Raw genomic sequence first — 115,343 nt, 5'->3', positions numbered from 1 at the left:
TAGCGCGTCACCAGCCAGTTGGCGCGCGAGTCGTTGCCGATGCGCTTATCGTCGCGGAACTTGTTGAAGAAATACTGGGGCAGCGTGGTAGTGTTGGCCTTGTTGCTCAGGTTCCAATCCTTGCGCACATCGGTAGCGGCGTAGGAGCGCACAAACCAATCTTCGGCCGTGAAGGAGGCAAAGCCGCCCAGCGCCGCCGGCAGGTTCTGCCGCACAATGATGTTGCCCACGTTCGGGGGCAGATCAAACTGCACTGAGAAGATGTGCTCGGCGTTATTTTCGCGGTCGGGCAGGAACACGTCGCCGTAGCTCGGCATGAGGCTGTATAAGCCGGAGTTGATGACGCGGTTGCAGGCCGCCAGGGCATCCTGGTTGTCGGTGCCCTTGGCATCGGAAGAGCTGGCGCGGGTGAGGTACACTTTAGCCAGCATGCTGGCGGCGGCCCCGCTCGATACGCGGCCTTTGTTGCCGGCCGGAATCTGGTTTTCCTTCAGGCAGTTGGCTTCGGCAAACTGCAGATCCTGAATAATCTGCTCGTATACTGCACCCTTGGGCGTGCGGGCGGGGCGCAGGTCGTCGTTGGGGCCTTTGATGGGCGAGGTAATCAGGGGCACGTCGCCGTAGGAGCGCACCAGCTCGAAGTAGGCCAGGGCGCGCAGGAAGCGGGCGTTGCCGAGGATGTTGTTCTTGCTGGCCTCGTCCATGCTCACGGCCGGCACCTTGTCAATCACATCGTTGGCGCGGCCAATGAGGCGGTAGTTGTTCACCCACCAGTTCCCGATTTCGCCGTTGTTGGCGGTGTAGGTGAAGCGGCTCAGCTCGGCCCGGTCGCCGGTGGTGGCGCCCACCACGGCCATGTAGTCGCCGGGCAGCTCCGTTACCAGCCACACCGTGCGGCCGTAGTAGGTTTGGGCCTGCATGAGGCTGAACACGCCGTTCAGGCCCGCAATGGCGTCACCCTCGTTTTGGTAGAAGTTGCTGGCGGTCAGGAAATCATAAGGCTTTTCTTCCAGGAAGGACTCGCAGGAAGAGAAGAAGCCAAGGGAACATATGCCGAGAAGAAGGAGCTTCTTTTTCATGTCAGTAATAATGTAGAAGTACCTGTTCGATTAGAAGCCAATCCGGACGCCGCCAATGAAGGTGCGCGTGTTGGGGAAGGCGTTGTAGTCGGTATTCAGGCTCAGGCCGGAGTTACCGAACGAGTTTACTTCGGGGTCGTAGCCGGAGTAGTCGGTAATCGTAATCAGGTTTTGGCCGGTCACGTAGATGCTGGCCGTTTTAATGGTTTTGGTAACGGCCTCGGGCAACGGCACATTGAAGGATACCGTGACGGTTTTCAGGCGCACGAAGCTGCCATCTTCTATCACGTCGCTTACAATGCCGGTGCTGCGGCGCACCACGCTGTTGGCCTTCGGAATGGTGTTGCTGGTGCCGGGGCCGGTCCAGCGGTCATTCACCGACTTTAGCTTGCTGGTAGTCGTGAAGCCCGATTCCAGCTCGTAGCGGTTGAGGTTGAGCACATCAGAACCCTGCACGCCTTGGATGAATACGCTCAGGCTCAGGGGGCCATAGGTAAAGCCGTTAGTGACACCGTAGATGAACTTAGGCTGGGCCCGCCCGATGATGGTGCGGTCGTTGCCGTCAATCTTCTTGTCGCCGTTCAGGTCTAGGTAGCGCGGGTCGCCGGGACGCACGTTGGCGGTTGTGCCGCTAGCCTTAATTTCCTCCTGGGTCTGCCAGATGCCATCAAACACGTAACCGTAGAAGGAGCCAATAGGCTCGCCAATGCGTAGCACGCTGGTAGCAGCCGTGGCACCGGGGAAAATACTGGTGCTCGACTGGCCTACGAAGCGCTGATACTCACCATTCAGGTCAAGAACTTTGTTGCGGTTGAGCGAGAAGTTCAAGTTGGTGTTCCAGGTAAACTTCTTCGAGTCGAAGTTGACCGTGTTGAGCGAGAACTCAAAGCCCTTGTTCTGCACGCTGCCCGCGTTCTGCAGAATGTTGGAGAAGCCCGTCGTCTGCGGAATGGATACCTGCAGCAACAGGTCGGTGGTTTTCTTATAATAGTAGTCGGCCGTAACGCTGAGGCGGTTTTTGAAGAAGGCCACGTCTATGCCCACGTCGGCAGAGGCGGTAGACTCCCAGCTCAGGTCGGGGTTGGGCACGTTGGAGGGCGCTAGGCCTACCAGGCGCGTGGCCCCCGAGGTGTAGGCGCTCAGCCCATACCGCCCCAGCGACTGATACGAACCAATTTCCTGGTTGCCCGTGATGCCGTAGCTGGCGCGGAGCTTCAGGTCGCTGAGGGAGGTGAAGCCCTTCATGAAGTTCTCGTCGATCAGGCGGTAGGCGAAGGCGGCGCTGGGGAAGTAACCCCACTTGTTGTTCGGCCCGAAACGGGAGGAGCCGTCGGCGCGCATGGTAAACGTGAACAGGTACTTCTCAAACAGCCGGTAGTTCACCCGCCCGAAGTAAGAGGCCAGCCGGTTAGAATTCTTGCCCGAGCTGGGCGTCAGCACGTTGGCGCCTAGACCTATGTTGTCGGAGCCGAGGGCATTGGTGAAGAAGTTGTTGGCCGCAGCAGTGTAATTCTCATTCACAAACTCCTGAAAGGTCAGACCGGCCACCACGTTCAGGGCGTTGTTCTCGTTGAGCTTGCGGTCGTAGGTCAGCGTGTTCTCGTTCAGCCAGCTGTAATTGTTGTTGGAGGCTTTGGTGGCCGAGCCGTTGGTGTTCTGGCCCACGTACACCGTGGAAGGAATAAACTGGTTGCGCTGGTTGGCAAACAGGTCAGTGCCGCCCGAAATCCGCAGCTTGAGTCCTTCCAGCAGCTGATATTCACCGGCCACGTTGATCAGGGCGCGGGTGGTAGTGAGGTTGTCCTTGGCACTTTCGGCGTAGGCAACCGGGTTGCCGGCAATTTCTACGGCGGGCAGCGGCTGGTTCTGGAAGGTGTAGGCCCCGTTGGCATCGCGCACCGACTGAATGGGGCTGAAGCGCAAGGCATCGAGCAATACGCCGCCGTTGCTACCCCCGTTTGTATTCACGGTGGTCAGCCGCTGCTGGGTGCGGGAAAGCTGGCTGGTGAAGCTCACGTTGATCTTGTTGCTCACTTTCCGGTCCAGGTTCAGGCGCACCGAGCCGCGCTTAAAGCCGGAGTTTAGGATGATGCCTTCCTGGTCGAAATAGTTGAAGCTGAGATTGTAGCGGGTGTCTTCGTTGCCGCCGTTGAAGCCGAGCTGATAGTTGCTCTGGCGGCCCTGCCGGAAAATCTCATCCTGCCAGTCGGTACCCTCGCCCATGGCATTTATCTGCTCTTGGGTGTAGGGTAGGGGCGTGGTGGTTTTGTTTTCGAGGTTGTTGAGCGTCTGCACGTCGTTGAGGTAGCGCGCAAACTCGGGGGCGTTCATCAGGTCGTACTTCTTGCGCACGTTGCTCACGCCGGTGTAGGCCTCGAAGCTGATGCTGTTGCGCCCGGCCTTGCCCTTTTTGGTGGTAATGATAACTACTCCGTTAGCACCCCGGCTACCATAAATGGCCGTAGCGGAGGCGTCTTTCAGCACCTCAATTGATTCAATGTCGCTGGGGTTGATGGAGTTCAGGTCGCCGGCGCCAGGGAAGCCGTCCACCACAAACAGCGGCTCATTGCCGGAATTGATGGAGTTGGTACCCCGAATGCGAATGGAAACGTTTCCGCCCGGCTCCGAATTCGTTTGCGTAACCTGCACGCCGCTCACGCGGCCCTGCAGAATTTGGTCGGCCCGGGTGATTGGCGTTTCGGCCACCTGCTCCGCCGAGATGGAGGCCACCGAGCCGGTAATGTCGCGCTTGCGCTGGCTGCCGTAGCCCACTACTACTACATCATTCAGGGCTGTGGCTTTCTCTCCGAGCTTTACTGAGCCAACGGAACTGCGGCCGCCAACGCGCACTTCCTGGGGCTCAAAACCGATAAAGGAAAACACCAAAACCGGGTCGCCGGTAGCGGGAAGGGGTAAACTGAACTTGCCATCGGGGTCGGTGGTGGCACCAGTGGTGGTGCCTTTTATCACAACCGATACACCAGGGAGGGGAGAGTTATCCGAGGCGCCCAGCACCGTGCCAGTGACCTGGCTGGTTTGGGCCTGTGCCGACAAGGATAGTACTGCCGCGGCGGGCAGCAACAGGTGGGTAAATTTTCGCATAGCACGCAGGACTGGTGGGGGGAATTATTGAGTGTAATCTCCACAAACTTGTCGGGCCCAAGACGCGCCAAACGGGATTTATTTACGGAAACGATTACGGAAACCCAGGTTCCAGACTACCAGCTGCAGCGCGTGACGTCCCACAGGCACCCTACGGTTGAGTTACTAGGCCAGTGCTAGCTCGGGCATGCGGGACAAGATGTGGGCACCGTGGCCACTAGGCCACTTTACTACAGGCGGGCCGTTGACCGCCTACTGCTCAGCTCCGACTTTAACTCCACGCTGTCAGCGGGTAACAGATGCACGTTCTCCTGAATGGCCCGAAACAGCAAGCGGGCGGCCTCCCGACCAATGGCGTAGGCGGGCTGAGTAATGGTGGTGAGCGGCGGATTAAGCAGTGAAGCAATTTCTAGGTTGGAAAACCCAATCACTTTCACATCCTCCGGGATGGAGAGGCCTAGGTTGCGGCAAGCCTCATAGCTGCTCATGGCCAGCATTTCTACCGAGGCAAAAATGCCGTCAATTTCTGGGCGCTTACGCAGCAGCGCCTCAATCAGCGGAGTGTTTAGGGCTTCGTTGGCGTGCCCCTGTAGTACCAATTCCTCTTCGTAGGCCAGTCCCCAATCCTGCAGAGCTGCCACGTAGCCTTGCAATCGGCGCTTCCCGATAGAGAGCGTGTCGGAAATGGTGAGGTGAGCCACGGTGCGGCAGCCGGCCTCTAGCAGGTGGCGGGTGGCCTGGTAGCCGCTGGCGTAGTCGTCGGTGGTGACGGTAGCCGTGGGCAGGTCCTCATACACCCGGTCAAAAAATACCACCGGAATGCCCCGGTCGCGCAGCACGTTCAGGTGGGTGCTGGCCTGGCTGTTGCGGGCCGTTGAGAGCAGCACGCCATCTACTCGTCCGCCGGCCAGCACCTGAATGATGGAGGCTTCCTGCTCAGGCTCCTCGTGAGTCAAGGAAATCAACACGTGGAAATCATTCTCTCGGGCTACCTCTTCAATGCCATTGATGGCCAACGAGAAGAAGTGGTTGTGCACGGCCGGAATAATGATGCCGATGGTTTTGGTTTTGGTTCCCCGCAAACTGCTGGCGTAGGGGTTAGGCTCGTAATTAAGCTTGCTTGCCAGGGCCCGCACCCGGTCCTTGGTGTGCTGGGCAATGTCGCTGCGGTCGTTGAGCGCCCTCGACACTGCCGACACGGAAAGGTTGAGTTCCCGCGCAAGTACTTTCAAGCTAACTGGAGGCATATTGTAACGTGAAAGTCAGGCCAAGGAGCCTGAGGAAGGTACGCTTAAAAAAGCCAAAAGCCTCTGCACAAACGAGGAGTGCAGAGGCCTAGGAAGGAGAGCTCAGTTAGTTAACGAGCAGGGTCATAATGGAGTGGGGGCGGCTGCTGGTCTGGGCGGCTTGGCCCTTGATCCAGAGGTGGAAGGGCTGCTCCTTCTCCGTTTGGTTCATCACCACCACCGCTACCGAGCCATCGGGGTTCTGGAAGGCCGTGGTCTGCAGCACGTCGCGGCTGGCGGCGGTGGCTATACGCTTGGCTCCGGGCCGAATGAACTTGCTGAAGTGGCCGATGTAGTAGTAGATGTTGGTGTAGAGCAGCTTGCCCGTCTTCGTGTCGCCGATGAGCGGGGCGTAGCAGAAGTTGCCCACGTGGTTGGGCCCGCCGGTCTCATCGAGCAAGATGTTCCAGTCGGTCCAGGCCTCGGTGCCGGCGTTGAAGTCATTGATCATGGAGTGGCCGTACTGTTCGCCCAGCTTCCAGTCGTTGATATTGCTGAACTGGAACTTCTCGATGCAGCCCTCGGTGAAGATCAAGTGCTTGTTGGGGTAGGTCTCGTGCACGCGACGCAGGTTGTCGAACTGCATGCCCGAGCCCGTCCACGTCTCATACCAGTGGTAGCCCAGCCCCCAGTAGTACTTACTCGCCTCTGGGTCATCGAAGAGGGTCGATGCGCGCTGGTACATCAGGTCGCGGTTGTGGTCCCAGCCAATGAGCTTCCGGTCGCCGAGGCCCCCTTTTTTCAGGGTGGGGCCCAGGTAGCCTTTCACAAAGTCGCGCTCCTCTTCAGCGGTGAAAATGCATGATTCCCACTTCTGCACGGCCATGGGCTCGTTCTGCACCGTCAGGCCCCAAATGGGAATGCCTTGCCGCTCATATTCCTTAATGAACTTGACGTAGTAGTCGGCCCAAAGCTGGCGGTACTCGGGCAGCAGCTTGCCGCCCTTCAGCATGTTCTTAGTGTCCTTCATCCAAGCCGGGGGGCTCCAGGGGCTCACGTACATCGTGAGCTTGCCGCCCGCCGCCGCAATGGCCTGCTTGATGAAGGGAATCCGGTACTGCTCATCGTGCTTCACGCTGAAGGTCTTCAGCGTCTTATCGCCGTCGGCTATGTAGGTGTAGCTGTCACTACCGAAGTCGGTGCTGTTGATGTTGGTGCGGCCCAGCGTGTAGCCAATGCCCTGGGTGGGGCTGTAGTAGGCCCGCATAAACTCTTGCTGCTGGGCCTTGGGCAGCTTAGCGAAGGTTTCGGCGGAAGCATCGGTCAGGGCGCCACCAATGCCAATCAGGGTCTGGAAGGAGTGATTGGGGTCCACGAACACCGTGGGTTGCGTTTCCAGCGGCTGAGGCTGGGCCGAGAAGGTGAGCTTATCCGTGGCCGAGAGGCGCAGCTGTGAGTTGTCGGCGGTGGTGTATACCTGCACCTGCTTGCCCACCGCCGAGTACGACGAAGACGTGGACTTGGAAGAAGATACTTTTTGGGCCGTGGCAGTGGTGCCAAGAGTGGACGCCAGCGCCGCGGCAATCAGAAACTTATGCATGCGTAAGAAGTAAAAAAGTTACCAGATGTAGGTCCCAACGGCTCCCGAAGCCAGTTGAGTCGTGGCTACCTTGCCCCGGTATTTGATGTCGAAAGTTTGGGCACCGCCCGTGTTAAGCACAATGAGGACTTTCTTGCCCTCCGGATTTTTAAACGCCACGTTCTGTAGGCCACTCGGCACGTTAGAATCGATGCGCTGGGAGCCGGGCCGCACAAACTTGGCCGCGTGGGCCACCGTGTAGTAGGCGGTGTTGCGGGTCACGGTGTTGCCGCTAATGGTAATGGCACCCATGCACTTGGTGCAGCCGCCGGGCGTGTGCGGACCGTAGCCGGGGTCAGAGGCCAGATTCCATTCCAGCACGTTGCGGCTCCAGTTGCGCGTAGCCCCAATGATGAGGTTATTCATGTGCCAGTTGAAGTCGCCCGCAAAACTGCCGGGGCCTTCCGTCCACTGTTCTGTAAAGTACACGGCCTTATCAGGGAAGGCGTCATGCACGTTGGTCATTGCCGAGATGCTGCCCGCGTACAGGTGAAAGGCTGAGCCGTCGACGTACTGCCGAGCCTGCGCATCCTGCAGCACCGTCATGGGGTAATCGGCGCGGTCAAGGTTGTGGTCGTAGAGGATGATTTTGGTGGCAAGGCCTGCCGCCTTAAACGCCGGCCCCACATGGTCGCGAATGAAGGTGGCCTGCTGCTGGGCCGACATCTCCATGCTGGGGTTGTTGTAAGGGTTCAGGGGCTCGTTCTGCAGCGTCACGGCATCGATCCGGATACCTTCGGCCTGCATAGCCTGCAGATATTTTACAAAGTACTGAGCGTACGTTCCGTAGTACTCGGGCTTCAGCGTGCCACCCACGAAGCTGTTGTTGCTCTTCATCCAGGTGGGGGCCGTCCAAGGCGAGCCCAGGATCTTGATGGTGGGGTTGATGGCCAGAATCTCCTTGAGCACCGGAATCAGGTTTACCTTATCGGGGGCCAGGCTGAACTGGGCCAGGGTGGGGTCGGGGGTAGCCGTTTCGTCGTAGGTAAACGGCTGGGCATCCAGGTCTGATGCCCCAATGCTGATGCGCAGGTAGCTGGTCCCAATGTTATTGCCGTCGGTGGCAAACAGCTCCTTCAGTAGCGTGGCCCGGTCGGTGGCGCTCATCTGGTTGATGAGCTGGGCACTGCCGCCGGTAAGCGTGTAGCCAAAGCCATCAATGGTTTGGTAGACTTGGGTGGTATCCACCGTGATGGTGGGATTCTGGCCTACGGAGGCCTGAAAGTTGAGGGGTAGGGTGCTCTTGTAAAACAGCGTACTCCTGTCACTGGTGGTAGTCCAGGCGGCCACCTGCGAGGGACCAGCCGTTACGGGCGGTACCGGTGGAGTTGGTGGAGTGGGGGTAGGGTCGGGGGTGCTGCCGCCGCCGCAGCTGGCCGCCAGGCCTAGCAGCAACACCGCCGCAGCATTCTTAGGAAAATGAGATGGAAGGATCTTCATGGAAGGATAGGAGTAGCAGAAGAATGATGTGGTGAGCTGTCTGGGGGCGCTAGGCCAGTGGGGGCAGAGGTCCGGCAGAGCAGCAGGCAATGGAGTACAGGTTCTAATCGATAGAGAAAAAGAAAGAGCAGCCCCGACCCACGGCCGGGGCTGATGGGTTTCAGATTAATGAGCTACTACTACCCGGCGAACCAGCAGGCCCTCGGGAGTGTCAACCTGCACGAGGTAAGTGCCGGCGCGCACTGCGGCCACTGGCACCGTGAGTAGGTTCTGGCCGGCGGTTACGGCGCGGTCGGCCTGGCTGCTGATTACCCGGCCGGTCAAATCCAGCAAGCGCAGCTGCAGGCGCTGGCTAGCCGGCGCGTTGTAGCTCAGGTTCAACTCGGAGTTGGCCAGGGTGGGATACACCTGCAGACGGGCATCGGTAGCGGCGCTGGCCGCCGAGGTAGTAGCCAAGGTCAGGCGGGCCGCGGCACCCTGATCTGAGAAGTACCAACGCTGGTTGTTGCCCCCGCTGTAGGTCCACTGCTGCACTGCTGCTCCATCGGCGGTGGAGTTGTCCTGCACATCCAAAGCCTTGCCACTGTACTTATTGATGATGCGGTAGGTGCCGTCGCCATTGCTGATGATTTGCCAGTATTGGCTGTCTTGGGTCAGCCAGTCCCACTGGTGGGTCAGGGCACCATCAGCGGCGCTCGGGCCGGCCACGTCCAGGCTCTTGTTGCTGTTCAGGTTCACAATGCGCACGTAGCCGCTGCCCACGTCTACCAGCTTCCACTTCTGATTGGCCGCGCTTACCCAGCCCCACTGCTGCACCCGGCCACCATTGGCCTGGGAGCTAGCCGATACCTCCAAGGCCTTGCCGCCATTCTTGGAGCTGATTTCGTAGATACGGCCGATGGCGGGGCCGCTGCTGGTGGCTCCACCAGTACCATTATAGTTGCCGCCGCCGGGGTAGTTGACAATGCCGTTCTGGTTCGGCGAGACGGCCGCCACGGTGGTGTTGGGCACGCAGTTCGCAAACAGAATGTTGGTGAGCACCTGGTTCAGTCCTGCAGGCCCATCTACCACATAGGGCGGGTTGATGTGCATGAAGGCAGGGTTGCTACGGTCCTCGAAACGCTTGTAGGTCCAGTGGCACCAGCCAATGCCCACCGAGTTGAGGTTTTTGGCGGCGTCGCGCATCCAGGTGTCGGTGTTCTCGCCGGTTTCGCCCACCCAAATGGGCACATTGTGGGTCGTGCGGAAGTTGCGCAGGTTGCCAATGAAGCGCAGGTCGTTGGCCCCGCCGCCAGTGGAGTTCACGCCATTGTCCATCTCGTAGCCCGTGCCGCTGTAGCGGTGCGAGTTGTAGACCAGGTTGGTGCGGTTAGAGAAGGTAAACGGCTCCATGTAGTTGTAGTCGTTGCCCCAGCCGTTGCCCTCTACCAGAATCAGGTGGTTGTCGCCCTGCCCCCGAACGGTGGTAATCAGGCGCTGAAATACGTCGTGAATCTTCTGGTTATTGGGGTAGTTGTTGGGCTCGTTAATCAGGTCGTACATGGCCACCCGCGAGTCATTCTTGTACCGATTCGACACAAAGGCCCACAGCCGGTTGAGCACGTCCTGGTTGATCTGGCGGTTCCAGAGGTCGTTGGCCACAATCTGGTCGGCAATGTTGGCATCAGTACCCTGCGAGCCGGGTACGGCGTGCATGTCCAGCACCACGTACATCTGGTTAGCCTGGGCCCAGGCCAGCACGTTGTCAATCATGGCCAGCGCCGCCATGTTGTTGGCGTCGGTGAAGAGCTGATTGTTATTATACCAGCCCGTCAGCTGGCTCACGTAGGAGTCGTAGGTGACGGTGCCGCGCATCACGCTGTTGCGCACGGCCCGCTGCGAAGGCGTCAGGAACAGCTCGTAGTGCAGGGGCAGCCGAATGCAGTTAAAGCCCTTGCTGGCGATGTAGTCAATGTCGGGCTTGGTGATGAAATTGGCGCGGTAGTTCTGGTAGAAGGTCTCCACGGCCGCATCGCTCATGCCGGCGTTGTAGAGGGTCTTCTTCACCTTGCCCTGGGTTTGCTTGCCATCGAGGCCGGGCCAACCCACTTTCATCATGTAGCCCTCCTGCACGGCCCAGTTGCCCAGGTTCATGCCGTTGAGGATAACCTCCTGGTTGCTGGCATTCACAATGCGGCCGCCGTCGGCGCGCAAGAAGCTCTGGGCGTTGGCAGAGTGGCCTAGGCCGATGCCGGCCAGCAGCGCAAGGCCTTTGAGGGCGCGGGGCACTCGGGTGCTCCAAAAAGTACTGGTGTTCATGGTGGTGGGGTTTTGGTTGTGATAAAAAGTACTAACGGGCCCTTGGGAGGCCGGAGAGTCAGCGAGAGTGGCAGAGTAGGTGGCTCCGCTTTGAGCGCTTAATTCTTCCCGGAGCGGGGAGCTGGCCGAGAAGAGGTAATCAGGTCGGGGGTACTATTTTTTATCGGCTAGGCCACTGCTAGTGGCCTAGCCGATAATAGGGAAAGCGGGTTTACCACACGTAGGTACCGGCGGCACCCGCGTTGAGCGTGGTGCTGAGGGTCTTGCCCGCGTGGCGAAGGCTAAAGGCCTGGGTTTCTTTGGAGTTGTTCTGCACAATTACCACGCGCTGGCCGCTGGGCGTTTTGTAGGCCACATTGGGCAGGGTTTCGGAGGTGGTGGAGCCAATGCGCACGGAGCCGGGCCGCACGAATTTGCTGGCGTGGGCAATGATGTAATAGGCATCCTCGCGGGTTACGTTGTTGCCATCGAGGGTGAGGGCACCACGGCACTCGGTGCAGCCGCCGGGCGTGTGGGGGTTCTGCTGCGGATCGGCGGCCAGGTTCCACTCCAGCACGGTGCGGGCCCAGTTGCGGGTAGCGCCAATGATGAGCGTGCGCATGTGCCAGGGCAGGTTCTCGGCGAACTGACTTTTCGATCCCACCCACTGCTCCGTGAAGTAGAGGTTTTTGTCGGGGTGAGCGTCGTGCACCTTGCTCAGGGCATCAATGGGGCCGGCATAGAGGTGAAAGGCCGAGCCATCCACGTACTGCTTAGCCTCGGAGTCGTTGAGGATGGTCAGAGGGTAATCGGGGCGGTCGGCGTTGTGGTCGTACACGATAATCTTCGTGTCGATTTTCTCCTTCTTGAACGTGGGGCCCAGGTTCTTCTTCACAAACTCGGCCTGCTGCTCGGCCAGCATGAGCAGGCTGGGGTTGTTGCCGGGGTGAAGGGGCTCGTTCTGCACCGTAATAGCATCAATTCGGATTCCCTCGGCCTTCATGCCCTGCACGTACTTGGCAAAGTAGCGGGCATACGCGTCGTAAAACTCGGGCTTCAGCGAGCCGCCCTTGGAGTTGCCGTTGGTCTTCATCCAGGTAGGCGGAGACCAGGGCGAACCGAGAATCTTGATGCTGGGGTTAATGGCCAGAATCTCCTTGAGCACCGGAATCAGGTGCTGCTTATCGGGCGCCAGGCTGAACTTCGCCAGCGTGGGGTCAGTCTGCCCCTCGGGCAAGTCATCGTAGCTGAACACAGTGGCATCGAGGTCAGAGGCCCCAATGCTCAGGCGCAGGTAGCTCACCCCAATATTGTTGCCATCGGTAGCGAACAGTTCCTTCAGGATGGCCGTCCGGGCCGCAGGCGTCATGCGGTGCAACAGCTCGGCGCTGCCGCCCGTCAGGCAATAGCCAAAGCCATCAATGGTTTGGAACGTCTGCTTGTCGTCTACTTCAATGACGGCGCCCGTTGCGGCGTTGGTAGTCCAGGTGGGAGCCGTTTGCGACTGGAACAGCACTGACTTATCAGGATTAGTAAGCCAAAAAGCCGCGGTGCCTTTCTTAACAGATGCCGACGAAGTGCCGGACTGGGGTATGCGCTGGCAGCTGGTGCCCAGGCCTAAGCCCAGCAGCAGAGCCAGGGAGAGAGTTTGTTTGGAGAGCAGGGACATGCAGAACGGGTGGTGAAAGGAGGGAGGAGCTTGATGGCTCCGGATAATACAGAAGGATTAGGCCTGGCTTGGGCGGTGGCCCCGTAGGCCATACCACAAGATGTACACGTAGCACAGAATGGGCAGCACAAAGGCCCAACGCAGGGAGCTGGCATCGGCCACCAGCCCAAAGAGCAGTGGCACTACGGCCCCGCCCACAATACCCACGTTCAGTAGGCCCGAAGCTTCTTCGGTGTTGGAGCCCAAGCCCGCTACGGCTAAGGTGAAGATGGTAGCAAACATGATGGAGTTCATTAGGCCCACGGCCAGCAGGCTCCACATGGCTACTTCACCGCGCGTGCTGATAGAGATGAGCACCAGCACCACGGCCCCAACGGCATTGAAGGCCAACAGGCGGCCGGGGTTAAACTTGTTGAGCAGGTAAGCGCCCAGGAAGCGGCCCACCATGGCGCCACCCCAGTAGTAGGCCACCTTGTCGCCGGCCAGTTTGGGCGACAGACCCATGATATCGGGGTGGCCTAGGTAGCTAACGATGTGCGAGCCAATGGCTACCTCACCACCCACGTAGGCGAAAATGCCAATCACACCGAATACCAAGTGGCGGTAATGCCACGCCCGACGGTTAGGGTCTTCCTCGGTCTGCTCGAGGGTAATCTTGGGCAGCTTAAGCAGGCCTAGCAGCACGCTAATGACAATGAGCACGGCCCCAATGCACAGGTAAGGCACCTGCACAGCCCGCACATCAATGGCAGCCGTAGAGGCCGACTCCAAATCGGGCAGGTTCGACAGGATCAGGGCTGCACCCAGCAAAGGTGCTACCGTGGTGCCCAGGGAGTTAAAGGCCTGCGTGAGCGTAAGGCGGGCTGGCGCCGAGCGGGCCGGGCCTAGTATGGATACGTAGGGGTTGCCGGCCACCTGCAGCAGTACCACGCCGGTAGCCAGCACGAACAACGCGCCCAGAAACAGACCATAGGAGCGGCTCTCGGCCGCGGGGTAAAACAGGAAGGCACCGAGCGCGGCAATCAGAAAGCCCACGAGCATGCCGCCCTTGTAGCCAATACGCTTCACCAGCTTGCCCGCCGGAATGCCCATTACAAAGTAGGCCCCGAAGAAGCAGAGGTTAATGAAGTTGGCTTGAGTATAGCTGAGGCTGAAAATAGCCTTGAGATACGGAATTAGGATGTCGTTCAGACAGGTAATAAAGCCCATCATGAAAAACAGCACCGTGAGGGACGCCAGCGCCGAGGTATAGCGCGGGGTTTGCCCGTCTGCGGTGGTGGCCTCCGGCCGGGGTAACGTGGATGCGGAAATGGGAGCAGCCATACAAACAGTAGGGGAAGAGAGGAAAGAAGGGTGGTTCCCGAGTGGCCGGCCCGCGTCCCCTAATCGCAGGGCCGGCCCAGGAACTCCGCTGGCTCTAGCGGATTCAGCGGAGCGAAATCATCTAGTAAGTGGCCTAGTGAATTCTAGGCCACTTGCCAGTAGTAACCAAAACGGCCCGGCAGCTTGCAGACAGCCGGGCCGGAAAACGATTAATAACCAGGGTTTTGCTGGAGCTGAGCGTTGTTGTTAATCTCACCCTGCGGGATGGGGAACAACAGGTAATTCACATCCGGGCGCGTCAGCTTCTCCTGAATTAGATCCAGCGCCGTAATCGTATGGGCACCGGCCTCCACTTGGTTGTGGCGGGCGTAGCGCAGCAAATCGTACCACCGCTCACCCTCAAAGGCGAGCTCCAGGCGGCGCTGACGGTCAATTTCATCACGCATTGCTTTTTTGCTGGCGTACTGGGGCGAAGCCGAGGTCAGGGGGAGCAAACCAGCCCGAGTCCGGATCAGATTAAGCTTGTCCAGCACATCAGCCGACGGGCCACCCTGCTCGTTAGCCGCCTCTGCGTAGATCAACAGCACATCGGCGTAACGCAGAATGTAGGTGTTGTCGGGGCTGTTAAAAGCATTGGGTGCACCGGGCCACTTGTACACGAAGGCTCCCCGGTCGTTGGCCGTGCTGCTGGTGCTGTACACGAAGCTGGCGTAGTCGCGGCCCGCGTTGGTGCGGCCTACCAGCGTCCAGCGCTTATCAGCGTTGGGCTTGCGGGTTCCACCCGGCAGCACCGACGACGTATCGGCGAATTGGAGCAACTCAGCAGTCGGAATGTTGAATTTCGGGAATGAGTAGGTTGCGGGAGGAGAGGGCAGTAACAGGTCGGGCAGGATGTTGTTGCCGTCGGCGTTGCCTTGGTTCTGCACTTCCAGGATAGTCTCTGGAGCCTTGTTTTCTGCCGGGAACAAGCCCTTGAAGTTGGGCAGCAGCGAGTACGTGCCGGAGCTGATCACCTTGTTGGCAGCCGTTACGGCTTGGGCCCACTGGCGCTGCGTGAGGTACACCTTCGCCAGCAGAGCATTCACGGCTCCTTTAGTAATGCGGTTGGTGTTGGTGGCCGGGGCCAGGCCATCGGCTGTGGTCAGGTCGGTAACAATCTGCGCGTACACCGTTTCCGACGAGGTGCGGGGCAGGGCCACAACCGCCGGATCACCGGTTTCAGTGGGCTCGAGACGCAGAGGCACGGCTCCATACAACTTCACCAGGTTGTAGTAGTGCAGGGCCCGCAGGAAGTAGGCCTCACCCAGAATTTGGTTTTTCCGCTCGGCGGGCATGTTCACGTTCGGCACGTACTTCAGCACGGCGTTGGCGCGGTTGATGCCGATGTAGGAGGCACGCCAGATGTTGTTTACCTGGCTGGTGGTGGGCGTCCAGTTGATGCGGTCCAGTGTGGTCACATCGCCGTTGGTGCTGGTGCAGTTATCGGAAGGCATCTCGCCCACTACTACCAGGTCTTGGCTGTAGAGGCCGGTGGCCTGTAGGGCATCGTAAGCCGCCGTGATGGCCGCTTCGGCGTCGTCGGCGTTCTGGAAGAAGTTTTCGGGGGCAATACTTGGCAGAGGTTGCTTGTCCAAGACGTCGCAGCTACCTAGCAGAGCCAATGCAAAAACGGGGATTAGTATCTTTTTCATGGGAAGGGCAGAGCTCAGCTTAGAAGGTGGCGTTCAGGCCAACAGTGTAAGTGCGGGATTGGGGGTACACGCCGAAGTCGCGACCGATGCTGGTGGAAGAGAAAGGGTCGGCGCTTACTTCTGGGTCGTAACCCGAGTAGTCCGTCCAGGTAATCAGGTTCTGACCGCTCACGTATAAGCGTAGGCTGGCTACTCGGGCCTTGCTGGTGAGGCCGGTGGGCAGGGTATAGCCCAGGGTCAGGTTTTTCAGGCGCAAGTAGCTACCATCCTCAATCCAACGCGAGGAGAAGCGGCCGTTGTTGTTGGGGTCGTTGAAGACTGCCCGCGGAATGTTGGTGTTGGTGTTGGTGGGCGTCCAACGGTCGAGCACCGTGGTGAGCTGGTTAACCGGACCAGTCAACGACTCCAGCGCCTGGCGGTTGGCATTGTAAATGTCATTGCCGAAGCTGCCCTGGAAGAACACGCTCAGATCAAGGCCCTTGAACGTGAAGGTGTTGGTCACGCCCCCAATTACTTTGGGGTTGGGGTTGCCGATGATGGTGCGGTCGTTGTTGTCAATCTTGTTGTCGCCGTTCACGTCCACGAAGCGGATATCACCCGGTTTGGGGTTGCCTGGCTGGGTGGGTGCCGCTTTGATTTCATCCGCCGACTGGAAGATGCCCTGCACTTGGTGGCCATAGAACACGCCCAGCGGTTGCCCGTTTTGCGTGATGCTGTTGCCGCCAATAATAGTGCGAGGAACCGCCTGGTTCTGGTCGTTCACCAAGGTGCCCAGGTCAATAACCTTATTGCGGTTAAGTGAGGCGTTTAGGTTAGTGGTCCAGCTAAAGCCGCCGTTTTCACCTTGTACGTTGGTGGTAGCCAGGTTAAATTCAAGGCCTTTGTTCTCAACAGTACCTACGTTCTGAATAATATCTAGAATTTCGGCGCCGGTGCTGGGAGCAAGTGGCACGCTCAGGAGCAGGTTATTTGAGCGCTTACGGTAGGCATCGAAGTTGAACGTGAGCCGGTCGTTGAACATGCCCAAGTCGAGGCCCAGGTCATACTGCTTGGAGGTTTCCCACTTCAACCCGCGGTTACCGATGCGGTCGGGGCGAATGCCACCCTGGATAGTGCCGCCGCTGCCCGCGTAGTTAGAGCCGGCGCTATAGGAGCTAAAGCGCTGGTAAGTGTAGCCCAGCTCCTGGTTACCATTGATACCAAAGCTGCCGCGCAGTTTCAGATCAGAAATGGGCGTGTTTTGGGGGAAGAACGCTTCCTTGGAAATGCGCCAGCCCAGGGCCACGGCCGGGAAATAGCCATAGTGCTGGTCGAAGCGGCTGGTGCCATCCTGGCGCAAGCTCAGGGTGGCCAGGTACCGGTCGTCGAAGCTATAGATGGCGCGGGCGAACAAGCTGGTCAGGCCCCATTCTTCCTCATAGCTGCTGGTGCCAAGGCGCTCCGTGCCGGCCGAGAGGTAGGGCACTGCATTGGAAGCATAGCCGCGCACCGAAGCATTGGAAGCGAAGCGGTTTGACTCTTGCACCGACTGGCCAGCCAACAGTTGCAGGTTGTGCTTCTCGCCCAAGGTGGGGTTATAGGTTACCGTGTTTTCCCACAGCCAAATTGTCTGCTGGGTGGTGCCAGTACGGCCACTACCCCGCGTAGAAGCATCGGCCCGCGACGTGCCGGGGTAGTTGCGGGTGATAAATTCGTTCTCGAGCTGGGTCCGGAAATCGATGCCCAGTGACGAGCGGAACTTCAGGTTTTTCAGGATATCGTACTCGCCGTACAGGTTGCCGATTACCTGGTTGGTAATAGCTTTGTTGCTGGTCTCGAGTAGGTTACCAACGGGATTGTCCGACAGCGAGAAGGGGTTGGTGGCGTACACACCGTTGGCGTCGCGCACCGGGATGGTCGGAATCTGAGCCAGCGTACCGAGTACCGTGCCCGAGTTGCCTAGGCCTAGCTCACTGCGCACGCTACCATTGGTGTTTGTGCGGCTCATGTTCATGTTGGTGCCCACCCGGAACTTGGTGCCCGCCTGCTGATCGAAGTTCAGCTTGAAGTTGAAACGGTCGAAGCCGGAGTTCAGAATGATACCGTCCTGCTTGAAGTAGCCGCCGGCCACATAATAGCGGGTTTTATCGGTGCCACCACTTACGTTCAGCTGGTAGTTCTGAATGGCCGCCGTGCGGTACACTTCATCCTGCCAGTCAGTGTTGTAGGGCAGGTTGTTGAGGTCAGTGAAGCCGGGTGCCGCGCCGCCATTGATCTGCGACTCGTTGTAGTACTCAGCAAACTGGCGCGAGTCTAGTACGTCTAGCTTCTTGCGGAGTTCCTGCACGCCATAGTAGGCATTGAGGCCTACTTGGGGTTTGCCCGATTTACCGCGCTTGGTGGTAATAACTACCACCCCGTTGGCGGCGCGCACACCGTAAATGGCGGCTGCAGCACCGTCCTTGAGCACGTCAATCGACTCAATATCGGCAGGGTTGATGGTGTTGAGAGGATTGGGCTTTTGGTTGCCCACGCTCAACTCTCGGTCATAGGTAGGGAGTACGGGTACGCCGTCGATAACGTACAACGGCGAGTTGCTGCCGGTGATGGAGCTGTTACCCCGAATACGCACGTTGATGCCCGCGCCGGGAGCACCCGTCGGAGCCGTTACCTGTACGCCGGGCGCCTGGCCTTGCAGAGCTTGGTCGAAGCCTGCTACGCGCTGACGCTCAATTTGCGGAGCCGAAACGGAAGCCACCGAGGTGGTTAGCTCTTGGCGGCTTAGCGTGCCATAGCCTACTACTACTACTTCCTTCAGGGCCTGAGTGTCCTCATTGAGAGTCACGCTAGCAACCTGCGTTGGCTGGCCATCAACCACAGTAATGGCTTGGCGCTGGGTGTTAAAGCCCACCGAGGAAATGACCAGCGTGTACGAACCGGCTGGCACGTTGGCAATGGTAAAAGCGCCGGTAGCATCGGTGGCGCTGCCCAGGGTGGTGCCTTCCAGCAGCACCGTTACGCCGGGCAGACCTTCGCCTTTGGCGTCAACCACGCGGCCACTAACGGGGCTGTTTACCAGCACTGCGGCATCGCGCTTAGTGTCAGCGGAGGCGGCTGTTGCAGCGGCGGCCGGATGAGCAAGGGTTAGGCCCGAAAGGAGCACACCGCCCACCGCTGGCGTAAGCCAAAGGCGGCTACGGAAGCCAGAGCCGTGTGGGAATTGTAGTGAAAACGGCATAGAAGAGGGGGATTAAGAAGTGGGACTGATGGGAATCTGGGAACTGCCACTGGGTTGATGCAGGGCAGCCATTAGGGAAGAAGCTTAGAAGTGGCTAGGCCCAAGAGGAGGCCTAGGGAAAGTGGTCGGAGTGAGCGGGCTGCGCCAGGCCTAGTGGCTGGGCCGCTACTGCCGCGCGCAAGCATTCGGTGGCACTGTGAGTGCCCCAGTGCGTGAGCAGAGTGGCGAGAAAAGCATCACTGGCACCAAGGCAGTCAGCGGCGGTGGCAGGGTGGCCGGCCTCGCTGATTAGTTCATTGCGATACCATAGGGTAGCACCCGCCGAGCCTTTGGTCAGGCACACGGCCTCCAGGTTGAAGTGAGCCGCCAGCCAGGGGAGGGCCGTGGCTTCAGCACTCGACTGGCCTAGCCACCCCATAATCTCCGCTAGTTCCGGCTCGCTGAGCTTTACCAAGTCGGCCTGCCGCAAGAGGTACTTTACCACTGTGCGGGTATAGTGCGGCGGACGCAAGTTCACGTCGAACACCTTGAACCGAGCGACCTGCAGGAGACGGTACAGTGTTTCGCGAGTGGTGGCACTGCGGGCTGCTAGTGAGCCGTAAACTACCATGCGTGCGTCGGCCACGGCAGCACGCAGCTCGTCGGTGTGCTGCAGGTAATCCCAGGCCACAGGCTCTACAATCTTGTACACCCTGGGACCCGGGGTGAGGTTCACTTTTACCACACCCGTTAGGTGGGTCTGGCTGCGCTGAATCAGTTGGCGGTCTAAGCCCTGCTGCTCCATGACAGTTAGCAGTCCGGCCCCTAACTCATCTTCCCCAACCCGGCTGATGAGCTGGGCCGAGTGGCCTAGCCGTTGCAGCTGCACCGCCACATTGTAGGGCGCACCTCCGGGCTGGCGGCCGTCGGGCAGCATATCCCAGAGGAATTCCCCTATGCAAACGATGGCGGGTGAAGGATTCATGGCGGTAGTGGTGTTAGCAAAAGTCCACTTCCGCGCCGCCTAGGGCATTCACAAATCTTTCAAAATGTGTTCAATCAATGAAAAAATTGTAATAGCTTGATTTAAAAAGATTTAGATAAACAAAAAACTGGGCCCCATAGAGGCCCGGTAACAGGATTGTAACAGGGATATCAGAATTGTATCAGTAGTGAGGAGCTATGTGCAGAGTGCGAAACTCTGAGGGAGCCAACTGGTAATGGGCCTTAAAGCTGGCCGAGAAATAGGAGGGCGAGGAGAAGCCCAATTCGTAGGCCACCTCGGCAATTGTAAGGGTCTCGTCGAGCAGCAACTCCCGGGCTTTGGTTAGCCGTAGGTTCTGCACAAAGTCAGTAACGCCGGTGCCCAGCACGGCTTTCACTTTCCGGTACAGCTGCATCCGGGAGATGCCCAAGCTGCGGGCAATATCTTCTACGCTCAGGTCGGAGCGGGTGAGGTTAGCCTCCACAATAGCCGTAAGGTCGGCCAGAAATTTCTGGTCGGGGTTGGTGGTGGCAACGGTGGCGGTATCGATAGACAGCTCCCGCCGGAAGTGCTCCCGCTGCCGGGCGCGGTTGGCGAGCAGGGTACGGATGCTCTCCAGCAGGAAGGTGGGGTTGAACGGCTTGGTGAGGTAGAGGTCGGCGCCGGCCTGCACGCCTTCCACCTGTTGCTCTGGGGCCGTGCGGGCCGTGAGCAGCACCACCGGAATATGCGAGGTGCGCCAGTCGGCCCGCAGCTGCGTGACCACCTCTAGGCCACTCAGCCCGGGCATCATCACGTCGCACACAATCAAATCTGGAATCAGCTCGGTGGCCATGCGGAAACCCGTGTGGCCGTCGCTGGCGCTTTGCACCCGGAAGTCCGTCCGGAGCTTGCGGGTCAGGAAGTCATTTACCTCGCTGTTATCCTCAATTACCAGCACTAGGGTTTCGCTGGCAGTTTCGGGAGTGGTTTCTCCCACCTGCTGGCCTAGGCCCGAGGCTATTGGTTCTGGCTCGTCGAGGGAGAGCTGAAGCGGTGCGGTAGAGCTGTGGGAGTGCAGCGCCTCAGGCAGCTCCCGGGGCAACGTTACCACAAACGTGCTGCCCTGCCCGGACTGGCTGCTGAAAGTCAACTGGCCCTGGTGCAGCTTTACCAAGCCCTGGGCCAGCGCAAGGCCCATGCCCGAGCCTTTGGCCACGGCTCCCTGCTCGCCTTGGTAAAACCACTCGAAGATGTGCCCTTGGTCCTGGGGGCTGATGCCATAGCCGGTGTCGGCCACGCTTACCCGCACGGAGCGGCCTTCATCGGCGGGTTGCAAACTTATAGTTATCCGGCCTTGGTCGGGCGTAAACTTGAGGGCGTTGCTCAGCAGGTTAAAGAAAACCTTATCTAGGATGTTGCCATCAAACCAAGCCATCAGCACGGGCTGCGCCACTTGAAAGCGCAGATCTACCCCGCGCAGGCGGGCCGGCTTCTCGAAGGCATCCACAATCTCGCGCACAAAAGCCACCAGGTTGCTCTCGGTAGCGCGCACCTCCATTTTGCCTACCTCTATTTTGCGGAAGTCCAGCAGCTGATTTACTAGCTGCAGCAGGCGCTGGGTGTTGCGGCGCACCAGGGCCAGGTCCTGGCGCTGCGGGGCGGTCAGGTCGGGGCTGCTGGTGAGTAGCTCTTCTACCGGGCCCAGAATGAGGGTAAGCGGGGTGCGCAGCTCGTGAGAGAAGTTGGTAAAGAAGCGCAGCTTAGCCTCGGTGTCGGCGCGGGCCTGCTCCGCCATCAGTTCTAGCTGATTGCGCTGCTGCAGAATCTCCTCATTTTGGTGCACCAGCTGGCGGTTGATCTTGTCGTTTTCTGCGTTCTGTAGGGCTAGAAGATGATTGATCTGGCGGTTTTTGCGGGCAGAGCGCCAAGCTGCTGCTCCTAGGGCCACCGCTCCCAGCAGCGTAACCAGCAGCCAGTTTAGTACCACCTGCTGGCTGGCATAGGTCTGTTGCAGTCGGTGCAAGAGGCCCTGCTGGCGCTCAATATCCTGCTGCTGGCTTATCACCTTATCGTTCTGCTGCTGCAGCGTCAGCACATTCGTCGAGTCGATAACGATGGTGCCCAGGATGTTCTCCTTATTGAACGGAGCCTTTTTCAGGACTTTTAGGGCCGTACGAATGGCTTCTTCCCCACCTGGCGAGTAGAGGATGGACGCATGAAGCATATTCTTCTGCACTAGGTCCAGGCCTTCATCTGCGCCAGGCAACCCATCAACGCCAATGATGCGCACTTGCTTGGTCAGCCCAAGCTCCTGACACACCTCATAGGCCCCGTGCCCCATCCCGTCGTTGTGGGAGAAGATCATAGTCACTTCGGGGTGCGCCTGTAGAGCCTTTGTCAACTCAGGCTTGAGGGTGCGCACGGTCCAGTCGCCGGTTACTTGGGCTACAACGTGTAAGCCAGGGAAAGCCGAAAGTCCCTGGACAAAGCCCTGGTGCCGCTCAGAGGTAGCGGAGGAGCCCGGCGTGCCTAGAATTTCCAGAATGTTGCCGCGTTGCTTGAGCAGGCGGGCAATGTAGCGCGCCGCCGTTTGCCCCACCTCCACATTATCGCCTCCCACGTAGGCGGTGTATTGTTCGGAAGCGGTGCGCCGGTCGAGCAGGATGACTGGGATTCCGCGGCGGTAGGCCTCTTCAACGGCTGGCGTAACGGGCTCCGATTCGTAGGGCGAAACGATGAGCAGATCCACGCCTTCCTGCACCAGCTCCCGAATTTGCTCCTGCTGCTTTTGGCTGTCGTCGTGGGCATCAAGCATGTGCAGCTCCACCTCGGGGTGGAAGCTAAGCTCGCGTTCCATGCCCGTGAGCATGGCTTTGCGCCAGGGGCCCGACATACTGCATTGGGAAAAGCCAATCCGATATACCGGGGTTTTTTCCTTGTTCGAGCAGCCACCCAGCATCAGGCAGCTGGAAAGCATCAGCACCAGCCAACCGAAACGAAGGACAGGTAGTGTGTTCACGTGATGTTTGAGGGATATGGTACGGCAGGAAGATCATCCTGCACCATATCAAAGATACCAGTTTCTGAGCAGTGTACTTAGTAAAACACCGAAAGAGCTTTTTTACAGCTTATAGGATTTAGCAGCGGGATACAGGCACTAATGCCTGTATCCCGCTGCAGAAGTACTGCACATCCCGTACTCACCCCAGGCTGAGCACACATACAGATTGGCATACGCCTTCGGGCCATGCTATTGGAAGAGCTAAGCAATCCTAGGCCAGGACTACCACCCGTAGCCCTGCACCGGAAAAGCCGGATCTTCATAGGGTGCTGGCAGGGGCTCTAGGCGGCTATTTGCGTCGAAAATCATGGCTTCGCGCTTCTCAGGAGTATAGGTAGGCCACTGCGGGCCTGGCTGCCCGGTTTTGATGAACTGTGCCCAGTAAGCATGCATACGAGCTGCCAGGGCTGGATCGGCGGCTTTAGAAGGGGCCGTAGCTGGAGCGGCAGCCGTAGCCGCAGCTGAACTGCCGGCCGGTGCATTCCACACAAAAGCCAACTCCTGCGCATGCATCGGGCGGAAGGTAGGGCTAGAGTAGTCGAAGCGGTACAGCCAGGTGGGCGTGCCCTGCTCAGCTAGGGTTTGGGCGAGCCGGTAGGTGGCCAAGCGGTAGAGATAATCAGTGAGCACGGAGTTCCAGGCCTCTAGGGGCGGCTGGGTCTGGCTAAGCTTTTGGTAGGCCTGCCACACGTAGGGGCTATTCTTGGGCCCGAACACCTGTTGCAAAGCCGCTTCATTCGGCTCGTGAATAACGGAGCCTGGGCCGCTAAATAAGCGGGCCTCTTCCCGGTTGGTGCCCAACAGCACGCGCAGGGGCCGTTTAGCATGCTGTCGCACGTAATCGAGAGGGGGAGTGGGGATGGTGGTACCATCGAGCACCGGCCCAAACACCTGGAGCCCGCCGGCGCCGTTGGTAAAGGCCGTCTGGGCCTGCACCAACGATTCTGCCGGCAGCGTTAATAGCTCTTGCGGATTAGTTAGGTGCAGGGCCTGCAGGAGCTGCTTGGTTGTAGCGCCTGCCGTAGCCGTATCCCGAACGGCCTGTACGGCCCCGCTTTCCAGAATCACCTGCTGAAACAAGCCCTCGGCGGCCGGCGTCACCAGGAGGCCACCAATCAGCTTGGCGCCCGCCGACTCACCCATGACCGTCACCCGCTTGGGGTCGCCGCCAAAGGCCGCAATGTTCTGGTGCACCCAGCGCAGAGCCGCCACGGCGTCTAGTATCCCCGCGTTGCCGGCCTGGGAGTAATCGTTGCCGAGGCGCTGGCCTAGCTGCAGAAAGCCCAGACTGCCCAATCGGTAATTAAAGCTAACGGCAATAACCGTGTCCTGGGCCGCGAAAGTCCAGGTATCATTATCCTGGCCCGAGCCGCCCGTGAAGGCCCCGCCGTGCACCCATACCACCACCGGGAGCTTCTTGCGGCGCGCTATCTCCGGCGCCCATACGTTCAGGTAAAGGCAGTCTTCTGAGCCCTGCACTGCCCCAGCACCTCCCGCTTGCAAGGCCTTGGAGCCAAACTCGCGAGCCAGCACCAGACCCGACTGCCGTTTCAGAGGCTGCGGTGGACGGAAGCGGAGTGGGCCTACGGGCGGCTGGGCATAGGCAACACCCCGAAACACGCGCAGCTTGCCTTCCCGTACGCCCTGCAGGCGGCCCTGCCGGGTCTTGACGAGAGGGGCATCGGGCTGAGCATGGGCCGCGGGAATGCTGAGGCTCCAGCCCAGCAGCCAGCTGAGTACGGTGAAGGCTACAGTGGCCGAGCGCGTTGGGCGCCAGGTAGCGTCTGTCATAAGGAAGGAGGTAGAGTTAGCGGTGTCGCCTGCATAGGCAAGGCGTAGTGCTAAGCCAGTAACGAGGCGGAAGCTGCGGCGCAATCTGCAAAAGAAATAAATGGCTTGGAGCAGGCTGCCTCCCGTCACCGCCCCAATTGATAGCAATGCTGGCGGGGTAGGCTTGGGATAAATCGGTTGCCAGGCCTTGCTCTTTAAGAACTTCTAGGCCAAAGGAAAGCCCCTGCGCCAAGTGGGGCAGGGGCTCATGGGTGCGTACGAAAGGTGAGCAACTACGGCAGGAGCGGCGGCTCGCGCAGCATGGCTAAAGGGCTAGGTTGAGCACTACGCGGCCGTCAATATTGCCCGCTCGCAAGTCGTCAAGTACTTGGTTAATGTTCTCCAGCCGCTCCGTGTGGTAATGGACTTTGACCTTACCGGCCGCGGCCAGAGCCAGGCTCTCCACCAGATCTTGCCGGGTGCCGACGATGGAGCCGCGCACGGTTTTGCGCATGAGCACTACCTCGAAAATGTTCAGGTCGAAGTCGCCGGGTGGCAGGCCTACCAGGGCCAGGGTGCCCCGGCGGCGCAGCATGCCCACCCCCTGCGCAAACGCCGGCCGCGACACTGCCGTGACCAGCGCGCCGTGGGCGCCGCCAATCTGCTGCTGAATTTCCTGCACGGGGTCGTGGGTGGCGGCATTGATTACCAGGTCGGCGCCCACGGCCTGAGCCAGGCGTAGCTTGTCGTCCTGCACGTCTACGGCGGCAACCAGCATGCCCATGGCTTTGGCGTATTGCACCGCCAAGTGGCCTAGGCCACCTATGCCCGAAATAACTACCCACTGCCCGGGCTTTACTTCGGTTTCCTTGAGGCCCTTATATACCGTGACGCCCGCGCACAGGATGGGGGCCGCTTCCTCAAACGACAGCTCATCGGGCAGCAAGCCTACGTAGTTGGGGTCGGCCAGCACATACTCGGCGTAGCTGCCCTGCACCGAGTAGCCCGTGTTCTGCTGGCTGGGGCACAGTGTTTCCCAGCCGGTGAAGCACTGCTCGCAGTGGCCGCAGGCGGTGTAGAGCCAGGGCACACCCACCCGGTCGCCCTCGCGCACGTTGGTTACGCCTTCGCCTACGGCAACCACCGTGCCCACACCTTCGTGGCCGGGGATGAGGGGCAGCGTGGCTTTCACCGGCCAGTCGCCATCAAGCGCGTGCAGGTCGGTGTGGCACACACCACAGGCGGCAACTTTCACCAGAATGCGGCCGGGCGCTACGGCGGGCACCGGCACCTGCTCCAGCTGCAGGGGTTGACCATACGTGTAGGCCACGGCGGCCAGCATGGTAGTAGGCAAGGCAGCACGGCGCTCTTGTACTTGAGGCAGAGAAGAAAGCATGAATGGCGCTATATTAATTGGTGGTGGGCAACACTAACACGGGGCGGGAGCTGCACCGCAGCAGCCGAGCCGTTACGCTGCGATGAAACAAGCCCCCCAGGAACGTATGCGGCCGGGCCATTACCACCAGCATGTCGGCGTGTAGCTCATCGGCCGCGTGGAGGATGCCATCGACCGGCGATTCACCGCGCACCTCATACAGACTATTATTGGTCAGTACCCCAAACAGGCAAGTGCGGCGTACCGACTGCAGGCCTACCTCGGCGTGGGAGGGGCCATCATGGGGAGCCACGTGCACTACCGTAGTGGTGGGACGTAAGCGCGCCATCAGGGTGCCCAAGGCCATGGAAGGTGTTGTTAGCCAGAAGGTATCTTCATCAGCGGCCACTGCTAGTCGGCTCGGGAGCTGAGTATCGCGCCAGCAGTCGGGCACGAGCAGCACGGGATAGCACGCAGCTTGCAGAACAGGAGCTGCTTGGTGCGGCAGCAGGCGGTCGAGCAGGGTTTCGGGGTGCTCCCGGCCCAGCACAAACGCCAGCGGATGGTAGCGGTGCACCAACTCGGTGATGGTGGCTTCCAGGCTCTCTGTTGAGACTACAACCTCGGCGGGCACCGGTAGCAGCTTAGCCCGTTGCGCTAGGGCCGCCTTTACCTGCTGGCGGCTTTCCATCACAAGGGGCATGGTCATCATCGCTGATTCTGGCTCCAGCAGTGGGTCCTGGTACACGTTCAGTAAAACAAGCTGGCCCGCCAGCTCAGAGGCCAGGCGAGTAGCGTATTTCAGGGCCACCTCGACGGGCTCTGAAAGATCAGTAAGAACCACAAAAGTTGGCTGCATAGCTGAGGCGGCCCATAAGGCCATAAAGAGAGGGTTGATAAGTGGGAAACCAAAGTGGGCCGGACGGGAGGCCTAGCAATAAAGAGGCGACGAGTTTCAGGAGCTATTTCGGCCAGAGCAGATGCTCATCGGCCGCTTGCTTGGGGTGTGGCGTAGGGTCATGCGCAGCCTCCTCCACGGGTACCACCAGCACCGGCACCGGGCTCCGACGAATTAGGGCCGCCGTTACACTGCGGTGGAATAGCTCACTGAGGTAACTGCGGCTGCGGGCTTGCACCACCAGCAGCTCCGCGTCGGTATCAGCAACGGCATCAAGCAGTCCGGCCGCCGGAGTGGCGGCGGGGTAGCCGCGCAGGTTTACCTCCCGCACGCCCGGCACTAGGCCACTTTGCTGCACCGCGCGCAAGGCCCGGGCGCAGCTGGCATCATCCTCCACCTCCGACACGTGAGCCACCGTTAGCTCGGCGCCCATGGCCGGGAGCAGCTTGCTGACTATTGCGGCAGACGAGGGTAAAAGGAAGGCTTCGCGGTCGGCAGCCACCACCGTGCGGCGGGGAGGGGCGTAGGCCTGGCTATTTACAGGAACCAGCAGCACGGGCAGCTGCTGGGCCCGCAGTAGCTCCAGCGTGGCTTCCACAATGGGCTCGTAGCTGCCTTTGCCGTGGGCCGGTACTCCCACAATATATAGGGCCGGACTATGACGGGCCGCTAGGTCCTGGGCTACGGGTGGCAGCAAGTCGGTAGCTACTTCTACGGTGGCGGGTGCGCGCAGCTGCCGGGCCATTTGAGCTAGCAGGCGGCCAGTATCTACTTCTTCCTCCAGCTCCTGGCGGCGCCAGCCTTCACCGGCAAACACGTAGGGGTCAAAGAGGGAGGTACGATTTACGTGCAGCAGCACCAAGTGGCCACCCAGGCAGCTGGCCAGTGAGTCGGCGTACTGCAGGGCTCGTTGGGCCGCAGGGTAGAAGCCACTGAGTACAATCAGGGAGAAATGCATGAGAGCAATAAGTAAGGAATAGGGAGAGAGGAAGTTGTTAGTCCAGCGAGGGCAACAGCAACACTGGAATAGCGCTTTCACGGATCAGTTGGGCCGTTACGCTGCGATGAACCAGACCCTCTAACACGGTGTGGGGCCGGGCAATCAGCACCAGTAGGTCAGCATTCAGGTCCCCACACACCCGCTGGATATCGGAGGCGGTTGAGGTGGTTTCAGGTACCAAATGCACCTGTTCAGTAGTAAGGCCTTCGGCTAGGCCACTGGTCTGCACTATGCGCAGCAAGTGGGCGGCGGTAGGCTGCGTAGCTGTGGGGTCAGTTATCTGCACCAGCTCTACAGTGCCGTGCAAGGCCTGCGACAGGTGTGGCAAAATCTGTTGGTTGTCGTAGAGGGAGAAGGGTTCCCCATCAAGAGCAAGCAGTACGTGGCGCGGCGGAAAAGCATCCCACCCCACGGGCGGCACGAGCAGCAGCGGAAATCGCACGTGGTGCAATAGGTTCAGCGCCACCTTCGCAAAGTCCTGGGCTAGTGGGCTTTCTTCGCTGGGGTGGCCTAGCACCAGCAGTTGAGGCTGGTGGTGGCGGATAGCCTCCGTTACGGCGGCAGGCAGCATTAGCTCCGATATCTCAACCTGAGTGGGCACCGGCTGAGTCTCCGCAAGTGAGTACAAGGCCTGTCGGGTTTGCCTAACGGTATGGGCGCCCGCCTCTTCATCAGGGCACAGCAGGCCGTTATGGCGCACATGCAACAATACCAAGTGCGCGCCCAGTGGTACGGCTAGGCCAGCTGCGTAAGACAGAGCCCGATTGGAGACGGCATAGAAATCGGTGAGGACAACGATAGATGAGCTCATGGCGGAGAAGGCAAAGCGTGGGGCGGCTTACAGAGCCAAGTCATCGTAGGGGCCAGGCTGGAATTGAGCGGGCCGTTGGTTGTCCGGAAAGCCCAGGAAGTCGCAGCCCCAGCTAACGTCCAGGGGCAGAGCGGCATCGGCCTGCTGAGTTGCTTGAGTAGCCTTGGTGCTGATGGCTGAATACGGCTTGGAGCTATAGCTGCTGAAGCGTCCGGGCTGGGGATAGTGGAGGCGTGGCTGCTGTGTCATGGGGCGTAGGTGTTCTAGCTGGTGTGCGTGGGCTGTTGCGTACCGCGCCGATAAACGCCCGCCAGCGCGAGCACCGAAATGAGCAGGACCGAGATGAAAAGCGTGGGCGTTATCATGGCTGGGGCTGATTAGGTGGCATAGTAGGCCAGTGGAGAAGGCCGGGTACACCATAAAGCTCCTGAATAAAGTGTCGTAAATCCCTGATAACAATTAGCTTATCGCATGATAAATATCATGTTCAGTGAATATTAGGCTAGCTGGCTAGCTCACGGCAGCTAGTAGGGCCCAGATCATGATGTGGGGCGTCCCGGGGCTGGAAATGGGGCGTTTGGCCGGGCCACACCAGGCACCTTTGGGTCATACTTCACCCCATACTATGACCATGAAAGAGCTTCTGCTTGCTGGTGCCCTTTTGGCAGGTGCTGCCCCTGGCCTACGCGCCCAAACCACCCCACCCCAGACTTGGACCGACCATACCCGCGTCCTCCCCGATAAGCTGCGCCAAGTGCCCGTAGGCCTCACGCTGTGGCACTCCCCCAACCCCAATTACCCCGAGCCCAACCCCCAGCAGCCCGGCGGCTACGTCTGGAAGCATAGCACCATGGTGCGCTCCGAGGTGGGCGAGCTGGAAGTGGTGGAGTGTGGCAGCTTCATCTGGTACAGCGAGGCTGGCTGGCAATCCAACATGCGCCAAACTCCCGCCGAGTTTGCCGAGCTATTCCAATGCCCCGGCGGCCGCCTGCTGCCTGGGCGCACCTACACTTTCGCGAAGAACTACCGCTACGCCGATAACGCCCTGCGCCTCTATGGTGGCGATGCGCTCTGGTACATTCTGGCCAAAGACAAAACCGGCAAGCTCTACAAAGGCATGGGCTTAATTGAGACTGAGGCTACGGTCCGCTAGGCCAGTAAGCCCTCATGCAAAAGTTGAATCCCGTGGCTGTGTAGCCGTCTATATCGAGCTGCTCGAGACATGCTGGGCTGTACAGGCAGGCAGACCCTCTAGTAGCGCATCTATCAAACCTCTTCTCATGAGACCATACTTGTTCCTTCTGATCTTGCTAGGCCTGTGCGCCGCACAGCTGGCCGACTCTGTTTATCAAATCGACCCAACCGCCAGCCGCATCACCTGGACGGGTTACGCTGAAGTGGGCGGGTACGCACCTACGGGCTCGGTGCACGTGCGGCAAGGCACCGTGGCCTACGATGGGCGCCGCCTGCATCAGGGCCGCATAGAGGTAGACATGCGCACTATCTCGCAGGAGCAGGCCCAATTAGCGGAGCACCTGCGCGGCCCCGATTTTTTCGACGCTACCCGTTATCCCACCGCCACGTTTGTGCTGAAGGAAGTGCAGGATGGGCAGGCACGGGGGCAACTCACGCTAAAGGGCGTCACGAAACCAGTGCAGTTCCCGATTACACTTACTGCTTTGCCCAACGGCCAGCTGCGCATCCAAGGGGGCGCTACCCTCGACCGTACCCAGTTTGGCGTGAACTACAATTCCAGTAGCTTCTTTCAAAACTTAGGCAGTTATGCTATCCGGAATGAGTTCCGGTTGGAGTTTGATGTAGTGGCCTCGAAGCGCTGAGCAGGAGTGGCCTAGCACCGCGCAAAGCAGCGGGGCGCAACGTGGGCGCCGCCCTTGGCGTACAGTTTAGCAACGTTCCACTCTACAACTCCCTTTCCGACTTATGGACCACGCTGCCCGCATCGAAGAAACTATTCAAGGTATTTACCACGCCTTTGAGCATCCTGGCCAGCACCCCGCCGACTCGGGCCTCACCGCCATCGACAACTGGATTCAGGCCCTGGACGGCTTGGGCGGCTCGGCGCTGTCGGGCCTGCAAGGCGAGTTGCGCAACTTGCGCGGCCACGTGCAAAACGACGACCGTCCGGCCATTGCCAACTCTCTTCAGCACCTAGGCCAGGAAACTTCCCTCATGGCCCGTAACATGCACGATGGTGTGGGTGACCACCTACGTCACCTGGGGCAGGTGCTCATTACGGCTGCCGGCAACCTGAAAATGTCTTAAGGTACCCGGTGGCTATCTAGGCCACTGCTGCCTCTTTTGTCAGCCTTGCCTCCTGTAGGCGAGGCTGTTTTTTGACGGCTGAAATCAGGCACGCTGCCTGGCGCCGCGTTGCTCTGCAATCAGCTTTACCTTCTTTTTCTATGGAATCTACTCACTCTACCTCGGGGCAGGAGCATCCGGCCGGCTCTGTACTGGCGGGCAGCCAGCCCCACCTCGAAGCCACGCTGCACGCCCTGCAAACCACCCAGCTACCTCACCTGCTTCCGGCCGCCGGCGACAACCTGTACCGCTGGATGAATCTGCTGCAGACCGTGGAAGGCGACCGGTTCGCGCCCCTGATTCTGGAGCTGCAAAACCTCTACAATGCCATCGACCACGGCAACCCCAATGGGCCGCAGGTGAAGGACTGTCTGCAGAAACTGGCCGAGCTTACCACCCAGGCCGCCACCACCGCCGATGCCGAGTCGCAGGGCAAGCTGCAGGATCTGGCGCAGGCACTGAGAGTGTCGGCTAGCACGCTATAGTGTTCAGCTTCATGGAGTAAACTGCGTGTGGTATTCTTCCTCGGGGCCAACCCTGGGCTGAAGGATAGAGTACACAAAGGCTCCTGTTGTTTCACCCAACTCCTTACCGTATGTCTATCTCGCATTCTGCCAGCGCCGACCAATTGGAGGGCTCCCTCCGCGTTCTTCGTACCGAAGACCTGGGCCAAGCGCTGAACCTGGCTACTGAAAACATTGACGGCTGGATTTCCATGCTCCGCGCTTCCGGCGACGCTGCCCACGCCACCATTGCCGCCGACCTAGTGAAGCTCAAAGGCTTCCTCAGCGGTACCGACGTTAACCCCATCAGCGACGTGCTGCAAACCTTAGCCGAGCACATCAACAGCTTCGTGGATAACGCCAACCCTCGCTTTATCAACTCCCTTGATGAGTTATCGAAAGCCCTCACCGACGTTGCCCGCAAACTGCAACTCGCCCGCGACGCCCAGAATTCCTAAAAATTGAGTCTGCTTCGAGCAGATGAGAATTCCCCTTGCATGCGGCTGCTTCAACTCTTGAAGCAGCCGCATGCAAGGGGAATTCTGGTTTCTAGGAGCCTGATACTATATCAAGCTTTTAGCTGGTCTATAATCTCCTTGATACCAGCTGCAAATATTCCTAGTAGAGCAACCAGCATCACTAAACAGCCAACTTTCCATACTGTATCCATTACTCTATCGGTGCGATAAACTACTGGCTTAGCATTAGGAGCCTCAACAAATTTTACGAAGAGTGGCTGGGCGTCGCCTGCTTCATCAAGCCAGGAAGAGCCTAACGGGGCGTTAAATGTGTCGTCAGCGGATGGTGGGATATAAACAGAAGCAGTTAGCAAATCAGCGGCATACTTACGCAGGCCTGCCCGGTTGGCTTCAATATGCCAGTACTCTTCGTTTTGTTCATCCGCAAAGAACCCTAAATAGGGTATTTCACCCGTTACATCGTCTGAGCGTAGTTGCTGAATAATCTCTTGAACAGTGGAAGAGGATAGCATAGCATAGGCAGTTGCTAAATGAACTAATACCCTGCGGCAGCGTCGTCACCGCGGGGGTCGGCGCCGCCTTCCAGCTTGCCGCCGGGCAGTACCCGAATCACCTCTACTCGGCCCCAAGGGTTGCGTGGGTTCAGGGTGTAGCCGCGGGCTTTGAGTGAGTCTTGGGCAGCAGGCAGGAGGGCGCCGGCTTCCACATCAATCTGGTCGGGGAGCCACTGGTGGTGCAGGCGTGGGGCGGCCACGGCCTGCTGGGCGTTCAGGCCATAATCAACAGTTGCCAGAATCGACTGCAACACGCTGGTAATAATGGTGCTGCCGCCGGGCGTGCCGGTTACCAATGCCAGCTTTTTGTTTTTAGTCAGTATGGCGGGCGTCATAGAGGACAGCATGCGCTTACCGGGGGCAATAGCATTGGCGGCACCTCCCACCAGCCCATAGGCGTTGGGGGTGCCGGGCTTGCTGCTGAAATCGTCCATCTCGTTATTGAGCAGGAAGCCCGCGCCGGCTACCACTACCTTGCTACCGTAAGCTCCGTTGAGCGTAGTGGTGCAGCTCACGGCGTTGCCTTGGGCATCCACAATGTTGTAGTGCGTCGTCTGGTCCGACTCATACCCCGGTAGGCCACTTCCCGCCGATACCTGGGCGCTGGGTGTGGCCCGGTAGGCCAGGGTGGTAGCCATGCGCTGCTTGTTGTAGGGCTTCTCTAGGAGCTGCGCTACGGGCACTTTCCCAAAATCAGGGTCGCCGAGGTAGGTGGCGCGGTCAGCGTACACGCGGCGCTCAGCTTCGGTAATCCAGTGGGTGGCCTGGGGCGAGTGCCAGCCGGCTTTGCCTAGGTTATAGGGCTCCAGCATCTGCAGCATTTGCAGCAGCGCTACCCCGCCGGAGCTGGGTGGGGGGAAGGTGAGCACGTCGTAGCCGCGGTACTGGCCGTGCAGGGGCGTGCGCCACTTGGGCTGGTAGTTTAGTAGGTCTTGCTTGGTAATGATGCCCTTGCCACGCTGCATTTCAGCTACCAGCAAGTTGGCCGTTTCTCCCTCGTAAAAACCTGCCCGGCCCTGGTCGCGGATGCGCTCCAGCGTGCGAGCCAGCTCAGGGTTTTTCGCCACGTCGCCCTCGTTGAAAGGCGCCGGCTTTAAGTAGGCATTGTAAGGGTTGATTTTCGCAAATACTTCCCGGTTGCCATTCAGCCCTGCGGCTTCCTTTTTCGTCAGTTTCACACCATTCGAGGCCAGATCCACGGCAGGCTGCACCACATCTTTCCAAGATAGCTTACCCAGCTTTTTGTGCAGCTCCACCATGCCCGCCACCGTACCGGGTACGCCGGCCGCGAGGTGGCCTAGCGTGCTCAGGTTAGGTACTACGTTGCTCTCCTTATCGAGGTACATGTCGCGAGTAGCGGCGGCGGGAGCCGTTTCCCGGAAATCAATAGCTCCTTCTTGTCCATCGGCACCGCGGTAGAGCAGGAAGCCGCCGCCACCAATATTACCGGCCACCGGGAACACCACTGCCAGCGCAAACTGCACCGCCACGGCGGCATCATAGGCATTGCCGCCTTTGCGCAAGATTTCTACGCCAACGCGCGTGGCCTCGGGGTGGGCAGATACCACCATGGCCTTGTCGGTAACCACGGGGGTAGCCGATGGCACGGGGGCAGCTAGGGTAGCGGAAGCAATAGGGGAGGTGGTGGTTTGGGTAGTGGTGCAAGCAACCAGTACGGCCAAAGCCAATGGGTAGAGCAGGCGTTTCATATAGGCAAGGTACGGAGACGGTGAAAGAGTGAGTAATGGAGAAGTGAGTTTGCTGTTCTGCAGATGTTTCGGTAGGCCACCCAGTCTGACAACTTGGCCCGTTACGTACTCCTCTTCACTACGCTAGTACTGCAACTCCTTAGCAGTTCTTTCCTCTTCACAAATTCACAATTTTGCCAATTCATGTCCTAAATTCCTCAATCCGCGTAGCTTTGGGCCACACCTACCTGTGCCTTTCGCTATGACGACCGACACCACTACAACCGCCCCCGAAGAAATTGCTGACCTGCTCCCCATGGTGCAGCAAGACCCTTGGCTGACGCCTTTCGAGCCGGTGCTTCGGGCGCGGCAGCAGCGTTTGCAGCAGCGCCTCGAAGAAATCCGGCAGCAATGTGGCTCCTTAAGCAAGTTTGCGCTGGCACATCAGCGGCTAGGCCTCAATTATGATGCGCGCCGCAAAGGCTACTGGTTTCGGGAGTGGGCGCCGGCCGCTGAAGCCATCTACCTGATCGGCGACTTCAACGGCTGGGACCGGCAGGCCACCCCGCTCACGCGCGGCGCCGATGGCGTGTGGGAAGTATTCCTGGCCGATAAGGAGTATCAAAACCGGCTGACTCACCACTCTCTGTTTAAGGTGCATGTGGTAACCAGCAAGGGCGGCAAAGACCGACTACCGGCCACCCTGCGCCGGGCGGTGCAAAACCCCGAAACTCACGATTTTGCGGGGCAGGTATGGCGCCCCGAAACTCAGTTTGAGTGGACCGACCAGAAATTTCGGATTCCGAATTGCGTGCGGGAGCCGTTCATTTATGAGGCGCACGTGGGCATGGCTACCGAGGAAGGCCGCATTGGTACCTACCTGGAGTTTGCTGAGCACATTTTGCCCCGCATTCAGGCCGAAGGCTACAACTGCCTGCAGCTCATGGCCATTATGGAGCACCCGTACTATGGCTCCTTCGGCTACCACGTGGCCAACTTCTTCGCCGTGTCGTCGCGGTTTGGCACGCCCGAGGAGCTGAAGCACCTTATCAATGAAGCCCACCGCCGCGGCATTGCCGTGCTGCTGGATGTGGTGCACTCCCACGCCGTAAAGAATGAAGCTGAGGGCTTGGCTGATTTCGACGGTTCGGGCGGGCAGTACTTCCACCCCGGCGAGCGGGGCAGCCACCCCGGCTGGGACTCCAAGCTCTTCGACTACGGCAAGCCCGAGGTGCAGCAGTTCCTGCTCAGCAACGTGCGCTACTGGCTGGAGGAGTTCCACTTCGATGGCTTCCGCTTCGATGGCATTACCAGCATGCTCTACCACCACCACGGCGAGGGCGTGGCCTTCGGGAGCTACGACCAATACTTTGGCACCGATGCCGACGATGATGCCATCCTGTACCTGCAGCTGGTAACCACGCTGGTGCGCGAATTGAAGCGCAGCGCCATCCTGATTGCCGAGGACATGAGCGGCATGCCGGGCTTGTGTAGGCCTATTGAGGAGGGCGGCATCGGGTTCGACTACCGCCTGGGCATGGGCATTCCGGATTATTGGATCAAGCTGCTCAAACACACCCGCGACGAAGAGTGGAACCTGCACGACCTCTGGCACGTGCTCACCAACCGCCGCCTCGGAGAGAAAACAGTGGCCTACGCCGAAAGCCACGACCAAGCCCTGGTTGGCGACAAAACCCTGGCTCACTGGCTGCTCGATAAAGCCATTTACGAGCACATGCACAAGGATGACCCGGACCCGATTGCGGCCCGCGGCATTGCCCTGCACAAGCTCATCCGGCTGGTTACACTCAGCCTGGGCGGTGAGGCCTACCTCAACTTCATTGGCAACGAGTTTGGCCATCCCGAGTGGGTGGATTTCCCGCGCCAAGGCAACGACTGGAGCTACCACTTCGCCCGCCGCCAGTGGAGCCTCGCCGATAACCCCGACCTGAAGTTCCAGTACCTGCTGCGCTTCGATCAGGAGATGATCAAGGTGGCAAAATCGTCCCGCCTGCTGAGCCCCACCGCCGCCGGCATTGCCCGTGAGCTGAACATCGACACCAACAACCAGGTACTCATCTTTGAGCGCGGTAATCTGCTCTTCGTCTTCAGCTTCCACGTTGACCGCAGCGTGCCCGACTACCGCTTCTACGTACCGCTGGCCGGCCGCTACCGCATCCTGCTCAACTCCGACGACACCCAGTTTGGCGGTTTCGGCCGCATCGACAACACCGTCACCTACGAAACCTTCGAGGAAGATGGGGTGAACAAACTGAGCCTCTACGTAACCAGCCGCACCGCCCTGGTTCTGACGCGGATGTAGGGCGGGAGTGGCCTAGAAGGACCATAGAAGCTCGTTAAGCTGTAGAGACACAAGTATGTGTCTCTACAACTCAGGCGTCAGCAGGCGAGATGTCTCGACAAGCTCAACATGACGTTCTTAGTTAACAATAAGAAGGCCCTGCCGTGACGAGCACAGCAGGGCCTTCTTATTATACTCTCTTACTAGCCTAGGCCTCTATTTGGCGCCGGTCTTGATGCGCTGTACTGCCTCTTGGGCGCGCTCGTCGCGGGTGGCGCCCTTCTTGGCGCGGCCTACCCAATTGGCTAGCTCCTTGCGGCGGCCGTAGGGCAGCTCATTGAATTTCTCCTGCAGGCCGGCGTATTCCAGGGCGTCGGTGAGTTCGGCGGGTACTTCCACGGGGCGCTCCTCGGTGTCGCGCTCCAAAACTACGTGCACCGTATTGCTCCAGCTTTTGCCAATGGCGTTCCGGATTTCCTTGCGCACGGACAGCATGTGCTCACCGTTGCCGAGGGGGAGCAGGCTTTGCCGGAACGGGAAGCCATCAATGGTGCCGCGCACGGGCAGGCTGGCTGTAGTGCCATACAGCTCCTGCACGTTGAAGGGAACAACCAGGAAAACGCCGTTGTCGGAGGCGTCCATTTCCAGGTCGGCGTCGAATTCGTGTTGGGCGGTAGGTGTACTCATGTAATCAGAAAGAAAAGACAATCTAACGGCGAGCCCAGGCTAGTTCCAGCTGGCTCAGCACGTCGTTTAACGTATCAGTATCAGCCGGAGATACTACCTGCAGGTTTTGCGCGGCGGCTGGGTAAGTGGCCCGCAGGCGCTCCGCTACCTCGTCGGAAGAGGCTAGTACCAGATCGGCCCGGCGCATAGCCAGGCGCTCCAGCTCCAGAATCCAGCCGCGGTCGGCGGGAGAATTACGGTCCTGGGCCAGGCTGTGCACGTGTAGCACCAGCGGCCGACCCGTTTGCTGCCGGATTTCCATGGCCGCCAGCCACGTAGGCCAGTCGGTGGCATAAATCACGGCGAATTCTTCCATCACAACCTGCCTGGAAGCCAGGCGGGCGTACTGAATTACCTGGTAGTTAAGGTCGGCATCGGGGGCCGGAGTGAGTTGCAGGGCGGCCAGGCTATCAGGAAAGGCTTCGGTGGGCGCTGCTGCGGGCAAGGTTTGCGCAACTGATTGCGTAGGCACCAGATCATCCTGCGGCTGCGAAAGGTCTTGGGCTTCTGTAGCCTCGGGCTCCGCACCGTCGTCCTCAAAATCGTCGCGGTTCAGTAGGCCACCCGTTGGGCTAACCGGTTGTGGCAGTGACTGAGGAGCGGCTGAAGCAGTGCTGGCCGAAACTGGTAGGACAGGCCTAGAAGCCTCGGGCGCAACGGCAAAGCTTACCCCTGAAGTAGTAGGGGTGGGCTGATCTGAGCGGCCAATGTAGGGGGCGGCCGGAGTAGCTAGCGGCGCAGGTGCAACGGACAGTGTGCCTTCAGCCCCGGTAGAGCTGCCCAGATAAGGCGCAGATGGGGCCTGCCAGCCGGCAGAATGGTCCGGGCGAGTTGGGAAGGCCTTGATTTGATCGGGCGTAAGCTCCGATAATACGGTGACGTGGGCGTTGGGAGTAGAGGTGAGCGTGACCGGTCGGCGGGGCAGAACAATGGCTAGTGGCGTGTGGGGCGCCAGAGCCTGAACCAGAGTAAACACGGGCGGAGCAAGTTGCTCGCCGGTGCGGGGAGAATCGTCCCAACCGAGTAGCAGTACGTGGGATGCGGCAGGCGTCATAAGGGGGGATAACAGAAGGCGGGCACTAACCTAGTACGGCAAGGTAGAGAAAAATGCCGCCCGCCGCGTCCTGCAGAGGCCTTTTTCCGAAAAACTCAACCGTAAGCCACCGGAAGTCGCAGGAATCATTTTTACCTTGCAAGCTTAAACAGACTCTGCCAGCGTGGCTGGTGCCGAGTCTAGGTTACTCTCTCCCTTCACCACCATGGCCGATAATATCCAAGAGAACAATTACATGGTAAACGACTTGGCCGCGCGGGCCAAGCAGGAGTTCTATCCTGGTCAAGTTGTTTCCTGTCAGCAGTCTGGAGCTGATTTTCTCTTTCTCTGCGACAATGGCGTCCAACTCCAGCTCCAGGTTATTACCGATAAAGTGCTGCGCTTCCGGTTTGCTACTGACAACGGATTTGCCCCCGATTTCAGCTACGCTTTCCCCGAGGGAGTGCCCGCCCGGCAGGAGCTTGAGTTCCTGGAATTCCGGGAAAAGCTCGACCACTACCGCATCACCACCGACCGCCTTATCTGCACCATCTCAAAAGCCAACCTAGCCAGCCGCGTGCTCGACCGCTCGGGCTCCGTGCTGAGCGAGGATGAGAAGGGCTTCCACTGGGAGTATGAGTATGAAACCGGCAACGACATCGTGAAGATGAGCAAGCTGGTGCAGAGCGGTGCCCACTATTACGGCCTCGGCGACAAGCCCGAGAACATGAACCTGCGCGGCAAGCAGTTCACCAACTGGGGTACCGATACCTACGGCTACGTGAAGGGCTCTGACCCGCTCTACAAGAACATTCCGTTCTTCCTGGCCCTGCACCAGAAAATTGGGCACGGCATCTTCTTCGATAACACCTTTAAGGCCTCCTTCGACTTTGCCGCCGAGCGGGCCGACGTGGCCAGCTTCTGGGCCCAGGGCGGCGGGATGAACTACTACTTCATCTACGGCCCCTCCTTGCTGGAAGTAACCGAGGAGTACACCCGCCTGACCTGCCCACCCGAGCTGCCCCCGCTGTGGGCCCTGGGCTACCACCAGTGCAAGTGGAGCTACTTCCCCGAAAGCCTGTTCAAAGGCATCGGCAAGGGCTTCCGCGACCGGCAGATTCCGTGCGACGCGCTGTACCTCGACATCGACTACATGGATGGCTACCGGTGCTTCACCTGGAACCCCACCCACTTCCCCGACCCCAAGCGCATGGTGCGGGAGCTGGCCGAAGATGGCTTTAAAACCATCGTCATCATCGACCCGGGCATCAAGATTGACCCCAACTACAGCGTGTACCGCGAGGGCCTGCAGAACGACTACTTCTGCCGCCGCGCCGACGGGCCGCTGATGAAGGGCTCGGTGTGGCCCGGCCTCTGCAACTTTCCCGACTACACCCGCCCCGAAGTGCGCGAGTGGTGGGCCGGCCTATTTAAGGGCTTGATTCAGGAAGACGGCGTGAAGGGCGTGTGGAACGACATGAACGAGCCCGCCGTGTTCGAGAAGGGCACCTTCCCCGATGACGTGCGCTTTAGCTACGACGGCCACCAGGCCTCGCACAAAAAGGCCCACAACATCTACGGCATGCAGATGGCGCGGGCTACGGCTGCCGGCGTAAAGCAGTTCAGCTACCCCAACCGCCCGTTCACCATCACGCGCAGCACCTATTCCGGTGGGCAGCGCTACTCTTCGGGCTGGACCGGCGACAATGTGGCCTCCTGGGAGCATTTGTGGCTGGCTAACATTCAGTGCCAGCGCCTGAGCATCTCGGGCTTTAGCTTCATCGGTTCTGATATTGGCGGCTTCATTGACACGCCCGATGGCGAGCTGTACGTGCGCTGGGTGGCGCTGGGAGCCTTCCACCCGTTCTTCCGGACCCACAGCTCCGGCGACCACGGCGACCAGGAGCCCTGGAGCTTCGGGGAGCAGTACGCTGAGCTGGCAAAAGGCTTTATTGAGTTGCGCTACCGGCTGCTGCCCTACATGTACACCACGTTCTGGCAGTACGTGAAGCAGGGCACGCCCATGCTGCGGCCCCTGGCCTTCCTCGACCAGACCGACACCGACACATACCTGCGCATGGCCGAGTTTGCCCTCGGCGACCATCTGCTGGTGTGCCCCATCACTACGCCCGGCGCCGATGGCCGCTGGATGTACCTGCCCAAAGGCCAGTGGTTCTACTATTGGACCGACGAGGCCAAAGCCGGCGGCGCCGAAGTATGGGCCAGCGCCCCCCTCGACCGCATTCCGCTCTTCATTAAAGCGGGCGCAGTATTGCCCATGTACCCCGTAATGCAGTACGTAGGCGAGAAGGTGGTGGAAGAGGTGACTCTGCACGTGTACCACAAAATTGGCACCGAAACCAGCGTACTGTACGAGGACGGTGGCGAAGGCTACGGCTACCAGGATGGGCAGAGCACCACGCGCCGCTTCAAAGTAAAAGGCACCGAGACTGGACTAGTATTGCAGCAGGAAACGGAAGGCGACTACCAGCCCTCGTTCACCAGTTACCGCGTGGTACTTCACGGCCTGCCTTTCGCCGCCGCCGCTTTCAGCCTCGACGGTACGGCCGTTGAGGGAGCAGAAACCACCACCGAAACCGGCCTTACGCTCCCGAGCGTGGTAGTTGGTGCCGGCTTCACAGAATTAGCAATTGGATAGAGTGAAAATCACTCCCTAGGCCACTAGCAAAACGCCCCCGCAGCTATCAGTAGCTGCGGGGGCGTTTTGCTAGTGGCCTAGCCAAGCTTGCGTCGCCGCTAGCATAAAGTAGCAAACAGACTTAGACGCGTATGTGCACGTCGCCGCCGATGGGGTGGCCTACGCAGGTAAGGGTTAAGCCTTGCGCTATGTCGCGCTCAGTGAGCACCTCATTATACGAAAGCCATACTTCCCCCGACACGCACCGGGCCACGCAATTGCCGCACACGCCCGCTTCGCAACTATAGGGCAAGACAAGACTATGCTGGCGAGCCGCCCGCAAAATGGTGTCGGGGTAAGAGACCGGGACGTGGTGCGTGTACCCGCCCACCTCTACCAGCACTGTGTGCGTGGCGGTGTCGGGTGGGAGGGCGGCGTGGGTAGGTGGGGGCAGCACAAAGTTTTCGCGCCGGATACGGTCGGTGGATAGGCCTACGGCGTGCAATCCGTAGTTGCACATCCGCATGTAATCGAGGGGGCCGCACACGTAGGCCAGCATGTGGGCTGGCGTGGTGGTAGCGTGCTGCCGCACTAGCGTCACCAGTAAGTCTTTATACAGCCGTGCCTGGGCCAGATTACGGTGGTTGCTGAATAGAAACTCAATGTGCAGCCGCTCAGGATAGCGCTCCATTAACTCCCGCAGTTCCCGCAGAAAAATGGCATCCTGGGGAGTGCGGTTGCTGTAGATCAGGAGGATGCTCACTGCGGGGCGGGTATGCAAAAACGACTTGAGCAGGGAGAAAATAGGCGTGATACCACTACCGGCGGCGAATAGCAGCAGCTGCTCGTAGGCCACCTCCAATGGCTGAGGCAGCGTAAACAACCCACCGGCGCCCAAGGTGAGGACCTCGTTGCCAACTGCTGCCTCATCAATTAGCCACCGCGAAAACAGTCCATTGTCTACTCGGCGCAGCGTAATGGCCAGGCCACGGTCAACCTCCGGTGCCGACGATAGGGAGTAAGACCGTCGCAGCTCCGGGTGGCGCGGGTGGAGCAGGGTAAGATATTGGCCAGCTCTATACGGGATAGGGTGGGGTGGCTCCAGCCAGAACGTTTTGGCCTGCGGGGCCTCTTCCACAATATGGGTGATGCGAAGCGGGATGGTCACAAAGGCTTGTTTTGGGTTATGCCGAGCACAGAAAGTGGCCTAGAAGACACGTAGCAGAGCGCCCCCTAGTTTTCTGGATACGGCCGAAGCTACAGGTTGTGTTCGTAGGCTACTACATCCCGCAGGTAGGCATATACCTCGGGGTTACTAAGTAGGGTGCCGTGGTGGAGCTTAGGGTACACCTGAGTGCTGATACGCAAGTCAGGTGGAGCGGCTGGGTCGCGGAAGATGCGGCCGTGGGCACTGCCGGCCCCCACTAGCCCGTCGCCGAAATAGTCATGCAGCATGGAGGTAGCCGACTTCAGCAGGGAGCCCACCAAAATGTGGTAGTGCACCCCCGGCAACGGCGGCACCACGGTACGCGGCGGAAACAGGTCGTCGGCGTGCGGGTTCTGCCAGTCCTGCTCTACCAGCCGGGCGTGGCGCAGGTCCTTGATGCCATTGCTGCGCTTGTCAATGAGCCCACTCACAAAGCGCGTAGGCCACAGGTTGATTTTGCGCAGAATCAGGGAAGTGAAAAAACTGTTCTGCTCCAGAAACGACCCGTCGTTGGGCACGCCCAGCAGCACCACGTCGCGAAGGTGGCCTAGCCAGCTGGCAGGTGCGGTGGGGCCGGTAGAAGACGAATCTGCGGCAGTTGCTGCGGGTGCTCTGCGGGCGTCCTGATCGGCGTAATACCCAGCACTGCGGATAACGAGCCCACCCATGCTGTGGCCTACCAGCACCAGTTCACCCACGGCCGCCGGAAAGATCTGCACCAACTCCGTGAGCAACTGATGGAGCAGCTGGCCATTTTCCGAAATGTGCAGCCCCGAGTTGTACCGCACATAGAGGCAGCATACCCCTAGCTCCTGTTGCAGGGTTGGCCCGTAGCGTAGGCCAGTAGGGGAGCCCGTTTGCCAAATAATTTCATCACCCATGAGGCCATGCAGAAACACCACTGTTTTCTGAGGCTGGCCCGTTGGGCCCGGCGTGAGGCGTAAGTCGGCCACTGGTACATCGGCCTCGTGGCGGCGGAAGCTCATGGTGATGGCCCTGTGATCTTGGCGCGCGGCTAGTTGATCACCGAAGGCTCCGTTGAGCACGGGCAACGTGAAATGGACGTTTTCTTGCCCGGCCCGATACAGAAACTCGGCCCCTACCAGCGGCGCGCGCGCCACGCGCCCGGCCGCGGCTGCCACCCGGCGCCAGCGGCTGCCGCCCGCAGCAGTTGAAGAATCAGTAGGATCTGGCGTTTCTGACACGGATAAAAGATTGGATGGAACGGGCAAGGAGGTATACTTCTGCTTGAAACGATACAGCTCGGCAAATTCAGCCTGAGGTTGAAGCAGCGAAAAGTATAACGTATTGTAAACAGGTTACCTGTAAAAAAGTCCGGCCGCTACTAGTGCAGCGGCCGGACTTGGCTACGGAAACAATGTTAATGTCAACTACTCAACAACCAGCTTACGCACCACGGGTCCATCAGGCGTTTGCAATCGAAGCGTGTATAGCCCCGGACGTTGCCCGCGTAAATCTACCAACCGGCCGTGCGAATGGGCTGGAGAAACAGCGGTTTGGCGCAATACCTCACGCCCGGTAATATCAGACACAACAAACGGTGCCGTTGCAATGGCCGCATTGCCCAAGGACGCCAGTGAAAACTCTCCGCCTTTGCTGGGGTTTGGGTAAATCTGCAAGACCGCTTCGCTAGCAGGGTTGCGCGAAGCCGTTACAGTACCCGTAAGCGTTATATCATCCACTGATAAAGTGGTGCCAGCCGTAATTTTTTCTGCCGTGCCCGAGGTGAAGTATAGCTCTAACGTATCTGGTGCAATTGATTCTTCATACGTTATAGGGAAATCATAGAGTTGGTAAGTGGGAGTCGGGGTCAGCAAGTACCCATTAAAGGCTACATCCTTAACGTCACTGCCCTGAGTTTTGGAGAGAACAATGAATACGGCTGCCGAATCAGTTAGAGCATTCGCGCCAGTAAGCTTATACCAAAACTGCATCCGTGATGGGCGGCTAGTATAGGGAATCCCTCCTCCAAAATAGTTATTGGTGTTGGGGTTTATGCGGGATCCAAGTATCATTCTGCCAGGCAATAATCCTTCGCCGACAGGGGTAGATTTAGCAACCGTCTGGAGTTGGGCCGCAAAGCTCCCGCCATGCACAGAGGTAGATTTAGTGACTGTGCCGGAAGGAATTAAGAAAGATGCCAGCTGCGCCAATGGTGTGAACGGAATAATGTCGTCAATTGTGAGCCACCCCTGAGGAGCTTCGCCAGAAGTGCGGGTCACCCACGTTTCCATGGCACCATTTGTCACAGTTGGGGCTGTTTGCGCAAGCGCCGTAGCGGAATAGAGCAGGCCTACCAAGGCGGCTGTTACAACACGTAAGATTGATTTCATAGGAAGAAGGGCTGGAAAATAGAAGGCACAATGGTCTTTTATACGGGCGATATAACTAAATGTCAGCGCCTTGTGAGAAATATATTAAATAGACAATAAAACACGTAGGAAGCTGCACCAGGTAAAGGTGCAATAGCACTGCCTATCTCAGAAAACAGGTGCTACTTACTCTCCTTGCCGCCGGGGCCAGAACCAGCCGAGCACCATGCCCGTCAGGAGGCCGCCTATGTGGGCTGCGTTGTCGGTGGTATGAGCCTCTAGGCCACCCGCTAGGCTGCTGGCCATCAGGTAGAATACAAAGAGAAGAGCAGTGCGCCGGGCAGCCCGGTCGAAAGAGGTAGGGTGCCCGGCTAATGTGGCCAGCAGCAGTCCGTAAAGCCCAAAAACAGCCCCGGAAGCACCTACCGACAGCACTCCTTGGGTGTGCCACCACAGGCTAAGCAAGCTACCGCCTACCCCGCTCAGCAGATACACCAGCAGCAAGCGGGTACGTCCCGTTTGACCTTCCGCCATCAGCCCCAGAAACACCAACGACGACATATTCATGAGCAGATGCGCCGGGCCGCCATGCAGGAAGCAACTGGTCAGTAGGCGCCAGGGCTGGCCATGCAGGGTAAGGGGCGTGAAGTTGGCACCCCAGCGTACTAAGTCGGCGGAGGTGGGCGCAAGAGCGTTTTGCCCAACGATGGCTAGCAGCGCATAAGTCAGCAGGTTCAGCCACAGCAGCACGGGCGTAACGAAATAGCCAGGACGGGGCCAGAAGATTCCGCGGCCGACCTGGCGCAGGAAAGCCCAGCCAGTGGGCTCTGGCGAAGCAACGGGGTGGGGGCGGGGAGGTGGGCCATGGGGTAACTCCTCCGGAATCAGGCCCCGGCGCTGCAACTCCTGCACGGCGGCCTGCACTACTGCCGGGGGGTAGCGTTGCCCATGCTGCGCCAGGTAGAGCAGCTCAGCATCGGTTTTTTGCGCAAAGAAGCTGGTGGGGTCAGGGGCTGACATAAGCGAATGGCCCTGGGTAGCACGCCAAACACGCTTGGTGTACTACCCGGGGCCTGCAGAGGCGCCATAAACCCTGCCAGGGGCTTAGCACCTGACAGTATTGCAGAAGATGTAGCCTAGAGCTCGGTGATATTCCCCTGAATGGGAGCCCGCTCCGATGCTTTGCCACGCAGCTCGTTGCTGATGTCTCGTGCTTCAAAGTCGGCCCGGTTCATGTCGCGGTCCATCATGGGGTTGCCGCTCCCGTAGCGCGATTTGAAGTTCAGCAGCGAGTTGCGCCGCAAAACTAGGGCCTGCTGCATCAGGGTCAGGCGCTCTTCCATAACAGGGTGCAGATGCTGGTTGTAGGCCTTCGCTTTCATAAACCAGCTAATGCGCTCCAGCGTGAGGTCTACCTGGCTGGGAAACGTGCCGGCGGCAGAATCGCCCTTAGCAATTTGCGTGAGGTAAGCCGACTGGTTTTCGGCTAGGAAGTAGCGGCGGGCCATGCGCAAGTAGCGGCCGGTAGCGGTGGTATCGGCGCGGTCGGTGGCGGGCAGCTGCTGCCGCACCTCTTGCACCTGGGCCTTGGTTTTGGCTTCAAAGTCGGGGAGGCGCTGAGTTTTTACGGCCTCCAGCACTAAGGGCGCCGTAGCGGCTGGCTTCGCACTGACTGCATTCTGCTTGGGACGCAAGATCAACCAGCCCGCAAAGCCAAGCAGCACCAGCCCGAAGGCCAGCGGCAGCCAGCGCCGCCAGGCAGCTGGGGCCTCTTCCTCATAGTCGTAGGCCAGTGGTGCCGGAGATGAGGGGGCTGGTGAAGTGGGTAACGAGATACCCCGCCGGCGCAGCTCTTGCGTGGCCGCCATAATAAGGGCAGAATGATAGAACTCGGAGTGCTCTACCAAGTAGCGCAGCTCGTCATCGGTTTTTTGCAGGAAGGTATCGTTGCTGGAAACAGACATACTGACGTAAAAAAATAAAAGTAAAGCACCCGGTAAGAGGCCTAGCACGCGCAGCAGGCCATAGTAGGCAAGGTAAGGTGTGGGCCGCGGCAAAAAAAGCGTGTAGCGCCCGTAGCCCAACCGCAGCCCGTGGCTGGCGTATAGCCTCAGAGCCGGGCACGGCCCGCTATTTCGATGTATCATCTCCACATAAGTCATTCGTATGAACACGCCCACCCCCAATTCTGCCGAGCAACCCAATAAGCCCAAAACCGAAAACCAGCCGGGTGAAACCCCGCAAACCCACCAGAGCGACCTTACCCAAGATGAGGGGGACGGCATCCGGGGCGGTTACGGCGACGCGGACCAGACCAACGGCCTGGAAGGCGGCGCTGACTCTGGCCCCGACGGTGGCCCCGCACATAATAGCTAACTACACGCTTCTGGCGATGATTCCGGCCGCCCAGGGAAAGCAGAGGTATCTTCTACGAGATGCTTCCGCTTTCCCTGGGCGACTGGAATCACAGTTTGGGCCATGCCACCGGTTGCTACGCGGCGGCGTGTAACTTGCCTAACATGGAGGCTTTCGTTCGATTTCTTTGCCGCCTCAGTTGGGTAAGTGGCCTAGGGCTGCTACCCACGCTGGCGCAGGCCCAACCCGGCAACCCTTTGCGGCGCCTGTTGCGGCAAGATGCGGTGCTGGCCTCAGTGCTGCGCGAGGCGAAAGCGCACCGGCTCCAGGTTCTCTACACGCAAATCAACCGCGACGCCCAGGGGCAGCCCCACTTCCGCACCTACCGGCTTCGGGTACGGCCCCGGGAATATTTCTACCCCGCCAGCTCTATTAAGCTACTCACGGCCATGCTGGCCCTGGAGAAGCTACGAGCCTTATCAGCTTCTATTCCGGAGCTTACGCCAGAGTCGGCGTGGCGCATTGACTCTGCCTTTGCCGGCCAAACGCGCGTACTGCGGGATACCAGCAGCGCCAGCGGCCGGGCCAGCTTGGCGCAATACCTGCGCAAGATGCTGCTGGTGAGTGATAACGATGCGTACAACCGGCTGTATGAGTTTGTGGGGCCCAAGGCGCTGAATGAGGGCTTGCGCCGGCACGGCTTGCACCACACCGTGCTGCGCCACCGCCTCTCCGTTGGCGACCAAGACCCCGGCGCCCGGCATACCAACCCCATCAGCATCTACACCGATACCACGTTGCAGCGCCCAGTATACGTGCAGCCAGCTGCCGTTTTTGAGGGGGAGTGGCCTAGGGTGCGGCAGCGGGGGCAGCACATTGGGAAAGCCTACTTCCAAGGAAACCAGCGCTTGGAGAAGCCACTTGATTTCTCCACCAAGAATACCACCTCCCTCCCCGACCTGCAGTGGATGCTTAGGGCCATTCTGTTTCCTGAGGCTATACCAGCCCCGCAACGGCTGGCGCTTGATTCAGCCGACAGCAGCTTTTTGCGCCGCTACCTGAGTCTGGTACCGCGGGCCAGCCACTATCCGCGGTACTCACCAACGGCTTACCCCGATAACTACGCCAAGTTTTTGCTGGCTGGGGGCGCGCCTGGCTCGCTGCCGGAGGGTGTACAAATTTTCAACAAGATCGGACAGGCCTACGGCTTCCTGATAGATAACGCCTACATTCGGAACCAAGAGCAGCACGTAGAGTTTCTGCTGAGTGCAGTAGTGTACGTAAATGCCGATGAGGTGCTTAATGACGACCAGTACGAGTACGACACGGTAGGTTTGCCGTTTCTGCGTCGTTTGGGGGAAGTGGTTTACGCGTATGAGCTCCGGCGAAGACCAAAGCAGCCGCGGTAGGCGAGGGGGTTAGGGCTACGGTAGTAAAACTGTATAGCTTCGGAAGCGTAACAGTACAGCTACCTGTGCAGAATATTAGTTGAGGTTACCTAGGTGTATGGCTGATTCGTCCAACGGGCTTTCCGTAATTACTTCCGTCGAAGAATACCAGCAATTGGTGGAAGCCAATGCCGGGCAGCGACTCGTGGAGTTGGTCGACATGATTCCCTCCATTGTGCTCGACATCCGCTACGCCACCCCCGATAACGTGCTGGGCGAGGCTGTGTACCCCGAGGCACGGGCCTTCCTGCGGGAGCCCGTGGCCGAGGCCCTGGCTCAGGTACAGGAAAGCCTGGAAGCGCGTGGCCTAGGCCTGTGCGTGTACGATGCCTACCGCCCCTACAGCGTGACGGTTCGCATGTACGAGCAGATTCAGGATGAGAGCTTTGCGGCGCCGCCCTGGCGGGGCTCCCGCCACAACCGGGGCTGCTCCGTGGATGTAGGCCTGGTGAGGTCAAGCAACGGCGAGCGGGTGCCGCTGCCCACCGACTTTGATGAGCTGACGCCCGCCGCCAGCTCCCGCTACGGCGACCTGCCGGCCCACGTAATGCTCAACCGCAGCATTCTGCTAGCCACCATGCATTACTACGGGTTCATCAACTACCCCGGTGAGTGGTGGCACTTCGACCACCAGCGCTGGCCGGAGTTTGAGCTACTGGATTTGCCGTTTGCCGCAGTAACAGCCGAATAGTGTGGTTTTTCTCAAGTTCAGGGCCTGCCCTCCGGTGAATCGCGTAATTTTGAGGCAATGTTTCGATTACTTGCCCCCGGCCGCTTCCCGTTTTTTGCCCTTCTGATCCTCACTTGGTTACTCCGTAGCCAGTTTGCCACCGCCGCCGATACGCCGCCCAAGCGGGAGCTACGAGGCGTCTGGATTGCCACCGTAGAGAATATTGACTGGCCTAGCAGCCGCAGTCTCACCCCCGATCAGCAACGCCGCGAGTACCGCCGCATTCTCGATGAGCATCAGCGCAGCGGCATCAATGCCGTATTTGTGCAGGTACGGCCCGCTTCCGATGCCTTCTATCAGAGCAGCCTAGAGCCCTGGAGCAAGTGGCTCACCGGCACCCAAGGCAAAGCCCCCACACCGCTCTACGATCCGCTTCCTTTTCTGATTGAGGAGGCGCACAACCGGGGCATGGAGTTTCACGCGTGGTTCAACCCGTACCGCGCCTCCATGGACTCCGTGACGCGACGCCTGGCCCCTAACCACCCGTTTCGCCAGCACCCCGAGTGGTTCCTGCGCTTTGGCGGCAAGCTGCTCTACAACCCCGGCCTGCCGGAGGTGCGCAACTACATCACGCAGGTAATCCTGGACGTAGTGAAGCGCTACGACATCGACGGCGTCCACTTCGACGACTACTTCTACCCATATCCAGAGGCCGGCCTCGTTATTCACGATGAGGCCGCGTATGCGCAGTACAACCCCCGGCAACTCGACTTGGCCGGGTGGCGGCGCGAAAATGTGAACGAGCTTATTCACACCCTGCACGATACCATTCAGAGCACCAAGCGCTGGGTAAAGTTCGGTATCTCGCCCTTCGGCGTGTGGCGCAACCAAACCACTGACCCCAACGGCTCGGCCACCAAGGCTTTCCAGGGGTACGATGGTCTCTACGCCGATGCGCTGGAGTGGCTGCGGCAGGGCTGGGTTGACTATGTGCTACCCCAGTTGTACTGGAGCAGCAACTTTAAGGTGGCGCAATACCCAGTGCTGGTGGAGTGGTGGGCCCGCAACAGCAACGGCCGCCACCTCTACATCGGGCATGGGGCCTACCGCATGCTCGAAAATACCCGCGCCGATACCACCTGGCGCAACCCCCGCGAGCTGCCCCGGCAGGTACGCCTCAACCGCACGTTCCCCACCGAAGTGGGCGGCAGCGTGTTCTTCAGCTCCAAGTCGTTGCTCTCCAACCCCCTGCACACCACCGACTCCCTGCGCCAGCACGAATTCCGCTACCCGGCGCTGGTGCCCGCTATGCCTTGGCTGGATGCCGTGCCCCCGCGCCCCGCGCAAAGCCTGACCCTCACGGCCTCAGCCGCCGCCAATACCCTTACCTGGCAGCCCAGCTCCGTAGCCTCCGACGGCGACCAGGCGGCCTACTACGTACTCTACCGCTTCGATAGCAACACCCAGCCTACCCCCGACGACCCGCGGAACATTCTGGCCGTGCTGCGCCCGCAAGCTGGCCGGGGCTTATTCTTCGCCGATACCACCGCCCGTCGTGGAGTGGCCTACGCCTACTACCTCACCGCCGTAGACCGCCTGCACAACGAAAGCTCACCGGTGCGCGTGCTGAGCACGGGCCGCCCCGCCGAAATTGTGGTGGCCCAGGCCCCTGCTCCAACGCCCGCACCACCGGCTTCGGCGCCTCAGCCTGCTGCCCCAGCTCCCACGGCACCGGCTAGACCAGCACCCGCGCCACGGCCCACAATAGGCAGCACGGCTCCTACCAAAGTCAAGACCAAGACAAAGACCAAGCGTAAACGCGGCGGCTTCTTCGACCGGTTGTTTGGAGGCCGCTAAACTCTTGCTCTCTTAATGAAAACTAAAACAGGTGGCCTAGCTAGGCCACCTGTTTTAGTAAATCCTCTGAAAACGCTAGCTGTATTTCCCCCTGGCGCTAACCTGTTTGGTAGTAATAGCCGAGTTTTTTGTATAAGATTTTACGGTTTTATCCTCCACAAAAGAAAAAATCAGTACTAGGTATTTATCACCTCCTGGGGTAGTGATCGTAGAAGTAAATGACCCTTGGCTAAGGGTTTGTACGGAGAGAAGAAGTCCAAAAAATGGCCTAAGCTCAACCATACGAAGGTGCCCATTAGCTCAAACGTGCTACCCTTCCGGGCTAACATACCGTTCAGTTCTTGCGTAACTCTAAGTGCTTGGAATTTAATTATTCCAATGTCTACGGTAATGTAAGAATTGAAAAATGTTTGACGATCAAGATACTATATATGGAGAAGAATATCTTTCTTTTATAAAAAAGAAGGGATTCCCCTGCGTGGCTGCCAAAACGGCCCTCACTTTCCAGCAAATCAAATATTTGGTGGTAGACCACCTAGCCTGCCCCAAAGACGATACAGCAATTCTGGAGTTCATCTACAATTTCGTGGATACCTACCGGGATTCTGACAAGTTGTACCACAGCGCAGCAGTCATTTTTAAAGGTCCTGTAGCACCAAATGAGGCGATGTTTGAGGAGCTGTTTTGGCAGCGCATGCAGTCCTTGGCCAACCTCGATGCGCAGCGCTACGGCTACGACCGGCGCGTGGTAGCCGACACCTCTTCACCGGACTTCAGCTTTAGCCTGAAAGAGGAAGCCTTTTTTGTAATTGGCCTGCACCCGGGCAGCTCTCGTCCGGCCCGGCAGTTTGCGTATCCTACCATGGTGTTTAACCCCCATGCCCAGTTTGAGCAAATCCGGAACAATGGCCGCTACAACAGTATCCGCGACACCATCCGGACGCGCGATGTGGCCTACTCGGGCTCCATCAACCCCATGCTGCAGGACTACGGCGACGCATCGGAGGCCTACCAATACAGCGGAAAAGCGTACGACGAAACCTGGAAATGCCCCTTCTCAAGCCAACATGGATCAATTAACCATCATTCCGCCGCGTAGCGGCACCGCTTTCATTCTGCGCAAAGGACAACAGCTTAAAGTAGTTGATGTGGAGGGCGAGCAAGTATCAGACTTCATTTGCTACAACCTCGATGACCGGGCCGAATACCTTTCCTCCGGGCGAACCATTGACTACGCCGAGACCATCTTCTTGACGAAAGGTCACCCATTCTACTCTAACCGCAGCAACATCATGTTTGAGCTGGTAGAGGATACCGTGGGTCGCCACGACTTTCTGCTGACGCCCTGCAGCGCCGATACTTTTCGCATCATCTACGGCCACACTCACCCACACCGTGGCTGCTTCGGTAACTTGTGCGAGGCTCTGAAAGAGTACGGCATCAGCCCCGACGCCATCCCAATCTGCTTCAACATCTTCATGCATGTAACTGTGAATGGCGAAACCGGTAGGGTGGATGTACTCCCGCCCAAAAGCAAAGCCGGCGACTACGTAATTCTGGAAGCCAAAACCGACCTGCTGATTGGTATGACGGCTTGCTCCGCCGAAATGTCGAATAACTACTCATTCAAGCCTATCGGCTATCAGATTTTGAACTAGCCCGTAGCTCTATCGCAGCGCTAGTTCTAGCACAAGCCTAGCATACTATTGCGCATAAAAAAGCTCCTCCCAGAAACCGGGAGGAGCTTTTCAATTTTATAAACGCAGGTACTGGCCTAGAGCGACTTTACGGCCAGCGTTACCGTTACATCGGTGGCAGAGGTGCGGTTAATACCCGTCACGGTGAAGATGGCGTACTGGTCGGCGTTACGCAGTCGGGCTACATATACACTGCCCACCGCCACATTGTCGAGGGTGGTAAGCTGGCTGGCAGCGGCCGTAGTTTGGTATACCTGCCGGATGCTGTTCAGCGTAGCCGCATTATAAACCGCTGCCGTGGTGGCCGCAAACTTGGTGGTGTTGAGGGCCTTCAGCTGCACGGTATTGCTGGCGATGCTGCTAATGCTCACGTCTTTGCTGGTAGCGGCGCCCGCCGCCGGAACTGCAGCAAAGGCAGTCAGATCATAAGCTGCCAGGTCGCCGCCGGTAGTGCCTGTGTACGTGAGCGTGACATTGGTAGCAGTGGCTAGGCCAGTTGCGGTGCCCGGCGTGATGGCTGCCGCAGTGGCTGTAGCCGTCCGGATGGTGGGAGCAGCGGGCGGCGTTGTGTTCTGATACCGCGACTTGGCCTCAAACCGGTACTGCACCAACTGGCCATTACTGCCGGCCGGAATGGTTACATCCACGTTTACGGCCGTTTGCGCACCGGTTTGGGCAGCTGTGCCCGCTGGCAGGCGCACAGCCCGCTGGGCTCGGCGCTCGGCAGCGCTACCTACTTTCACATAGGTAACCAGGCTGTCTAGGTCTTTATAGAGCGTGCCGGTGCTGGTAAGAGCAGTAGCGCTATTAATGCCGCCCTCGTTCAGTAGCACGTTATACCGCACCACGTCGCCGGGCACGGGAGTGGCTCCAGCTGGGGCTGTAACGTTGGTTACGGTGTTTACCTTGATGGTCGGGGTTGGCTCGGCGAGGCGGAAGTTGAAAGCGCGTTGCTTGGTCTGGCCGTTTTCGGCGGTTACTATGGCGGCTACCCGCACGTTGGCCTTGTTTACGCCCGCCGGAACTGTGTAGGCCACCACCAGGGTATCGGCATTCTTCCGTTTTGAGAAGGCGGCCTTATAAGGTATGGTTTGTACCAACGTAGAGTCAGTAGCGGGCTCCACGCGCTGGTAAATACGGACGTCGCGCAGAGGAGAGGTCTGTTGGGCGTACTGCAGCTCAAACGTTACTACTTCTCCGGAGGCGTACTTGGTGTTAACACCCAACGCATTTGTTAGGAAAGTAGGAATTTGACCGCCCACCTCCGTGTAATAAGTATCTATCTCTTTCTCGCAGCTCATAAGCGCGAGGCAGCCGAGCAAAGGCACACAGGCCCAGCGGCGGATAGTAGGTATGTTCATGTAAATCAAAGCAGAGAGTTGAAAATAATCCGACAGCGGCGAGGAATTACGGACGGTCGAACCATAGCGGCTTGGTGATGTAATCACCGTTTGACGTAGCGCCAGCATCGCTGAACAGCTTTGCTACCGCCTGTGGGTTGTACATGACCTCGGTAGCACCGGGCAGCATACGCCGGGGCCACTGGTTAGCTACTTCTGGGTTAGCAGCGGCCGGATATTTCAGGTTTGGATAGATGGCAGGGTTGTAGTCGAACCGCCGCAAGTCCGTCCACGACTCAGGGTTCAGGAACATGGCAATGTATTTCTGCTCCATGATGCGCTTCAAGGACAGCTCGCTCGTGTTCTGGGCCACTGCAGCGCTGGTCATATAAGCGTCAATTTGCGCTTTTGTCAGCACCGGGAAGGTCACGGCCGGCGTACCATTGCTACCACCAGCGCCTATCTTGTCCATGTGCGCTCGAATGCCTTTCTGATAGGCCTCCAGGGCCCGGGCCAGGTTTCCAGCCCGGAAAGCGGCTTCGGCCTCAATGAATTTCAACTCACGGTACGTAATTACCTCAAACGTACCCAGGTCGCGGGCATACCAGCCAGAATAGAAGTCCGTGACGTTGTTCACGAGCAGGCTGGTGGCAGCGGAGGGCACCGCTACGCCGGGGTCGGCACCGGTGCTAATGGCCGTGGCAATAATGGTATAGCGCGGATCTACCACGCCCGGGTAAGCGGCTCCTACTACGTTCCCGTTCAGGTATTTGATGATGTTGGTGGAGAACGTAGCCGTGCCGTAGTTGCTGCGGGTGGGCCCGAAAATGTTGGTCGTGTTCGTTAGCGGGGCTATAGCCGTTTGAAATTGGATCTGGGCATCATCATCGTTGCCAATAAAGCCTTTCGACACCAAATCCAGTACCTGCTGCGCGTTATAGGTTGATTTACGCGTGAGGTGATTGAGCTGCCGCGCTTTCAGGGAGTTGGCGAAACGAACCCACTTATCCGTTTTACCCTGATAGAGAATGTCGCCACTCACGCTCGGTGAGGTGCTGTAGAAGGGTCTGAACTCCTGGTTAGCAGGAGTCTGCATCAACACAATACCCTCGTCGAGCAGCTGGTTGACGGTGGCGTAAATCTGCTCCTGCGAATCGTACTGCGGAGTGTAGTTGGCGGCTCCCTTAAAGGCTTCCGTGTACGGAATGTCGCCAATCATATCCGTGGTATGCGCCAGATCCATTGCCGTGATGATCTTACCTGCTCCCACGTAATAGGGCGAGCCTTCCGCCTGCGCTACTGCCGTCATCGTGGGCACATTGCCCGCCGAGTAGTAGTAATTGTTGTTGAAGGTGTTGGTGCTGTTACCGTTGGTCAGGTAAAACTGATCGGTGCTGCTGGCCGGCGTTTTACGCACCGTGTACTGACTCAGGTACGAAGTAGTCAGCGACGTGAACATCTGCGTTTGGAAGCCCTGCGAGATAATGCCGGGCAGCAGGAAGTTAGGCGTCGTGGAAACGGGGTTGTTGGGGTCGTTATTGACGTCGAGGTAGTCTTCGCAGGAGAATAGCGCCCCGCTTCCTACAAAGAGGCCTAGGTAAAGAAGGTATCGTTTCATGCAAGTAGTTGTCGTTGTTCAGTTGGCGGTTGCTGCGCAAGAGGAAGGAGTAGGCTTTCGGCTAAAGCCGTAGGCCACTCAGCGTTCTTGGTAAACAGTCAATCCTAGAATTTAACGCGGAGGCCCATGTCTACCCCGCGGGTGGCCGGTACGCTGCCATAGTCGAACCCGCCGGAGCCACCGCCCCGTACGCCTGCACCGGCTGAAGCCGTTTCAGGATCTACGCCGGAGTATTTGGTGAGCAACACAAGGTTCCGGCCCGTTACGTTCAGTTCCACGCCCTTTATAAAAGTGGACTCCGATAGCCAAGTGGTCGGGAGGTTATAGGTAAGAGAAGCGTAGCGCAGGCGTACCCAGGAGCCATCCTCAATAAATGGAGTGCCGATGGCCGCCAGCACGTTTTGATAATAGCCTTGCGTTAGCTCGACTGGTCGGGTATTGGTTACATAAGCCGTAGAGCCGTCGGGCGCTTTAGTGGCCACTACCCCGTCAAACACTACTTGCTTGTAGCGCTCCTCTGTGCGCTGGCCTAGGCCACTCGTGGTAAGGTATTGGTCGTTGCCATTGAACACCTTGCCACCCTTGCGGAAGTCGGCGAGGAAGGCAAAAACCAGCCCTTTGTAACTAAAGGTGTTGGTTACCTGCACACTGTAATCGGGGGCGCGGTTACCAGCATAAATGAAGTTGCTGGTATTAATGAGCGGATACCCCGTAGTAGCATTGATCAAAACCCGACCGTCGGGTGCACGCTGGAAGTCCGTGGCACTAATGGAGGAAATCGGGCGGCCCACGAAGGCACCACCGCGGGCACCGTTCAGGTTCACATCCGACTGGTATACCTCCGTCAGGAAGCTGGGCAGCTCAAGCGCCTTGTTGCGGTTCAGAGTAAAGTTGGCCAGCACATCCCAGGTAAAACCCGTGGAGTTTTGCACCGGTGTACCCGATAGCGCCAGTTCGAAGCCGCGGTTTTCTACCTTACCAGCGTTGATGTACTGCAGAATAAACCCAGTAGCCTGACTGACACGAGGACCAATAATCTGGTCGCGCGTGATTTGGTAGTAGTACGTGGCATTCAAGCCTAGGCGGTTCTTGAAGAACTGCAAGTCTAGGCCACCTTCCACGGCGCGCGTGCGCTCGGGTACCAAATTGGGGTTGGAGCCAAAGAAGCCATTACGGAAACCACCCCCGATGTAGGCTGACTGCGCCAGGGGCGAAAGCACCCGGTAGGGCTCCGTGTCCTTGCCCACATCAGCCACGGCCGCGCGAATCTTGCCAAAGCTCAGGTACTCGTTCTGATCAAGCCCCAGCATATGCGTGAACTGCCAGCCCGCCGATGCCGAACCATACCCGAAGAGCTTACCGAACGTCTTGTTCTCATTGGGCCGCGGTAGGGTAGAAGACTGGTCAATACGGCCGTTCAGCTCCACCGTGAACTGCTGCAGGAAATCTAGGCTGAGGCGGGCAAAGTTACCAATCAGGCGACGATCTTGGGTGGTAACCAGTGCGTTGCGGTTTACCGTGTTGTTGATGCTAGGAAAGTCCGGGTTCTGGAATACAGTGCCTAGCTGGTCGGTAGTTTCGCGGTGCTGATATTCCACTGTGTTGCCCAATACCAGCGAGGTGTTAAAATTCTCACTGAACTGGTGGGTAGCAGTAGCCAGCAAATTGCTGGTAATAAGCTGGCTGAAAATATTGGATTCTGCTACACCGCCGTTCTGGTAGCCCGGCTGGTTTGTGCCCAAGGCACGCACTGAGCGGTCTTTCTGGAAGTAGAAGTCGTTACCGATGTTGTAGCTGAAATTCAACCAGTCGGCTGCCTTGAAGCCCAACTGCACATTCCCCAACATGCGGTTGGTGCGGCTGGTTTGCGGGTTTTTATAAACGATGAAGTACGGGTTGTCGCTTTCCGTAGCTAGCTGTGGAGTTAGGCGCCGCACCGAACCGTCAGGGTTCAGGTAGTTGCGGGCATCATCATTACGGGGCCAGTTCAGCAGGCTTAGCAAGTAGCCCCCCGTGTACCCCGATGTATTATAAAAGCCGTTGCCCTGAATAGGTGCCTGACCGCCTGTGCCCAAGTATTCGACGGAGCCCGAAGCACTCAGGCGCTTAGTAAACTGCATGGTACCCGAGAGGCGTACCGTTGATTTGTCGTACTGGCTGGTGGGAGCCACGCCCGTTTGATCTAAGCGAGACGCCGACACGAAGAAGGTGCCCTTATCACCGCCGCCTGAGAGGGTGAGGTAGTGCTGCCAAGCTTTACCCGGCCGGAAGAAGTTGCCCAGGTTGTCATACACGGTTTGACCCGGCTGAAAGCGAGGCCCCCAGGAGGAGCGTACCGAGGTATCGAAGACACCGTTGCTACCCTGCTGGTACTGATCCTGCAGCTGGGGCCGGCGGTTTACCTCATCTACTGAGAATTGGGTACGGTAATTCAGGTTGATGGCGCCCTTTGTCCCCTTCTTAGTGGTAATAACCACTGCGCCGTTGGCTGCCCGTAGACCATAAATGGCCGAAGCTGCGGGGCCTTTCAGCACCGTCATGCTCTCAATGTTCTCGGGGTTCAGGTCGCCAGCGCGGTTCTGGTTGGAAGTCGAGCGACCTAGCGTTCCGTTGAAAGCCGAGCCGCCGCCCGGCGCCGTCGACTCCGCAAAGGAGGAGTTGTCCATGATGATGCCATCAATGACAAACAGCGGCTGGTTGTTGCCATCCAGAGAGTTACCGCCCCTGATTACAATAGCCGCGCCTTCGCCCGGTGCCCCGCCCGAGCTGGTTACCTGCACCCCCGCTACTTTGCCCTGCAAGGCATTCACGATGTTAGGCTGGCGCGACTCAATAATGTCTTTGTCCTTTACTACCTGTACGGCGTAGTTGATCTTTCCCTGCTCTTCCTTGATGCCGTAGCCGGTCACCACTACCTCACTCAGGCTCTTAGAGTCGGGAGCGAGGTTGATGTTAGCAGTGGTTCCCGTACCGAGGCGGTATTCCTGACTGGTGTACCCTATAAAGCTGAACACCAGTGTGCTGCCTTCTGGTACATTTGGCAGGGTGTAGCGGCCTTCGGCGTCGGTTTGGGTGCCTTGCGAAGAGCCTTTAACCAGCACGTTTACGCCAGGGATAGGCTGCTGGTCGTTGGAGCCAACTACTACGCCCGTCATGGTGCGGGTAGCTGCCGTTTGGGCGTAGCTGGGCGGTGAAGCCAGCAATACCCCCAAGGCCAGAGGTGACCATAGAAGTTTTTTCATTGAGGAGTGAGTGAGAGATGGGAGGGGATGACGCTGTGGGAAAACGTCAGGTAATAAGTGTTGGGGGCAGGCAGCCGTCGGCAACCTGAAACTGATCAAATGGAATGGAAGCGAGGAAAAAGGAGGCTGGAATTGTGAAAAATGTAGGGCGGAGAAGCGAAACAGCCTCTTTTTGTCAAGGAAAGTGCGGAAAAAGTGCTGTTAAATCTAACAGGCGCAAATTCAGCAATCAACTATATAGCGGTTTGGCTAGATGCTGCTGTTGGTTTTGAATGCTCAGCACAAAGCCTCAACTTACTCTCTCGCTTCTGGCCGCACTCCTGCTTGAGCTTAGTAGCCCTAATCTACAGTTCTCCCGCTAACTTTTTTACATGCAGTCCACTATCCAGGCCGCCGTACACACTACCGGCACTCAGCCTTTAGCCGAAGCTTCGCAGCCCGGCCGCCTCGTATCGCTCGATGTATTTCGGGGCCTGACGGTAATGGCCATGATTCTGGTGAACAATCCCGGCAGTTGGGACCATATCTATGCCCCACTGGAGCACGCCCACTGGCACGGCTGCACCCCCACCGACCTGATCTTCCCCTTCTTCCTGTTTATTGTGGGCGTGAGCCTGGTGTATGCTCTCGATGGTGCCCGCCAGCACCCCGAAACCCATGGGCGCACCATGCTCCGCATTCTGAAGCGGGCCGCTATTCTATATGGCCTAGGCCTATTCTCGGCTTTGTTTCCCAGTTTTGATTTCAGCACGGTACGCATTCCGGGGGTGCTGGCCCGCATTGCGCTGGTGTTTCTGGTCTGCGGCATCGTGTTTCTGAAAACTACGTGGCGCCAGCAGCTAGGCCTGTTAGCTACTATTCTGGTGCTCTATAATATTCTGTTGCAGTTGGTGCCGGTGCCGGGCTATGGGCCCGCCAACCTGGAGGCCAGCACCAACCTCGGCGCCTGGCTCGACCGCACCATTCTGGGAGAGGCGCACCTTTGGAAGCAGAGCCGCACCTGGGACCCCGAAGGACTTTTGGGTACGTTGCCCGCCGTGGGCACTGGCCTACTGGGCATGCTCACGGCCCGGTGGCTGCGGCAGCGGGAGGTGGCACCCGCTACGAAAGTGGCCTGGCTATTTGTAGCGGGTGGCGCCTGCGTGGTGCTAGGCCTGATCTGGAACGGGTGGTTCCCCATCAACAAAAGCCTCTGGACCAGCTCCTACGTGCTCTACGCCGGTGGCCTAGCGGTGGCCGTGCTAGCTGCCTTTTACTGGCTCTGCGACGTGCAAGGCTACCGCGGCTGGATTAAAGCGCCGCTGGTGTACGGGGTAAATGCCATTACAGTGTTTTTCCTCTCCAGCCTAGTGCCGCGCCTGCTGAACATGATCAAAGTGCCCAGCCCCAACGGCCCCACTGGCCTACGCACCTGGCTCTACGACACCTTCTTCGTGCCGTACTTCAGCCCCATCAATGCCTCGCTGGCGGGCGCCATCGTGTGCGTGCTGATCTGGCTAGGAATACTTTGGGTGATGTATAAAAAACAAATCATCATTAAAGTATAGCAGTGGTCTAGGCCACTTTGGCTTGCCATTCCGGGCCAGAGCGAAGAAGCGGAGTTTACCATATGCCAGTTACCTCTGCTACTTCGCTCTGGCCCGGAATGGCTGTTTATAGGCGAGGCCAAGCGCCACCGATTTTCCGATGCTCTCCCCAACAGCCGCCGGGATTTCTCGTACTTGGGGTATGAAAAACATGTGGATACTGGCAGCGGCCCTTGTGCTGACTGCCCCGGCAGTAAGTGCCCAAACAACCACCGCTACTCCCGCTGCGGCACCCACCACGCCTATATCCGCAAACCACCGGAAAGCGGCCGAGGAACTGCTGGCCGTAACTGGCAGCGAAAAAAACATGGCGGAAATGACCAGCCGCATGCTTGATGGGCAACTAGAGCAGCGCCCCGAGATGAAGGCCGTGGAACCGGAAATGCGCGCCTTCCTTAACAAGTATATGAGCTGGCAGTCCATGAAGGACGATCTGGTGCAGCTATACGCTCAAGAGTTTACCGAAAAAGAACTGAAGGAGCTGACCAAATTTTACCAGACGCCTACCGGCCGCAAAACCATCCAGAAAATGCCCATGCTCATGCAAGCCGGCATGGAAATAGGGCAGCGCCGGGTGCAAGAACACTTACCCGAGCTGCAAAAGGCTATTGCTGACAAAATGCAGAGCCAGCAGCCAGCTACGGGTACGGTGAAATAGTGCGGGAGGGGAGTGAATAAGTACTTGTGCTGTCATGGCGAGCAGCACGAAGTACTCCTAATACAGCACTCCTGCCTGTATACTTTATTAAGCCCTCTATATGAAAAAGCCCTTGCCTCTGCACGAGGTAAGGGCTTTTTTATGAGTTGTGAGGTTGCGTACAGCTAAGGGTAGTGTCTCCTCCCAACAACGCTAAACTAGGCCTAGGCCACTTCATGCCCGTCACTGCCTCACCACCTACCCAAACTCATAGCCCGCGAAATCCTCGCGGAGCTTGGTTTTGAGGAGTTTGCCCGTGGCCGTGTGGGGAAGCTGATCTACAAACTCCACGGCTTCCGGAATCCACCAGCGCGCCACTTTGCCCTCATAGTAGGCCAGTAATTCCTGCTTGCTGATTTCAGATTCGGGTTTCCGGACGACTACCAGTAGGGGCCGCTCGCTCCATTTGGGGTGGGGCACGCCAATTACAGCAGCTTCGGCAATAGCGGGGTGGCCTACGGCGAGATTTTCCAGCTCGATGCTCGATATCCACTCCCCGCCTGATTTGATGACGTCCTTCGAGCGGTCGGTGATTTGCATGAAGCCGGCGGGGTCAATGGTGGCCACGTCGCCGGTGCGAAACCAGCCGTTGGCGGTGAGCCCCCCGGGCTGGTCGGCCTTGAAGTATTCGCGCACAATGAACGGGCCGCGCACCAACAGGTCGCCGAAGGCCGCACCATCGTGGGGCAGCTCCTGGCCCGCATCGTCCACAATCTTCATATCAACTCCGAAAATGGCGCGTCCCTGCTTGGTCTGGATAGCAAACTGCTCGTCGGGGCTGAGGCTGAGCTGCTGGGGTTTTAGGGTGCACACGGTGCCCAGCGGCGAGGTTTCCGACATGCCCCAGGCGTGGCGAATTTCTACGCCCAGCTCCTCATCAAAGGCTTTGAGCAGGGCCGGCGGACAGGAGGCACCGCCCACAATCATCTTTCGGAGCGTGGAGAACTGCAGCTTTTTCTCGCGCATAAACGTCAGCAGCCCAAACCAGATGGTAGGCACCCCGGCTGTGAACGTTACGCCTTCCTGCTCATACAGCTCGTAAAGGCTGGCCGCATCAAGGCCGGGGCCGGGCATCACCAGCTTACAGCCGTTCATGGGCGCCGCATACGGAATTCCCCAGGCATTGACGTGGAACATGGGCACCACTGGCAATACCACATCTCGCGCCGAGCAGTTAAAGCAGTCGGGCAGAGAGGCAGCGTAGCTGTGCAGCAGCGTGGAGCGGTGGGAGTAGAGCACACCCTTGGGCTGGTCGGTGGTGCCCGAGGTGTAGCACAGCGAGGAGGCCGTGTTTTCATCGAACGTAGGCCACTCATACTCGCTGTTGTGGGCCGCTAATAAGTCTTCGTAGCAGCGCAGGTCGGGCAAGGTAGTGGTGGCAGGCATGTGGGCCCGGCCGGTCATCAGCACCCAGGTTTCTACCTTGGGGCACTGCGGCGCCAGCTTTTCTACTAGAGGCAAAAAGGTCAGGTCGAAGAACAGCAGCCGGTCCTCAGCGTGATTGATGATGTACACAAGCTGCTCAAAAAACAGGCGCGGGTTGATGGTGTGGCACACCGCCCCAATGCCCGAGATGCCATAATACAGCTCAAAATGCCGATGCGTGTTCCAGGCCAGTGTGCCCACTCGGTTGCCGCTGCTGACGCCTAGTGCCGTTAGGGCGTTGGCGAGTTGCTTGCTGCGGTGGTGGGCGCCGGCGTAGGTGTAGCGGTGTAGGCCACCCTCCGGCAGCCGCGACACAATTTCGGTATCGGCGTGCCACTTGGCGGCGTGCTCTAGCAGCCCCGCAATCCGCAGGGGCTCGTTCATCATCAGGCCTAACATGGGAGTTCTGTTGGTGGGACCCTTAAGCTAGGAATTTGCTGGCATTGTTCTGCTGCCAGAGGTGGCCTGCAGCTTATTTACTACATGTCATGGGCTTGCTCTATTACTATCTTGGTATAAAGTGTAATTATTAAACTATTTGGGGTTTGGTTTTTGTATATGCTGGTATCTTCCCGAGGTCAAGTTCTTACTGATGAGCTTGATAGCTAAGTATTTGTAATAACTCTATGCAGTTCCGTACCGTCACTTTTCCTAGCTCTTTAACTTCTGGGCAGCCGTTTGCTAATCAGCCACTTGAGGCCTTAGAATACACCCATCCGTTGTTGCAGCGCAATAAGGTGCGGGTAATTGGCAGTGGTGATCAAGTGCTGCTCTTTTGCCACGGCTTCGGCTGTAGCCAGCAAATCTGGCGCTACCTCACTACCTCTCTGGCCACGCGCTACAAGCTAGTGCTGTTTGATTACGTGGGTTCCGGCGAATCAGACCTGCAGGCGTACGAGCCGGTGAAGTACAGCTCGCTGGATGGGTACGCGCAGGATATTGTTGATATCTGCCAAGTGCTCAATCTGCGTGATGTAGTGCTGGTAGGCCACTCCATAGGAGCCACTATCGCCATGCTGGCGGCCATTCAGGAGCCTTCGTACTTCTCGAAAATAATTATGCTGGCGCCCTCTCCCTGCTATACCAATGAGCCGGGCTATCACGGCGGATTTGATCGGGAGGATATTCTTCAGCTGCTGCAACTCATGGACGCGGACTATACTAGCTGGGCCAACATGTTTGCCACCATTTTGATGGGGGCCAGAAATGAGTCGTCGTTGGGGGAGGAGCTGGCCGGGTTCTTCTGCAACACCGATCCGCAGATAGCCAAGCAGTTTGCTACCACCGCTTTCCTGGCCGATAACCGCGCGGAGGTGCCGCTGCTCACCATTCCGACGCTGATCCTACAATGCTCGCAGGATGCCGTAGCCCCGGAAGAAGTAGGGGAGTTTCTGCACACGCACCTGCCGCAGTCTACGCTGGTGAAGCTGCAGGCCACCGGCCACTGCCCCCACCTGAGCGCCCCCCTGGAAACCTTGAAGGCCATGGACGCTTTCCTGTCGGCTAACTAAGTACTCAGCCGAACGGTGTAGAGCCGCGTATTGGCCTCTCACTCGTTGCTGATGCTGTTTGTTCTGCATCTGCAAAATTATCTCAAACAGCTTCCTGACTCGTCACAAACAACCGCAGCTCCTGAACTTCAGGAGCTGCGGTTGTTTGTGACGAGTTAGAAAAAAGGCCTTAGTTTTCCTGCGGAACAGTGCTTTCCACGGCTTGCTTCTGCGCCTGCCGGATGCTTTCCAGTGCCACCTGCAACACGCCCGAGCGGACGCTCAGCTCCGTGATTTTGTTGTTGCGGCGCGTGGGATTCACACGGTTGGTGAGTACCACGCAGGTCAGCTCCTCCTTGGGGTCAACCCAGAAATAGGTGCCCGTAAAGCCCGTATGCCCGTAGCTGAGCTGCGACACGCTTTTAGCTGAGTTTACTGAAGGGTTAGTGGCTGGCCGGTCGAAGCCCAGGGCACGCCGGTTGTCGGGGCAGAACTGGCACTTGGTGTACTCGGCCATCGTTTCAGCCTTGATAATCTGCTGGCCGCCGTAACGGCCATTCCAGGCGTACATCTGCACTAGCTTGGCCAGGTCGTTGGCGTTGCCGAAGAGGCCGGCGTGGCCGGAGAGGCCACCTAGCAGGGCCGCGCCCTCATCGTGCACCGTACCGTGCAGCTGACCGTGGCGGAACAAGGAGTCGTACTCGGTGGGGGTGATGCGAGCCAGCGGGAAGCGCCGCGTGGGGTTGTAGCCCAACGTGGTGGCACCCAGCGGCCGGTACACTTCATCGGTCACAAACTTGTCAATTGTTTTGCCCGAAGCTGCTTTCACGAAGCGCGGGTACATAATGAATGACAAATCGGAGTACACGTAGCCAGGCTTCTCATTCAGCGGCGACTCCGCAATAGCTTTCGTGATGCGCTCGGGGAAGTCTTTGCGGGCCCACACGTTGGGGCCAGCTGGCAGAGGGAAGCGGGCGGAGGAGTCGGGGCGGAAGTAGCGGCGGCTCATCTCGGAGGGCTTAGTAGCCGACACCTCCTTGGCGTCGGGGCTCTTGCCGAAGAGGGAGTTGAAGATGCCGCGGGGCTTGGTGTAGTCTTTCCAGAACGGAATCCAGGCTTTCAGGCGAGCCTGATGGGTGAGCACGTCGCGCAGCTTCAGGTTGTCTTTGTTGGTACCCTTGAACTCCGGAAACAACTGGCCTAGCGTCATATCGGGGTTGAACTTGCCCTCATCCTGCAGCTTCATCAGGGCCGGCAGCGCCGCTGATACTTTGGTCACGGAAGCCAGATCGTACAAATCGTCGTTGCGGACGGGCCGGCTGGGCTTGCCACCCTGGGCTGGGGCATCAGCAAAGGAATGCGTGCCGTAGCTCTTGCGCAGTACTACCACACCACGGCGGGCAATAACTACCTCACCGCCGGGGAAGGCCTTGGCCGCTACGGCGCCGGTCATAATAGAATCTACGCGGGCCTCCAGGTTGTTACTCATGCCCACCGCCTCGGGGAAGCTATACCGCAACCGGATGCCGCCCTTCGTGGCTAGGCCAGTGCCGTAGCTGTAGCGGTCTGATACCGTCACGGGTAGCTGGCCGCTGGCCGATATTCCGCCGAATATGACCTCAGCGGCCACGTCTTGGGCGTTCTTGCTTTCCTGGTAGGCCAGTACCACGGCATCGGCCCGGTCCAGGTCCCGGATTTTGGCTACGGCGTAGGCATTGCCAAATACCGTTACAATTACCTTCTGCCCCTTGCCGCCCAGCTCATGCAGAAACACGTTGGTTTCGGGCGTTACGCCGAAGTTGGTAGCGGGCAAACGGCCCAGGTTGTTCACACCCACCAGCACCGTGTTATAGGCTTTCAGTGTTTCGCGCATTTTCGTCAGCTCATCCATGCTGGCGGTGGCGGGCAGCCAGAAATGGCGCACGGGCGCGTAGTCGGCTACCATGCGCTGGAAATCGGTGGTGTCTTTGGTTCCGATGGTGAGGGTGGCCAGGCGTAGCGTGTCGAGGCGCTGCAGGGGCAGCAGGTTCTTCTGGTTGCGCAGTACCGTTACGCTTAGCTCGGTGAGGTGCTGGCTGAGATACTGGGCGTGGGGTGTATTTAAGTCAGCAGTGATGTTCCGCAGGTCGATGGGCTTGTAGTGGTTCAGGCCGGCCCACTCTTTCAGGGCCAGTACTTTGCGGCAGCGGGCATCAAGATCAGCCTGGCTGAGCTGGCCTTTGTTGATGGCGTCGCGCACCATTTTTAGCGCCAGCGGAATATTCTTGGAGAACTCCAGAATGTCGTTGCCGGCCACTAAGGCCCGCAGGTCGGCATCGCCGGGCGGGTACTTGCTGATGACGCCCTTCATGTTCATGGCATCTGTAAAGATGATGCCCTCAAACCCCAGCTTCTGCTTCAGCAAATCCTGAATGATAGGTTTGGAAAGGGTGCTGGGCATGCCGGTAGTATCTAAGGCCGGTATATTAAGGTGGGCCACCATCATGCCCCCAATGCCACGCTTAATTAGGCTTTTGAACGGGTACAGCTCCAGCGTATCAATGCGCTTGCGGTCAATGCGGAGCAGGGGCAGGGCTAAGTGAGAGTCCGTGTCGGTGTCGCCGTGGCCGGGGAAGTGCTTGGCTACGGCCAGCACGCCAGCATCCTGCATGCCCTTCATGTACTGGTAACTTTTCTCAGTCACGCTTTCACGGTTCTCGCCCCAGCTGCGGTAGCCAATGACGGGGTTAGCGGCGTTGTTGTTCACATCAATTACCGGCGCGAAATTTACGTGCATGCCCAAACGCTTGAACTGCGCGGCCACCTCAGTGCCCATATCGTAGATGAGCTGGTTTTCGCGCACACCACCCATGCTCATCTGGTAGGGAAAGCGCTGCACGCTGTCCAGGCGCATGCCCACACCCCACTCGGCGTCCATGGCTACCAGCAGCGGCACCTTGCTCTGGCTCTGATACCGATTTAGCAGCTTGCTTTGGCGTACGGGGCCGCCCTGAAAGAAAATCAGGCCGCCGATGCCATACTGCTGAATCAGGGCCGAAACCGAGTCCTCATCAATGCGCTTGCGGTTAGAGTAGGCTGCCACCATGAATAGCTGAGCCACGCGCTGGTCGGGCGTCAGCGTTTTCATCACCGAGTCAACCCACCTAGAATGGCCTAGCTGTCCGGCAAAGGGCACCGGCAGGTTGCGGCTGGCCGCTGCCGGAGCGGCCTTCTGGCCACGAGCCTTCTTGGAAGCTGAGGCCGAGGGCGTTGCTTTCTTAGCGGCTGGTCGTGCAGATTCTGTGCGGGTGGGTTTTTTCTTGGCGGAAGATTTCCGGCGGCTTTGGGCCGAGCTATCCAGTGGGGTCAGCAGCACCAGCAGCAGCCACAGCAGCGAGAGGGGGCGAGTAGAAGGCAAAGGAAGGGGCAGTAGTTAGAATGGGTAGAACGCGAATTTAGTGTAATTGATAAGGAAGGGTTGATGCTGACCACCGGAATTAGCACCCCGCCCCCGTAGGCCACTCCCAAAATCAAATTCCGCCAACCAACTTCAGAAACCCAACTCTCCTTCAGTAGCCCGAGAGAGGCCCGAAACAACGCCAAGCCTGGAAACGACTAGGCCTACTACGCCCAACTCGCCCTGCCACCTCAACGAATTGAAGGTTTTCACCCGAGAGCATAAGATGCTCCGGCCAGAGGTGCGGTGTGAGAAAACACTCATCCACCCCAACTATTCAGTGGTCAAACCCGAGAACTGAGCCTATACATCGGCTCGATATAAGCTTGTATAGATTACTATTTACAACTTCAGCTAATTGGTGTTGAAGGAAGAAGTGCTTTTTATTGCGTTAGAATGACGTTATGTGTGTTAAATAATTATTTATCAATGTGTTAATATGGTTTCGTGGCAACGTTTGTTTCAAGGCCTGCGTACATAAAACTGTATTATTTTTTTGTAATTGACTTTTAAGCATGACATTAGAGCTGCAACTAGTTTACTATTTGCTGCTCTGCCATCTGAGGTAATACTCTTAGCCTCTTGGGCTTGGTACTAACACTTCGCCAAGCTAGCCACCTACTGGGTTACACCTGCCCTGCCTGCCCTTTCCGCCGCCCACATTTCCCGGGCTCCTATTGTAACGTGCTGCTCTCTGCTAACCCACAACCTAGTGGTAGGAAGAGGCGCGCCCACTTCCTGCTTGCTCTTGCTGGCCTAGGCCAGTGTTTACTCTCTTTTCTACCAATCAACCAAAACACACATGACTACTCCAAACTCCCGGCCGGAGGGTGCTACCACCTGCCGCCAGATTACCCGACTAATGCGCCCGGTTGTACTGGGCGGGGCACTACTTACTGGCCTAGCATCCACTGCGGTGCAGGCACAAACCCAAACGCCCGTGCAGCAATACGGCCTGCTGAAAGTGGCCGGCAATAAAATCGTCGACAAAAACAACCAGCCCATCAGCCTGGCCGGCAACAGCCTGTTCTGGAGCAACGATGGCTGGGGCGGCGAGAAGTACTACAACGCTAACGTGGTGGGCTGGCTCAAGAATAACTGGGGCAGCAAAGTGGTGCGCGTGGCCATGGGCGTGAACGAAAGCGGTGGCTACCTCAGCAACCCCACCCGTGAGAAGCAGAAGGTGAAAACCGTGGTAGACGCCTGCATTGCGGCCGGCCTCTACGTTATCATCGACTGGCACTCGCACCAGGCCGAGCAGCAGCAGGCCCAGGCCATTGCCTTCTTCCGCGAAATGGCTACCACCTACGGCAACACGCCCAACGTGATGTATGAGGTATACAACGAGCCCCTACAGGTGTCGTGGAGTGGGGTAGTGAAGCCCTATGCCGAAGCTGTGGCCAGCGCCATTCGGGCCATTGACCCCGACAACCTCATTATTGTAGGTACGCCCACCTGGTCGCAGGATGTGGATGTGGCCGCCAACGACCCCATTACGCGCTACCCCAACATTGCGTACACCCTGCACTTCTACGCCGCCACGCACAAGGCCAGCCTACGTACCAAAGCCCAGGCTGCGCTCAACAAAGGCGTAGCCCTGTTCGTGACGGAGTACGGCACCACGGAGGCCTCCGGTAATGGAGCCATTGATGCGGCCTCTACCCAGGAGTGGATGACGTTTTTGAAGCAGAACGGCATCAGCCATCTTAACTGGTCCATTAATGATAAGGCGGAGTCGGCGTCGGCCCTGAAGCCGGGCACCAGCCCCACGGCGGCGTGGTCAGACAGCTACCTCACTACTTCGGGCTCGTTGGTGAAAGGCTACATTCAGAACTGGAATGGCACTGCCAGCACCACCCCGCCGCCCACTACTACGCCTCCGCCCACTACTACACCGCCGCCTACCACTAGCGGTGCTACCACTGTGCAGGCCGAGAGCTACCACACCATGTCGGGGGTGCAGACTGAAACCACCGCGGATACCGGCGGGGGCCTGAATGTGGGCTACCTGGATGCCGGCGACTGGATGGCCTACACCGTGGATATTCCGGAGGCGGGCAGTTACCTTATTCAATATCGGGTAGCCAGCCTCAGCGGCGGTGGGCGCATCAGCCTGGAGCAAAATGCCGGTACCACGGTGCGCGGTACACTGGCCGTGCCCTCCACCGGCGGCTGGCAAACCTGGACCACCATCTCGCACACGGTAACGCTGCCGGCGGGCCGGCAAGATATTGCCATTGGCGTAGCGGCTGGGGGCTTCAACCTCAACTGGTGGAGCTTTTCAAAAGTAGCAGCCGTAACGGCCAGCCCCGAGGTACAGGCCCTGACGCTGTCGGCGTACCCCAACCCGGCCCAATCCCAACTGATGGTTCCGGTGCCTGCCGCCACGGGCAAAGTGCGGATAGCCGTGCTGAACGGGCAAGGACACGAAGTGCTGGTGAAATCGGCAGCCGGCACCTCAGCCGGTCAGGAGGTGACGCTTCCGGTAGCCACGCTGGAGCCGGGAGTGTATTCGGTGCGCGTGACTAGCAATGGCCGCACCACTACCTCGCGCTTCGTGAAAGAGTAGGCGAGGGGTAAACGTAAAAAGAGAGGGCGGCTGATTTCAGCCGCCCTCTCTTGTTGTGGGGTGTTCTTACTGGTGGTTTACTTCACTAGCACGAGGCGCTTGGTTTCTACTTTACCGTTGGAAACCAGGCGGCAGGTATAGATGCCTTCCGTTAAGGAGCGACCTTCCAGCGTTGTTTCATAGTCGCGGCCTGCTTCGGCAACACCCTGGTAGAGGGTGGCTACTAACTGGCCTAGCTGGTTATACACCTGCAGCTGCACCTGGGCTGTAGCAGCAGCGCGGAACCGAACTACAGTACGCTCGGTGAAGGGGTTCGGGAACGTTTCGAACGCTTGACCACGCGCATCACCCTGTACACTGGCCGTGCTGCTGGTAGCCTCCGGCGTGCACGAGCCCAGGCCATTGCCATCCTTTTTCAGGTGGGCAGGCACGGCATTCACCGAAACGCAAATCACCTTGCCGTTCTGGCACACCAATACCTTGTCGGAGTTGGCGTTGTTGCTGCAGCGCACGTCGAGCACCGTGAGGGTTACTTCTTTGGTAGCTGAGCAGCCAAACTCGTTGGTAACGGTTACCACGTAGCGATACACGCCGGGCTGGGTGGCCGTAAATACGGGGTTGGCAGCTGCCGCATTGCTGAGGCCAGCCGCGGGGCTCCAGCTGTAGCTGGTGCCGCCCGTAGCCGTGAGCGTTACGCTTTGCGGTCCGTAGCCCAGGTACAGGTTGGTGGGCACGCCCCCGGTGTACACATCGTTGGCGGGCGTAACCGCTAGGCCAGGGGTCGGTAGTGGGTTCACTGTAACTACCGCCTGACCACTAAGGGCGCTGCCGTTGCAAGAGCCATCGGAAACGGCCGTGAGCGAGTAGGTGCTGGTGCTGGCTGGGCTCACTGAGAACGTGTAAGGCGAGGCCGTGATGCCCGTTACCGTCACGGGCGTGGTACCGTCGGTGTAGGTCAGCGACCAGGGAGCCGTGCCGGTGAGGGCCACGCTCAGGGTAGCACTAGAGCCGGCGCAGATAGCCGTGGTACCGCTCAGAGTAGCCGTGGGCAGGGCCTTCAGCGTGAGGTTGGTGCTGTTGGCGTTGCCGAATACCGAAGGTGAGGTGCTCACTACCCGAATGCGGTAGAATGTGCCCGCGGCGGCCGAGGCCGGAATGGTGGCCGCAATGGTATAGCTGCCCGCCGCCGAAGCCGTAACGGAGCCGATAGCCGTGGGAGCCGTGAAGCTGCCCGCCGCATCGGAGAGCTGAGCCGTGAAGGTGCGGTTTGCCGTAACGGCGCCCTCCACCGTGAAAGGTACGCTAACCGAGCTGCCTACGCAGAAAGAGGTAGCGGCCAAGTTGCCCGTGGTAATGGTAGAAATATCGGTGCGCTGTACATAGTCGCGGAGCCACTTCAGGGCCGACCGCTCGGCGCCATTCTCGTAGGCCAGGTATGCACCCTGGGCCGTGCGCCAGTGGCCAGGCCGGTAGCCCCACAGCGTGATGCCCTTTACGGCGGGGTGCTCCCAGAACAGCGGAAACACGCGCTGGTACTCGGCCAGCTGCACTTCATCTTGGAGGCCATCAATATCCAGCTCCGTGATGTACAGCGGGAAGCCCGCAGATGCCAGCAGGTTCAGGTTGGCCGTGAGCGAAGCCGCCGGCGTGGGTTGCGTGGAAAAGGCGTGCCCCTGAATACCCACCACATCAATCAGGTTGCGCTGCTTCAGCAGATTAATGATGTTGAGGTACTGCTGCGCCCCCGCGGTGGTATTTTCCACGCTGTAGTCGTTGAGCATCAGAGGAGTATTGGGGAAGTACTGGCGGGCCAGCTGGAAGGAGGTAATAACCCAGTCCCAACCCGTGGCGCCTTTACCGCCCAAGGCCTCAATGTAGTTGCCGCTGCCCTGGTCGGTGGGGCTTTGCATCACGGGCGCATCGTGGGTGGGCTCGTTCACCACTTCCAGGAAGGCAATATCGGGGTAGCGCTGAGCCACGGCCGCGTACCATTCCTTGATTTCCGCCAGCTGCTCGGCCGGGGGGAGGTTTTCAATCCAGGAAGGCTGCTGGTTACCCCAGATCAGCACGTGCATCCGGAAGGGAATATTCTGGCGCTTAGCTCTTAGATAGGCTGAGTCGAGGTCGGTCCAGTTCATCACGTTGCGGGTGCCTTCTACGCTGCCCCACTTGCCGCCATTCTCCGAAACTACCTGGTTGAAGTACTTCCCGAAGTTGACCTTCTGCGGGTTGCTATACACGCCACCGAGGAACTTTGGCTTGCCCGTGGCAATGGGTGGCCCGGGTGGGTTGAAGGGTGGGGGTGGGGGCGTAACGGAGCCCTGCTGCCCTTTATCGAGGTTATCAACGGTGAAGAACACCCCCGTGGCCCCGAAAACAAACTTGTCGATGTCGAGCCCATTTTCGCGGCTGCCGATTTCGAAAGTTTGGGTGAGGCCACCCGCCGGAACTGTGTAAGCACTGGCCCCGAAGGCCGACATTCTCACCCATTTCCAAACGTTGTTGGTGCCTACTGTGCCCGCGGCATTCACTACATCAGTGGCATTGGTGTAGCCGCCGCCGGCTAGGCCATTGGCATTCACCCAGCGGCTGGTTTCAAACGCCGACCGAGTCCCGAAGGAATTGGGCACGTAGTAGCTGTCGTCGTTGAAGCCGCCGTTTCCGATTCGAACTCTGGCGTACAGATCATAAGTGCCGGGGCCAGGGAAGGTGATGTTGTATGAAACAACCCGGTTGTCGGCGTTGGGGCTCTGCGTAGAGCCATTCAAGGTTACAAAGTCGCCGACTACCCGCAGAAAGCCGGTGCCTGCTTCAGTACCGAACGTAATGGCGGCCGGGGTAGTAGCCACGTCTCGGACGGTGCCCGCTTCGGCTTGCACCGTAACCGGCGCGTTTTGCGCGTGCACTGCCAAGGGGGCAGACAGCAATCCGAGAAGCCCGAATAAGCGTCGGAGTTTGATCATACTGTGGTGGGTTTGCGATGAATGAGGACAGGAATGACATTAGCTGAATTCTACATCAACTAATATTTGTCCTAATATAGAGTCATCGTTATCCTCCCAAATGCACCATGGAGAGCCACCGAAAAGAAAGAATACGCAACCGTTTGCGGTAGTAAATTGCAATCGGTTTCGGTAGGTTAAGTTCTATTAATCACAAAATTATGTAATCACGCTGCGTCAGCTAGCAGCCAGCTGCTGAGGGCTCCTAACAATCCGGCAGGGTAGTGCCACATAGCACCAGGAGTGGCCTAGGCCACCAGAGCCGGAGATGTAGACCGCTGTAGACTAAAACGTGGTGTTGAGCGGCGTGTGTAACCTTTGGCCTACTCGGATTATGGCAGCACTATCTGCTCAGTGTGAAATACGTTGCCTTCATCCCCACGCAAGGAGGCGGTAACTACTAGCTTCCGGCGCTGCCGACGAAACTGAAACAGGGCATAGTGCTTCTCATTTACCAGCGGGCCCACCCGGTATTGGTTAGGCTCGTCGGTATTATGAGTTGCCGGGTGGGTTAAACCGCTAGAGGTAACTTCGTACACTGGGTAGGCCACTCCTGGTACCGCCATTTTGGAGATTTCACCAATATGCCGGTCGCCGCTGATGAGCAATACCCCTTTCGCCTGACTAGTAGCCAGCAACTGCAGCAGGCGTTGCCGAGCAGCCGGGAAGTTGGCCCACTTCTCGAAACGGTGCTCCTGGGGTAGAAACTGAATGCCCGAGGCAATGATGTGGGCATCGGCATCGGAGTTTTGTAGCTGCTGCTGGAGCCACTGCCACTGCGCCTCACCTAGAAGGTCGCCGGTGGGGTTGGGGTGGTACACTTGCTGAGCATCGCGGTAGAGCGTATCCTGAAAGTACCGGTCATCGAGCAAAATTACCTTCACCTTTTTACGGCCTACGTGGTAAGAATACGCGGCGTAAATGCCTTCCTGCTTCCGGCGCGGACTATCGGCGGGTTCCTGCAGAAAATCGAGGGCGAGCTGTTGGTTCTGCGCCTTAAAGGGATAGGTCTTGTCGCCGTCGTTGCGGCCGTAGTCGTGGTCGTCCCAGGTGCCGATGATGGCCGTGCCCTGCTCGCGCAGATGGCGGTAGCCCTCCTGGTTAAACTCGGCGTCGTACTTGGCACGCAAAACCTTCGGGTCGTCGGAGTCGCCGTAGATGTTGTCGCCCAGCCAGATCCAGACGTTGGGCTGGTCACGGGCAATATCGTCCCAGAGAGGCTGGGGCAGGTCGTGGCGGTTGCAGGAGCCGAAAGCAATCCGCAACTCCTCTTTAGGCTTTTGGGCCGTGGCAGTTGTGCCAGTTACAAGCAGGCAGGCACCGAGCAGAAAAGACAAAGGCTTTTTCATAGGGTAAAGATGCAAATGGAAGCGTTGGCGTGTAGGTAAAGTCTGTGTTACCAATTCAGAGGAAGAAGAGGCCTAGGCCACTCTCGGCCATAAAAAACCTCGCGTTACCGCACTACGGCCTTACTTTTGCAAGCGTGGTATATGCCTCTGGCTCCGGCCGGCGTTATGTCGTTCGGTTACCCGTTTCATCTTTTAACTACCAGGCCGTTTTGCACTCAACTGCCCACCTCTCCGCACTTACAACGTTCCGCCGCTGGCTGCTGCCAGTCTTTCTACTGCTGCTCGGGGTACTGCTGGCCCCCGCGGCCCAAGCCCAGATACAGCTGAAGGGTATCGTGATTGATAAAGACACCAAGGAGCGGCTGCCTTTTGCCAGCGTAGCCGTGCAGGGTACCGGCAACGGTACGGCCACCAACATGGAGGGCGAGTTTACGCTGAAAGTAGCCAAGCTGCCCGTTGTACTACTAGCCTCTGAGCTGGGCCACGTGCGCGACACCTTACGCATTACCAGCCCCACTCAAACCATTGAAATTGCGCTGGGCTCGGCCTCCATTGTGCTACCCGAAGTGAAAGTGGGCAGCTACCCTTTTCAGCTAGTAGACCGGGCTTTCCGGAATATGCAGCGCAACTACCGCCGCAAATTCTACGGCAAGGCCTTCTACCGCCAAACCACCCGCATCGACAACGAGCCCACTGAGCTGCAGGAAGTGGTCTGGAACGTGAAGTCGAACAACGCCCGCATTGAGGGCACGGCCATTGCGCAGGGCCGCTACGCGGGTAAGCAGGCCATTACCAACTTCAGCAACTTCTCGCTCTACACGAAATCCTACGGCCTCTTCGACCCCAGCGCCGACACCACCAAGTCGCTGGCCTTGCTGAGCCCCAACGTGGTGAAGAACTACGAGCTGGAGCTGAAAGGTATTGTGGCCGGGGCCGACACTACCAAGGGTGGCATTGCAGAAATCGACTTCAACACCCGCCCTGAGCTAACCAAATACAAGTCGGAAGGCACTATCTGGATTGACATTGATACCTACCGCGTGGTGCGCTACCGCATGACCACGCCCAACTTCACGGGCGGTACCAATAACCCCGACCAGAAGTTCCGCGACACTAAGCTCGACATCGAGATGAGCTTTCAGAATACGGAAGGAGAAGTTGCCCCGCTGGAGTACATGAAGACCAACCTAACCGCTACCCTTGTGAGCGGCAAGGATGTGACGCCGCTCAACGTATCGTCGTTTACCTTCTTCTACGATACCAACACCACGCCCACCAGCATCCCCTACGCCCGCGTGAGCCTGCAAGACCGTGACCTTACTGCCATCCGCAGCATCAAGTACGACCCCGAGTTCTGGGCGAATAACCCCGTAGTGCGTCGAACCCCCGTAGAGGACGAAGTAATTGCCGCCTTCGAGAAGAAAGGAGCCTTCGGAACCATGGTGAAGCCCGCACCCGCTAGGCCTGCCCGGTAGCAGCTCACAAAGCTAAAATGCACAAAAAGCCTTCTGCGTTAGTAGAAGGCTTTTTTGTGGCCTAGCAGGTGCATGCGTGAATGAAGGTGCCGCCTTACCTAACCCAACCCCAAAGAATTTCGTCTTACGCATTCAAGGGTACCCGTTGAACACGCGGTTAATTAAAATGACCGGGTACAGCCGTTTGATAAACGATAGGCGCGTCTGCTCTGACGCTACGCCTCATGCCACCAGTCCCACATCGGAAGAGAGGACGAGACCAGAATACACTGGTGGTAATACCGCTGCAGTACAATGACTGAAAGAACGGATAATAAGGCAACGGTATACATTCCCGGCCATTACCGCACAGAAGCGGCTGATGGGTTGGCAGAGTTCAATTACCTGCTCACCCAGGCGCTGAAGGCAGATTTTACGATTCAGTTTATTGAGTTCTGCCTAGAGCAAGCCCCCGACTGGTATCAGATAGAGCACACAGATGATATCTGCATTCATAAGTTCGGGATAAAGAACTGCAGCAAGCTTCAATTGCCTAAGGCGTTTCAAAACTGGCTGAAAGCGATTCGGGGCGAGACGTGTATTTTCCACTTAAGCCACATTTACAACATCGATAATTATCTGATATGCCGGCTGCTGAATAAGTACAATATCCCATACCTAATAACACCGCACGACTCGTTTGTGTACGATCCGGATTTCAGGAAAAAGCGGCCGTTTCTCAAGCGGCTGTACCGCAATGCCTTTATTCGGGTGTTTGATAAATACGTGCTAGACAATGCCGCCGTGGTGCACGGGATTACGGCCATGTGCGCGGGCTATCTGAAAAATATAACCAACTCACCCGTGTGCGTAGTGGCAAACCAGGTGAGCGACACAAACATCCTGCTAAACCTTGCGGCCCTGAAGCCGCAGGTATGTTTTATCGGGCGCTTCAGCATTTTCAATAAGGGGATAGACCTGGCACTAAAAGCCTTTCAAGTATTTAAATCGAGCTCGGGCCACGCGAAGGAAGTGAAGTACACCCTGATTGGCCCCGCAGACGCACCGGCTATTGTAGAAAGAGAACAGCTGTGCCGTCAGCTCAAGCTGAAAATAGGGGAAGACGTTGTGTTTACCGGCAAACTATCGGAGGCCGACCGGAATACAATTTTGGCTGAGTCGAAGGTGTATATGCAATTGTCGCGCTCGGAGGGGTTTGGGCTCAGTATAGCGCAGGCCTTGTCTTGCTACAAGCCGGTCATCATTTCAACGCAGGTGCCTATTCACGATAAAGTCACGGCCTACAACGCAGGGTTTGCCGTGACCTCGCCCGAAGAAGCTGCTCAGGCTTTGGATAAGATATTCTCGTTGTCTCAGACGGAATATGCGACTATGGCAGAAAACGCGCGCCGCTGCTACGAGCAGGAATTTCATCCGGACGTTATCAAGCCACAGTTGATTGGTCTGTATGAAAAGGCGTTGTTGCACGTGAGGCATTAACCAGCTTATGCTAGCCTGGTGGCACTTGTGCTGGTAAGCGCCGCCGTAACTTCAAGCCTGAGGATGTGCGTAAGGCAAGAATAAAGTTGGCCGCGCACGGTGCAGGTTGTTCCTTTGCAGCGGAGTGGCCAGCAGGCCTAGCTCTTCCATTTACCCGCTTTATGCGCCAAGCCGTTGCTATTCTGCTTCTTTGCTCGCTCATGGTGCAGTGCACGGGGCGGTTTGGCATTGTGGCCGGCTGGTGGCTAAACCAAGACTACATTGCGCGGGTGCTGTGTATCAACCGCGACAAGCCGCAGCTGAAGTGTAATGGCCGCTGCCACCTGCGCAAAGAGCTGAAGGCCCAGGAAGAGCGGGAGCAAAAGCAGCAAACCGGCAGCAAGCAAGCCGCGCAGGAAGTGCTAACGCTGTTTTGCGCTACCGTAGTACCCCTGCGCCTCACGCCCCCGGCCGCCTTTCCGGAGGCTACGCGCTATGCCACCTTCCGCGTAGGCCACTACGCCTGGGACCGGCCCGGTCCCGACTACCCGCCCGCGCAGGGCTGATTGTACCCCCGCCTTCTCGGAATTTGACAGGCCTAGCGGCCCGGCTTCGTGCTGCCTTTTGGGTGAGCGGAAGCGGGTGCGGCCTGTCGTACAATCAGCCTTTTCTCGGTGAAAAAACATGTATTGTTGCCCCTGGCTCTCGTGGTGAGTCAGGCGGCGTGGGCACAGCGTACCCTCACGGGCCGCGTGTTCGACGCTACCACCAAAGAACCCCTCATAGGCGCCACCGTGCGCACCCCCGACGCTCAGCTCGGGACGGTTACCAACGCCACCGGCCAGTTTTCACTCGCCACCGATGCCAGCCAGGTAGTGGTTTCTGCCGTTGGATATAAGCCCTTTACGGTGGCCGTGCCGGCCGAAAGCAGTGGCCTACGGGTGGCGCTGGAGCCAGCCGTGGAAGATCTGCAAACTGTAGTAGTAACCGCCAGCCGCGAGGCTCAATTGCGCACCGATGCCCCGGTGGCCATTTCCAAACTCTCACCCACTGTCATTCAGGACACCAAGCCCACGCTGCTGACAGAGCTGATAAATAAGGTGCCGGGGGTGGTAATGCTCAACTACGGAAACGAGCAGCACGCCATGGGCATCCGGCAGCCCTTCGGTACCTCAGCCTATTTTCTGTATCTGGAAGACGGCATTCCGTTGCGGCCCATGGGCGTGTTCAACCACAATGCGCTGCTGGAAACCAATCCGCTGGCCATCAATTCTATTGAGGTGGTGAAAGGGCCCGCCTCGTCGCTATACGGCCCCGAGGCGGTGGGCGGCGCCCTCAACGTGCTGACCAAGCGGCCTACCAGCGTACCCACCGCCAGCGTGGGCGTGCAGGCCGACCAGTACGGCTACCGGCGCCTGCAGTTTGGGGGTGGGGGTATGGCTACGCCGAAGCTGGGCGCCTACGTGAGTGGCTACATAGCCCGCCAGCGCAACGGTTGGGCCGCCAGCTCCGATTACGACAAGGTATCGGTGAACGGCCGAGTAGAGTATGCGCTGTCGGACAAAACCCGCCTCACCGCCGCGGCTTCGTACAACGATTACGATTCCCAGACCAGCAGCCCCGTGGACAGTGTGGCCTACTACCGCCGTCAGTACAGCAGCACTACTGATTTCACGTACCGCAAAACGTACGCCCTACGTGCCCGCCTCACCGCCGAGCAGCAGTGGAACGAGCGCAACCAAACCACACTCACGGTTTTCTTCCGCGATAATAGCATCGGCCAGAACCCTACCTATGGCATTCGGTGGCGGTCGGGAGCCAGTACGGCTACTGGCGAAATCAACGAGAGCCGGTTCAAGAGCTATGGCGTACTGGCCCAGCATAGCGTGCAGTTCGGCTGGTGGAAGTCGAGGCTGCTGGCCGGCACTAGCTTCGACTACTCGCCCACCCAGTACGATGCTCACCAGATTGACCTTGCCGCCCAACTGCGGGCTGATAAGAAGTCGGTGGAGCGCTACACTGTGACGGCCGACCGGCCCGATTTGTCCATTGCCAACTACGACACCGACCTAATTAACTCGGCGGTGTACGCGCAACTAGATGTGCACCCTGTGGAGCACCTGCAGCTTACGCTCGGAGAGCGGTTCGACCGAATATCGTTTGACTATAACAACTACCTCGATCAATCGAGCGGTAACAAAACCTTTCAGCAGGCCACGCCCAAAATAGGGCTAACCTATGACCTGGGCCACGGGCGCGGTCTGTACGCCAACTACAGCCAAGGTTTCTCGCCGCCGGGCCTTACGGCTATCTTCCGCAAGCGCCCCAACACGCCCGCCGGTGCCCCCGCCGAGTTCTACTACAACCTGAAACCAGCCCATTTCTTCAACCGCGAAATAGGGGGGTGGGCCTCCGTACTGAATAACAAAGTGTACGTTGATGTGGCCCTGTACCAGTTGGATGGGCGCAACGAGCTGCTCAGCATCCGGCAGCCCGATAACTCCACCGACTACCAGAGTGCAGGTAAAACGCTGCACCGGGGCATTGAGTACGGCCTCACCTATAAGCCCACGGCCGAGTTGTTCTTTCGCTTCGGGGGCACCAATGCCGTGCACCGGTTTGAGGAGTTTCAGCTCAGCGCCAACCAGACTGATGCGGTGCGGAACGTGAACGGCAAAGACATGCCCCAAGCCCCGCGCTGGGTGGCAAATACCGAGCTGACGTATAAGCCGCACTGGCTGCCCGGCTTCCGGATAGCCGGCGAGTATCAGCGCATCGGTAGCTGGTACCAAGACCAGGTAAACCGCGTGCAGTACAACGACAAAGGCCTGTTTGGAGCCCGTGGGGTGAGCGTGCTCAACCTGCGCACTGGCTACAGCTGGCACGAAACCCTGGAGGTGTTCGTGAACCTGCTCAATGCCACCGACGAGCTGTATGCCACCGCCGCCACCCGCGGCAACACCCGCACCGACCGGACCAACTATACCCCCGGTGCCCCCCGCACCTTCACGGCCGGCGTGCAATACAACTTCATCGGTAAAAAATAGGCGTCAGAACCTCGCTCCCCTCCTCAGATGAGGAGGGGCTGGGGGTGGTTGACCTGGCCTAGAACGACTACACTAGAACGTCTACCTCAGACCGTCATGTCGAGCTGGTCGAGACATCTCGCGTGCTGATGTTGAATCGTTGGTAGACCAGGTGAATAGACAGAGGTATAGATGCTTGCCTACGGCGACCTTCGGTTCGGCTGCGCTCAGCATGACGGTTAGTATGGCAACATCAGCACGCGAGATGTCTCGACAAACTCGACATGACGTCCTTTTGTGGTCGTGTTAGGCCACTTCTGCATCCCTCAGTTCCCCTTGTTCGAGGGAATGTGCCATGCTTGGCTATCCAAAATATTATTCAAACAACATGCAAGTTACTACCCAAGCGCCTGCCGCCCAGCCCGGACCCATCCGGCGTATGGTGCAGCGCAATATGTACCGCTGGCACCGCATCATTGGCATCATCACGGTGATACCCGTTATTTTCTGGACGCTGAGCGGCCTTGCGCATCCCTTGATGAGCAACTGGCTGCGGCCGAAGATTGCGCGGGAGTTTCTGGTGCCGGTGCCCGCCCCGCGCCTCACCGTGCCATTGCAGCAGGTACTACGCCAGAACAACGTGCCCAGCCTGCGCAACGTGCGGCTGGTACGCTGGCAGGGCCAGCCGACTTACCAAGTGTTACTAGAGGCGCCCACGGCGGTGCCGCGCTATTTCAGCGCTACTACTGGCCTAGCGCTACCCGCTTCCGCCGACCAACAATACGCTGAGCAGCTAGCCCGCTATTTTGCGCAGGACACTACCGCAAAAGTGGCCTCCGCCGAGCGGCTGACGGCTTTCGATGGGGAGTACAAGTTTGTGAACCGCCTGCTGCCGGTCTGGAAAATTACGCTTGACCGGCCCGATGGCCTGACGGTGTACGTGGAGACGATGCCCGCTCGGATGGCCACGTTTAACAACCGCGCCCGCACCACCTTTATTCGGGTGTTTGACCTGCTGCACAACTGGTCGTTTCTGGAGCTGGTGGGCGGCAACACGTTTCGGGTAGTGACGATGCTGGGGTTGCTGACCATCATCCTCGCTTCCACCGTAAGTGGCCTAGTGATATATGGGTTCATGTGGAAGCGCTTCCGCAAGCCCCGCAGCGCGCAAGACCAAGTGGGGTGGCTGCGGAAGTACCACCGGCAGGTGGGACTGGCCGTGGCATTTGTCACGTTCACCTTTGCTGGCAGCGGCGCCTTTCACGTTTACCTCAAGCTGCACCCCGACGACCGGCTGCGCTACCAGCATGCCCCTGCCATACGGCTAGGCCAGTTACAGGTTGATCTGACGGCGCTGCCGCTCCAGTGGAAAAAGGTGCAGAACGTGGCGCTGGCAGAGTTTGAGGGCCAAGTGTACTACCAGGTCTTTCAGCTGCCCCCCAACGAAGAAGCCCCCAATAGCTCAACTGCCGGGGGGAGCACTGGCCAGCCCATTGAGGCGGTTAAGGCCGTGGCCTACTACAGCGCCGCCACGGGCCAGCTACTGCCTGATGGGGCTACCCGGCACGCTCGCGCCCTGGCCAACACGTTTCTACAAGAAGCCAGCGGCACGGCCACGTTGCCAGGTATTGAAAAAACAGAGCTGATTGATCATTTTGAGGGTGAGTATGGCTTCATCAACAAGCGCCTGCCCGTAGTGAAGGTGGCCTACTGTACTCCCACAAAAACAACGCTCTACGTGGAACCCGCCACCAACCGCCTCGCCGCCCGCGTCGAAAATGCCGACCGTTACGAAGGCCTCAGCTTTGCCTTCCTGCACAAGTTTCATTTCATCGGCACCGTCGCCGGCAAAGACGTCCGCGACATGGTGACCATGCTTTCTGCGCTGGGGGTGCTGGCAGTTTCGCTGCTAGGCCTGTGGCTGTTTGTGAAAGTGAAGTAGGAGGGTATACCACTGGCCTAGCGCGCAGTGTAAGGCGCAGGCAAGGGCCGGGGAGTGAGGCACCCACCGGAAAAGCCGAGAAATAAAAAGGCCGCTCCAAGTTGCTTGGAGCGGCCTTTTGCTTTGTGCGCTGATACTCTTAGCCCTTACGAGCTTCGTCAAATCGGCGGTTAACCTCAGCCCAGTTAATGACATTATAAAATGCCTTAACGTAGTCGGGGCGCTTGTTTTGGTACTTGAGGTAGTAGGCGTGCTCCCACACATCGAGACCCAGCAGCGGCGTGCCGCGCTGAATGCCGGGCAGGTCCATCAGGGGGTTATCCTGGTTGGGAGTAGAGGTGATGGCCAGCTTGCCAGCCTGCTTATCATGAATCAGCCACGCCCAGCCCGAGCCGAAGCGGCTGGTAGCAGCTTTCGTGAACTCCTCCTGAAACTTCTCATAGCTTCCGAAGTCCTTGTTGATGGCTGCCGCCAGAGCACCGGTAGGCTGTCCGCCGCCCTTAGGAGCCAGCAGCAGCCAGAAGAAGGAGTGGTTCCAATGGCCGCCCGCGTTGTTGCGGATAGCATCGGGCTGCTTGCTAGCCGAAGCTAGCAGCTGGGCCAGGCTCAGCTTTTCTTCAGGCTTGCCGGCTACGGCCTCATTCAGCTTAGAAACGTACGTTTTATGGTGCGCATCATGATGGATTTCCATCGTTTTGGCATCAATGTGCGGCTCCAGGGCATTGAAAGCGTAGGGAAGAGCCGGCAGCGAGAAAGGGCCATCGGCTATGGGCATGGCGCGGGCTTCGCGTAGCAGTTTCTCCTCGTGAGCTGCTGCCAGCAGGGCGGGGCTTACGAGGGCACCCACCATAGTTAGTAGGCCATTTTTCAGAAAATCTCGCTTCAGCATGATCGTATGGAAGGAATGGAAGGGAAGATAAAGAAAGGCAACGTGGCAAATAGAGTACCAGTTGCAAGGTAAGCGTTGTACCCTTACCAGTGGCCTACGGTTGCGCTTGGCCGCAATGAACAAGGGATTAGGAGCAATGAGCAGCCTACAGTGGGTAACTGAGTCGCTCGGCCATTGCTCCTTATACCTTGCTTAGTACTTCCTTAGGGGTTGGTGCTCCACATGCCGGCTTCCTTAATAAAGATGCGGCGGTTAAGCTTGAGCTGGGAGATAATGAACTCGGCTAGGTCTTCAGGCTGCATCACCTTGTCGGGGTTGCCGTCGGTGAGCTTGTTGTTGATAGCAAGTTCCGTGGCCACGGTGCTGGGCGTGAGGGCCGAAACGCGGATGTTGTGCTTGCGCACCTCCTGCATCAGCGACTCAGTGAGGCCTAGAATGGCAAACTTAGAGGCGCTGTAGGCGCTGGTGGTAGCAGCACCGCGCTGGCCGGCCGTGGAGGCAATATTGATGATGTCGCCGGTTTCGCGGGCAATCATCTGGGGCAGCACGGCGCGGGTAGCGTAGTACGTGCCCAGCAGGTTTACCTGGATAATCTTCTCCCACTCGGCAGGGTCCATATCCACGAGCTTGGCGAAAGTGCCAATGCCTGCATTGTTGATGAGAATATCCAAGTCGCCCAGCTCCGCTTGGGCCTTGCTTACGGCCGCTTCTACCGAAGCACGGTCGGCAATGTCAGCGGCCAGCACTACGGCTTTTACACCGAGGGCTTCAATTTCCTGAGCTACTTCGCGCAGCTGACTTTCGGTACGGGCCAGCAGTGCCACGTGTACGCCTTCTTGGGCCAGCGCCACGGCAATAGCTCGTCCGATACCTTTACCTGCCCCCGTTACCAGGGCATTTTTGCCAGTGAGTGAGTTCATATGATGCGTTATTAACCAAGTGATGTGGCTGTATAACTCTGTATGGCCAGTTCGGTTATGAGCTAGTTAGCTATGTCTTAGTTAATAGTTGATGCAATAGACTAGAAAACTGCTGGTTGCAACAGTTTTACGTCTGGCCAAGTGAGGTTTAGCAGTGACTATCTCAGGTAGTAGCCGTACAGGTAGATGGCAGCTTGGCTCAGCAGCAAGTGAACCTGTACGGCAGTTAGGCTCGGATCAGCGCTGAGTTGCAGACACAGGGGATAGGCCAGTCTACTCGGGAGCTGGTCGCTATGGCTGAATATTTCGTTCCGAGCAACTACCTCTGGGCCTGACGGGCACGTTCAGCCAACGCCACTAGCCCATTAAGCGGGACAGCAACTGGTTAAACGACCCTGCCTCGGCCTGGAGAGGGCCGAAGAACTGGGCGTCTACCTGTTCCACCACCGCGTTGGCTTGCCGGAGCAGAGTTTCGCCGGCGGTGGTCAGCCGCAGCTGCTTGGCCCGGCCGTCCTGCAGGTGGCTATGGCGCTCGACCAAACCCTTGCGTTCCAGCGTCTGGAGAACTTTGGAGGTCATCATCCGGTCGGTATGGGCATAATCGGCCAGCCGCTGCTGGGTCACGGCTTCTCCTTGTCGGCTTAGCCAGTACAAGCCAGCCAGCAGCGAGAACTGCGTCAGCGTGAGACCGAGCGGGCGCAGCTGCTGGTTCATCTGTAAGTGCCAGCCCATTGAAACCTGCCAGAGCAGGTAACCGGTTTTTTCTTCGGGCTGCACATAGGAGAAGATGGGCTTGTCACTCATTGCGGTCAGTAGTCAGTGGTCATGGCTGCGCGAATTAACTCAAAATCAACGGCCGGAATCTCAACGCACCCAAACCGAAAGCTGTAGCCCCAGCGTGCCTTATTCGGAATAAACGTAAGCTGGGCCAACAGGGGCTGAATGGGCACTTCCGTTGCGGGCTGGTAGCGGGCCTCGCGCCGAAATGGTGCAAAGTCGGGGCTGACGTCTACCTGAAACACGGGTCCGGCGCTGACTTCCCCCAGTGCCACAAAACACTGGCAGGGGGCGGCTTCCCCATACGTCAGCTTGGGCGCGTAAAGCACGAGGCCGTCGCCCGGCTGCAGGCGGCGCAACGGGCCCGGCTTGCCATGGTTGACTTGGATAATGCCCTGCGCAACGCCGTGCAGGGCGTGGTCGCGGCTGGTCACAATGACCCAGTATCGGGGTTCCTTCATGCGGCGGTCACTTCTTGCAGGGTCAGCCAGTAGCCATCTGGGTCGGCAATGATGGCGGTGTTGCCGAAGGGGGTGGCCTGCAAGCCGCGAATCAGGCGGGCTTTACGTTCCAGGCGCTCCAGAAATGCGGCTAGGTCGGGGATGCTGAACCAGAGGCTCACGCCCCACCCAAGTTGGCTGGTGGCCTGTAGGTCTACTATGGGGGTGCGAATGGCAAACAGCGCGCCGCTTTGCGTGGCAAACAGGCAAGCATCCGGGGGCGAAGAGGGCAGTGTTTGGAAGCCGAGGACCTCAGTGTAAAACTGGCGGGAGGTTGCTAGGTCGCTCACTTGGAGCGAAACGAAGCCGAGTTGGGTAGGGGCTGACATGAGAAAAATTATTTGGTAGTCGTGACTACAAATTTAGCCAATTAACTTGACATTTCGTGGGAAGACGCTGGTAACCATTGCTTCACCCACCAGCTGTTGCTAGTGTCAGTTTCAGTTGCACACTCCGGCCCACGTATTTCTGGCCTTGTCTGAAAGCAGGGTATAATAGTTTTACTTCCTCACTGCTCTAAGAAGGCCTATTGAGGTTTAGCGCCGGCTACTTACCTTCAAGCTCCACATTCTACTATATCCGGTTAATGAAAAAGTTAGCCCTGTCCGGCCTGTTGGCCGGGGCACTCCTGGCATCGGCCTGTAATCAGCAGAAGTCTGCTGACGGCGGCGCGACAGGTGCCGAAACCACTCTTGCCGACGTGAAAGACATCAACAAGCTGTTTGAACTGTACTGGGAGGAAAATGCCAAGCTCTTCCCACTCGACGCCACCACCCAGGGCGACAACCGCTACAACGACCAGCTGCCTAACGACGGCACCAAGGCGTTTCGGGAGCAGCTGCGTGCTTTCTACCAAAAGTACCTCGATGGCCTCCAGAAGTTTGACCCGGCCACGCTTTCTGCCAACGACCGAATCAGCTACAACATCTTCCAGTACGACCTGCAAACCAAGCTGGAGGGCCTGAAGCTGAACACCTGGATGATTCCGTTTCAGCAGTTTTGGGGCCTGCCCATCACGCTAGGCCAGTTCGGCTCGGGCGAGGGCGTGCAGCCCTTCAAAACCACCAAAGACTACGAGAACTGGCTGGGCCGCGTGCATGGCTTCACCGTGTGGGCTGATACCGCCATCGGCAACTTCCGCCAGGGCATGAAGGCCGGCGTGGTGCTGCCCAAGGCGCTGGTGACGAAGATGATTCCGCAGATGCGCGACCTGGAAGTAACCGACCCCACCAAAAGCCTGTTCTACGGGCCTATCACGCGCATGCCCGCCGACATCTCGGCGGCCGATAAGCAGCGCCTCACCGAGGCCTACAAGAAGGCCATTATGGAGGAGCTGGTGCCCACCTACAAGAAGCTCGGCGACTTCCTCGAAAACGAGTACGCGCCCAAAGCCCGCGCTACCACTGGTATTTCGGGGGTGCCTGGCGGCGAGGAAATCTACCGTTACTACGTAAAGAACTGGACCACCACCGACAAGACGCCCGAGGAAATCCACCAGATAGGCCTACGCGAGGTAGCGCGCATTCGGGGCGAAATGGAGAAAGTGAAGGCGCAGGTAGGCTACAAAGGCGACCTAAAATCGTTCTTCCAAAGCCTGAAGACCGACCCCAAACTCATGCCGTACAAAACCCCGGAAGAAGTGCTGAACGCCTTCCGGGCCATTCAGGCCAAGATCACGCCCAACCTGCCCAAAATGTTCGGGCGCACGCCCAAAACGCCGTTTGAAATTCGGCAGACGGAGGCGTTCCGGGCAGCTTCGGCTTCGGCGGAGTACAACCAAGGCTCACCGGATGGCTCTAGGCCAGGTGTCTTCTACATTCCGATTGTAGACGCCACCAAGTTCAACGTTACCTCAGGCATGGAGTCGTTGTTCCTGCACGAGGCCATTCCGGGCCACCACTACCAGATTTCCTTGCAGCAGGAAAACACCGACCTGCCCAAGTTCCGGCGGTTTGCGTGGTACGGGGCCATGGGCGAAGGCTGGGCCCTCTACACCGAGAGCCTGGGTAAGGAGCTAGGCCTCTACACCGACCCCTACCAGTACATGGGCGCCCTCGGCGACGAAATGCACCGCGCCGTGCGCTTGGTAGTTGACGTGGGCATGCACAGCAAAAACATGAGCCGCGAAGATGCCATCAAGTACATGATGGATAACGAAGCCATCAGCGAGGACGGCGCCACCGCCGAAATTGAGCGCTACATGGCTATTCCGGGGCAGGCGCTGTCGTACAAAATTGGCGCCCTGAAAATTCGGGAGCTGCGCGAGAAGTACGCCAAGCAGCTCGGTCCCCACAACGATAAGCTGCGCGAGAAGTACGCCGGCCAGCACCGCACCCACTTCAACTTGGCCGCCTTCCACGATGAACTCCTGAAGGACGGCGTAATGCCACTCTCAGTTCTGGAAAGCAAGATGGATAACTGGGCCGCTAACAATAAATAGCATTAGCTACCCTGCGTAAAAAAGAGCCTGAATGCTGCGGAAAAACCGTAGCGCTCAGGCTCTTTTTTACGCAGGTGGCCTAGCATCTCAAAACTGCGCTAGCACATAAGTCTGCTCGTGTTTACTGCATCATTGAGCAAATTGGCCTTATTTGCCCAGTGACTCCAGCGCATCCATGTCTTCTTGCGAGAGAGAGATGGATGCGGCTTTCACGTTTTCTTCGAGGTGTTTCACTTTGGAAGTGCCAGGAATGAGCAGGATGTTGGGTGAGCGGTGCAGCAGCCAGCTCAGGGCAATTTGCTGCTTGCTGGCATCATACTTCTGGCCAATCTGCTCGAGCTTATCCAGGGCTTGGGTGTTGCCGCCGCTAAGGGGATACCACGGAATGAAGGCCATCTCGTTTTGCTCGCAGTACTCCAGCTCGGCTTCCCACTTGCGGTTATCCACGCTGTACATGTTCTGCACCGACACCACTTTCACGTACTCCTGGGCCTTCTGGATTTGCTCCACGGTTACTTCCGAAAGGCCAATGTGCTTCACCAGGCCTTCTTTCTGCGCTTGCTGCAGGAACTCTAGGGTTTTCTCAAACGGCACTTCGGGGTCTACGCGGTGCAGCTGGTAGAGGTCAATCTGGTCTAGCTTCAGGCGCTTCAGGCTGCCTTCCAGCGCCTCGCGCAGGTGGTCGGGGTGGGCATTGATGGGCCACTGATTGGGGCCAGTGCGCAGTAGGCCACCCTTGGTGGCGATAATGAGGCCGGCACGGTAGGGGTGGAGGGCTTCGGCAATCAGCTCTTCCGATACGTTGGGGCCGTAGCTGTCGGCGGTGTCAATGAAGTTGACGCCCAGCTCCACGGCCCGCTTCAGCACCCGGATGGATTCGTCGTGGTCCTGGGGTGGGCCCCAGATGCCGTCGCCGGTGATGCGCATGGCGCCGTAGCCCATGCGGTTCACGGTTAGGTCGCCGCCCAGCGTGTAGGTAGGCACAAACGAGGTGTTGCTTTGATTAGCCATAAGAAATAGTTGGTGTTGGGAGAGGAATGAGTGGCCTAGAAAGTCTCTAAGCCTGTGCAGAAGCATACAACAGGCAAACCGTAAGATTGTCACAGGCTCAGGTACGTAAGAGCTGCCTACAGAGGAGCTTTGCCCGCCACCCGCTAACTGTGGCGGCTGCCGGTGCGTAGGCAAGAACTCCTCTATACGACTAGCATGATGAAGCTTTCCAATCCTACGCTGGCCTTTGTACTGGGCCGCCTGATGCTGGGTGTCAATTTTGCGGTGCACGGGCTGGTGCGGCTGCCTAAGCTGGCGGGCTTCCGGGCGGGGCTCGTGAAGCAGTTTGCCGCTTCTCCACTGCCCGCGCCACTGGTAGAGGCCTTTGCCACAGTGCTGCCGTTTGCGGAGGCTGGTATTGGCGTGCTGCTATTGCTAGGCCTGTTTACGCGCCCGGCCCTCACGGCCGCCATGTTGGTGCTTATCAGCCTGGTGTTTGGCAGCGCCTTACTTGAGCAGTGGGATACCGTGGGCACCCAAATGGTGTACGGCCTTTTCGTGCTCGGGCTCGTCTTGCTCTGCCAGCATAACCGCCTCTGCCTCGACCGGGTGGTGCCTACCGGGCCGCAAGGCCAGTAACTGCAGATTCTGCCGTGCGGCTTCGGCCATTACCGGAAGGCTCCCGTTCAAGGAAAGACTATTCTTCCATCGACTTCCTTTTCAAATATCATGAGCAAACACCTCTGGCAAACCATCGGGTTAGGCGGCCTGGCGGGCTTCCGTAGCATGACGGCCCCCGCGCTGCTGAGCAGCAACCTTCTCAAATATCACCCGCAAGCGCTGGAAGGCTCACCGCTGCGCTACCTGCAAAAGCCGCTGGTAGCTCACGGCCTGAAAGTGCTGGCCCTCGGTGAAATGACGGCCGACAAGCTGCCCCAAATGCCCGACCGAATTGCGCCCAGTATTCTGGCCGGCCGCATTGCCTCGGGTGCCTTAATTGGGGCCACCCTCTACAAGGTAAACCACGGCCGCTTACTCAACGGCGCCTTGCTGGGTAGTGTAGCTGCGGTGGCGGGTACCTACCTGAGTTTCTTCCTGCGCAAGCAGGCCACCCAAAGCTCGGGGCTGCCCGGCGGCATAGTAGGTGGCCTAGAAGACCTCCTGACCGTTGGCTCAGGGCTAGCTCTAACTAAAGGCAGCCACGTGGCGCAGCCCCAGTCCCGGCGCTGGGCCCTCTAACCTCAGTCAGTTGCCAAGCAAAAAGCCCCGTAGTGCTTGCACTACGGGGCTTTTTGTTTGCGACAGGCTATTATTACTGCTCGGGCTGGGCGCTGCGGGTTGTGCCCTGCGTTTCCTGATTGCCTTTGGGAAGGTTTACATTAGGAGAGCCAGGGTTGCTAGGCGAGCCTTCTAGGCCAGCCTGTGCCGAGGTCTGCTGATCTTTAGCCGAGCCTTTGCCGATGGGCGTGTAGGCCTCATCACCGCCGCTTATGCTGTCGCGGTTGGATTCAGTGGCGCGGGCCGGCATAGCCGTAGAGAAATCTTGGCTGACCTGAGGGTCTTTGCCGGGGGTATTTCTATAGTCGCAGGCAGTGAGGGAGGCAAAGAGGCCGGTAGCCAGCAAAAGGGAAAGGGCGCGTTTCATAAGGAAAAGAATAGGATGAGATGCAAGGGAGAGGAAAGGGATATAGGTAAGACGGTACTCTGGGGCTTTCAGTTACACGGATAACTCCGGGCTACCGTTGTAGTATTGCGTATGCAATCAAAAGTACCGGCTCCCTCCCTCATGAACTGGAGCGGCGGCAAAGACTCAGCCCTGGCCCTTTACCACGCCCTTCGTGACCCGCAGCTGCACGTAAAAGCGCTGTTAACGAGCGTAAACACGCATTTTCAACGGGTGTCTATGCACGGCGTACGCCTGGAGTTGCTAGAGGCCCAGGCGCAGCGCATTGGCTTGCCGCTCACCAGGCTAGAGCTCCCCGAAATGCCCGACATGGCGGAATATGAAGCCCAGATGCGGGCGACACTGGCTCCTCTGCAAGCGCAGGGCATTACGCATTCTGTATTCGGAGACATTTACTTGGAAGATCTGCGCCAGTACCGGGAGCAGCAGTTGGCCCGTGTGGGCATGCAGGCCGTGTTTCCGCTCTGGCAGCGCCCAAATGCAGAACTGCTGCGTGAATACCTAGCCCTGGGCTTCCGGGCGGTGGTAGTCTGCGTAAACGACCAGTACCTCGACCAGAGCTTCTGCGGTCGTCTCCTCGACGAGGAGTTTCTGCGCGACCTGCCCGCCGGCGTAGACTCCTGCGGCGAAAACGGAGAATACCACAGCTTTGTGTTTGACGCTCCCTACTTCAGCCGCCCAATTCCGTTTGAGCGCGGCGAGTTGGTGCACCGCACGTACCAGGCACCCGCTAGCAGCCAAAACACCTGCCCGCCAGCCAATGCCGACGCAGCTACCGAACCAGCACCCAATCCGTTTGCGGCGGGCTTTTGGTATTGTGATCTGCACTTGGCCTGGTAGGCAATACGGCAGAGCTTGCTGGCGCTAGGCCACTTATTGCCACAGGCCATTCTGGTAGCACAGGTCAGAGCCTTGGGCGCCTTCGCGCATTACCCAATTCCCCGGCCGCTCCATCCATTCCAGCTGGCCGTCCTCATTGCTTTCGCGCGCAATATTAATGGAGCAAACATCAATGGTTTCCGTCTCAATCCGGTTGACGCGCAATTGCTCCACGTATTGCAGAGCCAGCATACCCTCATCAAGACAAGATGGATGAAGAGCCAAGTTATGGGCCGGACTGGGCATGGCGGCTGAGGGGTGGAGTAGCCCATCAAACGCGGAGCCCAACTGGAAGGCTTCCGCAATGGCAATTGACAGGCGGTAATGGTGCGCCGTGTCATCGTGGACCGTGCGCGTGAAAGCGCCCGTCAGGAATTGCGCCAGGGCCCGGGTATCATCGGGTAGCTGCCGCAGCGCCCAACGCAGGGCTTGGTCACGGTCGGTGTGCGGGTCGTCTACGCAGACGTCGGCGTACCCAAAGCTGATGATGCGCAAGGGTTTTCTGGTCTGCCAGCGGCTAATGACAATATGGTCGCCGGGCACTACGCCAGCCTCAAAAAACGGCGGGTGCCAGGTGGCGCTGCAGTAAAACATTGGCGAGCCGGCCCTATTGGCGCGCTGGTCGCGTACGGCTCGCTCGGCAGGCGGATACGACACATCACTCACGCATTCGGGCCGCTTTTTACCTACAATGCCCCGGTATAGCAATAGGCCCGGCGCAAAGTTTAGGCAGCGCAGCGTTTGCCCTTCTAGCAACTGCCGCACCCGATCAGTCAGTTCATCAATTGAGTGCTTGCGCAAATCAAGGTGGCGCAGGGAGGCTAGCTGGCGGCTGAGTGGCACGGCCCCAGTGGGTGGTCTGGAGGGAGAGGAAGCCATAAGAAAGGAAACAACATGCCCCTACCACCCAGCGCCGAGGTCCGTAATAGAACCTTCAGCCACTGGGTGGTGGAAGCAGTTTTGGTGGGTGGAATACGGAAAAGCAAGCCTAGCTCATAGGGCTATAGGAGGCTACTCATCGTAGTCGTCATACTCTGCGTAGTCGCCGTGTTCTTTTTGCCGGTTGGCCCACAGTAGGCCACCAACCAGCGCTAGGCCAGCACCAATCAGCCAAAACGAGAGGCGCGGAGCTACAGGTGGGGGCACTGAGCGTACGCCCGTCTCGTCGGTTTGGGCGGGGTGGCCTACGTAACGCCCGTGCATGGGCACCGCTTTCTGATCAAAGTGTTCTACCAAGTCGGCTAGCTGCCGGCTAAGCTCTTCGCCGCGCATCGGAATGCCGTGGCCCGTAGCCGCTACTCGCGGCATCAGCGCCGCCAGCCGCTCCACCGACTGCCGGGCCAGCTGCCAATCGGGCGTGAAATACATGGGCGGCCCGTGTACCTCCTGCTTCTGCACCCACACCGAAAGTGCCGATTCCTGCTTGGTGGTCACGAAGGCATCACCGGCCAGCAGTAGTTTGTCTTGCTCCCGGAAAAAAGACACGTGGCCTGGGGCATGCCCCGGCGTAAATACCCAGCGCCAACCTGGCAAAAACGGCACTGAGCCATCTTCCGGCAGCGTTTTTACCCGGTCGCCGAGGTCAAGCGGGCTTTTCGGATATAGAAAAGACAAAGCGGCCATAGCGCCACCCCCCACCGTGGGGTCTGGCGGAGGGTAAGAAGAAAGCCCCGTCAGGTAAGGCAGTTCCAGCGGATGCACATATACCGGTACCTCGGGCCACTGCTCCAGCAAGTAGTGTAGGCCACCTACGTGGTCGAAGTGGCCATGCGTGAGCAAAATAGCTGCCGGCGGATTATCGGCTCCGAACAGCTCCTGCGCATGATGATGCAGCTTTGGGCCTGAGCCCGGCAGCCCGGCGTCTACCAGCACCCACGGGTCGGTGGGAGAATCGGGGTTGCGCACGTAAAACAGGTTGACAAACACGTTGCGCAGCCCCCAGATACCGGGCTCCACATGGAACAGGGTAGGGGTGTTGGCGCGGTTAGCTTGATTGGGCATAAGAGACTAGGATTTGGTGAGGAACAAGCGCTAAGTATGTTTTCGAGGCAGAGCAGATGGGGTTACGGCGCACAGCCGCAGAGAAGTTCGCGCGTGGGCGCCGGCACTTTATAGTCGGGTTGTGACACTTCTTTCATATAAATGACGTCCAGCTGCTGCAAGGGCGGATTAGCCGGATTCTCGTGCCAGATGCGCAACAGGTAATTGCAGTAGTAGGGCCGCATGTAGGCATTGTCGACAAACAGGTAGTTCTCGGAATACTTGCGCCACCGGTCGTTTCTGAACAGGGAAACCACCGAGGCGGGCTTGGCATAGGTGAGCGGGCCGCCTTGCCGGTTAAGGTCTACGTGCTTGCCGTCTTTCGTGGTGCCGTCTAGAATATACCAGCCATCATCCTTGAATACGGAAGGCGCAAACATGCCCCAGTGCTGATCTATGCGTACCAAAAAGCCAATCCAGCGCATCGGGGCCTTCATCGTCCACTCGGGCTTGATGATGGAATCAAAATTCCACCAGCAGATGTACAGAAGCAGGCCTACCACTAGGCCTTCGCGGAGGCTACGCAGCCACCCCCGCAGCCCATCTGATAACGACCAGGAGGTTTCTACGCGCAGCTGCACGGCCTGCCGCAAAGAAGCCAAGCGGGGGTGCAGGGGCGCAAACCGGGCGGCCACCCGTGGACCCAACTGCTGGGCCCGGGGCACTATATGCTTCTCCAGCCAGTCCATGGCAGAGGTAGGCAACAGGCCTAGCACGGAAGCCATGTTGATAATAAAAAATAGTCCTACAAAGAGCGTCAGGCTGATGCCAAGGTGAAAGCCATAAAGCACGAACACGAACAGCAGGCGCCACCACGGCACGGCAAACGGAATGAAAAGCACTAAGGGCAGGAACAGCTCCATTCGGTAGGAAGCCAGCGTTAGAAAGCGCAGCAGCTCCGGATAGGGGTAAATCAGCCGTCCGCCCGGCATCAGCACTTGGTCAAGGCTCAGGGCGTAGTAGAGGGCCGTACCGTCACGGCTCCATTCGGGGCTGCTTTTCAGCAGCGCGGTGCACCAATACACCAGGCATATCTGCACGATGTAGGCCACCGTGGCGGCGCTGAAGTAGCTGAGCTGCGTAGGTGCCGGTCGCTTGCGGGCATCAAGGGAATACACCCGGCCCCAAGGCAAGAAAAATCCCCAAAACAGCAGCATCCGCAGAAGGTCATCGCCGCCCTGCAGAATTAAAGGGTTGCGGTTTTGTAGAGACACCAGCAGCAGCCACGAAATAAACGTAACCAGCCGAGTTTTGTAGCCCAGAAACAAGGCTATAGCAGCTACTGCCGCTAGTAAAAAAAGCACCGCCTGCACTTGCCATAGGCCACTGCTGGTGTGCAGCGAGAAAACATATGGGTTCCACGAACGCTCATAGAGCACCGACAAAGGCAGCACGCCCATGTTGGAGTAGAAGGCTTCTAAATCGGTACTGCGAATACCTAAATCGAGCAGCACCACCGCCGCCACAGCGGCGCGGAGGAGGGCGAGGGCCCTGAGGTCAACAACGAAAGGACTGCGAAGAAGCGATAGAAACCGGAGCATGCCGTGCCAGGTGATCGTACGAGAAAACAAAAAGGCGGAAAGGCGCTACCACTACTCATGGTCGGCCTTTCCGCCTTCTGAGCTATCCAATGGGTACCGTCAGATTTGCCTTAACGGGTAGTTGACCCGCTGGTTGTGCCTGAAGTGGTAGAACCGGAAGTAGAGCTGCCGCTGGTAGAACTGCCACCCGTTGAGCTTCCGCGCATTGTGCCCGACGTAGAACGGCCGGAAGTGCTACTGCCCGATGTAGTGCGGCTGCCCGAAGTAGAGCGCCCTGCGGTGGTGCCACGGCTAGAACGGCTGCCGCTAGTAGAGCCCGAAGTGCTGCTCATGCGGCCCGAGCCCGAACCAGACCTGCCGCCCGACATTGAGCCACTCGACCCGGAAGTAGAGCCGCCCGTGCTGCCCGATGTGGAGCCGCCAGAACCAGAAGTAGAACCGCCGGAGGTAGTACTTCCCGAGCCTGACGTAGAGCCACCCGAGCCAGAGGTAGAACCACCAGTAGTGGAGCCCTGGCCAAAGTAGCCATCCGATACGGTAGAAGCCGCAGCAGTTGGCGTGTTTGTGTTCAGGAAGCCCAAGGCGGCGGTGTTAGAAGAAATGGCAAGTGAGGAAGCCGTTAAGGCCAGGGCCCACAGAGAAATGGATGTGCTTTTCATGAAAGAAAGGAATTAAGTGATGGGTTTGGCTGGTAGAGAAGTAGTATAACTAGAAAAGCACAGCCGTAGCTGCCGATACACTCGGTAATAGCAATGACAATTAGCTGCCGGTAGAGCCAGCAGTAGAGCTGCTACCCGAAGTGCTACCGGTAGTACCACCTGAGCCAGTAGTGGCGCCTGCGCCACCCGTGCTACCTGCCGTTGAGCCCGAGCCACCAGCAGTAGAACTGGAGCCACTAGCGGAGTTTCCATTCCCGGCTCCTGCTCCTACACCGGCTGTGCTGCCCGTGCTAGCTCCCGACTTGCTGCTGCCATTAGCGCCGCCGGTGTCACCACCGCCGTCGTTTTCCATCATTTCACTGTTGGCGTTTGAGGTGCCCGAGGTCGACATGGTATCAGAGGCGCCATTGCCGTTCAAATCGGCTTTATCGTCTCGGGTGGTACCGTTACAGGCTCCCAGTGAAAGGGACGTACCGAGTAGTGCCAGCACTACGTGCATGCGTTTCGAATTCATAATCAGAGAAATTTAACAGGCCATTAAGCTTAGGGCCTGTGGTGGAGAATAAAAACAACTACTGCCCCGGCCGCATAAGCAACCGGGGCAGTAGCTGAAAGGAAAGAACTTAGGTGGTTGAGCCACCCGTGCTGCCAGAAGTAGTGCCACCAGACGTAGTACCGCCAGATGTTGTACCCCCTGAAGTGGTACCCCCTGAAGTGGTACCACCAGATGTTGTACCACCCGAGGTAGTGCCACCAGACGTCGTACCACCCGAAGTGGTGGTGCCGGAAGTAGTACCGCCGGATGTCGTGCCACCCGAAGTGGTAGTGCCGGAAGTTGTTGTGCCGCTAGTTGTACCACCCGAAGTAGTACCACCTGAAGTTGTTGTGCCGCTAGTTGTACCAGAGGTCGTTCCAGACGTGGTGCCAGCGGTTGTACCCGAGGTTGTACCTGACGTAGTGCCACCGGAAGTAGTAGTACCGCTTGTAGTACCCGATGTGGTACCGGCAGTAGTACCCGAGGTAGTGCCCGACGTAGTACCGGAAGTGGTGCCTGATGTTGTACCAGAGGTTGTTGTACCAGAAGTCGTACCAGATGTGGTTCCCGACGTAGTGCCTGAGGTTGTAGTGCCGGATGTTGTACCGGAGGTCGTACCTGATGTAGTGGTACCTGAGGTAGTAGTACCGGAAGTTGTGCCAGAGGTAGTGCCCGATGTGGTGCCACTGGTAGAGCCGCTCGTAGTGCCTGATGTGGTACCACTAGTCGTACCACTTGTGGTGCCGCTGGTTGTGGAAGGGGTTGTTGAGTCGTCGTCGTCGTCACAGGAAGTAATTCCTAGTGAAAGACCGAGGAGCAAAGTAGGGGCAATAATTAACCAGTTTTTTTTCATAGCTCAGAAAGGTTTGAAAGGGCGAAATTCTCTCTGGCTATACGGCTGGCAAGCCGGGTTCTTTTCAGAAATGGCCTGTGAATAAATACGGTTTTTTAAGGTAATTGCTTGTTTTGTAGCTACGTATAAATGCGGTGGCTTGTGGCCAATAGCCTGTAAGTGGTTTCTGGCGCCTCCTGAGAAGTCATAAGTCAACCAGCTTTCCCTGTGAGCTATTTCTAGCCCGTTGCGTTCCTACTTTATGCGCTTATGGTAAGAGCAACTGGTTGAATTGCCTCCTAGCGAAATGGCAGAGAAACTAGTATAGGATCCTGGTTAAAATTAATTGTCTTGGCAATATTCAATTTACTTGCAGCTACTTCCAGCAGGGCGGTCCGTATAAGGTACCAAACCCCCTTGTCTCCTTTCCCCGCTTTTCTCGCTGCTTATGTCAGATATGCCTGCCACTATTCTGTTTGATGGTGTCTGTAACCTGTGCAATGGATTCGTACAGTTCGTCATTGGGCGAGATGCGAACCAGTATTTTCGATTTGCCTCTTTGCAGTCAGAAGTAGGTCAGGCATTGCTTAAAGAGCATGGCTTGCAGCCCGCCATCACTCCAGAAACTGTTGTGCTTGTTGAAGGCGGCAAGGCATACGCGTATTCCACTGCCGTCCTGCGCATTTTACGTCGGCTCAGCGGTGGATGGCGCTGGCTCTATGCCGCTCGTGTGTTGCCTAGGCCACTGCGCGATGCTGCCTACCGCTTCGTAGCCCGCCACCGCTACCAGTGGTTCGGGCAGCAGGAGGCTTGTCTGTTGCCAACTCCGGCCTTGCGGCAGCGCTTCCTGTAATTCATAACAAGGTACTAGGTGCTAAGTGGCCTAGCGCAAGTTGTTGCTACTTTCGGCCCGTCTTATACCCAACCGACTTCTTGTTTCTGGCTTCTCAGCCGTTTCCATTAATTCTGCTCCTATGCGCGCACTTGTTCTAGAAGGAATCAATCAGCCCTTGCAACTCCAGGAAGTTCCTACCCCCACTCTAGGTGCTGGCGAGGTGCTAGTGCAGATTTACGCCGCAGCCCTTAACCACCGTGACGTCTGGATTCAGAAAGGACAATATGCAGGCTTAAATTACCCGAGCATCGTGGGCTCTGATGGGGCCGGTGTGGTAGTGGCGGTAGGAGAGGGGGCGCCTGCTGATCTGCAAGGGCAAGCGGTAGTTATTAACCCCGGCCATAACTGGGGCAACAACCCAGCGGCTCAGGCACGTGAGTTTGCTATTCTAGGCCTACCCCACCAAGGCACATTTGCCGAGTACGTGAGCGTACCGGCCCACTATGTGCAAGCTAAGCCCACTCATCTCTCGTTTGAGCAAGCGGCAGCCTTACCATTGGGTGGCGTAACGGCCTACCGTTCTGCATTCACCCGCGCTGGTTTGCAGGCTGGCGAGCGGGTGCTTATTACGGGCATCGGTGGCGGCGTAGCATTGCTGGCTTTGCAAATGGCCGTTGCCATTGGGGCTGAGGTATGGGTAACCTCTGGTTCAGAAGAGAAGATACAGAAAGCTGTTGGCTTGGGGGCTCAAGGCGGCATTAGTTATAAGACCGAAAAGTGGGCAGCTGAACTAACTAAGCGCGCCGGTGGCTCCTTTCAGGTGATAATAGATAGCGCGGCCGGTCCTGGTTTTAATGACCTGCTGGATGCCGCGGCTCCCGGCGGACGCATCGTGTTTTACGGCGGTACGGCCGGGGCCATGAAGGATGTGCCACCCGCCAAGATATTCTGGAAGCAGCTTTCCATCTTAGGCTCAACCATGGGTACTGAACAGGACTTTGCTGCTATGATAAGCCTTGTTGAGCAGTATCAGTTAGTGCCTGTAATTGATGAAGTGCTACCGTTTACTGAAGGCGAAACCGCTATGCTACGCATGGCAGATGGCCTGCAGTTTGGTAAGCTGGTTCTCCAAGTAAGATCTTCATAACTAAAGGCTTGTGAATTCTTGCGTGCTTAGAAAAAGTCAATAAAAAGTGGTGGAGCGGGAATGTTAATTTGGACCATGTTGTTTTTAACTCGACGATCATACTAACCAAATCCTCTCTTCTCCTTCTGACATGAAAGCACCTGCTGAATACCTGAATTGCCCGGTTTTTGAGCTTACGTATCCCACGGGTGAGGCAGCGGAATCGGTGCCCGTAGTGGCCTACCACGACGCTGTGCAAGCAGTTGAAGCTGCCCTAGCCGATGCGGAGAAGTACAAATATTTGCTCATGCGCGCCCTGCGTCGTCATGCAGCCCAAACAGAGGTTACCTATCCGGCCCCAGTAGCCACGCCATCAGTTGCCGAAACCGACGAAACGCCAGTTTGGCCACTCTATCCCGATATGGCTGCATAAGTACAGAACTAGTTAAAAAACGCTAGGCCACTCCGGCATGCCGGAGTGGCCTAGCGTTTTTTAACTAGTTCTGTACTTATGGTAGGCTATTCTAAATTGGTGGCTCACGATGTGAGTAGTAGTTAGGTCATACTCAGTAGTGTTCGGCGGGAGCGAGGTTTAGCTGATGAAAGCCGCCACGCAAACCGTACACATGTTGGCTTTATAGATTCTCGCGTAACTAGGTAGCTAATAAAAGCCGATTGCCAAGCTCTTGAGCTAGCTTAACGGCTTGCTCCCGGAGTTCCGGAATTGCTGTTGATTCAAAGTAAGCAGGTCGACGGCTGGGACCGAGTGTAAATAGGACGGGAGAAGCATTTCCTTCTTTGGTGATTAACGCACCGTGCTCGTCGGTTTGAATGCCTAAGCGCAATACATCTGGAGTGAGATGGCCTGCATCGCGAAGGCTCTTGACAGCGCAGTCTGAAATGCGGCTATAGTCTAATAGAGGGCCAGTGCAGTTTATAACGTGAGCGGCAATGAGGTGGCGAGGCTCTTGTCCGGGGCGCTGTACAGTCACCTGTAGCCCTTCGCCACTGGAAGTAATCTCTCGTACTCGCCCAGTTTCCAATTGCAGCGTGCCATCTTTCAGCATCGTTTCCACTAGGGCAGCATTCTGCGGGGGGCTGCGGTGCCGTATCACCGACCAAAGTCCTGCCAAATGCCGCAAAAATCTGGCTTGCTCTTCCAGGGGCCACGCAGCCCATATCTGGCCTAGGTGAGGGCGGAGAGAGTCGATAACAGCGCGCCAATTGCTGCCAGCTGCGGAGGCTTTTCGAATGTGCTGCCGAATTACGCGTACCACTGCCAGCACCTGCGTTAGGCCCGCCAACTCGCTTGCATAGAAGCTTGGGTACGGCTCAGAATATGCCTCGTGAACAAATGGCCAACGCCCATGGCGGGACGTTACCATAATGCGGCCCCGATGCCCGTCGGCCCTTAGGCCTAGCAGAACATCTACGGCGGTTAAGCCTGAGCCAATAAGTAACACAGTGTCATCTAACCCAATGCTCCGGAGTGCCCCTTGTGCCCAAGGGTTATTGTGGTAATTGGAAGAGTGGAGAAGTGTAGCAGGAAAAGCAAGCGGAAGCGGCGGGAAATTGCCCATTGCCAGCACTACGTAGTCGCTCTCAATTTCACTGCCATCGGCGAGGCGCACCGTGGCCTTGTGGCTACCGTCCTCAATATGTATGGCTACTGCCGTTTGTGCTTTCCAGTAGCACCGAATGCCGTTGGAGGAAGGCCACTCCAGCACTTGGCTGGTAAGTTGCTGTAAATAGCGTCCATAGATTTGCCGGGAGCAAAAATCTTGGGCGTATTCATCAGCGTCGGTGATGCGTAGCCAGTTCTGAAAGTGGTCGGGTTGATCAGGGAAGGCACTGAGAAACCGGCTTTGCACATTCATCAGGTACTCGGGGCGCCGGGCAGTGTAGGCCAGTCCGGGGCCGGGCGTCAAACGAGGCTCAATCAGGTGCACGTCGCAGGCGTAGCGTTGGGTCATCGGCAAACGTGCCAGCTGCACGGCCAGCATCGAACCGGAAAAGCCACCTCCTACAATTGTGATAACTCGTCGTTGCACCTAATCAGTTTATGGAGTTCGCAGATGATGGCTGCCATCGACTACAGCCCGAATAGAGCTGAAGGTTGACCAAAATAGTGATAAAGTATTCTGTTTTGACGAAGCCCGAGCTGTAAGTAAGGCATTCTTAGCCAAACCTGCTTGCCTGCCTGGATGGTGGCCTAGGCTAGCCAGCTTTCGTAGGAGCTGTTCTAATGAAGGGCTAGCACTGTGGCATTACCTAGTAAAGAAAAGCGCCCGGCTAACCCTGCCGTCAGTAACTATTCAGCAAGTTCAGCAGGACGCTAGCAGCATTCAATTGAGGGGGCTAGTAGTAGCTGCCCGTTACGAGGTAATTCCGTACATAATCGTTGATGCCGTCTTCCAGACGCGTGAAGGGCCGGTCGTAGCCGATGTTGCGCAGCTTCTGCATTTCAGCCTGCGTGAAGTACTGGTAGGTATCCCGAATGTCCTCGGGCGTGTCGCGGAAATGGATGTCGGCGGTGCGGTCGAGAGCCGCGAAAGTGTTCAGCGTCAGATCCAGGAAGGTGCGTGCCTCGCCGGTGCCCAGGTTGTAAATGCCGGAGTGCTGACGGTTGTGCATCAGGAAATAGCACACTTCTACCACATCTTTCACGTACACAAAGTCGCGCTTTTGCTCGCCGTCGGCATACTCGGGGTTGTGGGAGCGGAACAAGGTCATGGAGCCGGTTTCCTGAATCTGGCGGAAGGCGTGCAGAATCACGGAAGCCATGCGGCCCTTGTGATACTCATTGGGCCCATATACATTGAAAAACTTCAAGCCAGCCCAGAAGAATGGTTTCTCCGGCTGATTGATGGCCCAGTTGTCAAAGTCATTCTTAGAGTCGCCGTAGGGGTTCAGCGGGCGGAGCAACGGGAGCAGGGCGTCCTCATCAGAGTAGCCCAACGTGCCAGAGCCGTACGTAGCCGCCGACGAGGCATACACTAGAGGCAGCTGATACTGGCAGCAGGCCTGCCACATTTTCTTGGAGTACTCAAAGTTGAGTACGTTGAGAATGTCGCGGTTTTGCTCCGTGGTATCGGTGCGGGCCCCTAGGTGGAAGATAAATTCAACCTGCTCATGGTTGGCGTCGAGCCAGTCGAAAAAGCCTTCTCGATCAACGTATTCGCGCAAGTGCTTACCCTTCAGGTTGGCGAGCTTGCGCTCCTCGTTGAAATTATCCACCACCACGATATCGTTGAAGTTGGCGGCATTGAGGCGGGTGACAAGGCAGCTGGCGATAAAGCCGGCTGCTCCAGTAACAACTATCATAAGGCAGAGATTTTGCTCAAAAGTAGCGAGATGTAGCGTAAAGCTCGCCCTTGAGTTGGCGTCAGAAGTTAGAACAGGTAAAAGGACAGGCATAGGCCTAGTATGTTTGCACCGCACAAGCAGCGGATATCATTTCCTGCAGTGTCGTCCGCTACCTTTGCCCCATGGTTTCCTTTCGGTTTCTCCCCTTCCTGCTGCTAGGCCTAGCTAGTGCCTGTCGGCCTGACACAAGCTCCAACGCTACTAAAACCGCGGCCGACACTGCTCCGCAACAGGTGAAGGACGACCTGGGCCGCTCGGTAACCATCCCCGCCCATCCGCGCCGGATTATGGCCCTGGCTCCGTCCATGACGGAAATGTTGTATGCCGTGGCCGATACCAGTACCATCATTGCCCGCACGCAGGTATGTGATTACCCAGCGGCAGTAGTGCACAAGCCAGTTGTGAGCAGCTACCCGCTCGACTTAGAGCGGCTGGTGGCCATGCACCCCGATGTAGTATTTACCGTCAGCGGCATTACCTCCCCCGATGATGCGGCCCGCCTGGAGCAGCTTGGCATTCCAGTATATTATCAGCAGTACGAAACTGTGGATGATGTTCTGCGGGGAATGCGTGACCTGGGCCACTTGCTAGGCCGTGAGGAAGTAGCCCGCCATCTGACGGACTCCTTGCAGGCGGAGCTGCGCCATATAGCTCCTGCTTCTGGCAAAGCCCCGCGGGTGTTAGCTATTACCTGGCAGGACCCTATTTATGTGTACGGCCAAAACACGCTGTTCACCGATAAAATCAAGCTGGCCGGTGGCCAGAACGCGGTCGTAGAGAAGTTTGCGCAGCCGTATCCAGCCCTTACCCGGGAGTATATTCTGAAGCTAAACCCCGATGTACTAATAGGGGGGCGCTTTGGTAAGCTCGATAGTACCTTCTTCAAGAATTACCCGGAGCTGCGCCGCATCCGGGCCTACCAAACCCGGCAGGTGTACCCTATAACGGGAAACCTGATGGAGCGACCTGGTCCGCGCACGGTAGAGTCGGTGCGAGAACTGCAGCGCATAATTGCGCAAAGCACCGCTAGGCCACTCGCTCAGTAGCAGCGCGCCCCATGAAGCGCCCCGCTCTCCCCTGGATTGTTGCCAGCCTGTTGCTGACGGCGCTGCTGCTGGCGGTAGGCTTGCGGGTGGGGAGCTACGAAACCGACTATGCCCTCGTTACCCGCGCCCTGCTGCACTACGACCCACGCGACCCGGCTCAACTGGTGCTGGTGGAGCTACGGTTGCCGCGGCTGCTGCTGGCATTGCTGGCCGGAGGTGGCCTAGCCTTCAGCGGCTACCTCATGCAGGCCATGGTAAACAACCCAATGGCCGACCCTTACCTACTGGGCACGGCCTCCGGCGGGGCACTAGGTGCCATCCTGACGTTTGCCTTTGTGCCCAGTTTGGTAGTGGGTGGCATTTATCTACCACCTGTGGCAGCGCTAGTGGGGGCCTTAAGCACGACCTTGGTAGTGGTGGTGCTCGGCACGCGGCGTGGGCAGCTTATCCCAACGCAGATGCTGCTGGCGGGTATCGCCATCGGTTCCCTCATGACGGCGTTAGGTGGCCTACTCACGTTTCTGGCTAGCTCCCAGGAAAAGCTGCGCTCCATTACCTTCTGGGCCATGGGCGGCTTCGAGAAAGCCAGCTGGAGCGTATTGCCGTACCCCGGACTAGCCCTTCTGACTGGCCTAGCTGTATTTGCGGCCGTGCAAAAAGACCTGAACATACTGTTGCTAGGGGAGGAGCGGGCGCAGGCATTGGGCGTGAATGTGGCCCGCACCCGCTGGATTTTGCTCCTCACCGCCTCCTTACTAACTGCCTGCGTAGTTGCCCTCTGCGGCCCCATAGGGTTTGTTGGGCTGATGGTGCCACACCTCACGCGCTGGGCGCTGGGGGTCACGGGCCGCGCTAACTTGCTGCTCTGCGCCATGATTGGAGGTAATTTCCTGTTGTTCTGCGACCTGCTGGCCCGGCTGCTCTATCCGCCCGCCGGATTGCCCGTTGGCTTGGTCACGGCCCTGTTCGGCGTACCGTTCTTCGTATATTTGCTGCGAAAACAGAGTTGATGTGCTGTTCTGCTAATATGTGAGCCTGCTGATCAGTAGTAGGTTAACCTAAGATAAGCGTGTATTTCTGAATGCTTTCCTTGCTCACAGCCTCCAACTGGCACGGTTGGCGGTTATAGCAGCGCATCAGCACATCAAAAAATCAGCACATCCCCAATGGTATACATCAGCCGACAGGAACATTTCAACGCGGCACACAAGCTCTATAACCCTAACTGGAGTGAAGAGCGGAACCGCGAAGTCTTCGGCCCCTGCGCCAATGCCAACTGGCACGGCCATAACTACGACCTAATCGTAACTGTCAAAGGCAAGCCCGACCCCGAAACCGGCTTCGTCATTGATCTTAAGCAGCTCAGCACCGTCATCCGCACCCACGTGGTAGATCAGGTAGACCACAAGAACCTGAACATGGACGTGCCCTTTATGGAAGGACAGCTGGCCAGCACCGAGAACCTGGTAATTGCCTTCTGGAAAATACTCCAGCCCGAAATTGAGCGAATTTCACCCGCCCGCTTGCACAGCATTAAACTCTACGAGACGCCCCGCAACTTTGTGGAGTACTTCGGAGAGGAATAACCACTATAAACTAGTCTGTCATGCTGAGCTGGCTGACCTTCGGTTCGGCTTCGCTCAGCATGATATTCTTACACGCCGCATAGCAACCCCATGAAATATTACCTGATAGCTGGCGAACGGTCTGGCGACTTCCACGCCGCTAACCTTATGCGTTCCTTGAAAGAGCAGGACCCGCAAGCCGAGTTTCGGTGCTGGGGCGGCGACATGATGCAGGCCGCCGGCGGTGAGCTGGTGCATCACTACCAGGAAATGGCCATCATGGGGTTTTGGGAAGCTGCTACCAGTATTCTCAAGCTTCGGGGCTACCTCAAGGAGTGCCAGAAAGACTTACTGGCCTACCAGCCCGATGTTGTGATTCTGGTAGATTACGCCGGCTTCAACATGCGTATTGCCAAGTTTGCCAAGGCCATTGGCATGAAGGTGTTCTACTACATCTCACCCAAAATCTGGGCCTGGAACCAGGGCCGCGTGCATCAGGTGAAGCAGGTGGTAGACCGCATGTTCGTAATTCTGCCTTTTGAGGAGGAATTCTACCAGCGCTTCGACTACAAAGTAGACTACATTGGCAACCCCACCGCCGATGCCGTAGCTGAACACCGAAAGTCCGAAGACTTCTACACCCGCAATAACCTCGACCCAATGCGGCAAATCATTGCCGTGCTGCCCGGTTCGCGTAAACAAGAAATTGAGGAGATGCTCTACGAGATGGTAGCCATTCTGCCGCCCTTCCTCGACTACCAGTTCATCGTGGCCGGCGTCGATAATCTCGACCGGAACTACTATTCCCACTTCGAGCGCAATAACGTCCGCATCGTCTTTGACCAGACCTTCGACCTGTTAGCACATGCCTCCGCCGCTCTCGTCACCAGCGGCACCGCCACGCTGGAAACGGCCCTGTTCGATGTACCACAAGTGGTGTGCTACCGTACCAGCGCCGTGTCGTATGCCATCGGCAAGGCGGTCATTAAAGTGCCATATATCTCGCTCGTGAACCTCATTGCTGGTAAAGAGGTGGTAAAGGAGCTAATCCAAGGCGACTTCACCGCCCGCAACCTCGTTCCCGAACTCAAGAAAGTCCTGACCGACGACGCCTTTATTGCCCAGCAAAAAGCTGGCTACGCCATGATTCGTGAGAAGCTAGGCCATCAGAAGTCTGCCGAGAAGGCCGCTAAACTGATGGTGAGGTATTTGAAGGAATAGCGTCTGTTCAGTCAGAAGTACTTTCCCAATTCTATGATAGCACGATTAGTTCTGCTTGCCGCTATATTCCCGGCCATAGCACGTGGGCAGGCTACTGGACAAGTGCTTGTTGGCAGCGCGAATCCTCACGTATTAGAATTAGCGACCCATACTGTTCTACACCGTAACCTAAATGATACGATAAGTCAACGGTATGCTAAACATCTACGTGCCGGTAGCTTGGTCGTCATTCGGAAAGAGTATCCGCATTGGCTTGCTGTCTGTCGTGCTAAAAGCCGCACCCAGTTTTCCACCGATACGCCTACTTATTACATACCTAGAACTGCGATAAGAGGGGCTAAAACATTTGTACTGTTATAGTACCTGAAATCAAAAAGCCGGAGCCAGATAACAAGGCGTTATCTGGCTCCGGCTTTTTGATTTCAGGTACTGAGCCCTACGCCGCGCGCAGCTGCTTCATAGCAGTCTGCTCGAACTTGCTCCGGGCATAATCCTCGTCAATTACCAGTTCTTTCACGCCTTCTTCAGAAGGCATGTCAAACATGGCGTCGGTCATGATGCCCTCGCAGATGCTGCGTAGGCCACGTGCACCCAAGCGGTACTCATCCGCTTTCAGCACGATGTACTCCAAGGCACTTTCGGAGAAAGAAAGCTGAATGCCTTCCATATCGAACAGGCGCTGGTACTGCTTCACGATGGAGTTCTTCGGCTCCGTCAGGATTTTGCGCAGGGTGGCGTGGTCGAGGGGGTTGAGGTGGGTGAGTACTGGCAGACGACCAATCAGCTCGGGAATCAAGCCGAAAGCTTTCAGGTCCTGAGCCGTTACGTAGCGCAGGAAGTTCTGCGTGTCAATCTTCTCCTCCAGCTGCGTTTTGGCAAAGCCAATGGGCTTCGTGTTCAAACGGTTCTTGATGATGCGCTCAATGCCCACAAAGGCTCCGCCACAGATGAACAGGATGTTCTCCGTATTCACCGTAATCATCTTCTGCTCGGGGTGCTTGCGGCCGCCGTGCGGGGGCACGTTCACCGTGGTGCCTTCCAGCAGCTTCAGCATGGCCTGCTGCACACCCTCGCCGCTCACGTCGCGCGTGATGCTGGGGTTGTCGCTCTTGCGGGCAATCTTGTCAATCTCGTCGATGTATACGATGCCGCGCTCCGCTGCTTCTACGTTGTAGTCGGCGGCTTGCAGCAGGCGGGTCAGGATGCTTTCTACGTCTTCGCCCACATAGCCAGCTTCTGTTAGCACGGTGGCATCGGCAATGCAGAAAGGAACCTGCAGAATGTTGGCCAGCATCTTGGTCAGGAAAGTCTTGCCCGTACCGGTCTCGCCCACCATGATGATGTTCGACTTTTCAATCACTACATCATCTTTCTGCGGCTTCTGCATGAGGCGCTTGTAGTGGTTGTACACCGCCACCGACATTACCTTCTTTGCCTCATCCTGGCCTACCACGTACTGATCGAGGTACTCCTTCATTTCGCGCGGCTTCACGAGGTTAAACTTCGGAGCCTTGGAGTTGGCCCGAATCTTATTCTCCTCGTTTAGAATCTGCTGGGCCTGTCCCACGCAACGCTCACAAATGTGGGCGTTGATGCCGGAAATCATGACCGTGACGTCTTTTTTGTTCTTGCCGCAGAAGGAGCACGTAATATCTGCCATGTCGAGGGGACTCTGGATAAGGATAGAATAGGAAGCTTTCGCTAACCTACCTCAAAGGTACGAAAAGGCCAACGCCGCGCATCGTTAAAAAAGTGCCAACGTAATTAGCCTCTACTAAAAAGAAAAAGCCCGCCAGAGCGGGCTTTTTCGGGTAAAGCAGTCAGGCTGAGCTTGCGCCGGCCTGGTACTTAGCGTTGAGTTACGCCTTCTTTTTTTCCAGAACCTCGTCAATGAGGCCGTACTCCTTGGCCTCGTCGGCACGCATCCAGTAGTCGCGGTCCGAGTTGTCGTGGATTTCCTGGTAAGTTTTGCCAGTGTGCTCTGCAAGGATGTCGTACAGCTCCTTCTTCAGTTTCAGAATCTCACGAGCCGTGATTTCGATATCCGAAGACTGACCCTGCGCACCGCCCGAAGGCTGGTGAATCATCACGCGAGCGTGAGGGAGAGCCGAGCGCTTGTCTTTAGCACCACCAGCTAGCAGAACGGCACCCATCGAGGCAGCTAGGCCAGTGCAGATCGTAGCCACGTCGGGGTTCACGTACTGCATGGTGTCGTAGATGCCAAGGCCAGCGTACACTGAGCCACCGGGCGAGTTGATATAGAGCAGGATGTCTTTCTTGGCGTCAACTGACTCCAGAAACAGCATCTGCGCGGTCAGGATGTTAGCAATGTAATCGTCTACGGCCGTACCCAGGAACACAATGCGGTCCATGATCAGGCGCGAGAAAACATCAATTTCAGCGAAGCGCGTAGGGCGTTCCTCAATTACCGAGCGGGTCATGCCGGTAGGCATAATCAGACCATTGCGGGTCTGGCCCTCTACGTGTTGAATGTATTGATCCACACCTAGGCCACTCAGGCCCTGGCCTTTCACGGCAAATTTGCGGAACTCTTCTTTATTCAGCATGGCAGAAAAAGTGGGAGATAAAATGTGTCAGACGAAAAAGTATAGGCAACAAAAAAGCCCATACGGCAAGTAAGGGCTTTTTTGTTGGTTCGAAAACCGAAAATGTTAGCGCTTAGCCAGCATTCTGATTGCGGAAGTCCTCAGCCGTAATCGCGTTGTCATTAACAACAACTTTGCCGCGCAGGTTTTCCAGTACTTTCTCTGCCAGAATGGCTTCATACTCGTTCACGTAGTTCTTGCCGTTCTCCTGACGCAGGAAGTTGTCAGCAAAGCCACGCACCGATTCTTCCAGCTCCGGAGTCATCTCCATGTTGAACTGGCCTAGAATCTTCTGCATCGTGCGGTCAACGATTTCTTCGTTCGAAACCTTCAAGTCGTTGGCTTCCACTACTTTGTTGCGGATCATCGACCACTTCAGCTCCTTCTCGTAGTCTTCGTAGTGCTCTTCTACCTGCTCCGGGGTCAGTTTGCCCTGGTTAGCGCGTACCAACCACTTCTTGAAGAACTCCTTCGGTACTTCAATCGTGGTGCTCTCCAGCATCTTGTCGATGATCTGGCGGTTTACCAAGTTGTCAGCCTCACGGTCGTAGTTCTCCTGTACCGTCGAGCGAACCTTCTCGTCGAAGTCCTCTTTCGACGTTACGATGTCCTTGCCGAATACTTTGTCGAACAGATCCTGGTTGAACTCAGCAGGAGTAGAGCGCTGAATTTTCTCGATAGACAGCGTGTATTCGCCTTCTACCGTGTCAGCCTCTTCTTTGCTCATGCCCGAGAAGCTAGAAATAGCCGTAGCGTCGCCGTCGAAAGCATCTTTCAGGTCAAACGTTACCGAATCACCCACTTTCACGCCCACAAACTTATCAACGCCGTTCTTCACCTTGTTCAGGGGAAGCAGTACCACGCGGCCATCACCCTCTTCGCCAGCCTTCTGCAGCTTGCCCGAGATATAGTCAGTTGCTTCAGCCGTTTCAGGCTCAATCGACTCACCAAACTGGCGCTCCAGCTGCTCGTAGGTTTCCTTCAGCGTATTTTCGTCCAAGTCTACCTTGTGGCGGTCAACCGTAACTGCCTGGTCGGCGGGCAGCTCGAAGTCGGGCAGCAGGCCTAGCTCAAACTGGAACGAGTAGTCTTTCTGCGTATCGAAATCAACATCAGTAGGAACCGGAATGGGCTCACCGAGGATTTTGAGGTTGTTTTCCTTGATGTAGTCGTCTACTGACTTGCTCAGCAGGCCATTGATTTCCTCAACGAGGATGCCCTTGCCGTACATTTTGCGAACCAGCGTAACTGGCACTTTGCCCGGGCGGAACCCTTTGATCTGCGCCTTTTTGCTGTATTCCTTCAGCTTCGACTCCACGGTGGGAGCGTAGTCAGCCTCCGTAAGGTTTACTGTCAGGATGGCACTCAGCTGGTCGTCTTTCTTGTCGAGGGTAATGTCCAAAACGGGTTGTCGGTTAAGGGTACTACGTGGGTGTGAATGCGGGCCAAAAACCCGGATAAAAAATAAACCCCCAACGGGTGGGTTGAGGGTTTAGAAGCGGTTTTTTAGAAAAACCAAAAAAATAAGTGCGGATGGAGGGACTCGAACCCACACGCCTTGCGGCACCAGATCCTAAGTCTGGCACGTCTACCAATTTCGCCACATCCGCGTCCGGAGGCCAACTGCCTCGGGGCCGCAAAACTACACAAGGGTTTTTTAAAAACAAATGTGCTCGTCATTAAAAGAAATATTCTGTGCTCATTTTAGCTGCACTAAGAGGCCTAGCAAAGTGTTAGACTAGAGAAATACTGCAGTTCCTTGCGTAAATTCCTATTCGGCCCTGCCTAACGCATAAGCTCTGTGCCGTACCTTAGCAATCATTACTCCGGCGTTTCTAGCGCCGCCCGCGTACCATGCCTACCGTCATCGACCCCGAAGTAGAGCGCCAGGAAATTCTGCGCCACTACCGCCGCCTGCTCCGCACCGCTAAGCCTTATCTGAAAGAAGGTGACGCTAAGCTTATTAAAAAGGCCTTTAATACTTCTCTAGAGGCGCACAAAGAAATGCGGCGCAAGTCGGGTGAGCCATACATTCTGCACCCGCTGGCCGTAGCGCAGATTGTGGTGGAGGAGATAGGCCTAGGTACCACCAGCATTGTGGCCGCCCTGCTGCACGACGTGGTAGAGGATACGCCTTGGGAGATTGCCGATGTAGAGCGTGAGTTCGGCAACAAGGTGGCCCGCATCGTTGATGGGCTCACTAAAATCTCAGGTGTATTTGAATACGGCACCTCTGAGCAGGCTGAGAACTTCCGTAAGATGCTACTTACGCTCTCGGAAGACGTGCGCGTTATCCTTATCAAGCTCGCCGACCGCCTGCACAACATGCGGACGCTCGACTCAATGCCGCGCCACAAGCAGCTCAAGATTGCGTCGGAAACAATTTATCTCTACGCGCCGCTGGCCCACCGGCTAGGCCTGTACGCCATTAAAACCGAGCTGGAGGATCTCTACCTTAAATATACCGATACCGAAGTCTATAATGAATTGGTGAACCGGGTGCGCCAGAGCCGCAGCGCTCGTAACCGCTTCATCAAAGAGTTCGTGCTGCCCATCGACGACGAGCTGAAAGCCCAAGGCTTCGGCTACGAAATCAAAGGCCGCCCCAAGAGCATCTACTCTATCCTGAAGAAGATGCGCAAGCAGAATATCACCTTCGATGAGGTGTATGACCTGTTTGCTATTCGGGTAATCCTGGATGTGCCTCAGGAGCAGGAAAAGGCTGCCTGCTGGCAGGTGTACTCCATTGTTACGGACTTCTACCAACCCAACCCCGACCGCCTGCGCGACTGGGTGAGCACGCCCAAGGCCAACGGCTATGAGTCGTTGCACACCACGGTTATGTCGCGCTCGGGCCAATGGGTAGAGGTGCAGATCCGCAGCCGCCGCATGGATGATATCGCGGAGAAGGGCTACGCCGCGCACTGGAAGTACAAAGACTCTGGGGCTATCCAGCCAGAATCAACCCTGGAAGCGTGGATTAACAAGGTGCGGGAAATGCTTGAAACCAATAACTCCAGCGCGTTGGAGTTTATGGACGAGTTCCGTCAGAACCTGTTCGTCAAGGAGGTTTATGCCTTCACCCCCAAAGGCAAACTCGTTATTCTGCCCGATAAGGCCACAGCTCTCGACTTCGCTTTTGAGATTCACACACACATAGGCCTACGCTGCCTCGGCGCCAAAGTAAACCAGAAGCTACAGCCTCTGAGCTATGAGCTGCGCAACGGTGACCAAGTGGAGATCCTGACGTCGCAAAAGCAGCGGCCTACCGAGGAATGGCTGCAGTACGTCATCACGTCTAAAGCTCGGAGCAAAATCAAGGAGTGGCTCCGCGACGATAAAAAGTCGAAGGCAGAAGATGGCCGCTTCCTGGTAGAGAAACGCTTGGAGTTGCTGGGCATTGAGTACACACCCGACAACCTCAACCGTCTGCTGGCCCACTTCAACACTCAGAATTCGCAAGAGTTCTTCTACCGGATTGCTATCGGTCAGATCGACGGTCGGGAAATAAAGGCCGATTTGTTTGACCCCGCCATCGAAGTGCCTCGCTCACCATCCATGCTCGAGCCCAAAGCTTTCGATCATGAGGTGCAGAAGATCCGCGGCCTCAGCGCCAACATGCTGGTAATCGGGGAGCAGACCGACAAGTTCGACTACACCATTGCGCCTTGCTGCAACCCTATCCCCGGCGATGATGTGTTTGGCTTCGAGACGGACGAGGGCATCGTTATTCACCGAACTTCGTGCCCTAAAGCTGTACAAATGATGTCGAACTACGGCAACCGCATTGTACGCGCTAAGTGGACGGAGCAGTTGGAATTGGCCTTCCTGGCGGGTATCCGCATCAAGGGCTCCGACCGGGTAGGCCTAGTAAACGACGTTACTCGCATCATCAGTAACAGCCTCAAGGTCAATATGCGCTCCATCACCATTGACTCTAATGATGGAATGTTTGAGGGGCAGATTATGGTCTTCGTGAACGACACTGCTCACCTCAATAAGATGATTCAGCGCTTGTCGAAAGTGAATGGAGTATTGCAGGTAGAGCGCTTCGACTCCTCTGCTAGGTCATAAAAAGTCTAAATTAAAATTGAGAGTATAAAACAGTATAAGAACACGGGGTAGTCATGGATAAGGATGAGCACTGCTTCAGCATCAGAGACAGAGCTCACTTGAAAACTTACCACAGTTTTCTGCTGTTTTAGCTCCTTATATAAGGTCGCAAAAATGCCCACAACGGAGAAGCATCTCGATCAAGAGAAATACGCAGAGGTAAAGAAGATCTTCACTGCTTACCTCGAGAATAAAGGGCTGCGCAAAACCTCAGAGCGTTATGCCATCCTCGAGGAAATTTACTCCCGCACAGGGCACTTTGATGTAGAAGAGCTTTTTGCTGGCATGAAGGAGCAAGGCCTGCAGGTTAGCCGCGCCACGGTTTATAATACGCTGGATCTGCTGGTGGAACATGGCCTAGTAAGCAAGCATCAGTTTGGCCGCAACCTAGCGCAGTATGAGAAGAGCTATGGCTACCGCCAGCATGATCATGTCATCTGCACGGAGTGCCACAAAGTCGTGGAGTTTTGTGATCCGCGCATTCACGGTATCCAGACAATGGTAGGGGAGTTACTCAACTTCCATATCTTGCACCACTCTTTAAACCTTTACGGCGTGTGCGGTGATTGCCGCGCCAAAGCCGCCGCCCGCTCTTTAGCCGAATGAAAACTGATAGCACCGTCCAGGACGGTATCCTCTTCGTGCGCCTATCCGGCGACTTAATCGGTAGCCCCGATACCCAGCAATTGCTGCAAAGCGTCGATCAGCACCTGGGTGATGAACTCCGCAACTGCGCGGTGGATCTGTCCGGAATCCGCTACATCAATAGCACGGGTATCGGAGTACTGGTGTCTTTGCTCACTAAATTCCGTAGCCGTGGTGGGGAGATGTTGCTGATTAATCCTGCCGACCACCCTCGTAAAATGTTGGCTTTGACTAAGCTGAACGCTATTTTTTCCATTGCGGACGATGAAGCATCGGCCGCTCAACAATTGAAAGCCGCGAACTAATGCCCGTTGACGTACTAGTTGGATTGCAGTGGGGTGATGAGGGGAAAGGAAAGATCGTTGACGTACTCGCCCCCACCTACGACGTAGTAGCCCGCTTTCAGGGCGGCCCTAATGCAGGCCACACGCTTACTTTCGACGGCATCAAGCACGTCTTACACCAAGTTCCTTCGGGTATCTTCCATCCACACATTATTAATGTGGTTGGTAATGGCGTAGTACTCGACCCTTTCGTATTCCGTCAGGAACTACAGAAACTCACGGACCGTGGCATTGATTGGGCCAAAAACCTCTACGTTTCGCGCAAAGCCCAGCTAATCCTGCCTTCACACCGTGCCCTCGACCGGATTAACGAAGAAGCCCGTGGTGGTAGCAAAATTGGTTCTACCTTAAAAGGTATTGGCCCAACCTACCAGGACAAAATCGGCCGTACTGGCCTACGCGTGGGTGATATCCTGCTACCAGACTTCCAGGAGCGCTATCAGGAAGCCGTAGCCCGTCATACTCAGCTCGCCCAATTCCATGGAAAGGAGCTCGAGATAGCAGAGTTCGAAGCTGATTTCTTCTCCGCCGTTGAGTTCCTGCGTACCCTGCAACTCACCGACACGGAGTACCTCCTAAACGATCTGCTGAAGCAAGGCAAAAATGTTCTTGCAGAAGGAGCACAAGGCTCTATGCTGGACATTGACTTTGGTACATATCCCTATGTCACGTCTTCCAGCACTATTGTAGCCGGCGCCTGCACTGGCCTAGGTATTGCGCCTAAGCATATTGAAAAGGTATACGGTATCAGCAAAGCCTACTGCACTCGTGTAGGCAGCGGGCCGTTCCCAACTGAACTCCTAGATGAAGTAGGGGAGCAGATCCGACAGGCTGGTCGCGAGTTTGGTTCTACCACAGGCCGCCCGCGTCGTTGTGGCTGGATCGATTTACCGGCGCTTCGTTATAGCATCATGCTAAATGGCGTCACGGAAATTCACTTGATGAAGGCTGATGTGCTGGATGAATTTGATGAAATCCAGATTTGCACGCACTACCGCACTGCCGATGGCCAGGAAACGGACCACTTACCTGACCATGGTGATTTAGAGAATCTGACTCCTATATATACAAGCTTGCCCGGTTGGCGCACGGACTTACAAGCCGTTACCGATCCTCAAGCACTGCCCACTGAGCTAAAGAGCTACGTTCAGTTCTTGGAGCAGCACTTAGAAGTGCCTGTTAGCATTGTTAGTGTGGGCCCAGACCGAGTTAGCACCTTGCACTTGAATTAAGCTGTTATAGCTTTTCTACCCCAACGAGCAGCCTTTTGGGCTGCTCGTTGCTTTTATGCATAGTGCGAGAGCAGGTTTAAGGAAGTTTAGAACCCCTACGTAAAGAACTTTTAAGAAATTATTCACCTTTTGTGAACTAACCAGCCCACGTAAGTAGTTATGCCACAGCCTACGGGAAGAAACAGGGCACTAAGCTAGTCTTACGACCTCTAAAAATTTCTCTATAGGCTTGCAAAAGCGGAACAGAAGTCTGACTTTTGCACTCCCAAATCGAACGGAGGCGGGCTACGAACGAGGCGAAAAGAAAGTTGCGCGGCGCACTAGGAAAAGCAGAAACTCTCTGCGTACCTTTGCCACCCGCTTCAAGAGGAAGCGCCACCGCAAATGAGTCGACGAAAAAGTTTTTCTCCCTCGCTTGTCAGTTCGAAAAAGCTTCTTACCTTTGCACCCCGCTTGAGGCCAGAAAGTGGCCTAGGGCACGGGAAACGAAGAAAGTGAAGAAGTTTTTTTGCTCTCGGAGTTGCAAAAGCGAAGAAACAAGCAGTATCTTTGCAGCCCGCTTCAATC

At 57.6% G+C, this 115,343-nt stretch carries 89 protein-coding genes and 1 tRNA gene (1 of these 90 running past the window's edge); 39 read left to right on the top strand and 51 right to left on the bottom strand.

What is annotated here, in order from left to right:
- From EU557_RS17615 to EU557_RS17530, 18 genes are all read right to left on the bottom strand, one after another.
- Positions 1 to 1,079 carry the 5' portion of a RagB/SusD family nutrient uptake outer membrane protein gene (locus EU557_RS17615; RefSeq protein WP_135531793.1) on the bottom strand. Its footprint begins 343 nt before the window's first position, so only the first 1,079 of its 1,422 coding nucleotides appear in the window; its start codon is at positions 1,077 to 1,079; the stop codon falls past the left edge of the window.
- A 30-nt stretch (positions 1,080 to 1,109) separates the two neighbouring features.
- On the bottom strand, positions 1,110 to 4,181 hold the full coding sequence (locus EU557_RS17610; RefSeq protein ID WP_135531792.1) for a SusC/RagA family TonB-linked outer membrane protein: 3,072 nt from the start codon (positions 4,179 to 4,181) through the stop codon (positions 1,110 to 1,112).
- Between the two features lie 230 nt (positions 4,182 to 4,411).
- Positions 4,412 to 5,428 (bottom strand): LacI family DNA-binding transcriptional regulator, encoded by a 1,017-nt coding sequence (locus EU557_RS17605; RefSeq protein ID WP_135531791.1) that lies wholly within the window; start codon positions 5,426 to 5,428, stop codon positions 4,412 to 4,414.
- A 106-nt stretch (positions 5,429 to 5,534) separates the two neighbouring features.
- Positions 5,535 to 7,007, bottom strand: a complete 1,473-nt coding sequence (locus EU557_RS17600; protein ID WP_135531790.1) for a glycoside hydrolase family 30 protein — start codon at positions 7,005 to 7,007, stop codon at positions 5,535 to 5,537.
- Positions 7,008 to 7,025: 18 nt separating this feature from the next.
- Entirely contained in the window at positions 7,026 to 8,486 is a 1,461-nt protein-coding gene (locus EU557_RS17595; protein WP_135531789.1) for a glycoside hydrolase family 30 protein, read from the bottom strand.
- Positions 8,487 to 8,651: 165 nt separating this feature from the next.
- Positions 8,652 to 10,784: an RICIN domain-containing protein gene (locus tag EU557_RS17590; RefSeq protein WP_135531788.1), complete on the bottom strand. Its 2,133-nt coding sequence runs from the start codon at positions 10,782 to 10,784 to the stop codon at positions 8,652 to 8,654.
- A gap of 211 nt (positions 10,785 to 10,995) precedes the next feature.
- A complete protein-coding gene (locus tag EU557_RS17585; RefSeq protein WP_135531787.1) occupies positions 10,996 to 12,432 on the bottom strand; it encodes a glycoside hydrolase family 30 protein in 1,437 nt (478 codons plus the stop codon).
- Positions 12,433 to 12,489: 57 nt separating this feature from the next.
- Complete coding sequence (locus EU557_RS17580) at positions 12,490 to 13,755, bottom strand: sugar MFS transporter (RefSeq protein ID WP_135531786.1); 1,266 nt, start codon at positions 13,753 to 13,755, stop codon at positions 12,490 to 12,492.
- A gap of 209 nt (positions 13,756 to 13,964) precedes the next feature.
- Positions 13,965 to 15,446, bottom strand: a complete 1,482-nt coding sequence (locus tag EU557_RS17575; RefSeq protein ID WP_135531785.1) for a RagB/SusD family nutrient uptake outer membrane protein — start codon at positions 15,444 to 15,446, stop codon at positions 13,965 to 13,967.
- Between the two features lie 19 nt (positions 15,447 to 15,465).
- Positions 15,466 to 18,663, bottom strand: a complete 3,198-nt coding sequence (locus tag EU557_RS17570; RefSeq protein WP_135531784.1) for a SusC/RagA family TonB-linked outer membrane protein — start codon at positions 18,661 to 18,663, stop codon at positions 15,466 to 15,468.
- 112 nt (positions 18,664 to 18,775) lie between these two features.
- Positions 18,776 to 19,627 carry a carbohydrate kinase family protein gene (locus EU557_RS17565; RefSeq protein WP_135531783.1) on the bottom strand — a complete coding sequence of 284 codons (852 nt, stop codon included), beginning with the start codon at positions 19,625 to 19,627 and terminating at the stop codon, positions 18,776 to 18,778.
- Positions 19,628 to 19,808: 181 nt separating this feature from the next.
- A complete protein-coding gene (locus EU557_RS17560) occupies positions 19,809 to 22,628 on the bottom strand; it encodes a substrate-binding domain-containing protein (RefSeq protein WP_245326307.1) in 2,820 nt (939 codons plus the stop codon).
- A 264-nt stretch (positions 22,629 to 22,892) separates the two neighbouring features.
- Positions 22,893 to 24,461 (bottom strand): carboxylesterase/lipase family protein, encoded by a 1,569-nt coding sequence (locus EU557_RS17555; RefSeq protein ID WP_135531782.1) that lies wholly within the window; start codon positions 24,459 to 24,461, stop codon positions 22,893 to 22,895.
- A 304-nt stretch (positions 24,462 to 24,765) separates the two neighbouring features.
- A complete protein-coding gene (adhP, locus tag EU557_RS17550) occupies positions 24,766 to 25,836 on the bottom strand; it encodes an alcohol dehydrogenase AdhP (RefSeq protein ID WP_245326306.1) in 1,071 nt (356 codons plus the stop codon).
- 13 nt (positions 25,837 to 25,849) lie between these two features.
- Positions 25,850 to 26,698: a universal stress protein gene (locus tag EU557_RS17545; RefSeq protein WP_135531781.1), complete on the bottom strand. Its 849-nt coding sequence runs from the start codon at positions 26,696 to 26,698 to the stop codon at positions 25,850 to 25,852.
- Between the two features lie 79 nt (positions 26,699 to 26,777).
- Positions 26,778 to 27,671, bottom strand: coding sequence for a universal stress protein (locus tag EU557_RS17540; protein WP_135531780.1), 894 nt, complete (start codon positions 27,669 to 27,671; stop codon positions 26,778 to 26,780).
- A gap of 37 nt (positions 27,672 to 27,708) precedes the next feature.
- Positions 27,709 to 28,524, bottom strand: a complete 816-nt coding sequence (locus tag EU557_RS17535) for a universal stress protein (RefSeq protein ID WP_135531779.1) — start codon at positions 28,522 to 28,524, stop codon at positions 27,709 to 27,711.
- A 27-nt stretch (positions 28,525 to 28,551) separates the two neighbouring features.
- Complete coding sequence (locus EU557_RS17530) at positions 28,552 to 28,773, bottom strand: hypothetical protein (protein ID WP_135531778.1); 222 nt, start codon at positions 28,771 to 28,773, stop codon at positions 28,552 to 28,554.
- A gap of 382 nt (positions 28,774 to 29,155) precedes the next feature.
- On the opposite strand from EU557_RS17530, the gene EU557_RS17525 reads away from it, so the two are divergent.
- The 5 genes from EU557_RS17525 (at position 29,156) to EU557_RS17505 (ending at position 31,807) form a co-directional block, all read left to right on the top strand.
- A complete protein-coding gene (locus EU557_RS17525; protein ID WP_135531777.1) occupies positions 29,156 to 29,677 on the top strand; it encodes a hypothetical protein in 522 nt (173 codons plus the stop codon).
- Between the two features lie 127 nt (positions 29,678 to 29,804).
- Complete coding sequence (locus EU557_RS17520) at positions 29,805 to 30,362, top strand: YceI family protein (RefSeq protein WP_135531776.1); 558 nt, start codon at positions 29,805 to 29,807, stop codon at positions 30,360 to 30,362.
- 103 nt (positions 30,363 to 30,465) lie between these two features.
- Positions 30,466 to 30,807: a hypothetical protein gene (locus EU557_RS17515; protein ID WP_135531775.1), complete on the top strand. Its 342-nt coding sequence runs from the start codon at positions 30,466 to 30,468 to the stop codon at positions 30,805 to 30,807.
- A 140-nt stretch (positions 30,808 to 30,947) separates the two neighbouring features.
- A complete protein-coding gene (locus EU557_RS17510) occupies positions 30,948 to 31,331 on the top strand; it encodes a hypothetical protein (RefSeq protein WP_135531774.1) in 384 nt (127 codons plus the stop codon).
- Between the two features lie 110 nt (positions 31,332 to 31,441).
- Entirely contained in the window at positions 31,442 to 31,807 is a 366-nt protein-coding gene (locus tag EU557_RS17505) for a hypothetical protein (RefSeq protein ID WP_135531773.1), read from the top strand.
- A 110-nt stretch (positions 31,808 to 31,917) separates the two neighbouring features.
- Here the strand turns inward: EU557_RS17505 and EU557_RS17500 are convergent, their stop codons facing one another.
- Positions 31,918 to 32,340, bottom strand: a complete 423-nt coding sequence (locus tag EU557_RS17500; RefSeq protein ID WP_135531772.1) for a hypothetical protein — start codon at positions 32,338 to 32,340, stop codon at positions 31,918 to 31,920.
- A 23-nt stretch (positions 32,341 to 32,363) separates the two neighbouring features.
- The gene (gene ggt / locus EU557_RS17495; RefSeq protein ID WP_135531771.1) at positions 32,364 to 34,091 is read right to left on the bottom strand and encodes a gamma-glutamyltransferase; all 1,728 of its coding nucleotides are present in this window, start codon (positions 34,089 to 34,091) and stop codon (positions 32,364 to 32,366) included.
- Positions 34,092 to 34,332: 241 nt separating this feature from the next.
- On the opposite strand from ggt, the gene EU557_RS17490 reads away from it, so the two are divergent.
- Positions 34,333 to 36,393, top strand: coding sequence for an alpha amylase C-terminal domain-containing protein (locus EU557_RS17490; RefSeq protein ID WP_135531770.1), 2,061 nt, complete (start codon positions 34,333 to 34,335; stop codon positions 36,391 to 36,393).
- A 195-nt stretch (positions 36,394 to 36,588) separates the two neighbouring features.
- Here EU557_RS17490 and EU557_RS17485 read toward each other — a convergent pair whose 3' ends face one another.
- Entirely contained in the window at positions 36,589 to 37,059 is a 471-nt protein-coding gene (locus tag EU557_RS17485; RefSeq protein ID WP_135531769.1) for a YdeI/OmpD-associated family protein, read from the bottom strand.
- A gap of 22 nt (positions 37,060 to 37,081) precedes the next feature.
- Positions 37,082 to 38,152: a glycosyltransferase gene (locus EU557_RS17480; RefSeq protein WP_135531768.1), complete on the bottom strand. Its 1,071-nt coding sequence runs from the start codon at positions 38,150 to 38,152 to the stop codon at positions 37,082 to 37,084.
- A gap of 205 nt (positions 38,153 to 38,357) precedes the next feature.
- Here EU557_RS17480 and EU557_RS17475 point away from each other — a divergent pair, with 205 nt between their 5' ends.
- Entirely contained in the window at positions 38,358 to 40,790 is a 2,433-nt protein-coding gene (locus EU557_RS17475) for a glycoside hydrolase family 31 protein (protein WP_245326305.1), read from the top strand.
- Between the two features lie 121 nt (positions 40,791 to 40,911).
- Here the strand turns inward: EU557_RS17475 and EU557_RS17470 are convergent, their stop codons facing one another.
- The 5 genes from EU557_RS17470 to EU557_RS17450 form a co-directional block, all read right to left on the bottom strand.
- Positions 40,912 to 41,937 (bottom strand): ferredoxin--NADP reductase, encoded by a 1,026-nt coding sequence (locus tag EU557_RS17470; RefSeq protein WP_135531767.1) that lies wholly within the window; start codon positions 41,935 to 41,937, stop codon positions 40,912 to 40,914.
- Positions 41,938 to 42,026: 89 nt separating this feature from the next.
- Positions 42,027 to 43,181 (bottom strand): lipase family alpha/beta hydrolase, encoded by a 1,155-nt coding sequence (locus EU557_RS17465; protein ID WP_135531766.1) that lies wholly within the window; start codon positions 43,179 to 43,181, stop codon positions 42,027 to 42,029.
- Between the two features lie 186 nt (positions 43,182 to 43,367).
- On the bottom strand, positions 43,368 to 44,330 hold the full coding sequence (locus EU557_RS17460) for a T9SS type A sorting domain-containing protein (RefSeq protein WP_135531765.1): 963 nt from the start codon (positions 44,328 to 44,330) through the stop codon (positions 43,368 to 43,370).
- 165 nt (positions 44,331 to 44,495) lie between these two features.
- A complete protein-coding gene (locus EU557_RS17455; protein ID WP_135531764.1) occupies positions 44,496 to 45,329 on the bottom strand; it encodes a rhomboid family intramembrane serine protease in 834 nt (277 codons plus the stop codon).
- Positions 45,330 to 45,445: 116 nt separating this feature from the next.
- On the bottom strand, positions 45,446 to 46,273 hold the full coding sequence (locus EU557_RS17450; protein ID WP_135531763.1) for a hypothetical protein: 828 nt from the start codon (positions 46,271 to 46,273) through the stop codon (positions 45,446 to 45,448).
- A 202-nt stretch (positions 46,274 to 46,475) separates the two neighbouring features.
- Here EU557_RS17450 and EU557_RS17445 point away from each other — a divergent pair, with 202 nt between their 5' ends.
- From EU557_RS17445 to EU557_RS17420, 6 genes are all read left to right on the top strand, one after another.
- The gene (locus tag EU557_RS17445; protein WP_135531762.1) at positions 46,476 to 46,685 is read left to right on the top strand and encodes a hypothetical protein; all 210 of its coding nucleotides are present in this window, start codon (positions 46,476 to 46,478) and stop codon (positions 46,683 to 46,685) included.
- A 143-nt stretch (positions 46,686 to 46,828) separates the two neighbouring features.
- The gene (locus EU557_RS17440) at positions 46,829 to 48,073 is read left to right on the top strand and encodes a serine hydrolase (RefSeq protein ID WP_167855258.1); all 1,245 of its coding nucleotides are present in this window, start codon (positions 46,829 to 46,831) and stop codon (positions 48,071 to 48,073) included.
- Between the two features lie 97 nt (positions 48,074 to 48,170).
- Entirely contained in the window at positions 48,171 to 48,803 is a 633-nt protein-coding gene (locus EU557_RS17435) for a M15 family metallopeptidase (RefSeq protein WP_135531760.1), read from the top strand.
- A 57-nt stretch (positions 48,804 to 48,860) separates the two neighbouring features.
- Positions 48,861 to 50,639 (top strand): glycoside hydrolase family 10-like protein, encoded by a 1,779-nt coding sequence (locus tag EU557_RS17430; RefSeq protein WP_135531759.1) that lies wholly within the window; start codon positions 48,861 to 48,863, stop codon positions 50,637 to 50,639.
- A gap of 406 nt (positions 50,640 to 51,045) precedes the next feature.
- Positions 51,046 to 51,738 (top strand): guanitoxin biosynthesis heme-dependent pre-guanitoxin N-hydroxylase GntA, encoded by a 693-nt coding sequence (gene gntA / locus EU557_RS17425; protein WP_135531758.1) that lies wholly within the window; start codon positions 51,046 to 51,048, stop codon positions 51,736 to 51,738.
- Entirely contained in the window at positions 51,707 to 52,297 is a 591-nt protein-coding gene (locus EU557_RS17420; RefSeq protein WP_135531757.1) for a DUF1989 domain-containing protein, read from the top strand. Before gntA ends, EU557_RS17420 begins: the two co-directional genes overlap by 32 nt.
- Before the next feature lie 116 nt (positions 52,298 to 52,413).
- On the opposite strand, the gene EU557_RS17415 is transcribed toward EU557_RS17420, so the two are convergent.
- The 3 genes from EU557_RS17415 to EU557_RS17405 all read right to left on the bottom strand — a co-directional run bounded on the left by EU557_RS17415 (position 52,414) and on the right by EU557_RS17405 (position 58,536).
- Positions 52,414 to 53,697: a hypothetical protein gene (locus EU557_RS17415; protein WP_135531756.1), complete on the bottom strand. Its 1,284-nt coding sequence runs from the start codon at positions 53,695 to 53,697 to the stop codon at positions 52,414 to 52,416.
- A 46-nt stretch (positions 53,698 to 53,743) separates the two neighbouring features.
- Positions 53,744 to 55,294 carry a SusD/RagB family nutrient-binding outer membrane lipoprotein gene (locus EU557_RS17410; RefSeq protein ID WP_135531755.1) on the bottom strand — a complete coding sequence of 517 codons (1,551 nt, stop codon included), beginning with the start codon at positions 55,292 to 55,294 and terminating at the stop codon, positions 53,744 to 53,746.
- Positions 55,295 to 55,398: 104 nt separating this feature from the next.
- Positions 55,399 to 58,536 (bottom strand): SusC/RagA family TonB-linked outer membrane protein, encoded by a 3,138-nt coding sequence (locus tag EU557_RS17405; RefSeq protein ID WP_135531754.1) that lies wholly within the window; start codon positions 58,534 to 58,536, stop codon positions 55,399 to 55,401.
- A gap of 371 nt (positions 58,537 to 58,907) precedes the next feature.
- Between EU557_RS17405 and EU557_RS17400 the strand changes: the two genes are divergently transcribed.
- Positions 58,908 to 60,083: an acyltransferase family protein gene (locus EU557_RS17400; protein ID WP_135531753.1), complete on the top strand. Its 1,176-nt coding sequence runs from the start codon at positions 58,908 to 58,910 to the stop codon at positions 60,081 to 60,083.
- A gap of 139 nt (positions 60,084 to 60,222) precedes the next feature.
- Positions 60,223 to 60,780, top strand: a complete 558-nt coding sequence (locus EU557_RS17395) for a DUF2059 domain-containing protein (RefSeq protein ID WP_135531752.1) — start codon at positions 60,223 to 60,225, stop codon at positions 60,778 to 60,780.
- A gap of 237 nt (positions 60,781 to 61,017) precedes the next feature.
- Here EU557_RS17395 and EU557_RS17390 read toward each other — a convergent pair whose 3' ends face one another.
- Positions 61,018 to 62,643: a 3-(methylthio)propionyl-CoA ligase gene (locus EU557_RS17390; protein WP_135531751.1), complete on the bottom strand. Its 1,626-nt coding sequence runs from the start codon at positions 62,641 to 62,643 to the stop codon at positions 61,018 to 61,020.
- Between the two features lie 227 nt (positions 62,644 to 62,870).
- Here EU557_RS17390 and EU557_RS17385 point away from each other — a divergent pair, with 227 nt between their 5' ends.
- A complete protein-coding gene (locus EU557_RS17385; RefSeq protein ID WP_135531750.1) occupies positions 62,871 to 63,755 on the top strand; it encodes an alpha/beta fold hydrolase in 885 nt (294 codons plus the stop codon).
- Between the two features lie 169 nt (positions 63,756 to 63,924).
- Here EU557_RS17385 and EU557_RS17380 read toward each other — a convergent pair whose 3' ends face one another.
- Entirely contained in the window at positions 63,925 to 67,131 is a 3,207-nt protein-coding gene (locus tag EU557_RS17380) for a serine hydrolase domain-containing protein (protein WP_245326304.1), read from the bottom strand.
- Positions 67,132 to 67,972: 841 nt separating this feature from the next.
- Between EU557_RS17380 and EU557_RS17375 the strand changes: the two genes are divergently transcribed.
- Positions 67,973 to 69,739 (top strand): cellulase family glycosylhydrolase, encoded by a 1,767-nt coding sequence (locus tag EU557_RS17375; RefSeq protein WP_135531749.1) that lies wholly within the window; start codon positions 67,973 to 67,975, stop codon positions 69,737 to 69,739.
- Positions 69,740 to 69,816: 77 nt separating this feature from the next.
- On the opposite strand, the gene EU557_RS25560 is transcribed toward EU557_RS17375, so the two are convergent.
- On the bottom strand, positions 69,817 to 72,702 hold the full coding sequence (locus EU557_RS25560) for an endo-1,4-beta-xylanase (protein WP_167855256.1): 2,886 nt from the start codon (positions 72,700 to 72,702) through the stop codon (positions 69,817 to 69,819).
- Positions 72,703 to 73,073: 371 nt separating this feature from the next.
- Positions 73,074 to 74,090 (bottom strand): alkaline phosphatase D family protein, encoded by a 1,017-nt coding sequence (locus tag EU557_RS17365; protein WP_135531748.1) that lies wholly within the window; start codon positions 74,088 to 74,090, stop codon positions 73,074 to 73,076.
- A 209-nt stretch (positions 74,091 to 74,299) separates the two neighbouring features.
- Between EU557_RS17365 and EU557_RS17360 the strand changes: the two genes are divergently transcribed.
- The 5 genes from EU557_RS17360 to EU557_RS17340 all read left to right on the top strand — a co-directional run bounded on the left by EU557_RS17360 (position 74,300) and on the right by EU557_RS17340 (position 81,991).
- Positions 74,300 to 75,565: a carboxypeptidase-like regulatory domain-containing protein gene (locus EU557_RS17360; RefSeq protein WP_167855255.1), complete on the top strand. Its 1,266-nt coding sequence runs from the start codon at positions 74,300 to 74,302 to the stop codon at positions 75,563 to 75,565.
- Between the two features lie 294 nt (positions 75,566 to 75,859).
- Positions 75,860 to 77,044: a glycosyltransferase family 4 protein gene (locus tag EU557_RS17355; protein ID WP_135531746.1), complete on the top strand. Its 1,185-nt coding sequence runs from the start codon at positions 75,860 to 75,862 to the stop codon at positions 77,042 to 77,044.
- Between the two features lie 161 nt (positions 77,045 to 77,205).
- Positions 77,206 to 77,589, top strand: a complete 384-nt coding sequence (locus EU557_RS17350) for a hypothetical protein (protein ID WP_135531745.1) — start codon at positions 77,206 to 77,208, stop codon at positions 77,587 to 77,589.
- A gap of 108 nt (positions 77,590 to 77,697) precedes the next feature.
- Entirely contained in the window at positions 77,698 to 80,070 is a 2,373-nt protein-coding gene (locus EU557_RS17345; RefSeq protein ID WP_135531744.1) for a TonB-dependent receptor, read from the top strand.
- Positions 80,071 to 80,437: 367 nt separating this feature from the next.
- Entirely contained in the window at positions 80,438 to 81,991 is a 1,554-nt protein-coding gene (locus EU557_RS17340; RefSeq protein WP_135531743.1) for a PepSY domain-containing protein, read from the top strand.
- A gap of 139 nt (positions 81,992 to 82,130) precedes the next feature.
- Here EU557_RS17340 and EU557_RS17335 read toward each other — a convergent pair whose 3' ends face one another.
- The 5 genes from EU557_RS17335 to EU557_RS17315 form a co-directional block, all read right to left on the bottom strand.
- Positions 82,131 to 82,766, bottom strand: a complete 636-nt coding sequence (locus EU557_RS17335; protein WP_245326325.1) for a superoxide dismutase — start codon at positions 82,764 to 82,766, stop codon at positions 82,131 to 82,133.
- A gap of 317 nt (positions 82,767 to 83,083) precedes the next feature.
- Entirely contained in the window at positions 83,084 to 83,800 is a 717-nt protein-coding gene (locus EU557_RS17330; RefSeq protein ID WP_135531741.1) for a 3-ketoacyl-ACP reductase, read from the bottom strand.
- Between the two features lie 357 nt (positions 83,801 to 84,157).
- Positions 84,158 to 84,604 carry a MarR family winged helix-turn-helix transcriptional regulator gene (locus EU557_RS17325; RefSeq protein WP_135531740.1) on the bottom strand — a complete coding sequence of 149 codons (447 nt, stop codon included), beginning with the start codon at positions 84,602 to 84,604 and terminating at the stop codon, positions 84,158 to 84,160.
- A 5-nt stretch (positions 84,605 to 84,609) separates the two neighbouring features.
- A complete protein-coding gene (locus tag EU557_RS17320) occupies positions 84,610 to 85,038 on the bottom strand; it encodes an EVE domain-containing protein (RefSeq protein ID WP_135531739.1) in 429 nt (142 codons plus the stop codon).
- Positions 85,035 to 85,406: a VOC family protein gene (locus EU557_RS17315; protein ID WP_135531738.1), complete on the bottom strand. Its 372-nt coding sequence runs from the start codon at positions 85,404 to 85,406 to the stop codon at positions 85,035 to 85,037. The genes EU557_RS17320 and EU557_RS17315 overlap by 4 nt, the downstream gene beginning before the upstream one ends.
- A gap of 257 nt (positions 85,407 to 85,663) precedes the next feature.
- Here EU557_RS17315 and EU557_RS17310 point away from each other — a divergent pair, with 257 nt between their 5' ends.
- A complete protein-coding gene (locus EU557_RS17310; RefSeq protein WP_135531737.1) occupies positions 85,664 to 87,517 on the top strand; it encodes a DUF885 domain-containing protein in 1,854 nt (617 codons plus the stop codon).
- A gap of 147 nt (positions 87,518 to 87,664) precedes the next feature.
- Here EU557_RS17310 and EU557_RS17305 read toward each other — a convergent pair whose 3' ends face one another.
- Positions 87,665 to 88,528 carry an aldo/keto reductase gene (locus tag EU557_RS17305; protein ID WP_135531736.1) on the bottom strand — a complete coding sequence of 288 codons (864 nt, stop codon included), beginning with the start codon at positions 88,526 to 88,528 and terminating at the stop codon, positions 87,665 to 87,667.
- 195 nt (positions 88,529 to 88,723) lie between these two features.
- Here EU557_RS17305 and EU557_RS17300 point away from each other — a divergent pair, with 195 nt between their 5' ends.
- Together EU557_RS17300 and EU557_RS17295 are read left to right on the top strand one after the other, a co-directional pair.
- On the top strand, positions 88,724 to 89,146 hold the full coding sequence (locus EU557_RS17300) for a DoxX family membrane protein (RefSeq protein WP_135531735.1): 423 nt from the start codon (positions 88,724 to 88,726) through the stop codon (positions 89,144 to 89,146).
- Between the two features lie 90 nt (positions 89,147 to 89,236).
- Positions 89,237 to 89,746, top strand: coding sequence for a DUF4126 family protein (locus tag EU557_RS17295; protein WP_135531734.1), 510 nt, complete (start codon positions 89,237 to 89,239; stop codon positions 89,744 to 89,746).
- Between the two features lie 73 nt (positions 89,747 to 89,819).
- Here the strand turns inward: EU557_RS17295 and EU557_RS17290 are convergent, their stop codons facing one another.
- A complete protein-coding gene (locus tag EU557_RS17290; RefSeq protein ID WP_135531733.1) occupies positions 89,820 to 90,152 on the bottom strand; it encodes a hypothetical protein in 333 nt (110 codons plus the stop codon).
- Positions 90,153 to 90,263: 111 nt separating this feature from the next.
- On the opposite strand from EU557_RS17290, the gene EU557_RS17285 reads away from it, so the two are divergent.
- The gene (locus EU557_RS17285; RefSeq protein WP_245326303.1) at positions 90,264 to 91,031 is read left to right on the top strand and encodes a Dph6-related ATP pyrophosphatase; all 768 of its coding nucleotides are present in this window, start codon (positions 90,264 to 90,266) and stop codon (positions 91,029 to 91,031) included.
- Between the two features lie 33 nt (positions 91,032 to 91,064).
- Here EU557_RS17285 and EU557_RS17280 read toward each other — a convergent pair whose 3' ends face one another.
- The 3 genes from EU557_RS17280 to EU557_RS17270 all read right to left on the bottom strand — a co-directional run bounded on the left by EU557_RS17280 (position 91,065) and on the right by EU557_RS17270 (position 94,651).
- Positions 91,065 to 91,949, bottom strand: a complete 885-nt coding sequence (locus EU557_RS17280) for an RES domain-containing protein (RefSeq protein ID WP_135531732.1) — start codon at positions 91,947 to 91,949, stop codon at positions 91,065 to 91,067.
- 132 nt (positions 91,950 to 92,081) lie between these two features.
- Positions 92,082 to 93,071 (bottom strand): MBL fold metallo-hydrolase, encoded by a 990-nt coding sequence (locus EU557_RS17275; protein WP_135531731.1) that lies wholly within the window; start codon positions 93,069 to 93,071, stop codon positions 92,082 to 92,084.
- A gap of 62 nt (positions 93,072 to 93,133) precedes the next feature.
- Entirely contained in the window at positions 93,134 to 94,651 is a 1,518-nt protein-coding gene (locus tag EU557_RS17270; protein WP_135532069.1) for a hypothetical protein, read from the bottom strand.
- Between the two features lie 135 nt (positions 94,652 to 94,786).
- Here EU557_RS17270 and EU557_RS25735 point away from each other — a divergent pair, with 135 nt between their 5' ends.
- Positions 94,787 to 95,176: a hypothetical protein gene (locus EU557_RS25735; RefSeq protein ID WP_210116078.1), complete on the top strand. Its 390-nt coding sequence runs from the start codon at positions 94,787 to 94,789 to the stop codon at positions 95,174 to 95,176.
- Between the two features lie 234 nt (positions 95,177 to 95,410).
- On the opposite strand, the gene EU557_RS17260 is transcribed toward EU557_RS25735, so the two are convergent.
- Positions 95,411 to 95,824 (bottom strand): hypothetical protein, encoded by a 414-nt coding sequence (locus EU557_RS17260; protein ID WP_135531730.1) that lies wholly within the window; start codon positions 95,822 to 95,824, stop codon positions 95,411 to 95,413.
- A gap of 185 nt (positions 95,825 to 96,009) precedes the next feature.
- Here EU557_RS17260 and EU557_RS25555 point away from each other — a divergent pair, with 185 nt between their 5' ends.
- The 4 genes from EU557_RS25555 (at position 96,010) to EU557_RS17240 (ending at position 99,071) form a co-directional block, all read left to right on the top strand.
- A complete protein-coding gene (locus EU557_RS25555; RefSeq protein ID WP_167855254.1) occupies positions 96,010 to 96,783 on the top strand; it encodes a hypothetical protein in 774 nt (257 codons plus the stop codon).
- Positions 96,784 to 97,125: 342 nt separating this feature from the next.
- Complete coding sequence (locus tag EU557_RS17250; protein ID WP_135531729.1) at positions 97,126 to 97,530, top strand: thiol-disulfide oxidoreductase DCC family protein; 405 nt, start codon at positions 97,126 to 97,128, stop codon at positions 97,528 to 97,530.
- Positions 97,531 to 97,651: 121 nt separating this feature from the next.
- Complete coding sequence (locus tag EU557_RS17245) at positions 97,652 to 98,659, top strand: zinc-binding dehydrogenase (protein WP_135531728.1); 1,008 nt, start codon at positions 97,652 to 97,654, stop codon at positions 98,657 to 98,659.
- A 130-nt stretch (positions 98,660 to 98,789) separates the two neighbouring features.
- Positions 98,790 to 99,071 carry a hypothetical protein gene (locus EU557_RS17240; RefSeq protein WP_135531727.1) on the top strand — a complete coding sequence of 94 codons (282 nt, stop codon included), beginning with the start codon at positions 98,790 to 98,792 and terminating at the stop codon, positions 99,069 to 99,071.
- Positions 99,072 to 99,291: 220 nt separating this feature from the next.
- Here EU557_RS17240 and EU557_RS17235 read toward each other — a convergent pair whose 3' ends face one another.
- The gene (locus tag EU557_RS17235; RefSeq protein ID WP_135531726.1) at positions 99,292 to 100,689 is read right to left on the bottom strand and encodes an FAD/NAD(P)-binding protein; all 1,398 of its coding nucleotides are present in this window, start codon (positions 100,687 to 100,689) and stop codon (positions 99,292 to 99,294) included.
- Between the two features lie 307 nt (positions 100,690 to 100,996).
- Positions 100,997 to 101,962 (bottom strand): ADP-glyceromanno-heptose 6-epimerase, encoded by a 966-nt coding sequence (rfaD, locus tag EU557_RS17230; protein WP_135531725.1) that lies wholly within the window; start codon positions 101,960 to 101,962, stop codon positions 100,997 to 100,999.
- Between the two features lie 164 nt (positions 101,963 to 102,126).
- Between rfaD and EU557_RS17225 the strand changes: the two genes are divergently transcribed.
- The 4 genes from EU557_RS17225 (at position 102,127) to lpxB (ending at position 105,836) form a co-directional block, all read left to right on the top strand.
- On the top strand, positions 102,127 to 103,050 hold the full coding sequence (locus EU557_RS17225; RefSeq protein WP_135531724.1) for an ABC transporter substrate-binding protein: 924 nt from the start codon (positions 102,127 to 102,129) through the stop codon (positions 103,048 to 103,050).
- Positions 103,051 to 103,061: 11 nt separating this feature from the next.
- Positions 103,062 to 104,060: a FecCD family ABC transporter permease gene (locus EU557_RS17220; RefSeq protein WP_135531723.1), complete on the top strand. Its 999-nt coding sequence runs from the start codon at positions 103,062 to 103,064 to the stop codon at positions 104,058 to 104,060.
- A 156-nt stretch (positions 104,061 to 104,216) separates the two neighbouring features.
- Positions 104,217 to 104,636 carry a 6-pyruvoyl trahydropterin synthase family protein gene (locus tag EU557_RS17215; protein WP_135531722.1) on the top strand — a complete coding sequence of 140 codons (420 nt, stop codon included), beginning with the start codon at positions 104,217 to 104,219 and terminating at the stop codon, positions 104,634 to 104,636.
- A 90-nt stretch (positions 104,637 to 104,726) separates the two neighbouring features.
- The gene (lpxB, locus tag EU557_RS17210; protein ID WP_135531721.1) at positions 104,727 to 105,836 is read left to right on the top strand and encodes a lipid-A-disaccharide synthase; all 1,110 of its coding nucleotides are present in this window, start codon (positions 104,727 to 104,729) and stop codon (positions 105,834 to 105,836) included.
- A 436-nt stretch (positions 105,837 to 106,272) separates the two neighbouring features.
- On the opposite strand, the gene clpX is transcribed toward lpxB, so the two are convergent.
- The 4 genes from clpX to EU557_RS17190 all read right to left on the bottom strand — a co-directional run bounded on the left by clpX (position 106,273) and on the right by EU557_RS17190 (position 110,052).
- The gene (gene clpX / locus EU557_RS17205) at positions 106,273 to 107,496 is read right to left on the bottom strand and encodes an ATP-dependent Clp protease ATP-binding subunit ClpX (RefSeq protein ID WP_135531720.1); all 1,224 of its coding nucleotides are present in this window, start codon (positions 107,494 to 107,496) and stop codon (positions 106,273 to 106,275) included.
- Positions 107,497 to 107,695: 199 nt separating this feature from the next.
- Positions 107,696 to 108,403, bottom strand: a complete 708-nt coding sequence (locus EU557_RS17200; protein ID WP_135531719.1) for a ClpP family protease — start codon at positions 108,401 to 108,403, stop codon at positions 107,696 to 107,698.
- 112 nt (positions 108,404 to 108,515) lie between these two features.
- Positions 108,516 to 109,844 carry a trigger factor gene (tig, locus tag EU557_RS17195; RefSeq protein ID WP_135531718.1) on the bottom strand — a complete coding sequence of 443 codons (1,329 nt, stop codon included), beginning with the start codon at positions 109,842 to 109,844 and terminating at the stop codon, positions 108,516 to 108,518.
- 126 nt (positions 109,845 to 109,970) lie between these two features.
- Positions 109,971 to 110,052: transfer RNA gene (locus EU557_RS17190), tRNA-Leu, on the bottom strand.
- 244 nt (positions 110,053 to 110,296) lie between these two features.
- Between EU557_RS17190 and EU557_RS17185 the strand changes: the two genes are divergently transcribed.
- The 4 genes from EU557_RS17185 to EU557_RS17170 all read left to right on the top strand — a co-directional run bounded on the left by EU557_RS17185 (position 110,297) and on the right by EU557_RS17170 (position 114,776).
- Complete coding sequence (locus tag EU557_RS17185; RefSeq protein WP_135531717.1) at positions 110,297 to 112,516, top strand: RelA/SpoT family protein; 2,220 nt, start codon at positions 110,297 to 110,299, stop codon at positions 112,514 to 112,516.
- 153 nt (positions 112,517 to 112,669) lie between these two features.
- Positions 112,670 to 113,161 carry a Fur family transcriptional regulator gene (locus EU557_RS17180; protein WP_135432516.1) on the top strand — a complete coding sequence of 164 codons (492 nt, stop codon included), beginning with the start codon at positions 112,670 to 112,672 and terminating at the stop codon, positions 113,159 to 113,161.
- The gene (locus EU557_RS17175; RefSeq protein WP_135432518.1) at positions 113,158 to 113,505 is read left to right on the top strand and encodes an STAS domain-containing protein; all 348 of its coding nucleotides are present in this window, start codon (positions 113,158 to 113,160) and stop codon (positions 113,503 to 113,505) included. The genes EU557_RS17180 and EU557_RS17175 overlap by 4 nt, the downstream gene beginning before the upstream one ends.
- Positions 113,505 to 114,776, top strand: a complete 1,272-nt coding sequence (locus EU557_RS17170) for an adenylosuccinate synthase (protein WP_135531716.1) — start codon at positions 113,505 to 113,507, stop codon at positions 114,774 to 114,776. Before EU557_RS17175 ends, EU557_RS17170 begins: the two co-directional genes overlap by 1 nt.
- Positions 114,777 to 115,343 lie beyond the last annotated feature (567 nt).

The organism is Hymenobacter wooponensis (genome assembly GCF_004745865.1).
Classification (GTDB): Bacteria; Bacteroidota; Bacteroidia; order Cytophagales; family Hymenobacteraceae; genus Hymenobacter; species Hymenobacter wooponensis.
This window is presented reverse-complemented; position numbering and strand designations above follow the sequence as displayed.

Coding starts and splice junctions, on each gene's coding strand:
- EU557_RS17610 (WP_135531792.1), bottom strand. CDS start 4,181: ATGCGAAAATTTACCCACCTGTTGCTGCCCGCCGCGGCAGTACTATCC.
- EU557_RS17605 (WP_135531791.1), bottom strand. CDS start 5,428: ATGCCTCCAGTTAGCTTGAAAGTACTTGCGCGGGAACTCAACCTTTCC.
- EU557_RS17600 (WP_135531790.1), bottom strand. CDS start 7,007: ATGCATAAGTTTCTGATTGCCGCGGCGCTGGCGTCCACTCTTGGCACC.
- EU557_RS17595 (WP_135531789.1), bottom strand. CDS start 8,486: ATGAAGATCCTTCCATCTCATTTTCCTAAGAATGCTGCGGCGGTGTTG.
- EU557_RS17590 (WP_135531788.1), bottom strand. CDS start 10,784: ATGAACACCAGTACTTTTTGGAGCACCCGAGTGCCCCGCGCCCTCAAA.
- EU557_RS17585 (WP_135531787.1), bottom strand. CDS start 12,432: ATGTCCCTGCTCTCCAAACAAACTCTCTCCCTGGCTCTGCTGCTGGGC.
- EU557_RS17580 (WP_135531786.1), bottom strand. CDS start 13,755: ATGGCTGCTCCCATTTCCGCATCCACGTTACCCCGGCCGGAGGCCACC.
- EU557_RS17575 (WP_135531785.1), bottom strand. CDS start 15,446: ATGAAAAAGATACTAATCCCCGTTTTTGCATTGGCTCTGCTAGGTAGC.
- EU557_RS17570 (WP_135531784.1), bottom strand. CDS start 18,663: ATGCCGTTTTCACTACAATTCCCACACGGCTCTGGCTTCCGTAGCCGC.
- EU557_RS17565 (WP_135531783.1), bottom strand. CDS start 19,627: ATGAATCCTTCACCCGCCATCGTTTGCATAGGGGAATTCCTCTGGGAT.
- EU557_RS17555 (WP_135531782.1), bottom strand. CDS start 24,461: ATGACAGACGCTACCTGGCGCCCAACGCGCTCGGCCACTGTAGCCTTC.
- adhP (WP_245326306.1), bottom strand. CDS start 25,836: ATGCTTTCTTCTCTGCCTCAAGTACAAGAGCGCCGTGCTGCCTTGCCT.
- EU557_RS17545 (WP_135531781.1), bottom strand. CDS start 26,698: ATGGCCTTATGGGCCGCCTCAGCTATGCAGCCAACTTTTGTGGTTCTT.
- EU557_RS17540 (WP_135531780.1), bottom strand. CDS start 27,671: ATGCATTTCTCCCTGATTGTACTCAGTGGCTTCTACCCTGCGGCCCAA.
- EU557_RS17535 (WP_135531779.1), bottom strand. CDS start 28,524: ATGAGCTCATCTATCGTTGTCCTCACCGATTTCTATGCCGTCTCCAAT.
- EU557_RS17530 (WP_135531778.1), bottom strand. CDS start 28,773: ATGACACAGCAGCCACGCCTCCACTATCCCCAGCCCGGACGCTTCAGC.
- EU557_RS17525 (WP_135531777.1), top strand. CDS start 29,156: ATGAAAGAGCTTCTGCTTGCTGGTGCCCTTTTGGCAGGTGCTGCCCCT.
- EU557_RS17520 (WP_135531776.1), top strand. CDS start 29,805: ATGAGACCATACTTGTTCCTTCTGATCTTGCTAGGCCTGTGCGCCGCA.
- EU557_RS17515 (WP_135531775.1), top strand. CDS start 30,466: ATGGACCACGCTGCCCGCATCGAAGAAACTATTCAAGGTATTTACCAC.
- EU557_RS17510 (WP_135531774.1), top strand. CDS start 30,948: ATGGAATCTACTCACTCTACCTCGGGGCAGGAGCATCCGGCCGGCTCT.
- EU557_RS17505 (WP_135531773.1), top strand. CDS start 31,442: ATGTCTATCTCGCATTCTGCCAGCGCCGACCAATTGGAGGGCTCCCTC.
- EU557_RS17500 (WP_135531772.1), bottom strand. CDS start 32,340: ATGCTATCCTCTTCCACTGTTCAAGAGATTATTCAGCAACTACGCTCA.
- ggt (WP_135531771.1), bottom strand. CDS start 34,091: ATGAAACGCCTGCTCTACCCATTGGCTTTGGCCGTACTGGTTGCTTGC.
- EU557_RS17490 (WP_135531770.1), top strand. CDS start 34,333: ATGACGACCGACACCACTACAACCGCCCCCGAAGAAATTGCTGACCTG.
- EU557_RS17485 (WP_135531769.1), bottom strand. CDS start 37,059: ATGAGTACACCTACCGCCCAACACGAATTCGACGCCGACCTGGAAATG.
- EU557_RS17480 (WP_135531768.1), bottom strand. CDS start 38,152: ATGACGCCTGCCGCATCCCACGTACTGCTACTCGGTTGGGACGATTCT.
- EU557_RS17475 (WP_245326305.1), top strand. CDS start 38,358: ATGGCCGATAATATCCAAGAGAACAATTACATGGTAAACGACTTGGCC.
- EU557_RS17460 (WP_135531765.1), bottom strand. CDS start 44,330: ATGAAATCAATCTTACGTGTTGTAACAGCCGCCTTGGTAGGCCTGCTC.
- EU557_RS17455 (WP_135531764.1), bottom strand. CDS start 45,329: ATGTCAGCCCCTGACCCCACCAGCTTCTTTGCGCAAAAAACCGATGCT.
- EU557_RS17450 (WP_135531763.1), bottom strand. CDS start 46,273: ATGTCTGTTTCCAGCAACGATACCTTCCTGCAAAAAACCGATGACGAG.
- EU557_RS17445 (WP_135531762.1), top strand. CDS start 46,476: ATGAACACGCCCACCCCCAATTCTGCCGAGCAACCCAATAAGCCCAAA.
- EU557_RS17440 (WP_167855258.1), top strand. CDS start 46,829: ATGGAGGCTTTCGTTCGATTTCTTTGCCGCCTCAGTTGGGTAAGTGGC.
- EU557_RS17435 (WP_135531760.1), top strand. CDS start 48,171: ATGGCTGATTCGTCCAACGGGCTTTCCGTAATTACTTCCGTCGAAGAA.
- EU557_RS17430 (WP_135531759.1), top strand. CDS start 48,861: ATGTTTCGATTACTTGCCCCCGGCCGCTTCCCGTTTTTTGCCCTTCTG.
- gntA (WP_135531758.1), top strand. CDS start 51,046: ATGTTTGACGATCAAGATACTATATATGGAGAAGAATATCTTTCTTTT.
- EU557_RS17420 (WP_135531757.1), top strand. CDS start 51,707: ATGGATCAATTAACCATCATTCCGCCGCGTAGCGGCACCGCTTTCATT.
- EU557_RS17415 (WP_135531756.1), bottom strand. CDS start 53,697: ATGAACATACCTACTATCCGCCGCTGGGCCTGTGTGCCTTTGCTCGGC.
- EU557_RS17410 (WP_135531755.1), bottom strand. CDS start 55,294: ATGAAACGATACCTTCTTTACCTAGGCCTCTTTGTAGGAAGCGGGGCG.
- EU557_RS17405 (WP_135531754.1), bottom strand. CDS start 58,536: ATGAAAAAACTTCTATGGTCACCTCTGGCCTTGGGGGTATTGCTGGCT.
- EU557_RS17400 (WP_135531753.1), top strand. CDS start 58,908: ATGCAGTCCACTATCCAGGCCGCCGTACACACTACCGGCACTCAGCCT.
- EU557_RS17395 (WP_135531752.1), top strand. CDS start 60,223: ATGCTCTCCCCAACAGCCGCCGGGATTTCTCGTACTTGGGGTATGAAA.
- EU557_RS17390 (WP_135531751.1), bottom strand. CDS start 62,643: ATGTTAGGCCTGATGATGAACGAGCCCCTGCGGATTGCGGGGCTGCTA.
- EU557_RS17385 (WP_135531750.1), top strand. CDS start 62,871: ATGCAGTTCCGTACCGTCACTTTTCCTAGCTCTTTAACTTCTGGGCAG.
- EU557_RS17375 (WP_135531749.1), top strand. CDS start 67,973: ATGACTACTCCAAACTCCCGGCCGGAGGGTGCTACCACCTGCCGCCAG.
- EU557_RS25560 (WP_167855256.1), bottom strand. CDS start 72,702: ATGATCAAACTCCGACGCTTATTCGGGCTTCTCGGATTGCTGTCTGCC.
- EU557_RS17365 (WP_135531748.1), bottom strand. CDS start 74,090: ATGAAAAAGCCTTTGTCTTTTCTGCTCGGTGCCTGCCTGCTTGTAACT.
- EU557_RS17355 (WP_135531746.1), top strand. CDS start 75,860: ATGACTGAAAGAACGGATAATAAGGCAACGGTATACATTCCCGGCCAT.
- EU557_RS17350 (WP_135531745.1), top strand. CDS start 77,206: ATGCGCCAAGCCGTTGCTATTCTGCTTCTTTGCTCGCTCATGGTGCAG.
- EU557_RS17340 (WP_135531743.1), top strand. CDS start 80,438: ATGCAAGTTACTACCCAAGCGCCTGCCGCCCAGCCCGGACCCATCCGG.
- EU557_RS17335 (WP_245326325.1), bottom strand. CDS start 82,766: ATGCCCATAGCCGATGGCCCTTTCTCGCTGCCGGCTCTTCCCTACGCT.
- EU557_RS17330 (WP_135531741.1), bottom strand. CDS start 83,800: ATGAACTCACTCACTGGCAAAAATGCCCTGGTAACGGGGGCAGGTAAA.
- EU557_RS17325 (WP_135531740.1), bottom strand. CDS start 84,604: ATGAGTGACAAGCCCATCTTCTCCTATGTGCAGCCCGAAGAAAAAACC.
- EU557_RS17320 (WP_135531739.1), bottom strand. CDS start 85,038: ATGAAGGAACCCCGATACTGGGTCATTGTGACCAGCCGCGACCACGCC.
- EU557_RS17315 (WP_135531738.1), bottom strand. CDS start 85,406: ATGTCAGCCCCTACCCAACTCGGCTTCGTTTCGCTCCAAGTGAGCGAC.
- EU557_RS17310 (WP_135531737.1), top strand. CDS start 85,664: ATGAAAAAGTTAGCCCTGTCCGGCCTGTTGGCCGGGGCACTCCTGGCA.
- EU557_RS17305 (WP_135531736.1), bottom strand. CDS start 88,528: ATGGCTAATCAAAGCAACACCTCGTTTGTGCCTACCTACACGCTGGGC.
- EU557_RS17300 (WP_135531735.1), top strand. CDS start 88,724: ATGATGAAGCTTTCCAATCCTACGCTGGCCTTTGTACTGGGCCGCCTG.
- EU557_RS17295 (WP_135531734.1), top strand. CDS start 89,237: ATGAGCAAACACCTCTGGCAAACCATCGGGTTAGGCGGCCTGGCGGGC.
- EU557_RS17290 (WP_135531733.1), bottom strand. CDS start 90,152: ATGAAACGCGCCCTTTCCCTTTTGCTGGCTACCGGCCTCTTTGCCTCC.
- EU557_RS17285 (WP_245326303.1), top strand. CDS start 90,264: ATGCAATCAAAAGTACCGGCTCCCTCCCTCATGAACTGGAGCGGCGGC.
- EU557_RS17280 (WP_135531732.1), bottom strand. CDS start 91,949: ATGGCTTCCTCTCCCTCCAGACCACCCACTGGGGCCGTGCCACTCAGC.
- EU557_RS17275 (WP_135531731.1), bottom strand. CDS start 93,071: ATGCCCAATCAAGCTAACCGCGCCAACACCCCTACCCTGTTCCATGTG.
- EU557_RS17270 (WP_135532069.1), bottom strand. CDS start 94,651: ATGCTCCGGTTTCTATCGCTTCTTCGCAGTCCTTTCGTTGTTGACCTC.
- EU557_RS17260 (WP_135531730.1), bottom strand. CDS start 95,824: ATGAATTCGAAACGCATGCACGTAGTGCTGGCACTACTCGGTACGTCC.
- EU557_RS17250 (WP_135531729.1), top strand. CDS start 97,126: ATGTCAGATATGCCTGCCACTATTCTGTTTGATGGTGTCTGTAACCTG.
- EU557_RS17245 (WP_135531728.1), top strand. CDS start 97,652: ATGCGCGCACTTGTTCTAGAAGGAATCAATCAGCCCTTGCAACTCCAG.
- EU557_RS17240 (WP_135531727.1), top strand. CDS start 98,790: ATGAAAGCACCTGCTGAATACCTGAATTGCCCGGTTTTTGAGCTTACG.
- rfaD (WP_135531725.1), bottom strand. CDS start 101,962: ATGATAGTTGTTACTGGAGCAGCCGGCTTTATCGCCAGCTGCCTTGTC.
- EU557_RS17225 (WP_135531724.1), top strand. CDS start 102,127: ATGGTTTCCTTTCGGTTTCTCCCCTTCCTGCTGCTAGGCCTAGCTAGT.
- EU557_RS17220 (WP_135531723.1), top strand. CDS start 103,062: ATGAAGCGCCCCGCTCTCCCCTGGATTGTTGCCAGCCTGTTGCTGACG.
- EU557_RS17215 (WP_135531722.1), top strand. CDS start 104,217: ATGGTATACATCAGCCGACAGGAACATTTCAACGCGGCACACAAGCTC.
- lpxB (WP_135531721.1), top strand. CDS start 104,727: ATGAAATATTACCTGATAGCTGGCGAACGGTCTGGCGACTTCCACGCC.
- clpX (WP_135531720.1), bottom strand. CDS start 107,496: ATGGCAGATATTACGTGCTCCTTCTGCGGCAAGAACAAAAAAGACGTC.
- EU557_RS17200 (WP_135531719.1), bottom strand. CDS start 108,403: ATGCTGAATAAAGAAGAGTTCCGCAAATTTGCCGTGAAAGGCCAGGGC.
- EU557_RS17185 (WP_135531717.1), top strand. CDS start 110,297: ATGCCTACCGTCATCGACCCCGAAGTAGAGCGCCAGGAAATTCTGCGC.
- EU557_RS17180 (WP_135432516.1), top strand. CDS start 112,670: ATGCCCACAACGGAGAAGCATCTCGATCAAGAGAAATACGCAGAGGTA.
- EU557_RS17175 (WP_135432518.1), top strand. CDS start 113,158: ATGAAAACTGATAGCACCGTCCAGGACGGTATCCTCTTCGTGCGCCTA.
- EU557_RS17170 (WP_135531716.1), top strand. CDS start 113,505: ATGCCCGTTGACGTACTAGTTGGATTGCAGTGGGGTGATGAGGGGAAA.